The following is a 103,927-nucleotide window of genomic DNA, read 5'->3' as shown; positions in this document are numbered from 1 at the left end:
AAAAAACGTGCCGTAAAACACAGCACGTTAAGATAGACATGAAAAGGGATGTTCCGAAAATAATCTGCCGTATAGTTGCGGTAGGTGAGAACTATAATTCGACGCGGGACATAGTAAACGGAAAAGAACAACTGATAGAGAGTGGATGCAAACCTTTAAAGTGGTTGCAAAGACAGGATTAAAACAATGCCCAGTTTGCCACAGAAGATTATTTATCGGAAGGACTGTTTGCCCTTGGTGTAAATAAACGTAAATAAGAATGGAGAATATCAGTATGAGTGATAAAAATAGCTTTAGAGATAGCCTTCGGGTTGATTCTGAGACCATGGCCAAACTTGATAGTGTGAGCAAAAACTATAGCACCAAAAAGAGTTCGAATTCAAAGGCAGAAAACTCTGGTGGAAGAGAAAGAGGAGATGAAGGTCCAGGACGTCAGGGACGTGAACCGGGTTATAAATCTGGGAATAATCCTAGAGCCAATGCGGTGAAGAATGCTTCGTCAAAAGCAAGCAATGGAAGCGGCAGTAGCAGAACTGCTGCGGTGAAAGGCTCTGTATCTTCAGCAAATAGCAACGGAACAGACTGGTTCGTCATCTGCTGGTAACGGATCTTCTGGACACGGACAAGGAAAGTAAAATAGCAAAAGGCACAAATGTTTGGTCGGCACAAAAGGAACACTATATGCCCTGCTCTTTTTGTGCAGAAAAGAGAAAATTTTTGTTTTATTGTGTTGCATCTTGTGAATTTGTGTCGAATGTGATATGATGTAAAAGAGTACATATAAACAAAATGCACAGGAGGAATTTGAAATGTACGATGAATTTGAAGCAGGTACTACTAAATATCAGTTAAATCTTATATACCTTCTTGATACTTCTGGCTCTATGTATGGTGAGCCTATTAATCAGCTTAATGTAGCAATGGCTGAAGCGATTCAGGTGGCTGAAGAAGCTGCAAAGGAAAAGGAAGTTCAGCTGTTAATGCGTGTTGTTGAATTTAATTCTGTTGCGAAATGGCTTATCGGAGATACTCGTCAGGGTGTTGAACATATTGATTGGATGCCCCTGAACGCAAATGGTGGAACTGATACTGCGGGTGCTATTGATCTCGCTAGAGGTGTTATGCATCGTGAATTTTTGGGAGAGAGAAATTATCGCCCTGTTGTCATCTTGATTACTGACGGTGAAAGTAACGATCCCCAGAAGACAGTAGAGGCTGTTGCCAAACTTAAAGCTTCTTTGAAGAGTTCTACTGATCCGAACAAGGATAAAATCACAAGAATTGCCATTGGTGTTACCGGTGCGAACCAGACGGAGTTGAATAACTTTGCTTCTGTTGGTAACATTGAGCGTGAAGATGGAACAATGGACGAGAATGTTCCGTTTGTATTCAATGTTGATGATGTACAGATGCTTAAAGGACTTCTGAAAGGCGTAACGGTAAGTAGTATTGCTTCTTCTATTGGTGGCGGTGTTGGCGGTGATGGAGATGACACTCCTGTTATTACACCGACATATGAGGACGATGACGAAGGCGATTGGGAAGAATAATTAATTGAATAGTTTTGACCAAAGAACAGCGATATAAACGGTCCTGCCCTGGTCCTGCCTTTGATTTCAACGGCGGGACCATTTTTTATTAGGAGAATATAATATGGATGAGAAAACACAACAGGAAATAGTAACCTGTGTAGTAGAGAGTATTCTAAGTCAACAAAGTGTGATTGATTCTGTGCAGGGAGTTGATGATGTGTCAAATGAAAAAAAAGCAGTTACAAAGCTTGATAAACACCTGCGGATAATTGAAGAGCAACTAGAAAAAGCTAAAAATCCGTCTACTTATGAAACATATGACTTTGCCGAATCAGCAGCTGATAAAAAGTTAAAGCTCTTTACTGCACGGAGAAAGGGAACAAAACATGTATTAGAAAAAACGCCATGCCAAGATTATTGCTTAGCCACTTATGTAAATGGGTGTACAATACTTGCAGATGCTGATGGTGTTAGTTCTTGTGAACATAGTGATGTGGGTTCGAAATTAGCGTGTGAAGCAGTTGTTAAAACGGTTGCAATGGCAAGTAAGTCTTGTCGAAGCGAAGATACTCTAATTGAGCGGCTGATGTCAGTGTCGTTTAGAGAAAAGCTGGTTTCCATATGGATTAAGCTTGTAATGGAAGAAGTCAGCAAGAAGAATATACAATCGTCTGCTGAACAGCTAAAAGAGTTTAGTAAATACGGTTCGACTATTATGTTTGCTGTAATCACAGATAATTGGATTATTGCAGGAAATCTTGGCGATGGACAGATATTAGTGTTCAATGATTCTTATGGGGTTAAACTGAGAGTGCATGCACCAAAAGACAGTAGCAGAGTGAGATGTTTAGCGAATGAACGTTGCGCAAGAGAAGACTTTCAAATAGAAAAATACCCAAGAAATCTTTTCAATGGTGTACTGTTAAGCACAGATGGAATGTATGAGAGTTTGGATAAAGGGACCCATTTTTATGATTATGCTATTCAAATGCGACATCGATTCTTCGATCGTACATCCCCTGAACCATATCAAGCGTTTTGTTACAAAGAAACCGGGGAGCCATACAAGGATTTTTCTGCCATGAGAACCCAGGATGACTGTTCGGTTGCAGTGGCTTTTGACGATTCGCGCCTGGAAGTTGATTACGATAAGATTGAGCAATGTATCCTTTGTCATGCGCAAGCGGCTTTTCTTCGCAGACAAAACGCCGACTGCATGTTGTTTTACGTAAAACACGATAGCGGATATGCGGACGTTGTTGTTTCTCCCCTGTGCGGAGGTGTTGAGAAAGAATTATTAAAAACAGCAGAAGTTGAAGATGCATCGGATGTATGGTGTGATGATAAATATTCCTATGCCTTATATAAGAATCAACAGGCATGGACTCTTGAGTTTATGCAATGTACGGGAATGCTGAGAATTGATAAAACCAGACCATATGAATCTGGACAAACGATAATGAACCTTCTTGTTCATCTGAGCGAACTTAATAAGGAATTATCGGAAAAAGGTTTATGCTTAAACTTGTCAGCGCTCTTTAACATATCATTTGATGGAAAAAAGATTTACGTAAAAAGAGAGGCTTTGTCTAAAGATACAACGCAGGCAAGTAGAGCTTATACAGAAATTATTGACAGATGTTTTAGTCATGTACTTGGAATTCTGGAATGTTCTGATAATAAACAGCCATTATTTGATATTGGCTATATTGATCGTGGTCGCAAATACTATATGTCGGGCAACCTCTCTGGTAAGGAGTTAGGACAGTTGATACGCGATAATCGTACTACACGAATTAAAAATACAAGCGGCTATAATTGGCAACTGAATGGTGGAGCGAGAATTCAGTCTGGAGAATCAGTTGAATTAATTTCTGGTCTTTCATTTAGTGTACTTGACGATAAAGATAATAGAATTCAAGAGTATAGCTATACATCAAAGGAGAACTTATGATATCTGGAGATTATACTGAACGAAAAAGAAAAGCACAATCCGGGAAAATGGTAACCGATAAGATTGTGAAATCTACGACTGGAGTAGAGTATGCCATTGGCAAAAAGCTCGGAGCGGGTGGAGTTGCGAAGGTATATAAAGCACGTAGATTAAGCGATAAGAAGGAATGTGTGTTCAAGGAATATGTTCCCTCTCCTGAATCACGTAGAATGCATAATGCCATAAAAAGAAATATCCAGAATCTCATGAAGAATCCGTTGACAGAGGATGATGGAAAGACGCCTTTGCAATCATTTATTGGACCTCTTGATAAGGATAGTTTAATAGAGCTGCCTCAAAGCAAAGGTTTTGGTTATGTAATGGAATTGGTTGATACCAAATCGTTCCTGCCCGTTCCTAATTTGTGGCACCGCGATGCATATCCTGATGCACTTATTATTTGCAAAGCTTGCATAAACATCGCTCATTTGTTTAGGCGAGTTCATTTTAAAGGATGGTGCTATAAAGACATCAACGAGGGAAATATTTATATCAACAATAAAACTGGAGAGATTAGAATTATTGACTGTGATAATATCAGCGTTCAGTCAACAAAAACTATTAAAGGTACGGACGGCTATATGGCACCAGAAGTCTACGTTACTAGTACACCCGATACTTATACTGACTATTTTTCAATGGCAGTTTTGTTTTATCGGTTACTTGTAGGCGGGTACCCTATGGACGGCAAAAAAACACGTCAATATCTGTTGAATAACAATTTATCCGTACAGGAAGCTGCATCAACGATATATGGCAGTATGGCCGTTTTTGCATTTGATCCCAAAGATCATTCTAACGAAATTCGCAAACTGGTAGATCCATTGAATCCTCTTCTCTACGAGATTCAGACAAAAAGATGGAATCGCTTACCGAGTGAAATTCAGCAGACTTTTTGTCAGACTTTTTCAACCGGTCTTACAAATGCCAATAGGAACAAAAGAGCGACAGACAGAGATTGGATGAAGACCTTTGAGGTGCTTCAAGCTACTGGACTGGTAAAATGTAAGTGTGGAAAACTGAATTTTGGAGATAAGCAAAAAAAGGTTGAGTGCAATTTTTGTAAAGCAAAATTACCGCTGTTAAAATCAGTTGGAACGCAGCCACCGAAGCCTATCATTCCGGTACAGAAGCCCCCGGTGAAGAAACCGCTGGTACAGAAAACGCCAGTGAATAAAACACCAGTACAGAAGCCACCGGTGAATCCTCCGGTTTCTACAGCAGAGCTGACAACAGTAACATTTAAAGCAAGAAGAGATATCGCTCCTACTCATTTGGATATTGTTGCAAAGCGAAAGCAGCAACTGCAAGGAAAAGCAATATATGCGGGATTAAATGAAGGCTGGATGAGGATAGAATACAGCAAGTCAAAGAATATGCTGTCTGCAGTAAATTTAAGCAATTATACCTGGACGATATCTGATGGTGGTAATAAAAAGGCTTGTGCTCCAGGCGGCAGAGTTGTTCTGAAAAAAGGACTCGTTATTACAGTTTTAAAGCGTCAGTTGCAGCTTACTGTAGCAGAGATAAAGTAACACGGAGGTTAAGCAAATGAGCGATACTTATGATCATGATATTGCGGAACAACGTGATGCAACATTAGTGACAACATCGGATGCGGTTTTGCCGGAACAATTTAAAACGGTGTTGGGAAAAATGGTTAAACTTGTTGGAAAACCATTTAATGATATGTTGGCATTGATTACATATAGCACCTCAAAGATGCAGGGAAACGTGCTTATAAATAGTGCAGTTCAAGACGTGGAGGCTCTGTTGGAGCGGTCTGAGAAATTATATGAGGAAGGCTTTTTGGAAAATGAAAATTTTGAAGAGCGTGACTCTATTATTCTCCCTCTTGATGGCATGATTGTATCTGACGAGTTAAAAGGTGTGATTATTGACCGTGATTTAAGAAGTTATACAAATGGGGTTGAATGGTTATTGAATCCTGAGTCTGATGCACTTCGTAATTCGAACAATATTGAAAACGCATTACGTTCCGTGCTGGAGTTTGTGAGAACAATGAAGCATCTCCGCAATAAAGGGGTTGTTTTTGACAAGATAGATGGACACCAATTCTTTTTCAATATTGAATATGGTGAATTTCAATTTGTGTTTGATGGTGTCGATATTGCTCAAGCGGAGAGCGTTGATGATAGCTATGATAATTTGTATCAAGATGCGATTTCTCGTTTGTTGTTATACCTCTTAATAGGAGTGAATCCTGGTAACCCTGACAATACGTTAGTGACACCGAGAGGAGAGAATACAGAAGAAGGTCTTGCATGGGATGAAGAGACGAATTCAATCTGTGGATCGCAATCCGCATTATTGGTTTGGGACTCACTTCCTGAGAACATAAGACGTGCGCTTTTTGATATTGCTTTTGCCGAAACCGGAAGAGTTGTTACTCTTGACGAATGGGAACTTTTGTTTTGCGAAGCTATAGCAGATGTAGAAGTATGTCCTTTTTGCGGACACAACACTTTTAAGACTGCAAAAAAATGTATTTTCTGCAGCAATACAACAGAAAAAGCTGATTTGCTCACTAAATGGTTGGTGGAAAGCATTAGTCAGCCAAACTACTTAAGAATTGCTTTTGGGCGTGGGACAACCTTACCAGGAGAAATCTTGGGAATCAAGTTAAAAACACCTGAGTTTATGCGCTTGATGTATAATTCAAAAACAAATGCGTTGGGACTCAAAAACTTGAGCAATATATCTTGGTTTACCATGGAAAACGGAACTCAGAAAGAAATAGTTCCGGGTAAAGTAGCGTTGATCGAAGATGGATTAGAATTAACGTTTGATGGATATCCGGACATCTCTATGAGATTTCTCGGGTATGAGACAAAGTAAGAAAAGAGGTGTGAATCATTATGAGAACGGAACCCTCTTCATTGGATGTTTATAATAAAATTCCAAGAGAGTTTAGTTTTGGGAGAACAAAGCCAACGGTAAAAGACGTCGAAGGCTTACTAGAGAAAATGAAAGCTGAACTGATAATTGGTAGCTATTCACCATTATTGGATGCTTCTATTAATGAGTGTATTTATTATTGTTCAAATCATAGAATTGCAACAATTAAGTTTGATGCGAGTAACTATTGCCTTACAGAAATGCGCAGGCGTAGTGTACTGCCAACATTTGATGCTTGGCAGTTCCCTATCCTTCTGTCCGATTATATGAACGGCAGTTTATCAGCAAACACTATAGAAAAACTGCTGCCGTATTTTTGGGGGAACTATGTACCGAAGGATCCTGAACCAAGGCGCTTGCTGCAGGCATTCAAGGCAATCGACACTTTGGTTGTTGAACTCAGACAAAAAATGTATACAGGGATGCCAGTGAACAGCGTGGATAGTAAGAGCGTTATTCCAGAAGACTTTGTCATTACTGAACTGGTTAAACAAGAAATCGCTGGTAAAGTAAAAACTCTCATGATGGAGGCAGAGAAAGAAAAGGAGACAATTATTGCACAGGCTCGTGTTCAAGCAGAGACCGAGGCAAGAGAAATTGTTGAGTCAGCGCATAGACAAGGCGAGAGTGAAAAGCAGAGTATACTTGATGCAGCACAGGAACAAGCGGACAAGATTATTCACAATGCTTCTATTATTGCAGATAAAAAAATAGCTGAAGCCAAAAAACGCATCTTAGATCTTTCTGCAAATAAACGGTTGAATGAGTATGCCGATGAACATAGTAGCACCGAGGAATGCTTTTCCGCAGTGAGAGAAGCACTGGTTAAAGCGAATGAAAGTATTAAGCGTTTAGAAGACTCTGTCTTTGAAAGCATTACAAGAAAAGCCTATACTCAGCTGATAGAATTGTATAACTTAATCGCAGACACTAAAGATTCTACATTCTCTCTTGCATTACAGACGAATAGTCAGGATCTCGAGAATGCGGCTTATAATATGGATGTTTTCCTGGATATGCTAGTGGAGTATCTGGCAGATTACGGTGTTCAGACTATTGTCAGTTTCCAAGGGGATGCTTTTTCTGCAAAACATCATACATTGGGGAAAACAGGTATTCAGTTTGATCCTAGGAATGCACGTATTTCACGTAGCCTAAGAAATGGATTTGTTTGGGGTGAACAGGTACTGCAGAAAGAACGAGTAGAAATAGAAGGAGATAAACATGTTTCTTGGTATTGATTTTGGAACTTCGTTTTCTCAGGTTTCGACAATGTATCTTGGGCAACCATTATTATTGTTGAACCCGGGAGAATATGGCATACCGTCAGAGTTCTATTATGATAGAGACTGCGGGATACTAATTGGACAAGATGCATTAGATGCTGGACAAGGAGAAGCGGCTGCTAACTTGGTTACGGAGGTAAAGATGGCCATCTTGTCCGGAAAGTCTTTCGTTCTGGATGGAAAAACTTTTAGTGCGAAAGATATTATTAAGGAAATATACAAAACTTTGATTTTAAAGGCTGTGCAGGTGGCAAAAAAACGCTCCATAAACACTAACATTGAAGGGATTGTTATTTCTGTACCTGCAAAATTCGGTATGCAGGAAAGAGGGTTAATCGCTGAAGCGGCAAGAGAATGTTTGGGAACTACGAAGGTTCCTATTAGAGCGATTATTAAGGAACCAGTGGCCGCTGCAATTTCTTACTATAATACTGAGTTAGAAGATAACAAGTATATCTTGGTATATGATTTGGGTGGCGGAACATGCGATGTGGCATTGGTGCGCTCCGATTCTAGTTCAGCTGAACACTACACAGTAGTTGACTCAGACATGGTACGTCTCGGCGGAAGAAACTGGGATGAAGAATTAGTGAAGTATATCACCCAAATTATCGAAAATAAATCTGGTATTAGGATTAAAGGAAATGTCGGATACGAGGAAAAAATACGTCGTACAGCCATTACAGTTAAGCATGATTTATCGGATCCAACCAAGAGCAGATCAATCGCTAGAGTAGAACTTAATGGACGCATTTACACAACTCCAATTTCAAAGACGGTCTTTGATGAAATTACAGCGCATTTGCTGAGACAGACTTTAGATTGTCTGCAGGATGTGTATGATAAGCATTCAATATCCTGCAAAATTGATGAAATAATCTGTGTTGGTGGAAGTTCCAATATGCTTCAGGTCGAAGAAGGACTGCTCAAGCGCTTCCCGAAGTGTAAGATAAGGTTATATGAACCGGAGCATGCTGTCGTAAATGGCGCAACGATTTATGCAAATATGCCTCAGATCAATGTGCTGAAGGATGTTGCAAGCTTCTCTTATGGAACTGACTCCAACACGCATTATGGATACCCTGATAATAAAGAAATCATATCAAACATTATTTTTAAAGGCTCTAAATTGCCAGTCACTCAGAGCAAGGGGTACTGTCCGACAAGAGACGGGCAAGAAGTGGTCGCATTTCGTATTTTTGAATCTGAATATATGGATGATGAATACGATCGTACAAGACCAGAAAAACGTTTTATTGGCACCGTTGAATTAAGATTACCACCGAATTCGAAAAAAGATCTTAGCTTGCGCTGCCAGCTCAGTTTAAATGCTGAGGGAATGTTGGAAGTGACAGCGAGTGAGCCTTCCGGCAAGCGGGTTATGTCGACTTTTAAATTGCAGGCACTATAAGACTCTACTTACTACTAAATCCTATGTCATTCAGGTTATCTATGATATCGGAATGCCATAGGACTTTTGAAATTCGAGATAGATATTTTGTCCTCGTGATTTGGTTGAAAACCGCAATATATATATAATTGACAATGAAAATAACGAGCGAAAGCTTCTTTTCTATAGATAGAAATAGTGAGAGATTTCATGATTTACATTACTGGAGATACTCACGGAAATCAATATAAGTGGGTAGAACAAATAGAACCTGTTCTCTCCCCTTCTGACATTATTCTTGTGTGCGGAGATTTCGGGGTTGGGTTTTGGAACGGACGTTATTGGTCTGAAGAAACGTTTTATGATTTTCTAAACGAACAAGAGTATACTGTGTTGTTCATAGATGGTAATCATGAAAACTTTGATAAGCTGAACAGCTATTCAGTTGAAACATGGTGCGGCGGAAAGGTGCATAAAATCCGCAATTCTGGATGCCAGCGCAGCCTGTCATATGCCGGATGTCATTGAGATGCCGTATCTTCCTCCGCTGTACGGAGCAGTTTCCGGCACAGAGGGAAAGTATACTTACCGGCTGGGCGGCCCGACCTGCCTGTCAGGAGATGTGATTGGAGATTACGGATTCGACCATGCTTTGACGGAAGGAGAGGTGCTGTTATTTGGCGATATGGCAATCTATACCACCTGTAAAAATAATACGTTTAACGGTATGGCACTGCCATCGATATGGAAAAGAACTGCTGGAGGAAAACTGGAACTATTAAGAGAATTCGGATACGAAGATTTTAAAATTCGCCTTGGAAGAAATATTGTGCGTCAGACTGTGTGATAGTCTGGTGCACAATGCTGTAAGAAGAGAAACTCCATTCCTGTTTCCCTGCCTGAAGGCAATGAGTTAAGGCTTCCTGGCCAAAGGCAATGACCCTAAAAAATAAACACATTTGTATACATAATTCACCTATATAAAATGAGCATCCTTTTGTAGAATAACAGATAAAAATAAGATTGTTTTGTACAACATAGAGCGTGGCTGGTCTATCATTAAGAACAAAAGGGAGGGACAATCATGCTGCGGATGGAAATTGCTTTGTTTTTAGTGGTGACACTTGTCGCCTATATGTATTTCTCGACAGAAAAGGAGAACTCGGCTTTGCACCGGAGCTTCTGTTGGTAAACCGAAAGGCCATCGACCGGAAAAAGAAATCTGCCATCGGTGCGGCACTGGTGATCGAATTTGTGGTCTGTGTTTTGCAGGGGCTGCATCATACCTGGCTCATCAGCGGCATGGGCATTACCCTGATGACGCTTTCTTTCTACCTGACTCTGGAAAATCCGGAGGCTCTCCGCGCAGAACTGGTGGAGCAGAAGATGTCCATGTTATATCTGAAAAGCCAGGTCAACCCTCATTTTCTCTACAACACCCTGGACACTATCCGAATTCAGGCGCAATTAAACGGAGATAAAAAAGTTGCTGACCTGCTCATGCGCCTGGTGGATTTTTTTCGCCTCAGCGTGAAAGTGGACCGGCCTCTGGTCACGTTGGATGACGAGATGGAATTGCTGGAAGCTTATATGGAACTGATGTGTTACCGCTACCCGGAGCTGAAATGCGAGTACGATATTCATCCCGATCTGGGCGGCACTCAGGTACCAAACTTTCTTTTGCAGCCCATCGTGGAAAACAGTCTGCTCCACGGTTTGAAAAACCGCGGTTATCGTGGTGAGGTAGAGATTTCGGCGAAAAGAACGGCGGACAGCTGTATGGAAATTTGCGTTCGTGATACAGGCAGCGGCTTTGCGGAAGGCAAAAAAGCTGTCATTGATGAGATGCTGCAAAGCTATGATAAGCAGATGCCAAAACTCACCGGCAACAGCATCGGTATCTTAAATGTGCAAAAGCGCATCAAGCTGCTTTGCGGTCGGGAATATGGACTTTCGTACACAGAAAACCCGGGTGGCGGAGTAACGGCTCACATCCTGCTGCCGCTGAAGGAGGAGATAAAATGAAGAAGCTGCGAGTACTTTTGGTGGATGACGAGATTATGATTCGGTAGGGATTTAAGCGCCTGTTTGACTGGGAGGCACACGACTGTGAGGTGGTGGGCGAAGCCGCAGACGGAATGGAAGCACTTGCGAAAATCGACACACTCCGTCCGGACATCGCTATTATGGATATCAACATCCCCATTATGAACGGGTTAAAGGTTATCCAGATGCCGGTGATGAACGGATATGATGCCGTGAGAGCAATCCGTGCCATGAATCGGAATTACTGCAAAAAGATACCGATCGTTGCCATGACGGCAAATGCATTTGCAGAGGATGTGCTTGCTGCCAAAACAGTCGGTATGAACGAACATATTGCCAAACCATTGGATCTGAAGAATCTTGCACGGACACTGAACAGGTGGCTGCGCTGAAAAATGTCGGCTCCTGTCCAGTACACTCGGGCTATCAGAAAAAATGATGGAGAAGGATATATGAAAAAACACAGACGATTACAATTGATTTTACGCTTTTTTGAGGGAACAAGAGGGGCTTTTGCGGCAGCCGTCGCAGCCTCTTTTGTTACGACGATATTGAATTCTTTGACACCGCAGATATTCCGGTTCACCATCGATTCGGTGCTGGGAAGTGACGATTATCCATATCTGTCCGGGCATTTATGGGTGATGGGGCTGGTACTGACAGGAGTAGCCCTGCTGTCCGGGCTGGCGATGTTTATCTGCCGGTATCATACCGCGAAGGCCGGGGAGAATTTTGCAAAGAACATGAGAGATACGTTATTTATCCATGTGCAGAAACTACCTATGAGCTGGCACGACAAAAATCAGACGGGAGATATTATCCAGCGCTGCACGTCGGATGTGGAGGTGATCCGGAATTTTGTAGTGACACAGCTTCTGGAGGTATTCCGGACTGTTTTTCTGGTTGCAGTATCTTTCGGGATGATGGTATCCATGAATGTAAAGCTTTCGATGGTGGTCCTTTTGTTTGTGCCTCTGGTGGTGGCTTATTCCGCCATATTTTATCGTCTGATCGCCAGGCGGTTTACAGATGCTGATGAGGCAGAGGGGGAATTATCCACGGTAGTACAGGAAAATGCCACAGGTGTCCGTGTGGTTCGTGCTTTTGGGCAGGAAAAATACGAAATGGATCGATTTCTGGAAAAAAATAATGCGTTTGCAGAACTGTGGATCCGGCTCGGAACTCTTTCCGGTCTTTACTGGGGCGTTGGTGATCTGATCACTGGTCTTCAGGTGATTACCATTATTGTGCTGGGTGCAGTGGAAGCGGTACATGGAAATATCTCTGTCGGAGAATTTGTAGCCTTTGCTTCTTATAACACTACACTGGTCTGGCCTGTTCGGGGGCTTGGAAGAATTTTATCCGATATGAGCAAAGCAGGAGTGTCTTTTGACCGTGTGGATTACATACTGGGAAGTTTGGAAGAAACATATGCAAAATCGGAAGAAACGGAAAAAGCTATGCCGGGTTCTTTTGACATTGATTTCAAACATGTGGATTTCAGGTACGAAGAAGGAAAACAGGTATTGACCAATGTGAACCTTCATATTCCGCAGGGAACCACATTTGGAATCCTTGGAGGTACAGGCAGCGGAAAATCTACGCTTGTGCAGCTTCTTGACCGGCTTTATGAACTTGACGGGCAGAATGGCTCCGTGATGATCGGCGGCAGGGATATCCGGGAAATTCCACTGCAGGAACTTCGCCGGAATATCGGGATGGTGCTGCAGGAGCCGTTTCTTTATTCCAGAACGATTCGGGAGAATATTGCCGCATCCAGGCCTGAGGCTTCCATGGAAGAAATCCGTGAGGCGGCCAGAATTGCCTGTATAGACGATGCCATCATGAGTTTTCCGGATGGATATGAAACTCTGGTAGGGGAAAGAGGAGTGACTCTTTCCGGCGGCCAGCGGCAGCGTGTTGCCATTGCGCGGATGCTTTTACAGAAAGCACCGGTCATGGTGTTTGATGATTCTCTTTCTGCCGTTGACGCGGAAACAGATTACAGAATCCGCCGGGCATTGAAGACGCGTATGAAAGATACGACAGTGATTCTGATTTCCCACCGCATCAATACTCTTATGGGCGCTTCTCAGATTCTGGTGCTGAACCAGGGCAGGATCGCGGAGACAGGAACTCATCAGGAACTGCTGGAAAAAAATGGGATTTATCGGAAGATTTATGATATACAGATGAGTCATGATGACAGAAAAGGGGGGAAGGAACATGGCAGCTTATGAAGAACAGGAATATAATAAACCTTTTCAGTTAAAAGTCTGGGCAAAGATGTTTCCCTTTTTCAAACCGTATAAGAAGTATTTTTTTATTACCTTCAGTCTCAATATTCTGCTGGCAGCAGTGGATGTACTTGTTCCGTTGTTTCAGAGTTACGCCATTGATCACTTCATCATTCCGGATACTCTGAATGGGATTCAGATGTTTGCTTTTGTCTATGTGGCTGTGATCGTGGCGCAGACGGTGAGCGTATATTTGTCTGTTCATGCAGCCACCACTATTGAAATGAATGTGGGGAAGGAACTGAAATGGGCACAGTTTCAGCATTTACAGACTTTATCGTTTTCCTATTACAATACTACACCGGTAGGTTATATTCATGCCCGCGTGATGAGTGACACCCTTCGTATTGCCGGAATGATTGCCTGGGGGCTGGTGGATATGTTCTGGGCACTGATTTATGTGGTGGGTGTGTTTGTCATCATGTTTATGCTGAATGTACGGCTGGCATTTCTGCTTTTGCTGATCGTACCGTGTATTGCAGTGCTGACAGTTGTTTTTCAGAATCGTATTCTGCACTGGAATCGTAAAGTGCGTAAGATCAATTCTCAGATCACCAGTGCATATAATGAGGGAATTACGGGAGTAAAAACATCCAAGAGCATGGTGATTGAGAAAGATAATGAACAGTCATTTTTTAAACTTACGGAGGATATGCGCCATGCCGGCTGCAGTGCGGCGAAACTGAATGCCTTTTTTATCTCATCCATTCTGTTTTTCAGTTCTGTGGCTTCTGCTCTGGTTCTGTACAGAGGCGGATATTTGGTACAGAACGATCTGCTGCAGCTGGGAACGCTGTCGGTATTCATTTCCTATGCAGTGGCTATTTTTGAACCGATCCAGCAGCTTGCAAGACTTCTCGCAGATCTGATCTCATGTCAGGCAAATATTGAGAGGGTTATGGATCTGTTAAGCCAGGAACCGAATGTCGTAGACAGTGAAGCAGTAAAGGAGAAATATGGCGATAATTTTCATCCCAAAAAAGAAAACTGGGAAAAAATCAAAGGAGATATTGTGTTTGAGGATGTTTCCTTTATGTATCCTGATGGAAAGGAATATGTACTGGAACATTTCAATCTGCATGTTCCGGCAGGAATGAATGTTGCCATTGTAGGGGAGACAGGAGCAGGAAAATCTACGCTTGTGAATCTGGCAGGACGTTTTTTTGAGCCTACCAGCGGCAGGATTCTCATAGATGGTGTAGATTACCGGGAACGGTCTCAGCTCTGGCTGCACAGCCAGATCGGATATGTACTGCAGAATCCCCATCTCTTCAGTGGAACGGTGAAAGAAAATATCCGTTACGGCAAACCGGATGCCACGGATGAAGAAATCATTCAGGCAGCCAGAAGTGTGTCTGCAGATGTGGTAGTGAGTAAGCTGGAAAAGGGTTATGACAGTGATGTGGGAGAAAGCGGCGGCAGACTTTCTACAGGTGAGAAGCAGCTAATCTCTTTTGCCCGGGCAATTCTGGCAGAACCTGCAATTTTTGTACTGGACGAAGCGACTTCGTCTATTGATACGGGGACAGAGCAGTTGATTCAGCAGGCTACCGGGAAATTACTGAAAGGACATACCTCTTTTATCATAGCTCATCGTCTTTCGACCATCCGGAATGCTGACTTGATTCTTGTGGTAAAAGACGGAAAAATTATCGAACAGGGAAGGCACGGGGAACTGATGGCAGAAAATGGATATTATCATGATCTGTATTCTATGCAGTTTGAGGAAGAATCTGCCAGGAAAGTGTTTACAGATTCCATGGAAGTACCCTGACTTTTGTGCTGGCGAAAAAGCATTTTCCGTGAACCGGTTTTAAAATAAACTTTAGCTTTTTATTGTTTTTGGATTATCTTTTGCCATATTTTGGTTTGTAATGTCAGAAGAACTACAGAACGGGGGATGAAAGAAATGTGGATATTATTTGCAGTTGGTTCGGCTTTTTTTGCAGGAGTTACTTCCATATTGGCAAAATGCGGAATTGAAAGAACAGATTCCAATGTGGCTACGGCAGTCCGAACAATCGTCGTAATGCTTTTTTCCTGGCTGATGGTATTCGTGTCCGGGTCACAGAATGGAATTATGGAAGTAGAGGGAAGAACTCTGCTGTTTCTGGTTTTGTCGGGACTGGCAACAGGGGCTTCCTGGCTGTGCTATTTTCGGGCACTTCAGATCGGCAATATCAATAAGGTGGTACCGATTGATAAGTCCAGCACGGTACTGACGATTTTGCTGGCACTGATTTTTCTTCGTGAAGGCATCACGTGGAAAAAAGGAATTGCAGTTGCAGTGATTGCATTGGGAATTCTTCTGATGATCCAGAAGAAGGAAAATGCTGAGGAGAATCCGGAACAAGGCAGGGGCTGGCTGTTGTATGCGGTTTTATCAGCTGTTTTTGCCAGTCTTACGGCAATTCTTGGAAAGATTGGAATTTCCGGCGTGGAGTCGAATCTCGGCACCGCGATCAGAACAACCGTTGTGCTTCTGATGGCATGGATGATGGTGTTCATAACCGGAAAACAAAAAGAAGTAAGCGAGATCCGCAAAAAGGAATTGGTCTTTATCTGTTGTTCGGGTCTGGCAACAGGGGCATCATGGCTTTGTTATTACCGGGCTTTGCAGGATGGACCCGCCAGTGTGGTAGTCCCGATCGATAAGCTGAGTATTCTGGTTACTGTAGCATTTTCTTATGTTGTGTTTCATGAAAAACTGGACAGGAAATCAGCGGTCGGCCTGCTGTTCCTTACCGCAGGTACTGTTGCAATGGCTTTTCTGTAATGGGAAACACAATTGTAATGATCACGCATGATTTTTCTGTCACTCAAAATGCACAGCGCATTGTGCGTATTGTAGACGGCGATCTTTCTTATGAATAGATCAAAAAAAGGAAAGCATACTAATATAGCGTCAGGCAACTGTAAAAGTTCTGATCGGATAATGTATATGCCCGATCGGAACGAAAATTCAAGGAGGTCTTATGCGGGAAATTTTATATATTATTATGCTTTCTTTGGGGTCTATTATTGTAATCTTTATCCTGACAAAACTGATGGGGTATCGTCAGATGTCACAGATGAGTATGTTTGATTATGTGAATGGGATCACGATTGGATCAATCGCAGCGGAAATGGCGACTTCGCTGGAAGAAAACTTTGTGCAGCCGCTGACGGCTATGATTGTTTACGCAATCGCAGCGATTCTGTTGTCCTGGTTCAGTTCAAAATCGATAAAAGCACGCAGGGTGATAGAAGGAAAACCGCTGGTACTTATGAATCATGGAGAACTTTACAGAGAGAATCTGAAAAAAGCCAAGATCGATGTGACAGAGTTTCTGACACAATGCAGAATCAGCGGATATTTTGATGTATCGAAGCTGGAGACTGCAATTCTGGAGGAAAACGGAAAGATTAGTTTCCTTCCGAAAGTTTCTGATCGTCCGGTAACCCCTTCTGACATGAATTTGTCCCCGGAACAGGATTTTATGGTGGCAAATGTGATTCTTGACGGGCGGATTATGGAAGAGAATCTCCGGCATACGGGAAATGATGAAAAATGGCTGATGAACCAGATTCGGGGACAGGGCGCTGGTAAAGTCTCGGATGTTCTTCTGGCAACCTGTGATATTTCCAATCAGGTGACCGTATTTCTGAAAAACAGCAGGAAAGAACCGAAGGATATTCTGATGTGAAATATCTCAGACAATTTGCTTTATTCAGGGTATTCAAAAAGGATGATAAGGTGGGGATAAAACCGTACGGATCTGGCTCATTTGTGTAAGTTATGTTGCATCGGAAAAGCAAATTTTTACATTTCCGATGCCCGCTCTATTGATTTTGGGACATATTGGACATCGGAAAAGTGAATTATTAGATTTCCGATGCCAGGTCCATTGATTTTGGGACATATTGGACATCGGGAAAATGTATTTTTATATTCCCGATGCTTTTTTTATTTTACAGGCAAGTGAGTCGCATTTTTATCAAATGAGGACAGTTGTATGTAGAGGAATAATCTGTTATGATAATCTACAGCAAGGAGGCAGAAAATGGAAGAACAGAAAATTTTGACAAGACAGGAACAAAAAGCAGAGAATACATGGAACATGCAGGATCTGTACGCGAACGAAGAATTATTCAGCGAAGACGGAGAAAAGCTCGAAAAAATGATGGAAGAGTTTGCTTCGTATAAAGGAACTCTTGCAGAAGGCGCAGAGCAGATGCGGAAGGTTCTGAAGCTTTATGAAGATATGAACCTGGTTTTTGAACGGATGTATGTATATGCGAACCAGAAATATCATGAAGATACGGCAAATGCCCGTTATCAGCAGATGAGCGGGGAAATGCAGATTATTATGACCAGACTTGGACAGACGCAGGCATGGCTGGAACCGGAAATTCTGAATCTTCCGGAGAAAGTACTGAACGCTTATTTTACTCAAACCGACGGAAAAAATGGACTGGAACCGTATCGACGTTTTGTACAGCAGATTACCAGGAGAAAAGAGCATGTACTGGATGCAGGAACAGAAGCACTTCTTTCCAGAGTAAATGAACTGGGACAGGCACCTTCGAATATTTATTCCATGTTCAATAATGCGGACATACAGTTTCCGGATGTGGAAGACAGTGAGGGCAAAAAATATCCTCTCACCCAGGGAACTTTTATTCCATACCTGCAGAGCAGTGACAGAATACTCCGGAAAAATGCATTCCAGGCACTTTATTCGGTATATGGGCAATTTCGGAATACACTGGCTTCCCTTTACTATGCCAACGCAAAACAGGCGGATTTTTTTGCAAAAGAACGCCATTATAAAAATGCAATGGAAGAGTCTCTGGATGGAAGCTGCATTCCGGTGTCAGTTTACCAGAATCTGATAGAAGCGGTTCATGAGGCACTGCCTCTGATGTATCGTTATGCAGAAATCCGAAAGAAATTTCTCGGGCTGTCGGAACTTCATATGTATGATGTATATGTACCAATGGTAAAATCTCCGGAAAGGAAATATACGTTTGAAGAAGCGAAAGCAATCGTAAAACGCGGGCTTGCTCCTCTGGGAGAAGATTATCTGGGGCTGCTGCAGGAAGGGTTTGACAATCGCTGGATCGATGTTTACGAAAATAAAGGAAAACGGACAGGAGCCTATTCCTGGGGCGCTTATGGAACACATCCCTATGTTTTGCTGAATTTTCATGGATCTCTGAATGATGTGTTTACACTGGCTCACGAAATGGGTCATGCACTCCATTCCTGGTATTCCGATCATACACAGCCTTATCTGTATGCCGGTTACCGGATTTTTGTGGCAGAAGTTGCATCCACCTGTAATGAAGCACTTCTGATTCATGATCTGATGGAAAGAACAGAGGATGAAACAGAAAAACGGTATCTGATCAATTATTTTCTGGATCAGTTTAAAGGAACGATGTTCCGTCAGACCATGTTTGCCGAGTTTGAGATGCTGACGCACAGCGTTGTAGAACAGGGCGGTATGCTTACTGCGGAACAGATCGATGAAATTTATCTGAATCTGAATAAGAAGTATTTTGGGCCGGATATGGTGTGTGATCCGGAAATTGCTCATGAGTGGGCACGTATTCCTCATTTTTATACACCGTTTTATGTGTATCAGTATGCGACCGGATTTGCTGCAGCGATTGCGATCAGCAGTAAAATTCTGAACGGAGAGCCTGGAGTTGTTGAGAATTACAAAAAATTCCTGAGCGGAGGTTCTTCTATGGATCCCATTGATCTTTTGAAGCTCTGTGGCGTGGACATGTCTTCCCCGGAACCAGTAAAAGAGGCATTTGCTGTATTTGAGGAATACCTGGAAAGAATGGAAAGAAGAAGTAAATGACAAGAGAAAATCAATCAGAAAAAAAGATGATGAATAAGGATAACGCTGATAAAAAATCAGAGAAAGAGGGATTGGAGAATCAGAAACAGGAACTTTCGTTTACAGAAGGTTCTGTATTTGGTTCTATGATACGGTTTGCACTTCCGGTTTTGGGGGCGCTGATTCTGCAGGCTGCCTACGGTGCAGTGGATCTGCTTGTGGTCGGACAGTTCGGGGATGCATCCAGTATTTCTGCAGTCGGTACGGGAAGTGCTTTTATGCAGATGGTTACGTTTATCATTACAAGTCTGGCAATGGGATCGACAGTCATTATTGGACAGCATATCGGAGAGAAAAAAACGAAAGAGACCGGTGACACAGTAGGAACAACCATTATCCTGTTTGCCATGATCGGAATTGCGGCAACCATCCTTCTGGAAATATTTGCCGGAAGCGTTCTGCATATTCTTCAGGTTCCGGAAGCTTCATTGGAAAAAGCAATTATTTATATGCGGATCTGCTCTGCCGGAATTCTGATCATTATTGCGTATAATGTGATCAGTGGTGTGCTGCGAGGCGTCGGTAATGCAAATCTGCCATTTATCTTTGTGGGAATTGCATGTGTAGTAAACATTATCGGGGATCTGCTCTTTGTTGCAGTGTTCCGAATGGATGCGAGAAGTCAATATTTCGTGCCTGAATGAATTATCAAACACGCTCTAGATAACGTGTCTATTGTTCTGACTGATAAATTGACACATTTCCCTATAAAATACACCTGTCCAGCAGGTGTATTTTTTGATATGATAAGCACAAAACCGCAGACATGAATAGATAGGAAATATAATAATCCATACTCAAAAATAAAGGAGGAAAATCATGCTGAAAATTGAGCATTTGACAAAAATTTATGGAGAGAAAAAAGCGGTGGATGATCTGTCGCTGCATATATTGCCCGGAGAAATCTATGGCTTTATCGGACACAACGGTGCAGGAAAAACAACAACCATAAAATCCTGCTGCGGACTTTTGAAGTTTGACAGCGGAGAAGTTCTGGTGAATGGAATTTCCATTCGAAAAGATCCGCTTGCGTGTAAATCCCAGATCGCATATATTCCGGATAATCCGGATCTTTATGAGTTTATGACAGGAATTCAGTTTTTGAATTTTATTGCAGATATTTTTTCCGTCAGTGCCGGTGACAGGCAGGAACGGATCCGGAAATATGCAGATGCATTTGAACTTACCTCTGATCTTGCACAGCCGATTTCTGCTTATTCTCATGGCATGAAACAGAAACTGGCCATTATTTCGGCACTGATCCATGATCCGAAACTGATCATTATGGATGAACCTTTTGTGGGACTTGATCCCAAAGCATCACATTTACTGAAACAGCTGATGCGTGAGATCTGTGATCGTCAGGGTGCCATCTTTTTTTCCACCCATGTGCTGGAGGTTGCCGAAAAACTCTGCGATAAAGTAGCGATTATCAAGGGCGGAAAGCTGATTCGCTCAGGTACCATGGAGGAAGTAAAAGGAGATACTTCCCTGGAAGATGTATTTCTGGAACTGGAGGACGATCATGACAAAGGTATTGCTTAAAAAGCAGATAATGGAGTTGTTTTCATTTATCTGGCAGGACAAAAAGAAAAATAAAAACAGGACTGGTATCCGGCTGCTTATGATGATCCTGTTGTATGTTATCTTGTTTGGAATTCTTGGTGCCATGTTTTATTTTGTTGCGGATCCACTGTGCGGACCGCTGCATCAGGCTGGTATGGGATGGCTTTATTTTGCACTGATGGGATTGATGGGAACCGCATTCGGGGCATTTGGAAGTGTTTTTAATACATATGCCAGCCTGTATCTGGCAAAGGATAATGAACTTTTGCTTTCCATGCCGATCCCGGCATCCCGGATCCTGAATGTGCGTCTGGCAGGGGTGTATCTGATGGGACTTCTGTATGAACTGCTGGTGATGGTTCCTGTGCTGATCAAATACTATTTGACGGCTGCACCGGGATTTCTGACGGTTCTCTGTTCTGTAATCGCGACATTGGAAATTTCCATTGTGGTACTGATCATTTCGGCAATACTCGGATGGGCGGTAGCGCTGATCAGCAAAAAAACAAAACATAAAAGCCTCATTACGGTAGTACTTTCTCTGGGATTTATCATCGGATATTATTATGTTTATCTGAAAGCGATGAGATTCCTGGAGGATATCATAAGTAATCCGCAGATTGCAGGAAATTTTCTGAAGAACAGCCTGTCGCCGGTTTATCATATGGGAATGGCAGCAGCGGGGAATCTGAGTTCCCTCGGGATGTTTACTGTGATGACGCTTGCGGTATTTCTGGCAGTATATCTGGTGCTGGCAGCAAGCTATACCAGGATTATTACCACGAACCGGGGTGCTTCCAGACGCATTTATAAAGTACAGAAGGTTACTGTACACTCCCGGGAACGCGCTCTTCTGGGAAAGGAATTTCGCCGTTTTCTTGGATGCCCCAATTACATCCTGAACTGCGGGCTTGGAATTATTTTGATGATTGCAGGAGCGGTGATGATTCTGGTTAAAAGAAATATGATCATGGATATGATGATGCTTTTCTTTGCCGGTGATCAGGATATGATGAGTATGGCTGCGGCAGCTGCTGTCTGCATGATCACCACGATGAATGACATCACGGCACCTTCTGTATCTCTGGAAGGCCGGAACATCTGGCTTGTGCAGTCTCTTCCGGTAAGCGGTTTTCAGGTATTGATGGCGAAACTTAAACTCCATTTGATCCTGACGCTGATTCCGGCAGCGATACTGGTAATGAGTGTGGAAATTGTGCTCAAGCCCTCCGCTGTATTTGCAGTTCTGATCCCGCTGACAGTCCTCGCTTTTATTATCTTTATGGCGCTGACGGGGCTGGTTTTGAATCTGAAAATGCCGAATCTTACCTGGACCAATGAAATTGTTCCGATTAAGCAGAGTCTGAATGTGATGATCGCGTTATTTGGAGGCTGGGTAGTGGTTGTGGGAGCCGGAGCTCTTTATATGCTTCTGATGGATATACTTTCGCCTGCTGTGTATCTTGGGTGTACAGCAGCAGTGATTTTTGCCGGAGCAATTGGTCTGCTTTTCTGGTTACGAAAGAAAGGTGCTGTCATATTTGAAACCCTGTAGATGCAAGCTCTTTTTTTGAATATGATAAAGTTTGCAGTGTTTTTGATAAAAAACAGGAAAATATGAAAAACAGGATGGCAACCGGGCATTGACTAAGGTATAATAAAAGCATGATTTTACAGGAAAGAAGGTAGAATTCATGATAAAAGTAAATGCTCTGGGAGAGGCGTGTCCTATTCCTGTTGTAAAAACTATCCAGGCAATCAAAGAATTAAAATCGCCGGATTCCGTGGAAGTTCTTGTGGACAACGAAATTGCTGTGCAGAATCTGACGAAGCTCGCGAAGCAGAAGAATTACGGCGTCCGTTCACAGAAACTGGAAGAAAAGAAATATCAGGTGATTCTGGAAGTGGGTGAAACAGACACTCCATCAGGAAAAGAAAAGGAACAGGAAGAAATCTCCTGTATTCCGGATACAAGAAGAAAAAATATGGTAGTAGTAATTTCTTCGGAATGTATGGGTACCGGTGATCAGGAACTGGGTGCAGTTCTGATGAAAGGATTTATATATGCACTGACCCAGCAGGAGATTCTTCCTTCCACGATTCTGTTCTATAACGGCGGTGCAAAGCTTACCTGTGAAGATGCACCGACGCTGGAAGATCTGAAATTTCTGGAAGCGCAGGGAGTGGAGATCCTGACCTGCGGTACCTGTCTGAATCATTATGGCCTGTTGGAAAAGCTTCAGGTAGGAAATGTCACAAATATGTATGTGATCACAGAGAAAATGACACAGGCTGACTGTATTGTAAAGCCATAAATCAGGAAAGTGTAAACTAGACTAAAAGTGTATGTTTTCTTTTCAAAAAAGTATGATATAATGAGATGACAGATTTACAAAAATAATGAAATTAAACTAAAGGAGATGATTGTCATGGTAATTACTAATGATATCAAGTATGTAGGTGTAAACGACCATAATGTTGATTTATTTGAGGGTCAGTACGTTGTAGAAAATGGAATGTCCTACAACTCTTATGTGATTCTGGATGATAAAATCGCGGTTATGGATACGGTTGATGCACATTTTACCCATGAATGGCTGGACAATATTCAGGCGGTTCTTGGAGACAGAAAGCCCGATTATCTGATCATTCAGCACATGGAACCGGATCATTCCGCAAATATTGCCAATTTCATGAAAATCTTTGAGGATACCGTTATCGTTTCTTCCGCAAAAGCATTTGTCATGATGGAACAGTTCTTCGGAACCGATTTTGCAGACAGACAGCTGGTTGTAAAAGAAGGGGATACTCTTTCTCTCGGAAAGCATACACTGGCATTTGTGGCAGCTCCGATGGTTCACTGGCCGGAAGTAATCGTAACATATGACACCTGTGACAAAGTGCTGTTTTCCGCAGACGGCTTCGGTAAATTCGGTGCGCTGGATGTGGAAGAGGAATGGGACTGCGAGGCTCGCCGCTATTATATCGGTATTGTCGGCAAATATGGCGCTCAGGTACAGAACCTTCTGAAAAAAGCTGCAGGACTGGATATTCAGACCATCTGCCCGCTCCATGGACCGGTACTGAAAGAAGATCTTGGTCACTATCTCAATCTGTACAATATCTGGTCTTCTTATTCTGTTGAAACAGAGGGTGTTGTGATTGCCTATACTTCTGTTTACGGACATACGAAAAAAGCGGTAGAACTTCTGGAAAGCAAACTTCTGGCAAAGGGCTGTCCGAAAGTGGAAGTATTTGACCTTGCCCGTGACGATATGGCAGAAGCAGTAGAGAGTGCATTCCGTTATGGCAAACTGGTACTTGCCACAACTACTTATAATGCAGATATTTTCCCGTTCATGAAGGAATTCATCCATCATCTGACAGAAAGAAATTTCCAGAACCGTACAGTTGCTTTTGTTGAGAACGGTACATGGGCTCCGCTGGCAGCCAAAGTTATGAAACAGATGCTGGAAGGATCCAAGAAACTGACATTTGCAGATACTACTGTCCACATCAAATCTGCACTCAATGAGGAGAGCACCGCACAGATTGAAGCTCTGTCAGATGAACTCTGCCGTGATTATGTGGCACAGAGCGAAAAGGCTGATAAGAACGATCTTACTGCACTCTTTAACATCGGCTATGGTCTCTATGTAGTTACAAGCAATGATGGAAAGAAAGATAACGGTCTGATTGTGAATACGGTAACACAGCTTACCAATACACCGAATCGTGTGGCAGTAGCAATCAATAAGGCAAATTATTCACATCATGTTATCAAACAGACCGGTATTATGAATGTAAACTGCCTGTCTACCGATGCTCCGTTCAGTGTGTTTGAGCGATTCGGTTTCCAGAGCGGAAGAACTGCCGATAAGTTTGCGGGACTGGCACCGCTTCGTTCTGACAATGGTCTGGCTTTCCTTCCGAGATATATCAATTCCTTTATGTCTCTGAAAGTAGAGCAGTATCTGGATTTTGACACACACGGATTATTTGTCTGCAGCATTACAGAAGCTCGTGTGATCTCCAGTGTGGAAACCATGACCTACACCTACTATCAGAATAATGTGAAACCAAAGCCGCAGACAGAAGGCAAAAAAGGATTTGTCTGCAAGGTATGCGGATATATCTATGAAGGAGAGGAACTTCCGGAGGATTACATCTGCCCGCTTTGCAAGCATGGCGCAGCAGATTTTGAACCTATTTCATAAAACATAACAAAAGAGAAGGAGGGTTTTTGCATGAAAAGAAAAATAAGCTGGACACTGAAGAAAGCTGCGGCAGCAGCATCTGCATCTGTATTGGTTTTTTCAATGCCTGCGACGGCTTCGGCGGAAGGAGTTACCTACTGTGACTGGGAGAAAGAAGCTCTGAAAGCTGCCAGTGCATATCTGGCAGAAGACTGGGACCAGAGCCTGGAAACCAGTCTGACACAGTCCGGTTCCCTTGCTTCCAATGCAGTGATGGATCTGAATCTGACAGTAGATGAAGCAGGTCGTTCCATGTTGGGTATGCTGACAGGAATGGATCTTTCCTGGCTGCAGGATGTGGCGCTTCATATGGATGCATCGGTTGCTGACAGTAAGGAAGCAGTCATGCTGAGCGCTCTTGTGAATGATTCTACGATTTGCAGTATGTATGCGATGATGGATTATCTGGCAGGTATGGAATATATTCAGATTCCGGAAATGTCTCCGGCTTATCTGAAGGCATCTCTTGAGGAGGCAGGAGCAGAGGCAGTTTCCGGATATATGACAGCTATATCGGATATTCTGGAAGACCCCAAAGCTGTTTTGCCGGAGGGGGCTGTTCTTGGAGAAATTCTGGATCGTTACGGAATGATTGTGATCGATCACATGCAGGAAGGCGCGTCAGTGGAAGAAACGATTTCCATTGACGGAATCGGAGAGGACTGTACACTTCTGGAAGGTCAGATTTTCCAGGAGGAGATGACGACGATTGCCAGAGAAATTCTGACAACTGCTCAGACAGACGAACAGATAAAAGAAATTCTGACGAAATGCACGGAAATCAATCCGGAATCCGGAGATCTGAATGCACAGTTCCAGGAGTTCCTTGCAAATACACTTGCGGATCTGGATGGTGCAGCAGCAGAGGAAACAGCAGAAGATGCTGCAAATGAATATCTTGCGTCCAGAATCTGGATCAACAGTGACAACAGAATCGTCGGTAGAGAAATTGCTTTGTGCGAAGGGGTAGATTCTCAGGTATCCCTTACCTGGAAGAATCCGCAGAATGGAGATACGTCCGGCTTCCTGCTTTCCATGTATTCCGAGGGAAGTGAACTTGCCCTTACCGGAAACGGACAGTCTGCAGATGGTGTCCTGAATGGAACCTACAGCCTGGTTGCAGATGGTGCGGTCATGATGGATATTTCCGTAGAGAATTACAACAGCAATGCCAATGGAGAAGGATATCCGGCAGGAACCTTTACCATGACCTTCCCGTCCGGTGAGTCTGAGGAGGAGTATAATCCGCTCAGCGCGTTCAGTCTTGTTGCGGATTTATCGTCCGACAGTGCAGATCAGAGTGTGGATCTGAAGCTGAGTGTACTGAGTTCCGGTGCTTCTCTTTGTTCCCTGACGCTCCATGTTGCCGCCAGCGGAGATGGTGTTGAGGCTGTTGCAGAAGAGGATATGGGAACCGTTTATGATCTGACCAGTGAAGAAGATATGAGTGCTTATGAGGCTGAGATGAACTTTGATACCATTCGTGCCAATGCAGAAAATGCCGGTGTTCCTGCAGAAGTTATTGATATGATCGCAGAATCCATGTCAGAAACAGAAGGGGAAGTCGAAGTACTGGAAGATGTTCCCGCAGATGATGCAGCATAATATCGGATATGTTCAGCTGATAAAATGAGAAGTAAAGTAAAGAAAATTTTCAACTGAAAGAGATGAAATAGGAGATCCCGTTTCTGGAAATGTATGGAAGAACCGTATATTCCGGAAACGGGATTCTATTATTATATCATAGGAAAGTGCTTTACATTTTCCTGTGATATAATAAAGCCCTCCGGGCAGGACGGCATTGTCTAATAAATAAATGAAAAGTTTAAAATTGTACTGGTATCACAGGCATAGTTGTGATAGAATAAAAATCCGGATGGCTCTGAACAGAATAGTCATGCCGAAAAAACTATGATGGAGATGAAAAGATGGAGTTATTACATTACATAAGCGGACCTCTGATTGGTGCGGTGATTGGATACTGTACCAATTATATTGCTGTAAAAATGCTGTTTCGGCCGCATAAGCCGATCCAAATTGGTCGTTTTACCCTTCCGTTTACTCCGGGAATCATCCCGAAACGGAAGAATGATCTGGCATCTGCTGTTGGAAAAGCCGTTGGTAATGCACTTCTGACGGAAGAGGATCTGACAGAAATGCTTCTTTCTGAGGATGTGGAAAACTCGGTAACGGATATCCTGGTTTCACAGATTCAGGATTATCTGGGAAAGGAGCAGGCTCTCAGTGAAGTGCTTCCGGAACTTATGGGACAAGATGCCTATCATACAGGCAAAGAACAGCTGCAGCAGGTTCTGTGTGAAAAAATCATGAATGGTATCAAAGAGATGGAACCGGGCAGACTCATTGCAGAAGAAGGAAAAAAGGCGGTTCGTCTGAAACTGGAAGGAAGTATGTTTTCTATGTTTTTGACGGATAAATTACTGGATTCCCTTGCAGGTGAAATTGGAGAGTATGCAGAAAATTATATCATGGAGAATGGTCCTGCTTATGTGGAAACACAGATTGAAAAAGAAATTGCCGGTATCGAGGGAAAAACACTGGCAGATGTGAGAAACTGGATTCCTGCAGACAAAGAAACCATCTGCGGAAAAATCCGGGATGTTTACCGTGTATGTATCCGCAGATTTGCAGGCTCGATTGTGAAGCAGTTCCATATTTCTGATATTGTAGAAAATAAGATCAGAGAAATGGATGTTGCGGAACTTGAGAATTTGGTAATGTCTGTTATGCAACATGAGCTGGGAATGATCGTAAATCTTGGGGCTCTGATCGGTCTGCTCCTGGGTATTTTCAATCTCTTTTTCTAAAAAACAGAATGATTGTGCTGAACGGGTATGGATGTACAGATAAGGATGTACAAAGTGTCCCGGGATTTTCATATATGAAGGTATGAAGTCCCGGGACATTTTTGTGAACATTCACTGTCACGATACAGTTATGGAATTTATTTTATGGATACACGGCAACTGTTTTTGGTTGCAGACATGTTATTTTTGATTTTGTTATCATAACGATTTCTACTGCCTGTGCGCATCGCCGTACACGAATTTTTCATATTCCTCGATCGGAAGAGGAGGACAGAACCAGATACCCTGCCCCGTTTCACAGCCGATCTTTCTGAGGATTTCAAGCTGTTCTTCTGTTTCCACTCCTTCACAGAGAACATGATAGCCAAGGCCTCTGACCATGGTCACGATTTCTTTGAGAAAATAAATTCCCCGTTTGGTGGAAGTGCATTTTTCAATAAACAGTCGGTCGATTTTAATTGTGTTGACCGGAATATCAATCACTGTATTTAATACGGAATACCCGGCTCCAAAATCGTCCACAGAAGTCTGAATCTGTACAGACTGCAGATGCTGGAAGAGAGAACGTACACTGTCAAATTTTGCTACAGTGGCTGTTTCTGTAAGCTCTATTTCCGTCAGGGAAGGATCCACATGGTATTTATTCAGAATATCGAGATAATTCTGCACAGTCATCGGATTGGAGGCGTGAAGGATGGAGGCATTGATGGAAATCGGTATCTGTTTTCTGCCAAGTGTGTCGTTTTTGGCAAGGAATTCCACGACTTTTTCAAATACATAATAATCCAGTTCTGTGATCCGGCCATTCTGTTCAAAGGTTGGAATGAAAGCGCCGGGAGAGAGAACGGTTCCATCCGGCTTATGCCATCGAACAAGTGCTTCTGCTCCTGTAATGGAAAGATCCTCCATGGAAAATTTGGGCTGCAGATAAATCTGGAACTGTCCCTGAGCCATAGCTTCTGTCATATCATTTTTGATTTCATTTTCCAGATGGCGTTTGCGGGAAAGTGCTTCATCATAAAGGATTACAGATTGTCCCTTCCCCTGTTTGGTCTGCTGACGGGCATAGTTAGCACAGTCCAGTGCAGAGGAAGCACTGGTACAGCCGGGTTTTACTATATAAATACCGGTACGGATCCGCAGCGGAACATTTGGATATATTTTTTTCTGCTGCTCAATAAAAAGATGATTGATCTGTTCTACATGTTCCACTGCATGGCCCTGATCGATATACGGCATAAAGAGCGCAAACTGATCCGCAACGATTCGCGTAAAATATACATTATTGCCAGGCTTCAGTGTACTGATGATATAACTGCTGAAATCTTTCAGGAGCTGATCTCCCATGCGATAGCCGCATTTCTGATTAAAGTACTTAAAATCTTCCAGATCTGTATAAACCATGGCATATGTCTGATGCTCGTTGCCAACGATAATCCGCTCTGTTTCATCACGAAATCTGGCAAAAGAAAGAAGACCTGTGAGATGGTCATATTCCGGAACAGAAATAATCCCTTTGTGAGAGGCATTCAGTGCATGAGTTTTGGCCAGATGAGCAGAAATCAGTTTCGTAAGCTCTCCAAGCTGGCTCAGCTGATCTTTGGACCAGAAGCGCTTTGTTTTACATACTACATAGGAGATTGCACCGACATACATTCCTTCACAATACATGGCGGAATAGACGACTGTTTTGGCATTTCCCTGCATAAGAAGAGAAGCTGCAGATGCAGAGTACATTTCCATATTGTCATATTGAAGAACAGCAGTACCGTTTTCGTCATAGCTGTGGAACAGTTTCAGAAAATCATCTTTGGTAAAACTTCCCGGATTTTCCAGTACTTTTGGGATTCCGGGTGCAGACCACTGCCGGTAGCTGCTGCATACAGAATTTTTGATGTCTGTTTCAATAATAGAAATGCGGTCCAGTCCGAAACGGATTCCAATGATCTCAAGAAGCATTTTTATGGCAGAATCAAAGCTGTTTTTCTTTTCAAATATTTCAAATGCGCAGGAGATGATGTCGTTTCGGAAATATCGTGCATCAATATCTGGATGAATATTTTCAAAATCCGGGGAGGAATATTCAAAACGTTTCAGACTGTCGCAGAACATATAACGGTTGCGGCCGCTTCTTTTTGCATTGTATAAAGCCCAGTCAGCATTTTCAAAAAGCTGTTCATAAGTATAACCTGACATATTTTCCGGCAGAAAGCAGATTCCGACACTGCAGGTGGGTGAATAATCACATTCTGTAAAAGCCATATTGCGGACGGAAGCAAGCAGTTTATCTCCCTTGTTCAGAAGTTCCGTATGGCGGATGTCTTTCAGGAAAATGACAAATTCATCTCCGCCTGCACGGATCAGAATATTATCATTTCCGAAAACAGAGAGAAGAAGCCGGGAAAATTCTGAAAGAACTTTGTCCCCAAAGAGATGACCATAGTTGTCATTTACGTTTTTGAAATAATCGATGTCAACCACCATCAATGCACAGGAGGAATAGGGATTTTTTTTGTTCAGATATTCATTGATCAGCTGTGTTCCTGCTGTGTGATTATATAATGTGGTCAAAGGGTCACGCATGGCCTGTGCCTTGAGAAGCTCCACACGTCTGCGTTCCATAGTAACATCACGGATAATACCAATAATGACTGAGTCCGGGTCATCCAGAGGCCCTGTCGGGGTTGAATCCAGAACATTATGAAAAACGCGCCCATTTTCGTTGATGGAGCGTATTTCAATAGGGGAATTGTGTTTTCCGTGATAAAATTCCAGCAGCTTCCCAAAATCATCGGGATGAATGCGGGATGTTAGATCCAGGTTTTTAAAGTAACCAGGTACCCGGATGACCGGCTGGAAATATTCATTGTACTTCAAAAGAACATCTTCTGCTGGATAATATTCAAAAATAGTAATGTTGGCGCGGCTCAGGACAGAGGCCAGTTTTTGGAGCCGTATCGGGTCGGATACGGAAGTTTCCAGTGATGAAAGGATGCCTGGAGTCTGGTCAGCAATTGTGCTGTCTGGTGTTTGTTCAGATGGATCTTTCATTCCTGCTACCTCGCTTTCTTTTGGATTTTCAGTTGTTGACCGGTTGTGTTCTGATAAATAGGAAATATGAATAGAACAAAAAAAGTATTTACAGAATTTTTGCTGCAGATAAAATCCTGTTAAAAAATTTACATGGTTATGTTAACAATATATCATATTTTCAGAGGTGAATCAATGAAATGGTGGGAAAAGTAAGAATTGTTTCATTTTTATGAATGTGATATAATAAATAAACTCGCGAAGATAAAGATAGAAAGAACCGGGGTGTTGAATTTTATGGAAGCAAGAGAAATTCTCAGGAGATTTAAAGAGGGAGAGATCTCTTTGGAGGAAGCGGAGCATTATTTCCGCAAACAGCCTTTTGAAGAAATGGATTATGCAAAACTTGATACACACAGGGAAATCCGTTCCGGTTTTCCGGAAGTAATCTACTGCAGCGGCAAGGCAGATGTCCATTTCGAAAAGATTTTCCGGAAACTCTATGAGGAAAATGGAGAAGTGCTGGGAACAAGGGCAACCACACACCAGTATGAGCTTGTGAAAGATTTATCTCCGGATGTGGTATATGATGAAATTTCCCATATCATAAAAATTGAAAAGAAGAACAAAAAGAGAATCGGCAGGATCGCCGTCTGCACAGCGGGAACGGCAGATATTCCTGTGGCGGAGGAAGCGGCTCAGGTTGCGGAATACTTCGGGTCAAATGTGGTGCGCATTTATGATGTGGGTGTGAGCGGCATTCACAGACTGTTTTCCAGACTGGAAATGATTCAGGATGCGAACTGCATCATTGCAGTGGCAGGAATGGAAGGGGCGCTTGCCAGTGTACTTGGAGGTCTGGTGGACAAGCCGGTGATCGCAGTGCCGACATCTGTCGGATATGGAGCAAGCATGAATGGATTGTCCGCTTTATTGACGATGATCAATTCCTGTGCCAATGGAATTGCGGTCGTAAATATTGATAATGGATACGGGGCAGGGTATATTGCCACACAGATCAACCGGATGGGATGCCGGGGACAGGAAGAAGAGGAAGAAGGAAAATGAAAAAAATTTTGTATCTGGAATGCACTTCCGGAATCAGCGGTGATATGACAGTTGCAGCGTTGCTGGATCTTGGCGCTGATCAGAAGAAAATGGAGCAGGCACTTGCCAGTCTTCCTGTTGATGGCTTTCATACCGTTATCAGCAGAGTGAAAAAGGCAGGGCTGGATGCCTGTGATTTTGCAGTGATCCTTGATGAAGCTCATGAAAATCATGACCATGACATGAACTATCTGCATGGGCATGAGCATGCGGAAGGAGAATGCAATCACGTACATAGCCACCATGAGTCAACTCATGGTCACGGAGCGGAAGGTTACCATCACGAACACCGGGGAATGCGTGAAATTGAGGAGATCATTAACAGAGCACAAATGACGGAGGGAGCACGAAGTCTTGCTCTGAAAATTTTTCACATTCTTGCATCAGCTGAGGCAAAGGCTCATGGAGTACCGGTTGATGAGGTCCATTTTCATGAGGTCGGGGCGGTGGATTCTATTGCGGATATTGCAGCTGCAGCGGTATGTCTGGATGATCTCGGGATAACGGAGATTGCAGTACCTGAGCTCTGTGAAGGCAGAGGAACGGTTCGCTGCCAGCACGGAATACTGCCCATTCCTGTTCCGACAGTGACCAATATTGTTCAGGAACATGGAATCCGACTTCATATGACGGAAACAAAGGGAGAACTGGTAACACCTACAGGTGCAGCAATCGCAGCGGCAGTCCGGACAACGGATCAGATTCCTGAGCGTTTTACTATCCTAAAGACAGGACTTGGAGCAGGGAAACGCAATTATGACCGTCCGAGCCTCCTTCGCGCGATGATTCTCGGTGTGGAAGAGGAATCTGAAACCGTCAGAAAACAGGATTTTCCACACAGCGACAGAATCTGTTGTCTGGAAACCAATCTGGATGACTGCAGCGCAGAGGTACTGGGATATGTGATGGACCGTCTTCTGGAGGCAGGAGCCAGAGATGTAAGCTATACTCCTGTTTATATGAAAAAGAACAGACCGGCCTATCAGCTGAATGTCATCTGTATGCCGGAAGATGTGAAAAAAATGGAGGATATTGTGTTTCACGAAACAACCACCATCGGTATCCGAAGAACAGAGATGGACCGCACGATACTTCCGCGGGAAATCCGAACTGTTCATACCGAATATGGAGAGGCAGTGATAAAAGAATGTGTACTTCCGGACGGAACCATCCGACGTTATCCGGAATACAGATCTGTTTCAGATCTTGCAGAAAAGAACGGGATTTCCTTTCAGGAAGCATTTCAAAAGATACAGTATGCAGCTGAGTAGGAGGAAAAATTATATATAGTCTGCAGATCATCAGGTGTATACAATTATTTTGCAGGAAGAAGTTGACGGAAAGAAGTTTGCAGAAAGAAGTGAGAATCAATGAGTAAAGAAAAGACAGGACTGGTTCTGGAAGGCGGTGCCATGCGCGGGATTTATACGGCAGGCGTGCTGGACGAATTTATGGAAGCTGGAATTACGTTTGACGGTGTGATCGGAGTATCCGCAGGGGCACTTCATGGCTGTTCATTTGTGTCGGAACAGAAGGGAAGGAGTCTGCGGTATTATATGAAATACCGCAGTGACAGGCATTTTATGAGCTTTTGGAATCTTTTGCGTACAGGAGATGTAGTGGATAAGAAATTTTGTTACCATGATATTCCGGAACGTCTGGATCCCTATGATTATGAAGCGTTTCTCAAGTCCAGAATCAGATTCTATGCAGTCTGCACCAATCTGGAAACAGGAAAAGCAGAATATCTTCCGGTCAAAAATATGAGAAGTCAGGTAGATATTATGCGCGCTTCTGCTTCTATGCCTTATGTATCCAGGATTGTTGAGTACCGCGGAATGAAACTGCTGGATGGCGGATGTGCGGACAGTATTCCGGTAATGGCGTTCCGGCGTATGGGATATAAGAAAAATGTGGTAGTACTGACCAGACATGACGGTTATGTGAAGAAACCGGAGAATCCGAAACTGATCCGGGCATTTTATCATAAATATCCGAATTTTGTCAGAACACTGACCAGACGGCATCTGGTCTATAACCGGACCATTGAGAATATACACAGACTGGAAAAAGAGGGAAGTGTTTTTGTGATCCGTCCCAGTGTGGAGCTTACCATTGGAAGGATGGAAAAAGACCCTGAGAAAATTCGTGAAGTGTATGAAATCGGTCGGAAGGATGCAAAAAGCAGGATGGAAGCATTAAAGAAGTGGATGGAGAAAAATGAATAAACAGAATCTTCCCGGGAGGACAGGACCATGCTCAGAGTATTTGTAGTGGATGATGAATGCCTTGTAATAGAGGGAATCCGGCTATTGATGGAAGAAGCACTGCGCAAAGCGGAGGAAATTTATTTTAAGAGTACTCTGGAAGAAATGCACAGGAAACATGTTTCCGGCAGCGTGGATAAAATGATCGAAAAACTTCTGAAATCAGATTATGACAGTGCTTTGGCTATTTTTGAAGAACTGAAAACGGAATTTGAATCAGAGAACCCGACCATTGAAGAGTATCGGTGGAATATGTTCATGGTCTGCACATCGGTGGTAAGCTGTTATTATGATAATACAAAAGTAAATCTGTCAGAAAAGCACTTTCCTTCTTACAAAAATCTTAAAATTCTGAATACCTGTCAGGAAGTGAACCAATACGTTGATGAAATTATTTTGAATATCATAAATAAGATGAAGAGAGAACAGGACGGAATTACGCATGATTCTATCAGAAATCTGATCGGATATATCGAAGAACATTATAATGAGGATATCAGCCTGAACCAGCTTGCGGAAATGCTGAATATGAGCCCGGTTTACCTGAGCGCACTGTTCAAAGAGGAAACAGGGATCAGTTATGTGAAATATCTGACTGAAATCCGAATGAAGAAAGCGAAGGAACTGCTTTCCCAGGGGCATCTTGTGTATGAAGTGTGTGAGATGGTGGGATATCCGAATTACCGGTACTTCTGCGATCTGTTTAAAAAAAGGACAGGAATGACACCAAATGAATATAAGGGTACGGTGCGTAAAAACAGATGATGGAAGAGGTGCTGCATGAAAAAAATAAAACTGCGGTGGCAGATTATTATCGCCATCATCATTGTCTCCTTTCTTTCTGTTACGGTTTCTGTTTTTTCTGTATACCGGATTTCCATACAGACGATCCGGGAACAATATATCAAACAGTCGGAAGAAAAACTGTCCGCTCTGAATGTTCTTGCGGATAAGGAACTGAGTAATCTGGTCAATATCATCCGAAATTGTATGCTGGATGATGATTTGATCAGCGTGATCAGTGAGGAGCCTCTTGTAGAAGGCTCTTCTTATTATGATTCGAAAAGCAAAACCAGTATATCGGAACAGGTAGCGGATATGGTCAGCCAGCTGAGCAAAGTAGAGGGAGTCTTTCTGTTTGATGATTACAATCGGTATATTATGTATCTGGGAAACGGGGAGAAAACAGCTCCGTATCTGACCTATTATACAACAGGACCGGATAAGGATGCGGACTGGTATCAGGCAGTGGAGCAGAGCAAAGGAAAAGAGATTTTCTGGAATGGAGATGTATTGAATCCTGAAAACCGGCGATGCTTTTCTGTGGTAAAAAAATTAAATGATACGTCAAAATATAAGCCCCATGGTATTCTGGTCGTGACGGTTTCCACAAGCTTATAACAGTGAGGGATTTATCCAGGCAGCACAGATGATCCAGGATATGAATGCAAAAGGTTACTTTGGTGAAGGTGCTACCACCGAAATGAACAAAGTTACCGGTACAGGAAACTGGTTTGAAGCACTTATGAATTCTGAACTGTCAACAATCGCACAGGAAAATGTTCAGTCTCTGCTGAACGGAGATATGAGTGCTCAGGAATACTGTGATATGATGGCAGAAACTTATGAGGCTACCAAATAAATACTTGCTTGAACGATGAGACATAAAGAGTCAGGATAAAATAATATGCACAAAAGGCAGGCAGGTTCTCTGTCTGCCTTTTCTTAAAGAGGAGTGACTGGATTGAACAAAGTATTAAGTAATAAAAAAGCAATTGCTCTGTATATGGTGCCGGGACTTCTGTTATATACCTGTAAAAAGCGTTAACTGTAAATATCAAATATATCATCATTGTAATGGCTGGACAGATTATTCTGGGTCTTCTGCTTGCCCTGATGTTCCGTTTCTGGCTGAAACATTTCAAATCTCTGGTAAGAACGATCGTATTTTTCCCGGTTGTGCTTCCGGTTGTAGCAGTGGCACAGCTTTTTACAAAGATTTATGAAATACAGCCGCATTACGGTCTGCTGAACAGTATCCTGGCAGCTGTGGGGCTTGATAATCTGGTACAGCCCTGGCTCGGACAGGCCAGCACAGCACTGGGGTCTCTGTGTGCAATGGATATCTGGACTTCCATCGGATTTTATGCAATCATCCTTTTTAGCTTGCCATGACTTTTGTGAGCAGTAAAAATCTCAAGACCGTACAGACGGGACTTCTGTATTTTACAGATGAATTTGGAACGAAAAACTGGGGAGCAATTTTTGCGTCGGTATCCATCTGTGTCATTCCGATGCTGATTATGTACCTGTTTCTGAATAAACGTGTCATTGAAGGTATGACGGCAGGATCAACGAAAGGATAAGAGACTATGGAATATGAAAAGAAAGAACAGATGAAACATTATGAAGAACTTCTGAGAACATTTTTTACGGATCATACGAAAGATGTTATGAAACAGCCGCGGAGCTTTATCCGTTATCCGTTTATCGATCCGGGCTCGATCTATGATGGAAATGTATGGAACTTTTTTGACCATCAGCTGGAAGACGGATATATTCCCATGATGATCGAAGTGGCTGACTGGCCGAAACCGTATCTGAATATGAGACATAAAGAAGGTGTGCTGATGAATATGCACAAGCCGTTTCTCTGCACACAGATCTGTCTGATCAGTGATTACGTGAAGGATTATACCTGGATGGAGGAGAATCTGGAGGGGATTCGGAAATATTTTGCCTGCTACGACAGGAATTATTATTATGAAAACTGTGGTCTGTATGTGTGGCGGGATGATATTATGATCGGAATGGACAATGATCCGGCTACTTTTGGAAGACCTCCGTTTTCTACAGCCAATATTTTCCTGAACAGTTTTATGTGTGTGGAACTGGCAGCTGGCGCGAAAATCTTCCGGACTTTTGGACAGAACGGAGAGGCAGATGTACTGCTGAAAAAACGGGAAGCACTGATTCAGTCCATTCAGTCAGAACGCTGGGACAAAAGAGATCAGTTTTTCTATTCTGTGGATGTGGATATCAAAACCAGAAAGTACGACTGGTTTCACCAGGGACTTGGTGTTTTCTGGAAAACCCTTCCCATCAAGGTGCGTGTATGGTCCGGTTTTATTCCCATGTATGCGGGAATTGCGACAGAAGAACAGGCAGCAGCAATGGTAAAGCATATCTTTGATGATACAACATTTGGTTCCGATTATGGTCTGACGACTCTGGCAAAAGACGAAAAAATGTTTGATCTTTCGGTGACCAATAATCCGTCTAACTGGCTTGGACCAATCTGGCTGGTTGCAAATTATGTGACATTCCGCGGTCTTCTGAATTATGGTTATCGGGATGAAGCAGAAATCATCTGCGAGAGAACTCTGACTCTTCTGGGAAGAGATCTGGAAAAAAGCGGATGTCTGCATGAATACTATGATCCGTTTACCGGAGAACCGATTATGAATGGAGGATTTATCAACTGGAATGTTCTTGCAGTGAACATGGCAGATGAACTGAGGGGAAAGAAGCCAATGAGCTTTTCTGACTGATGAAGTCAGGTTTCAGACATAAGTTTACAGTTTTTTTCCCCTTTTTGCCAGTTAGACCTTGACTATTTGAGCAGAACTCTATAAAATAATTGTGTGCGTATAAAACATATTTCTATGTTTAAAGAACAAATTAATAGGAGGAAAATGTAAAATGGCAAAATGGGTTTACATGTTTACAGAAGGTAATGCTAATATGAGAAACCTTCTGGGTGGTAAAGGTGCCAACCTTGCTGAAATGACAAGCCTTGGTCTTCCGGTACCGCAGGGCTTCACAATCACAACAGAAGCTTGTACGCAGTACTATGAAGACGGAAGACAGATCAATGAGGAAATCATGGGTCAGATCATGGAAGCAATCACCAAGATGGAAGGAGTTACCGGCAAAAAATTCGGTGACAAAGAAAATCCTCTGCTTGTTTCCGTACGTTCTGGTGCAAGAGCTTCTATGCCTGGTATGATGGACACCATCCTGAACCTTGGCTTAAATGAAGAAGTAGTTCATACATTGGCTGAAAAATCCGGAAACCCACGCTGGGCCTGGGACTGCTACAGAAGATTCATCCAGATGTATTCTGACGTAGTAATGGAAGTTGGTAAAAAATACTTTGAAGAGCTGATCGACAAGATGAAAGCTGAAAAAGGTGTAAAACAGGACGTTGAGCTTACTGCTGAAGACCTTGAGACACTTGCAAATCAGTTCAAAGCTGAATACAAAGAAAAGATCGGTTCTGATTTCCCGTCTGATCCGAAGGAACAGTTAATGGGTGCAATCAAAGCCGTATTCCGTTCCTGGGATAACCCGCGTGCAAATGTATATCGTCGTGACAACGATATCCCGTACTCCTGGGGTACTGCTGTAAACGTACAGATGATGGCATTTGGTAACATGGGTGATGACTGTGGTACAGGTGTTGCTTTCACTCGTGACCCTGCTACAGGTGAGAATGGTCTGTTTGGTGAATTCCTGACAAATGCACAGGGTGAAGACGTTGTTGCCGGTGTTCGTACACCTATGCACATTTCCGAAATGGAAGAGAAATTCCCGGAAGCATTCGTTCAGTTCAAAGAAGTATGCAGCATTCTTGAAAAACACTACAGAGATATGCAGGATATGGAGTTTACTGTTGAACATGGTAAACTGTATATGCTTCAGACACGTAATGGTAAGAGAACCGCTCAGGCTGCTCTGAAGATCGCTTGTGACCTTGTTGATGAAGGCATGAGAACAGAAGAAGAAGCAGTTGCAATGATCGATCCTCGTAACCTGGATACACTTCTTCATCCTCAGTTCGACGCTAAGGCTCTGAAAGAAGCTGCTCCGATCGCAAAAGCACTTGGCGCTTCTCCGGGAGCTGCGTGCGGTAAGATTGTATTTACAGCAGACGATGCTGTTGAATGGGCTGCAAGAGGCGAAAAAGTTGTTCTTGTTCGTCTTGAAACTTCTCCGGAAGACATTACCGGTATGAAATCTGCTCAGGGTATCCTGACTGTTCGTGGTGGTATGACTTCTCACGCAGCCGTTGTTGCACGTGGTATGGGTACCTGCTGTGTATCCGGTTGCGGCGACATCGCTATGGATGAAGAAAATAAGAAATTCACTCTTGCTGGAAAAGAATATCATGAAGGAGACTGCATCTCCCTTGATGGTTCCACAGGTAACATTTATGACGGAATCATCCCGACTGTAGACGCTACAATCGCTGGTGAGTTCGGCAGAATTATGGCATGGGCTGACAAATACAGAACTCTGAAGGTTCGTACAAATGCAGATACTCCGGCTGACGCTAAAAAAGCTCGTGAGCTTGGTGCAGAAGGTATCGGTCTCTGCCGTACAGAGCATATGTTCTTCGAAGGCAACAGAATCGATGCATTCCGTGAAATGATCTGTGCTGAAACTGTTGAAGAAAGAGAAGCAGCTCTTGAGAAGATCCTTCCGGAACAGCAGGGAGACTTCGAGAAACTGTATGAAGCTCTTGAAGGAAATCCTGTAACAATCCGTTTCCTGGATCCGCCTCTTCATGAGTTCGTTCCTACTACAGAAGAAGATATCAAGAAACTTGCTGACGCTCAGGGCAAGACTGTTGAGCAGATCAAGACAATCATTGATTCTCTCCATGAGTTCAACCCGATGATGGGTCATCGTGGATGCCGTCTGGCAGTTACTTATCCGGAAATCGCTAAGATGCAGACAAAAGCAGTTATCCGTGCAGCTATCAATGTGAAGAAGGCACACGCTGACTGGAACGTTTGCCCGGAAATCATGATTCCGTTGGTAGGCGATGTGAAAGAGCTTAAATATGTTAAGAAAGTTGTTGTTGAGACAGCTGACGCTGAAATCGCAGCAGCAGGCGCTGACCTGAAATATGAAGTTGGTACCATGATCGAGATCCCGAGAGCTGCTCTTACAGCTGATGATATCGCTAAAGAAGCTGACTTCTTCTGCTTCGGTACAAACGACTTAACCCAGATGACATACGGCTTCTCCCGTGATGACGCTGGTAAATTCCTTAATGCATACTATGACGCTAAGATCTTCGAGAACGATCCATTCGCTAAACTCGACCAGACAGGCGTTGGTAAATTAATGGAAATGGCTATTAAGTTAGGAAAACCGGTTAACCCGAACCTGCACATCGGTATCTGCGGTGAGCACGGCGGCGACCCGACATCCGTAGAATTCTGCCATAAGATTGGTCTGGACTACGTTTCCTGCTCACCATTCCGTGTTCCGATCGCTCGTCTTGCAGCAGCACAGGCAGCTATCGCTGAAAAATAATTAAAATAATTTCAATTAAGAAATTGTAAGAATTGACCTTGTTGGTCTGATCTTTTTTCAGACCTTCAAGGTCTTTTTTGTTACAGCAAGGGTAAGTATATCCTCTTGTTTTTTTGATTATGCTTCAACATCTACATGACAACTACATGGAGAGATGTTATAATATGGCTAAAGCAGAAATGAGGTGAAGCTATATGATGTATCCATATATGACGTTGGCAGATGAGACTGAAATAGTGCATTCTCAAATTATCGAAAAAGATGGGATGAGAAAGGTTATAGTAAATTTTGAACGTCCGACAGAAGATGGATTTGATTCGGCAAGATGTGAATTACCAGACTATAAGTGGACAGACAGACAGGGATATTCGGATGAAGAAATAGCAATGTTTGAAGAACTCCTACACAGCAATGCACATTTGCTGTATAGATATGCGGAGAATGGAGGGATTCAGATTGCCTAAACTATTTACAGTAAGTGGATATACGGTATATTTCTGGTCTAATGAGAATGGTGAACCAATTCATGTTCATGTGTCAAAGGGAAAGCCTACTCCTAATGCAACTAAAATCTGGCTTACAAAGTCGGGAGGATGTATTTTGGCAAGTAATGGAAGTAAGATTTCAACTAAAGAATTGAATGAATTAATGGAGTTTATATCAGCTCAGTTCTTTCTTATTTGTTTAAAATGGAAACAAGCGTTTGTGATAGAAGAGATAAAATTCTATTGTTAAGAACCTTTGCCCCAAAAGAGGATAATTCTATTTGCTCTGTGATATAAATTGTGGCCCCATCCATAATGGATGGGGCTATTTATATGGAACGTATTGTGTTTTATCGTCTGTGCAATGCCGGAAACAGAATATCAGCACGGATGTTATTGACTTAATTTTTTCTGTAGTTTATAATATTATATACAATAGACCATAAAACGAATCATGGTCTACTTTTCTCGGGGAGGAATCAGATGAGACAGGGGAAGCGCTATCAGCGCATGGAAGAGACACGGGCGCAGGTGCTGCGGTGTGCGGTTGAACTTTTTATGGAACAGGGTTATCGGGAGACGACCCTCGACCAGATCGCAAGTCGGATCGACCGCACAAAGAGCTCCGTACTACGGGCATATCATGATAAAGAAGCTATTTTGTACACACTGGTGACTTACATGTTCGGTGTACAGTTTTCCTGTATACGGTCAATATTAGGGGAAAAAGCGGATCCACTTTTGATCTACGGCGCTGAAACGGCACTGCAGCTGCATATCTGCGAGATCAGCGAACCGCTGCGGGATCTGTATACCGCGGCTTACACCCTGCCCACCACAATGGATTACATTAACAGAAACACTGCGAAGGAACTGCAGAAGATCTTCGGCAAATATCTCCCGGATGCGGCAGAAAGTGATTTTTATGAACTCGAGCTGATCTCCAGCAGCGTGATGCGGGGACTGATGACCCGCAGATGTGACATGTATTTTACAATAGATAAGAAGATTGCGCTGTTTCTGCGGTGTGCGCTGAAAATCTTTGATGTACCGGCAGTGGAGCGTGAAGCGCTGATCCCCAGGGTACTGAAAATGGAAATTGCTGCTCTGGCACGCAGTACGGTGGAGAACACGATACGGCTTGCCAGAGCGGGCTTTGATAAGGACACGCTCCGGGCTTCGGCTGAAGAGGACAGGGAGGTGGATGAATCGTGAATTATGAATCATCTCAGCGTGCGGCAGACCGTCTTGGAGTAAGCGTACGCTCTATTCAGAAGTGGGCGAAGGAGGACCGGATTCCCGGGGCCGTGCGTCACGGACGTTCATGGATGATCCCGACGGATTTTGTCCCTGTGGAACAGCCGGAAGAACAAGCGAAGACTGCAGGTCAGCCGGAAGAACAAGCGAAGACTGCAGGTCAGCCGGAAGAACAGGCGAGGCCTGCAGAACAGCAATGCAGCAGCGACAGCCGGGCGGCCCGCATTGCCATGCCTCTCCTGAACAGCGCCTATCCTGTGGGAAAGTGCCGCGAATTCATTGATTCGATACGGGATGAGGACGACAGGGCGATTGCGTGGGGAGAGTATTATTATTTCAGCGGTCAGCAGGAGCTTGCTGTAAAGATGATGGAACCCTACAAGGACAGCGACGACCCCGTACTTCGCTATTCTGCCAACCTTGTGGAATTCTTTTCCGGTTTTACTCTGGGGCAAATCGATCAGGCCATGCGCGCTTTCAGACAGCTGCATGAGGATATGGAGGCGGCTTTTCAGGCGGAGCCTGCACCTTTGCTTCAGGCGATGGGTGCATTTACATTCACGGCAGCCTCGGTACTTCTGCACCTGCCCATGTCCTATGGTGTTGATCTTCAGCAGCAGATTTCTTATCTGCCGGAAGGACTGAAGCTGTGGGCATGCTATTTACTTGCCCATAAGGCTTATCTGGAGGAAAACTACAGCGGTTCCCTGGCAATCGCGGAACTGGCGATGTCCATGAGCCGGAAGCTGTATCCGATTGCTTCGATTTACGTACATCTTGTGGCGGCCATGGATCTGATGAGCCTTAAGAGAGTGGAAGAAGCAAAGCAGCACATCGCACAGGCGTGGACGCTTGCCCGCAGCGACGGCTTAATCGAGCCTTTTGGGGAACATCACGGACTTTTGCAGGGCCTGATCGAACTTTTCTTCCAGAAGGATTATCCCGAAGAGTTCGAAAAGATTATTGCAATAACTTATTCTTTCAGCGCAGGATGGCGAAAAATTCACCTCATGATTTCCGATCATGAGGTGGCTGACAATCTGACTACTACCGAATTCACCATCTCCATGCTGTACAACCGCGGCTGGACAGCCAAGGAAATCGCCGCGTATATGAACGTGGCTCCCCGCACCATTACCAATACTATTCAGATAATTTATCAGAAGCTGGGCATCTCCAGCAAGCGGGAGCTGGGACAGTTCATGCTTACATAAAACATCATTTTTTCTAAAAGCCGTTCGCTTTCGCGAACGGTTTTTTTACTATTGATGAATGTACAATACTTAAATGGCTGTTAGATAAGTGTCAGATGTGTGATCGATACTTTTATGTGGATCTTTCTTTAGTAAAAAAAGCATCGAAATTACTCTGTGCAGATGGCAGATCATCCTGTATAATACTGCCATAAATTGGCGGAGGAGGCGATTTTATGGAAAAAGAGAGACTGAGAACCTTTTTTATTGATGGTGATCAGCTCACAGTGAAATACCATTATGATGAGAAGGCAGAGATTTTCATCGGCCAGTTCCCTGAGTTCGATGAGGAACCCAGGTACACTCCCAACGGCAGACCGTGGAAGAGCGCCGTCAGCATCGGTTGTCCCTTTGCCAAAGGCCAATATGATGATTGCGGCTCCTGTCCTTGTCTGATCAAGGCAGAACCCCATGACATTATAGGTGTCTGTTTTCACGAAGGATTGCGCAGCAGGGCTTCACCGGAAAAGAAACCGGTAAGCGATATATCAGCATCAACCGGCAATTGACAACAGGAGGAGAAAGATGAAAGATTATATGAAACGATTGATTTCGGTGCTCCTTGTGATCGCCATGACCACAACCAGCACCTTTACGGTCTTTGCAGAGGCCGGCGGCAGCTTGCAGAAGTCTGCCGGCGATGTGTTTTCCTTAGAGAAAGAAGACACAAAAAAGGAAATCACATGGGCACAGGCCGGCAGACAGATCGCCGGCATGCTGAGCTATATTGTCGAAGACGCGGCCAACATCGATCTGACCGTGCATTCGGAGCGGATCAAGGATCTGAGCCTTGAGGATGACAGCATTTATCTTGCGATCCTCGCAGAGGAAGGATATCTGCCCGAAGAACCCGAGAAGATCGATCCTGAAGCCGTCATCACGGAAGAGGAGTATCTGAGCCTGCTGGAAACAGCGTTCCCGACAGTGCTTGATTCGCAGACAGCGATCGATACTCTGCAGGGGGAGATGGATCCGGGCAACCTTGTCCTTATGGGAGATGATCTTTCCATCAGCACACTGCTTCCGGAACGGGTTGCAGTCGCGGAAGCGCAGCAGCTGTCCATGACCGCAGTCAAATCAGATGCACTTTCCCTGAATGCTGTAAGCAGTGTCGAACTGAGCGAATGCGAGATCGAACGCGTACATATCAGTGATACTGCGGTAGACGAAGAAGAAAGTGATTCGGAAGAAGAAGCAGATTCAGATAAAGAAGCAGATTCAGAAGAAGCAGATTCAGAAGAAGCAGATTCAAATGAAGAAGCAGATTCAAATGAAGAAGCAGATTCAGATAAAGAAGCGAATTCAGAAGAAGCAGATTCAGATAAAGAAGCGAATTCAGAAGAAGCAGATTCAGATAAAGAAGCGAATTCAGAAGAAGCAGATTCAGAAGAAGCAGATTCAGAAGAAGCAGATTCAGAAGAAGCAGATTCAGATAAAGAAGCAGATTCAGAAGAAGCAGATTCAGAAGAAGCAGATTCAGAAGAAGCAGATTCAAATGAAAAAGCAGATTCAGAAGAAACAGACTCAAATAATGAAGAAACTGATTCAGATAAAGAAACCGATCCGGACGAAGAAGAGCCGGACCTGATCTATCTTCATATGAATTCCGGCACGCAGCTTCCCGAGATCATCGTCAAGAGTGCGGACGAAGTGATTATCGAGGGCAGCGGCGCTCTGGGCGTGGTCCGTGTGCAGGAGGCTGTAAATGCCCTGACTGTCCGGGCTACCGGTTCCGTGGTCAACGAAACAGAGGAAGCCTTTGAAGTGACCGGCCCCGATGACGAGGTCGTGGAACTGCAGCCGGGCGAGCAGGTGGATTTCGTACTGAACAAATGGCTGGTGTCCTTCGTCACCGAGGGTACACCCGTCAAAACCCAGGAAGTCGCTCCCGGAGGCATGGTGAATTACGCTGAGGCGAACACCGAGCTGGAGGGAAAAATCTTCACCGCATGGTATGAAGACGCTGACTTTACCACTCCGGCTTCCCGTCTGGAAACCGTGGACAGAGATATGACCCTGTACGCCCGCTTCGTCGATGAAGCCGACGCGGCGGTGGTCACCTTTGAGACCTTCGGCGGAAGTGAGCTGGAACCACTGGTATTTGCCAAAGGCGAGTATCTGCTGACCAAGCCGGTACAGAGCCTGTACACCGCCAAAGAGGGCTATACCTTCGGAGGATGGTGCGTGGACGAGGAATGCACCACGGGCTTTGGCTACATGGATCCCATTGAAGAGAGCATGACCCTCTATGCCCTGTATTCCTCCGAGGAGCAGATCGCTAGCGAAAAGCCGGGCACCGTTGCCGAGGTCGAGCTTCCCGACGGCGAGGCGGCCATCGGCCTTGTACTGCCCGAGGGCATGACCGCAGACGAGGTTCTGGATAACATCACCCTCGAAGCCGGCACCGGCCCGGAAGCTCCGGAGATCTCCGTTCGCGAGACCGAAGGAGGCGCGGAGATCTACTGCGAAGAGGGCTTCGTCCCCGGCTCCACCTTTACCCTGACCGCACAGAACGGTGTGATGTTTGAAGGACAGCCGGAATACATCGATACACTGACGGTGAGCATCTACCGTGAGCAGATCGAAGTCGTTGAGTTTGCCGAAGGGCTGACCTACGTCCTGTGGGACGATGTGACCGATTACACTCCCGTGAGCAGGACGAACGATACGGACGATATGGAAGATTTTGATAATGAGGATATGAGCGACTATACCGGGGAAAGCACTGTGTTCAATATGCTGGAAGAAAACGAAGCGAAAGGAGAGGTCATTCCCGGCAGGCTGATCCTGACCGGCGATGCGGATCTCCGGCCGGAACAGGTCGTTGTATTCTACGACGGCGAGATCAACCGGGACGAAGTCTCCGTCACCGAATGGGAGAGCGGCGATCTGGCAGGCTATGTGCTGTATGCGGAGATCATGACCGTGGAGCCCCTGGAAGACGGGACCAGCGAGGTCACCTTCCGCTATGCCGATCCGGAGGACTACATCTCCGAGCTGGAGATCCATACCACCGAGGGAGTGGACCTGGAGGAGCAGCTGACCGAGGAACAGATCGCCCAGGCCGAAAAGACCATCGTCAGCCAGATATCTTCCAATGAAGAACTGAAGGCGCAGATGATGATGGCCGTCATGACCAGCGATGAAACGCAGAAGATCCTGGACGACAAGTACGGTCCCGGCACCTACTCACTGGCCGGAACGATTGTCGATCCCACCAGCATCGATGTGGATCCCCATATCACGCCCGAAGGCAACACCTTGACCGTCAGCGTTGATGTGACCTATACCATGGTGCTGTACACCACTACGTATGACGTTTTAGATGTGGAGGGTACGCTTGCCACGATCTCCCCGAAGATGCACTTTGAGCAGCAGCTGACGCTGGATGTCAATGCGGACGGCGGGTTCCTGTGGATGGATATGTCCGTTGTATTCAAGACCAAGACCGACATGAACCTGGAACTCGAGGTGGTCACCGGCGAAGGTACGAATGTCATCGATAAGGCCAAGACCACGCTGGAGGAGATCATCCAGGCAGACGGAACGGCAGTGGACGGCTACGATTACGAAAAGGCGGCCCATGATCTGGTGACTTGCATGATCTGCCTGACTTCAACCGAACACGAATATTTTGATCTGTTCGTTGTGCCTTTGCTGGATATCAAGAAGAACGCTGCCTATGGTCTCGTGACACTTGGAGGTAAGATCGAACTCATCGGCCAGGCGTCTGTGACAGCCAATTTCGGCGTTAAGATCACGGCGGAGTACGGCCAGAAGGTCGGCTTTAACTACAACTTCAAGACGTCCAAGGGCGGTACCTACAAGCAGAAACTGGCCAGCGACGTCACCAGCGAGGTCTTCCTGATCGGCGCGATGGGTGTGCGGCTGGGTGTCCAGCTCACCTTTTACGGCAAGCTCGCCCAGGTCATTCAGCCACACTTCTTCGGCGCGGTCTTTGTCTATGTCGAACTGGCAGGCATGTTCATGCATAAAGCTGCAGTGTCGGCGGGCGGAGGCAATTATGCGGACGCGCTGCATCTGGATGTGGGCATAGACCTGGAGCTCGGTTGTAAAACGAGGGTCGACCTGTTCCTCTTTGCCTTTGAGTTCGGCGGCACGCTCTGGTCGGAGCGATGGTCGTTGTACACCCTGGATCACTACATGACCATGAGCGTGGTGGAGAAGGCGCCGCTGGAGGAAATGTGGGCGAAGACCATGAAGAACGCCAACTACAAAACCAGCTACAACCTGCTCTATCTTACCCTGGATTCCTACGACCTGCGCACGGGCAAATGCACCAAAAGCCAGCTGCTGTTTGAAAATCTGCAGGAGGGCAATGTCACCGCAAAGCTGTCGCTGGAGAACGTGGTCATCAACGGCGAACCTGTCGCGGCTGATGATCCGCGCGTCAACGTCATCGTTGTTGGCGATGGCACAGACGGCCACAGGTGCGGCTCGATCTACGCAGACGAGTATGCGGCGGCCAACTACAAGGTAGAGGATTATCAGTGCGATGTGGTGCTGACTTATAAGAATAAAAACAAGTCCGAATTGATCAAGAACCATCGGCAGGTATTCCCCTTCCATCGCGAATTCAAGATGGCCGTCACCACGGTCGACGTGAACATCGCGCTGTACGACTGGTGCGCCCACAGCTGGGGGATCGAGGCAGCACAGTGGGACAATACCACCGTGTTTGAGACCACCTTCGAGGACACCCACATTCTGGGCTGTCCCACAGATATCAGCGCAACCGGTGAGATCGATCTCGACGAAGTGATCGCCACTGTAAAGAAGCAATATCCCGAAATCGATGAATCGATGCTCTCCTGGTTCAACCCGACCCTCAACCAGGTAAACCGCACCGTTCAGTACAGCATTCCGCAATTCAGCAACCTGTGCTATTTGACGCCCAACAGCGGAACTGTGCGCTATAACGTGTATGAGACGACCAATGAATACAGCGTGACCTTCTGTCTGTTCGTCAACCGCTATCAGGGATATACCGGTGATATTACCTACATCATCGAAGCGGAAGATGCGCCTGAGGATACCCTGTTCACGGTTCGCGGCAGAGACACAGGGGAAAACAGGACCTTCGCGCGCATGAAGGATACGTCGAACCGCTGGAGCCTGACCGTTCCGCGTGTTGCTTTTAACGGCAGCAAGAGACCGATCCAGATGCGTGTGAACGGAGGAGAGACCATCGATTCCGGACTGACGGTCACCGGACGCGAGAAGGAATCCGTCGTCGTACTGAAGCTGGAAAGCCTGAAAAAGAAACTCTCCGTCACCGGCGGGAAAGGCATCGTGTCCTGGGAGATCCGTTCCCACGATCCTTCGCAGATGAACAGCATCCTCGCCGGCGAAAAGGTCGTCCTCTCTGCCGGGCTGATGAACGGCTATCAGAATCTGCGCCTCACCTCTGAGCCCGCAGGACTGCAGTATCGCTCTGACGGCAGCACGGTCACCTTCACCATGCCGGCCCACGATGTCAGTGTGACCTTATACGGATCGCGCAACTATCAGGTGAACTTCATGTACAACTATGACGGGCTCGGTGTATACCGGAGCGCGGATGTGGAGGAAGGCTCCGCCGTCGGACGGCCATCCGATCCATCCGTCAGCGGACTGACCTTCGCGGGCTGGTACGACAACGCCGAATGCAGGGGCGAACCTTTTGACTTTGCGAAGCCGATCACCGGCAACATTACTCTGTATGCCGACTGGCGGGTGAATGTCACCGTGGATCTGGGCGGACCGAAAGGGAAGGCGGAAGCCAACGGCTACGGTTTGATCTTCCCCGGCGATCAGAGCGAATACGCCCGCTACACCTATTCCACGCATAAGGTGGGCGATACCGCGCTGGATTACAAGCTGCCAAGCTATATGGGCTACGAGTTCTTCGGCTGGTACACAAATCCGGAATTCTCGGGGGAACCCGTGAATCCGGCGACTTACGTGCTCACCGGAGGTGTGACCTTTTACGCCTGCTGGAAGGCCTACGCCTTCCTGACCTACGAGCTGAATTATGGCGAACAGGAAAAGCCCTACTACATGTCCATGGAATATGTGGGTATGTCGGTACAGCACATGCCCGAAAAGCCGCAGCGCGAGAACTACAGGTTCCTCGGATGGTTCCGCTCGTCCAAAACCACCGCGGATAACTATGTCAGACTCGATGACTATATTGTGGAAAAATCCATTACGCTGTATGCGGGATGGAAGCCGCAGGAATACATCATCACCTACAATCTGGACGGCGGCGAGAACAATCCCGCCAACCCGGGCTACTACACCATTGAGAGCAAAGATATCGTCATTGGCGAACCCACCCGCAAGGGCTATCAGTTCCTCGGATGGACAGCGAAAGGCATCGGCACGGATGACGGAACAGTGCGCATCCCGGCCGGCTCCACCGGCAACATCACCCTGACTGCCAACTGGGAGATCAGCGTCTATACGCTCAGCTGCGATGCCGCAGGGGGCACCATGACGCAGACCGTACCCGACACATACACTGTCAAAAGTGAAGCTATTGCGCTGGAAAATCCGACGCGTACCGGTTACACCTTCCTGGGATGGACCGGCACGAACCTCACCGAGCCAACCACCGATGTGGTGATCCCCAAAGGCTCCACCGGTAACCGCAGCTACAGAGCCAACTGGCGTGCCAATACGTCAATCGATGACATCGTTGCGAAGGCACTGGCAGCAATTCCGGATTCGCACACGATGAGTGTGAACGATTTCTCCGGCATTGAGGTTATCCAAACACTCGCCATGGATGCGCTGACCGGCGATGATACTTTTGCCCCGTACCTCGATCAGATTTCCGTAACGGTCGAACAGGTTGGCGAGGCGGTTGAGGGAAGCGCGAGCATTTCCTATACCGTGAAAGCAACTGTTACCTTCACCGACGACGACGGCAATATCAGTGCAAAAAGCAAGAAGGTTGCGCTGAAGGTCGAGAAGAATCCCGTTACCATTAGCGCGGATGTCCGCTATCCGTCCGGAAGAAAATCCGTTCCTTACGGCACGCGCCTTGCGGATGTGGAACTGACCGGAAAGGCGACCTCTGACGGCAAAACCGTAAAGGGAAGCTTCACATGGGAGGATGACACCATCGTTCCCCTTAGCGCGGATAACGGCAGCGAGATCTACAAGGTCGTGTTCACACCCGAGGATCCCGGCAGATACAGCACTGCGGAAATGATGATCGCCGTCAATGCACGGACCGGCGTGAAGGTCGTCCTCGATGCGCCGGATACCATCGAGTACACGGGACGCGCACTGGATCTGTCCGAGTGCAGCTTCCATGCAGTTGACATGGATACCGGTGAGAAGATCACCGGAGCGGCCTTCAGCATCACGGGAGCTGTGCTGGAACAGTCCGTGACCACGCCCGGCAGGGCCACTGTCACGCTGAAGGGATACGAAACACTTGAGATCACCGGTGTCAGCGATCCGGATCTGTACGACATCGCCGACACGGATATCAGCGATACCATCACCATCACCCGCGCAGTTCCGGTCATCAGCGGCGTGACGGAGTACACCGCCGATTACGACAGTGTACTGCGCAGCATCGTTCCGGATCTTAAGGCTGCAACAGCAGCGGGAGATACGGTTACCGGTACCTTCGCATGGGAGAATCCCAATATCCCTCTGAAGAAAGCGGGAGAATACACTTACAAAGTGATCTTTACACCGGATGACCTGAGCTGCTACAGCAGCGCAGCCATCGACGCAAAGGTGACCGTCAGCGGCTATCCGGGTGAAGTTACCTACATCATTGAAGCACCTGACGCGCCTTCCGATGCGCTGTTCACAGTCACCGCCGATTATGGTGAGGAAAAGGCGCTGTCCTTTGCCCCTGTGGAAGGAGAGCAGAACCGCTGGAGACTGGACGTAGCCCGAGCTGCCTTCGACGGCACAGAGCACGCGATCATGCTCCAGATGGGAGAGAACGACCCCGTCAGATGCGGACTGACCATTACCGGACGCGAAGCAGAGTCCGAGGTCATCCTGAAGCTGGACTATGTTCCAAGAAAGCTCTCCGTCTCCGCAATGGACGGCATTGGCACCTGGGAGATGCTGACTCCTGCCGGCGGCCAGGCGGATGCCATCGCCCCCGGTGAAAAGGTGGTCCTTTCCGTCAGTCTTAAGGACGGTTATAACGAACTGCGTTCCACCTCTGACCCTGCGGGACTGAATGCTTCTTATGAGAATGGCCGGTTCAGCTTCACCATGCCGGCGCAGGATGTGGAACTTGTGCTGCGCGGTGTGAAGGATTACCAGGCGGAGTTCCTGTACAACTATGACGATATGGGTGTCTACCGCACAATCGACACGCAGGAGGACGGCGGCATTTCCATGCCGAAAGATCCTTCCGTGGAAGGCCTTACCTTTGCAGGCTGGTATGACAATGCCGGATGCACGGGAGAAGCCTTCGACTTCACCAAAAAGCTCAGCGGAAACATCACGCTCTACGCCGACTGGCGGGTGAACGTCACCGTGGACTTCGGCGTTATGAAGGGCAAGGCGGCCTATGATACCTCTTCCGGAGAGGAAGGTTCCGGCGGCTCGTCCTCCTTCGAACTGATCTTCCCGGGCGACGAGACCGAGTATGAGCGTTTTACCTACTCCACGCAGAAGGTGGGTGACCATGCGCTTGAGATCGTCCTTCCGGAATCCACAGAATACCGCTTCTTCGGCTGGTATCTCACGCCCGATTTCTCGGGAGAGGGCATGATGAACCTCTCGTCCTTTGAGCTTACCGGAGGCGTGACCTTCTACGCCTGCTGGAAGAAGGCCGCCACCCTGACCTACAGGAAGAATGACGGCGTGGACGAGGCTCCATTCCATGAGGCCCTGGAATATGTGGGCATGAAGATGCAGAATGCCCCCGGTGAAGTACCGCAGCGTGACGGCTACAAATTTACCGGCTGGTACCGCACACCGGCCTTGGGGGAAGCAGACCGGATCGACCCGGATACCTACCTGGTGGAAGGCACCATGACGCTGTACGCCGGATGGGAACCGGAAGTATATTCCATCAGCTACGAGTTGAACGGCGGTGAGAACAATGCGTCCAATCCGGACAGCTATACCGTTGAGAGCAAAGAGACCGCCATCGGCAGACCCGAACGGAAGGGTTACCAGTTCCTTGGCTGGACGGGAACGGGTCTGGCAGAGCCGACAACCGATGTGGTGATCCCTGCCGGTTCCACCGGTGACATCACCCTGAGTGCCGGATGGGAACCCATTACGTATACCATCAGTTACAAACTCATCCGCGGCGAAACGGCTGCGCCAAATCCGGAAAGCTACAATGTTGAGAGCGCGGAGATCGTGCTGAGCAACCCCGCAGCAAAAGGCTATACCTTCCTCGGCTGGACGGGCACGGATCTCACGGAACCGACGATGGAAGTGAAGATCCCGGCGGGCTCCACCGGAAACCGCAGCTATACTGCCAAATGGAGAGCCGACGACCCCAATGCCAAAATCGTGGAAGCGGCACTGGCGGCCATCCCGGATTCCCACGAGATGAGCATCAATGATTTCACGGGCACCGATGTGATCCGGGAAATCGCATGGAACGCAGTGAAGAAGGATGAGAACTGCGCCGACTACCTTGAATATCTTTCCGTAAAGGCTGAGCCGTACGGCGAAGCGGAAGAGGACGGCGAGGGCTATTCCTACACCGCGACCGTGACCGTGACCTATCAGGATGAAGAAAATACCTTCTCTGACAGCAAGGATTTCCTGCTGCGGGTACTGAAGAACCCTGTCACCATCAAAGCGGAAGCCGGCTATCCGGCGGACAGCAGTTATATCCCTTACGGCACGAGCCTCGCTAGTGTGGCACTGACCGGAACGGCAAGCTATGGCAGCACAGAGGTAAAGGGAAGCTTCGCGTGGGCGGATGACACCATCGTTCCCCTTAGCGCGGACAACGGAAGTGAAATCTACAAGGTCGTGTTCACACCTGAGGATTCCGGCACATACAGCACTGCGGAAACGCAGATCGCCGTCAATACCCAGATCGGCGTGAAAATCGTCCTCGATGCGCCCGATACCATCGAATATATGGGACGGGCAGTGGATGTAACCGAGTGCAAGTTCTACGCAAGTGATATCGCGACCCGCAAGATGATCACGGGCGCGAGCTTCAACATCACGGGCGCTGTGCTCGAACAGTCCATGATCACGCCCGGCAGGGCCACTGTCAAACTGAAGTCTTATGAGACCTGTGAGATCTCCGGCGTCAGCGACAAGTCCCTGTACGCCATCGCAGGCACGGATGCCAGCGATGTCATCACCATCACCCGTGCAAAAACCATCCTGAGCGGCAGCACGAAATACAACGCCGATTACGGCAGGCTTTTGAGCAGCATTACCCCTGCGGACCTTGCTCTGAACGCGTCAACGTCTGCTGAAGATACAGTTGCAGGTACCTTTGCATGGGAGGCTCCATCCACTCTGCCGGGAGTAGGTACATCCACCTACAGGATAACCTTTACCCCGGACGACCTGAACTGTTACAGCAGTGCCTTCATGGATGTGGAGGTGACCGTGGGAGGCGTTCCCGGAAAGATCACCTACATCATCGAAGCGCCTGACGCGCCCGATGGCACCGAGTTCACCGTCGAAAACAGCTCGGCAGCGACTCTGACCTTTGCTCCTGTGGAGGGAGAAACGAACCGCTGGACCCTGACCGCGGACCGCGCCGCATTTGACGGAACAGAGCGCGCGATCCTGCTGCACAGATCCGGCATGGATGCCTTTGAAAGCGGACTGACCCTCACCGGAGATGAGGAAGAATCCGTGGTCACCCTGAGACTGGAACACATTCCAAGAAAACTCACCGTTAACAGTGATGCCGGCAGCATTAAGTCCTGGGAGATCCAGTACCCTGATGCTTCCATGATGAACGCCATCGTTCCCGGTGCTGAGGTGACCCTTTCCGCAATTCTGCTGGAAGACTATAACAACCTGCGGCTCACCTCTGATGCTGCGGACCTCAACTACGACATCACTAAGAATACGGACGATATCACTGAGAATACGGTCACCTTTATCATGCCGGCACAGGATGTGAGCATCGACCTGCGCGGTGTGAAGATCAATCAGGTGAACTTCCGGTATAACTACGGCGATATGGGCATCTACCGCATTGCCGATATCGCGGAGGATGAAAGCATTACCATGCCGGAGAATCCTGTTGTGGAAGGCCTGATCTTCAAGGGCTGGTACGATAATTCCGAATTTAAAGGCAACCCATATACCGGCAGCGAAACGTTCACCAAAAACACCGACCTCTACGCCGACTGGTGGGTGACTGTCACCGTGGACTTTGGCGGCCAGAAGGGTAAGGCACAATACTACGGAATCGTCGGAGGCGGTTCCGGGGATGGACTTGAAAGCGCTCCCGTCCTGATTTTCCCTGATAATGATTCGGAAATGGAACGGTTCACCTTCGAGATGCGGGTCGACCAGCCCATGGTGGAACTGGTTCGGCCGTACATTGAGGGCTATGATTTCGGCGGCTGGTATCGCACACCTGATTACACCGGCGAAGTGCATGAGGAATCCAGCGAGTACTGTCTCTACGAAAGCATGACCTTCTATGCACGCTGGTTAAAGAAGGCCAAGTTTGATTATTGGCAGAACTATTACGAGGAGGAAAGCAGGGATTACTACTACCCGGCAACCGAATATGTTGGTGAGCTGATACATGAGGATGTTCCCCCGGATCCCGAACGCAAAGACTACGAATTCACCGGCTGGTACCGTACGACGGACTGCCAGGAGGAAGATAAGATCGATTTTGCCACCTATCTGGTGGAAGGCGATATGAAGCTGTACGCGGGATGGAAGCCTATAGATTATAAGATCACCTACAATCTGGCCGGCGGCACGAACGACCCCGGCAACCCGGCATCCTACACCATCGAGGACGACAGGATCGATATCGCCCATCCTACACGCGAAGGATATGAATTCTGCGGCTGGATAGTAGAGGGTCCTGCCAAATTCGACGATAGTTTCGATTGCTGGATCCCGGCAGGTTCTTCCGGAAATATAACCTTGACTGCGACCTGGGAGATTGTGGAATATTCCCTCTTCTCAAAAGAATTCAAACTCCGTCGCGGCGAGGCGGACAACCCACGCACGTATACGATTGAAAGAGATGATATTACGCTGGTCAATCCTTCCGCGGTGGGCTACAACTTCCTCGGCTGGGTCGATGGAGACAGTGACGAGCCGGCACTTGAAGTGGTGATCCCCAAGGGATCCACCGGTAATCATGAGTTCCGGGATGTCTGGGAGACCAGAGTTCCTGTCCAGGAGATCATCCAGAAACTGCTTGGTGCCATTCCGTCATCAACTACCATGAGCGTGAACGAGCTGGAAAATATCAACAGCTTTGTCGAGACAGCTCTGGCTTCTCCGACTTTTATAATAGTAGATGAAGATGAAAATAATAATAAATATGAAAATGAATATAAATATGTCGACATCTATGGAGAAGCTCTTATGAGCAAAGTTGAAAAGATCGGAGATGCGGTTCAGAATGAAGATGGTGATATCTATACTTATAGAGTAACCATAACCTTCATCGACGATGACGGTAATAAAACAGCCGCAAGCAAGAACATCATCGTGAAGTCCGTGCGGAACCCGGTAACCATCGATGTGAGCGCTGTTTATCCGGAAGGAAAGAAATACATTCCTTACGGCACCACCCTTGCCGATGTGGAACTGACCGGTACGGCAAAAGACGAAAAAGGAATCGAGGTACCTGGTACCTTCCAGTGGGCGGATCCCGGCATCAGACCGCTGGGTAAGGATAACGGGGAACTGATATACGAGGTGGTGTTCACACCTGAAGATACCAAGAAATACAGCAGCGCGCAGACGGCAATCGCCGTGTCCGCGCAGATCGGCGTGAAACCGGTGTTCGATCTCGGCGATGAAGTCCCGTATTACGGTGAGGAATTTTTGGGCGGGTTTTACCTGTATATTGTAATATATAGGCATTTAGATGGTTTCTATATGGTCGATGTCGATACCGGCGACAGGATGCCGAGCAACATGGGAATTAACGCAATGTTTAAAGTGGACTCGTACATGCCCGGTACGGCTACAATCACGCTGGAGAAAGATAAACCCCTTGAACTGACAACACGTTACGTCTACGATGATGAACCAGGCAAACAATATGAAGCGTATCCTTTTGATCTGGATGAATATTATCTTGTCGACCCGAACGCTAGCGCGAATACCAGCGCGACTTTCAAAATCGTTCCCTCGGATACGAGTTTCAATCGCCCCAACGCCTTAATGCCGCTCACCGTTGAAGGAGGCACAAAGCTGGGCGATATCGACTACATGACTCTGTTAAAGGGAAGCTACTCTCATTGGAGCTTGTTTGATATCGAAGCATGTAGTGAAACCTACAAATGGGCCATTGAGAACTATGGCGATCTGACAGGAACCCTGGTATGGGAGAACCCGGACACCGTACTGGATAAAGTCGGCACATTCGAGTACAATATCGTCTTCCAGCCGGATCGTACGGATCTGTTTAACCCCTGCAAGGCACCGGTAAAAATCACGGTGACCTCCGGCAAGGTGGCGATCCCTGTGATCGAGCCGGCAGAGTACAATGGAACCCTGCAGAAGGCGAACATTTCCGACACCGCCTACTACACCGTGGAGAGCAACAGCGGCGGCATTGACGCGGGTGATTACACAGTCGTCCTGAAGCTAAAGGATAGCGTAAATACTGCGTGGAGTGACGGAACTACAGCCGATAAGGTTAGGACTTTTACCATTCAGCCCGCGAAGCTGAAGCTGGATAAGACCAAACATTCTGTCTCCCCGCTGAGCTACGGTCAGCAGCTGTGCACAGATCCAAACGGCACGTCAAATGATATAATCAAGACTGCCAACGACATGCTCTCGGGGCTGGTGGTTACCGGTATCAACGGTGAGCAGATCAACGGCAAGTGGGTTTGGGATGCTTCCATGAAAGGCATAACGCTGTGCGCAAGTATTAAAGGAGACAATGCAGACTTCGGTGACGGACACTCCGTGGAGGCATACTACCTGCCATATGTGGATAAGCCGGAGAACTACGCCCAGCTTAGGGAAACCTTCACCGTGCAGGTTAGCCGATCAACGCCCGATACCAATAATTGCGGCGGCTATATCGCCGAAGAAAATGTCTACCAGCCTGAACCGCCTGCGGAGCCGGTTAACACGTTTGGAAATTTCGAGCCTCGCATCAAGAGATTGCCCGTCAATGATAAGACCGGTGAGAGTGTGCCCGGATGGATGGAATGGCCGGATCCAGATAAGTTTGTTGAAAATACCGGTGTCTACAATGCGGTGTTCCAACCGTATACAGAGACAATCAATGGCGTTGTGGGCAGCAACTATCATGAGGCTGATGTTGAGATCGAATTGCCGGTTACTAACTACAGATATGCCAATATCATTATGAGAAGCGGCAATTATCTCTACGGGGTGGGCAACTTGACATCCAGAGCTACAAAGGTCATAACGGATAACAAGTATGGCACTGCCGAAACCGAGGTATGGATGAGCCTTGATGGCGGAGATCTGGGCATGCTGCATGTCAGCAGAATCCAAGTCTATCGTCATGGAACAGATATACTCCTGAGCGACAACGAATACAAAGCCGACGGATCCCATATTGTCTCCGGTGCCAACCGTTTTGAGGTTTATTTAGAAGTAGAGAATAATGAGTCAGGGAATGCTGTGTGTACGATGAAATATGGAAGCGGCCAAACCAAGTGGACCCTGTCAGACCTTGATGTCTACATGGAACTTGCGGATCAGAACAATACGACAGTGACGAGCGCATCCTCCTTCAGCCTGCGCAGCAGGGCGGCAGCCGCCGTGCCGACAGTGGAACCTACGCCTGTACCGGAACCCGGCGTCATCGGAAATGTGGTCAGGATCGAGCCGAAACAGGATGCGAAGAAGACCGATGACCTGTGGACGATCCAGCTTGCAAAAGACCAGAAGAAGGTTGAATTCAAGTGGGATGTGAGCAAGACCGCTTCCGAATATCTGGTATATACCCAGCAGCAGGACGGCCAGTCCGAACCGGAGCTGATCGACATGACCCAAGAAAAGAAGATCGAACTGGATGCAGCGGATTACGTTTCCGGACGTTATAAGCTGTATGTAGGTGCAGTTCTGGAAGACGGCAGCGTGTCCTGGGGAGAAGCACTGTTCGAACTGATGGCTTACGTCGAACCTACAGCCGAGCCGACTCTGGCACCAACGGCCGAGCCGACTCCGGTATTTACGGCTGAGCCGACCCCGGAACCAACGGCCGAGCCGACTCCGGAACCAACCGCTGAGCCGACCCCGGAACCAACGGCCGAGCCGACCCCGGCACCAACGGCTGAACCGACCGCCGTTCCTGCGGCCGAGCCGACTCCGGAACCAATTGCCGAGCCGACCGTGGAACCCACGGCCGAACCGGAGCCGATGTCCGAACCGGCCCCGGAACCAGTTCAGGAAGCACCGGCTGCTGAAGCAGCAGCCGGAGAACTTCCGGAATAGAAGGTAATATGAAACGAACGATTTTTAACTTTGCAGGAAGAGTTTCGGCTCTTCCTGCAATTCTGATTTTATTCATGATCCTTCCGTGGACGACCTGTTATGCAGCGGAAGAGATCACTGTCTGTATCCTTGATTCCGGCTGCAGCGAGAATCACACGGAAGGAGAGAACTTCCTGGATGATCCCGACGATCTGACGGATACTGTCGGCCATGGCACCCGTATCTGTTCGCTGGTGAGAAACGGTGCGCCGGAGGCGAAGGTGGTTATGCTCAAGTGTTTTGATTCTCAGGATACCGTGAATGAGGAGGCTATTATTTCCGCGCTGTATGCCGCCGTGGATACATATCATGCGGATGTTATCAACATGAGCTGGACACTGGCTGACGAAAGTGACGCTCTTCATGAAGCCATTCTCTACGCTCATGACCAGGGCGCCATCCTCGTTGCCAGCACCGGTAATCTGAGTTTGAGCACCGGTCCCGGTACCGTCGCTTATCCCGCCGCATGGGACGAGGTCATCGGCATCGCAGGTGTCAACCTGAATGAGGAAGGAGAGCCGCAGACCAGCCTGTGGTATCTTTACGGAGAAGCCGTCGATTTCTGTGTCCGCGGTGACTGCGGCGATGAAAAAGGCTCATCCTATGCCGCTGCCCGTGTCTCCGGCATGATCGCCGATTATCTTCAGGACGGCAATGATCCTTTGCTGATCACAGAACATTTCGCGGATATGACGCAGGATATGGGAGAGCCCGGGTACGACGACTGGTACGGCTGGGGCTACCTGGAAACTCCCTGATATAAAAACAAGGCAATGGCGGAGAGCAAACATTAAAGCTCCCCGCCGTTGTCTTTTTTTTGAGTTTGTCAAAAAGTTTTTTGACCGGGTCATTATTGTATGATAAAATGTTTCATGTCCGATATGTTTGCAGCTTTAACATAAATTTCGGAAGACAAATGAGGAACTGGAAATGAACAGACAGACAATAAAATATTCATTTTTATCGACGATTCCCGTGATGGCAGGATATCTTGTACTCGGGATCGGATTTGGTATCCTGCTTCATGACAAGGGATATTCCTTCTGGTGGGCAGTCCTGATGAGCGTAGCTATTTATGCCGGATCCATGCAGTATGTGGGAGTCGGCCTCCTTGCAGGGCATGGATCCCTGCTTACAGCAGCATTTATGACATTGATGGTAAATGCAAGACATGTTTTTTATGGGGTATCGATGGTTGAGAAATACCGTGATACAGGAGCCGCAAGGCCCTATCTGATTTACGGGCTGACAGATGAGACGTATTCTCTTGTGTGTGATCCCTGTCTGCCGGAAGGAATCCGTAAAAAAGATTATTATTTCTGGGTTACCCTGATGGATCAGAGCTACTGGGTGCTGGGCAGCTTTCTTGGAGGCCTTCTGGGAAGTGTCATCCCGTTTAATACAAACGGAATTGACTTTTCCATGTCTGCACTTTTTGTAGTGATCATGGTGGAACAGTGGGAGAAAAATAAACAGCATATCCCTGCAGTGCTTGGAATTGCGGTTACGGTAATCTGTCTTGCGGTGTTCGGTGTATCCAATTTTCTGATACCATCCATGATCGGCATTACGGCAGGTCTTTTTGTTTTGAAAGGGGTTATTACAAAGGAGGAAGCGGATCATGATTGATGTGAAATATTCGCTGATGTTGATTCTTGTTATAGGGGCAGTGACACAGCTTCTTCGTTTTTTGCCGTTTGCGGTATTTTCCAGGGGAACACCCCGTCCGATACTTTATCTGGGAAATGTTCTGCCGTCGGCAATTATGGCAATGCTGGTTGTATATTGCCTGAAAAACACCAGTTTCACCGGTCCGGCACACGGGATTCCGGAAATCGTGTCCGCCTTGCTGGTGGTCGTATTACATAAGTGGAAGCATAATACCCTGCTCTCAATCGTAAGTGGAACAGTCTGTTATATGCTCTTTGTACAAGTTCTGTTTTAACATAAAAGAACAATATTAAACTGTAAAAGCAATGACTGTAAAAGCAATGCCTGTAAAAGCAGACATTTCTGTCTGTAAAAATTAAATTGGAGAATCGATATGGAGAAAAATCAGATTTATATAAAATGCGGTACAGAATATAAAGAAATGACAAAAGAATTGCTGACGGTATGTGATCTGGCTGGTCTGATCGGTAATCGGAACTCCAGAATCGGGATCAAACCCAATCTGGTTTCTCCGACAGTGGCTTCCTACGGAGGAACCACGCATCCGGAGGTGGTTGCCGGGATTCTGGAATATTTGCAGGAGAATGAGTTTACAAATCTGACCATGATGGAAGGATCCTGGGTTGGCGACAGAACGTCCGAGGCTTATGAAGTCTGCGGATATAAAGAGCTTTCGGAAAAGTACGGAGTTCCATTTATAGATACCCAGAAAGAAAAAGCGGTTGTAAAGGATTGCGCAGGAATGGAACTGCATCTGTGCGCCTGTGTGGAGAATGTTGATTTTATGATTAATGTTCCGGTTCTGAAGGGACATTGTCAGACAAAAATCACATGTGCGCTGAAAAATATGAAAGGCCTGATTCCTAATTTCGAAAAAAGACGCTTTCATTCTTTGGGGCTCCATAAACCGATTGCACATCTTGCAGCAGGGATTTATCAGGATTTTATTGTGGTAGATAATATCTGCGGCGATCTGGATTTTGAGGATGGCGGTCATCCGGTGGTGATGAACCGGATTCTTGCCGGAAGAGATCCTGTATTGATGGATGCCTATGTCTGCCATATGATGCATTATGAGGTGTCAGAGGTTCCTTATGTGGTTATGGCAGAACAGCTGGGGGCTGGATGTGCGGATATTCATAAGGCAGAAATCTGCCTGTGCAGCAAAGGGGATGCGGAACCAATGCCAAAATCCCGGAAAGTTGTGGAGCTTCAGGATGCCGTGGAAGAAGTGGAGTCATGCAGTGCCTGTTACGGATATCTGATTCCTGCTCTGGATATGCTGCGGGAGGAAGGTCTGTTTGAAAGACTGGAAGAAAAAATCTGCATCGGACAGGGCTGGCGTGGGAAAACCGGAGAACTGGGGATCGGGCACTGTACCAGAAATTTCAGATGCCATCTGGACGGCTGTCCTCCAACGGAACAGCAGATTTACGAGTTCCTGAAGAATTATCTGTTATCATGATATGGGAATGGAGCAGATTATATAAAAAGATCCTGCCTTTGCAGAATCCTCCCACAGTGGTGTTTTTTTGCAATAGATCTCATAAAAAGGAAGCCCGTTAAAGGCTTCCTTTTAAAACATTCAGAATCTGTTCTGTGGTAAAACGGCTGCTGTCGATACAGAGATCATATTCTTTCATATCGGTCCAGCTGGAATCCGTAAAGTATTCGTAATATGCTTTTCGTTCTTTGTCCATACGTCTGACAAGTTTGCGTACGCTTTTTTCCTCGCGTCCGGTTCTCTCCATAACTGTTTTTACCCGGTACTCAAAAGGCGCATAAATGAAAACGCTCATAGTTTTATCTTTCAGGATATGATTGGCACATCTTCCAACGATGACGCAGTCTTCTTTATCTGCAAGATTGATGATGATATCACGCTGCACTTCGTAGAGGACATCATTCATTGGAATAAAATGATACTCCGGATTCATCTGCACTTCGTAGTCTACCGGGAAAAGCCACTGGTTGGCTTTTTTCTCGTCTACTTTGGCGAGTTCATCAAAAGGAATCTTTTTTTCTTTGCTTGCCAGTTCAATTAATTCCTTGTCATAAAAATGAATATCAAGTTCTTCTGCAAGTGCCTTTCCAATCGCGCGTCCACCGCTTCCAAACATGCGGTTAATGGTAATGATCCGTTTACTCATAAGGATTCCTCCCTTCCTGGAATACAGAGTATGGTTCTGTCATTGTGAATAATTACCATATTTTCCTTCTTTTGTATCTATATTATATCACAAATAGACAGAAAAAGCACCTGATTATTGATATATTTTTTGATGTACCAGATGCAAATATCCATGTTCAGGATTTTTTATATGTTTTTGAAATCACAGACTGGAAATTTGAGATGATTCCTGTTAAAATTGAAAAGAAAATGTCTATTTTTATGCCCTTTGTAAAAGGACAGAAAAAATTTGTAAAATACATTTAGAAAGGATAACGGAATGCTGAAAATCAGGAATTATATAAAAGTAAAAAGCGTTGCCGAGGCCTATGAACTGAATCAGAAAAAAACAGCCTGTGTTTTGGGCGGAATGGTATGGCTGAAGATGGGAAATCGGAATGTTTCCACAGCCATTGATCTGTCCGGTCTGGGACTGGATACGATTTCGGAAACGGAAGAAGAATTTGTGATTGGCTGTATGACGTCGCTCAGAGATCTGGAAGTGAATCCTGCGCTGGATGCCTTTTCTCATGGAGCGGTCAGGGAAAGCCTTCGTCATATTGTAGGTGTACAGTTTCGCAATTGTGCGACAGTAGGAGGCAGTATTTATGGAAGATATGGATTTTCCGATGTACTGACCATGTTTCTGGCTATGGATACCTGGGTAGAGCTTTACCAGGGCGGAATCATTCCTCTGGCAGAATTTGCCTCCATGAAAAAAGACAGAGATATTCTGGTAAATATTATTGTGAAAAAAACACCGGTATTTTGCAGCTATATCAGTCAGCGTAATTCGGAAACCGATTTTCCGGTGCTGACATGTGCGGCATCTCTTATTGGAGAAGATGCTGTTACGGTGATCGGTGCCCGGCCGGGACGGGCGATGATTGTAGAAGATACTCGCGGGATTATGAAGGGATTTAAGGAAATGACCAAAAAGCAGCGTGAAGCTGCAATCCGGTCCTTTGCAGAGTATGCAGCGCAGAAGGTACCTGTCGGAGGAAATATGCGTGCGTCTGCAGAGTACAGGAAACTTCTGGTAAAGGTATTGACCAGAAGAGCATGGGAAGCAGTAGGAGGAATGAAAAATGAATATTAGTTTTTGGCTGAACGGTGTCTGTGTCAGCGGAGAAGCAGAACCGGATACCCTGCTTCTTGATTTTCTTCGCCAGAAAGGCTGTTACAGTGTAAAAAGAGGCTGTGAAACTGCCAACTGCGGACTCTGTACAGTTCTTATGGATGGAAAACCGGTTTTGTCCTGCAGTGTTCTTGCGGTTCGGGCAGAAGGACACAAAATCATTACTCTGGAAGGAATGCAGAAAGAAGCGGAAGAATTTGGAAGCTTTCTTGCAGATGAAGGAGCAGAACAGTGCGGCTTCTGCAATCCCGGGTTTATTATGAATGTTTTTGCCATGCTGAAAGAAATTCCGGATCCTACGGAAGAGGAAATCCGGGAATATCTGTCCGGAAATCTTTGCCGCTGTTCCGGATTTGTGGGACAGACAAGAAGTATTCTGAAGTTCCTTCAGTACAAAAAAGCACAGAAGGAGGGAGAAGAATGAAATACGTCAATCAGCCGGTGCGGAAAAGTGACGCCATGTCCCTTGTAACAGGAAAACCGGTATATACAGATGATCTTGCCCCAAAAGACTGCCTGATCGTAAAAATTTTAAGAAGCCCTTATGCAAATGCATGGATTGAAGATATTCGTACAGGAACTGCTGCTCAGGTAAGTGGTATTGCCTGTGTTTTTACATACAAGGATGTGCCTCAGAAACGCTTTACGCTTGCCGGACAGACTTATCCGGAAATGAGTCCTTATGACCGTCTGATCCTGGACCGGCATGTGCGTTTTGTCGGAGATGCGGTGGCAATCGTTGCGGGAGAAACAGAGGCTGCAGTAGATAAGGCATTGAAGCGTATTAAAGTCAAGTATCGTGTAGAGGAACCGGTGCTTGATATTCATACAGCCATGGATCATAAGACTCTGGTTCATCCGGAGGGTAACTGGGAATCCAAAGTGCCTGTGGGAGCAGATAATAAACGGAATCTCTGTGCTTCCTATACAGAAGAATCCGGAAATGTGGAAGAACTTCTGGCACAGTGCAAATATACCGTGGATCAGGTTTATCATACAAAAGCAAATCAGCAGGCAATGATGGAAACATTCCGCAGTTATTGTTATATGGACCATTTCGGACGATTGAATGTGGTTTCATCGACACAGATCCCATTCCATGTAAGGAGAATTCTGGGAACAGCCCTGGATATTCCTTCATCGAAGATCCGTGTGATCAAGCCGCGTATCGGCGGAGGATTCGGTGCGAAACAGACTGCTGTATCCGATGTATATCCTGCATTTGTGACCTGGAAAACAGGACGTCCATGTAAGCTTGTCTATTCCAGATATGAATCGCAGATCTGTTCTTCTCCGCGGCATGAAATGGAAATTCGTGTTCGTGCAGGAGCGGATGAAAATGGAATCGTCCGTGTTCTGGATGTGTATTCTCTGTCCAACACCGGTGCTTACGGTGAGCATGGACCGACAACAGTTTCTCTGAGCGGGCATAAATCCATTGCTCTTTACCGTCACCTGGAAGCTTACCGGTTTGCCTACGATGTGGTCTATACGAATATGCAGGCTGCCGGAGCATACCGCGGTTATGGTGCCACACAGGGTATTTTTGCGGTAGAATCTGCAGTGAATGAACTGGCAGCACAGATGCATATGGATCCTGTAAAAATCAGAGAACTGAATATGCCTCTGGAAGGCGGTCCGCTTCCGGGATATCCGGACAGCCCTTATGCAACAAGCTGTGCCATGGATCAGTGTATGGTCCGGGCAAAAGAAATGATGGACTGGGATGCCAAATATCCATGCCGCGATATGGGAAACGGCAAGGTGCGCGGTGTCGGTGTTGCGATGGCAATGCAGGGATCATCCATTGCAGGCGTTGATGTAGGCGGTGCGGATCTGAAGCTGAATGAAGACGGTTCCTATACACTGGGGCTTGGATGTACCGATATGGGTACGGGCTGTGATACCATTATGGCTCAGATTGCTGCCGAATGTCTGGAAACTTCCATGGAAAATATTGTTGTGTTCGGTGTGGATACCGATATTTCTCCATATGATTCCGGCTCTTACGCATCCGCGACAACGTATACTACCGGTGTTGCTGTGATGCATGCGTGTGAAGCCCTGCGGGAAAAAATCTGTGCGCTTGGCGCCGCTATGCTGGATGCAGAAAAAGATCAGGTGGATTTTGACGGAGAATATGTATATTCCAGTGATAAAAAAGTTTCGCTCAGGGAGATTGCTGTAAAAGGTACCTGCGGAAATACCCAGGAACTTCAGGTGACAAGATCGCATTCATCTCAGATTTCTCCGCCTCCTTATATGGTGGGAATGGCTGAAGTGGAGATCGATAAAGAAACAGGAAGCGTAAAGGTGCTGGATTATGTAGCAGTTGCAGACTGCGGAACACCGATCAACCCGAACCTGGCGCGTGTGCAGACCGAGGGCGGAATTGCCCAGGGAATCGGCATGGCACTGTATGAAGATGTACAGTACAGCGAAAAGGGCGCTGTCCGTAATAATTCCTTTATGCAGTATAAGATTCCAAGCAGAATGGATATTGGTTCCATACGTGTGGATTTCCGCAGCAGTTATGAAGAGACAGGGCCTTTCGGGGCAAAATCGATCGGAGAACTGGTTATCGATACGCCATCTCCGGCAATTGCCAATGCGATTTATAATGCAGTAGGAGTAAGAGCAAGAGAGCTTCCTATTACACCGGAAAAAATTGCGATGGGAATTCTGGAGCAGGAAGAAAGGGAATAAGCAGATTATGATAGAGTTAATGAGAGCAGGATGCGGATTCTGTCTTCAGTTTTTGGTGTTTTTTGTTTTTGGAAGTGTATTGATGAAAACGCTGAAAATGAAACAGGATTCTTCAATGGCAGTGATCCTTGGCTATCTCCTTTATTTTTCCATATTTGAACTTATCGTTGTGCCAATGACTCTTCTTTGGGTACCTTTACATGCTTTTTCTGTTTGCTGGGGAATACTGCTTATCGTTGTTTGGGGTATCGGTACAGTATTGATGAGGAAACAGTGGGCAGCTCAATGTCTTAAGATTTCAGAAGTCTGGAAGGAGCATTCCTGGATGCTTCTTCTGGCGGCAGCCGTAATTGTATTTCAATGCGTGGTTGTGGCTTTGTATCAGGATACGACTGCGGATGCAGCATATTATGTCGGAACAGTCTCTACTTCTGTCTATACAGGAACGATGTGCCGCTATAATCCATATACCGGCAGCCTTTTGAAAGAATTTGAAGAACGATATGTTTTTTCAGGTTATCCGATGCATAACGCTGTCTGGTGTGAACTTTTAGGAATTCATCCGATTGTACAGTCAAAAACAGTGATGTCCGTTATGAATGTACTGGTCGCCAATCTGATCATCTATCAGATCGGAAAGAGACTGTTTGATAACAATAAAAAGAAAGCAGACATGATGGTATGTTTTGTATGCCTGCTGCAGTTGTTTACAAATACCATTTATACTTCAGGCACGTTTTTCTTTACAAGAGCATACGAAGGAAAATCACTCCTTGCAAATATTGCGATACCGGCAGTTTTGTACTGCAGCATCTGGTTCTGGAAGGAAGAGGAAAGAAATATGTGGATTATGCTCTTTCTGTCATCTTTGAGCGCGGTATGTTTTTCGGGGTCTTCGATTATTCTGCTGGCTGCCATAGCGGCAGGTATTTTTCCGATGCTATGGCAGCGTAAAAATGTTAAAAAGGTGATTCCGCTGTGTATTTGTATGATTCCGGAAGTGCTGTATTTTCTTCTGTATTATGGTACAAAAACCGGATGGTTTGTATTTCATGCATCATAAGGAGGGATAAGTATGGCTGGAGTCAGCATTGAGGAATTAGGTCTGCGGTTTGTGCGGGTCTGTGCAGAAGAATACTGGGGCAGCTGTCTGTTTCCGATTTTATTTCTGTGTGGAATATTATGGAGTTTATTTTATCATAAAAAACAGACAGCGCGTATTTTTCTCTGCTATGCACTTTCTCTGGCGTTAACGGTATATAATCCGTTATTTGTGAAGTATGTCATCCCGAAAATGAATTTCGAAGACGAATATTACCGCTTTTTCTGGATTCTTCCTGTGATTCCGGGAATTGCCTATTATGCAGTCCGAATTATTTGCTCTCGAAAAAAAACAGCCGGGAAAATAGTGGCCGCATTACTGATGGTCGCAATTATTGTATGTTCCGGAACACCTATGCAGGGAATTGCCCAAAATTTTACTGCTGCGGAAAATCTTTATAAAGTGCCTGATGAGCTCAGGTCCGTCTGTTCGGTGATTCACGGAGATGGTAAGAAAGAAAATCCGAGAGTAGTATTCGATATTGGATTGAATTTTACTGCAAGGCAGTACGATGCTTCACTTTTTCTGGTACTGAACCGGGATGCGGTGCTTTATCGGGCAGGTTCCGGTGTGATCAAAGTAAATTCGGAAAAAGCCAGTTATCAAAGACAGAAAGCAATTATGGATGTTGTATATTATAATGAAGATGTAGACAAAGATATATTTTGTGATGCTTTGATTACTGCCAAAACGGATTATCTGGTTGTATCTGTCTTGAATCTGAAACATGACTATTTAAAAGAAGTCGGCTGTATACCGATTGCGCAGACAGAAGAATATGTGGTATATCGGTTTGACTGGGAAGAGAAAAAATAATTTTTTATAACACACTTTTGGGATGTTAATTAGAAAAGTCATTATTTTCAGTGATTTCCCCGGATTTTAATAATCAAACATAAAACTTTACAAATCCCAAAAAGTGTGTTATAGTATAAAAGTCTTGGGATTACCAATTAATATGCACCTGTAGCTCAGTGGATAGAGCAGTGGTTTCCGGTACCATGTGCGGGGGTTCGATTCCCTTCAGGTGTATTGTCCGGAACGGGTCTTCCGTTCCGGCGTGTTGTATTATAAGGAGGACAAGAACTTGGATAATTTCAGAGAATGGTTATCAGATAACCTTCGCTATTTTATGCTTGGCGGAGCAATTCTGTTAATCGTTGCTGTGGCTATTCTGGGTTTTCGTGCATGCGTCGGAAGCAATAAGGGGAATTCCGAATCAAAGCAGCAGGAAGCCGGACAGCTGTCAGCGGAGAACAACGACCAGGGAAATGTTCCTTCTTCTCCGGAAGATGATGGGGAGACAAACGACGGGAAGAAAGAAGATACCAATCCCATGGAAAAAAATAATGCAGAAATGACTGCATTGATTAAGAGCTATTACAAGGCTCTTGGGGAGAAAGATATTGCCACACTCAGAACTCTGGAGTATGATCTGTCACCGTCAGATGAAGCCAGAATTACCAATTCCAAAGATTACATTGAAGGGTATGAAGTTAAGGATGTCTACAGTAAAAAGGGATTGACAGAAGATTCTTATGTAGTATATGCTGTTTTTCAATACATGTGTAAGGGAATTGATACACCGGTGCCTGCATTGAGTCAGTTTTATGTGGAAACGGACAGTGAAGGCAAACTGAAAATTGATGGGGGCGCTCTGCAGGATGCAGAGATTACTGCTTATACGGATGAAATGCAGAAAGATGCGGATGTGGCAGAGCTTATTGCAGAAGTACAGGCAGAAAATGAAAAAGCACAGCAGGAGGATCCTGCACTTGCGGAATTTCTTGAAGGACTTGGAGAAGATGGTCAGTCATCTTCTGTATCGGAAAATGGTACAAAGCTTACGGTAATAGAAGAATGTAATGTAAGAGAGTCTGCGGACAGTGAAGCAGAAATTATTGATGTTCTTTCTGCCGGAACAGAGGTCGAAAAAACAGGCCAGGAAGGTGAATGGATCCAGATCAGTTATGATGGTATTTCAGGGTATGTTCACAACAGTCTTCTTGAGTAAGTCTGATAAAAAGTAAATATGGTATGTAAAAGGGGATGCCGCATTGGAAAACCTATGTGCGGGAGCCCCTTTTTTGTGACAAAGGAAAAGGGAAAACCATAAAGGGAAACACAGGTTGCGGATATACGAAAAAAAATATATAATAAAAAACGGGTATGGAGAAACAGAGCAAATCTATATGAATACAGGGAAGCAAACAGAACCTATGAACCATCAAAAAACAGACAATCTTGTGAACTGTCAAAAAACAGACAGCTCTGGTGATATCAGAATCAATAAATTTTTGAGCGAAACGGGAGTCTGTTCCCGAAGGGAAGCGGATCGCCTGATTGCATCCGGGAGAGTAAGCGTAAATGGACATGCAGCAGAACCGGGAGAAAGAATCTCATCAGAAGATGATGTATTGGTAGATGGGAAAAAAGTAACAAAAGAGGAACGGCGGGTACTTCTTTTGTTTTATAAACCGCGCGGAATTGTGTGCAGTACCAGGAAGCAGAGACAGGAGACTACTGTAACGGAATACCTGAAATATCCTCTTCGCATCTATCCGATTGGAAGACTTGATAAAGAGTCGGAGGGACTTCTCCTCATGACAAATCAGGGAGATCTGGTCAATAGAATCATGCGTGCCGGGAATCGCCATGAAAAAGAATATCTGGTTGCAGTAGACAGGCCTGTAACGGATGAATTTTTAAAGAATATGGCATCCGGTGTTCCGATTCTGGATACCGTGACGCGTCCCTGTACAGTCGAACGGACAGGAAAAAAGAGTTTCCGTATCATACTGACCCAGGGACTGAACCGTCAGATCCGACGAATGTGTGAATATTTTGGATATCATGTCACCACTCTGAAAAGAATACGTATTATGAATCTGACACTGGATGGGATACCAGAAGGAGGTTATCGGGAAATTTCCTCTGAAGAATGGAGGACGCTGACTTCCATGCTGGCATTTTCATCGAATGAAACTGTAATTGAAACAGGAGGACAACATGGAAACAGGAGCATCCATACAGGAAATGAAAGAACTGTCCAGAAAACTGAACGAAGCAGCAAAGGCATATTATCAGGAAGACCGGGAAATCATGAGCAATCTGGAGTACGACGCTCTTTACGACAGACTTCAGGAACTGGAAAAAGAAACCGGAACCGTTCTGGCAGGAAGTCCGACCGTCAGCGTGGGGTATGAAGCCGTTGACTCACTGCCGAAAGAGACCCATGAGAGTCCCATGCTTTCTCTGGATAAAACAAAAGACCGCGAGGTGCTGAGATCATTTATCGGAAATCACAGAACACTGCTCTCCTGGAAGCTGGATGGACTGACTATTGTTCTGACGTATGAACATGGAGAACTGCAAAAAGCTGTTACCCGCGGAAATGGAACAACCGGTGAGGTCATTACCAATAATGCAAAGGTATTCTGTAATATACCGCTTAAGATTCCGTATCAGGGTCGGCTGGTACTGAGAGGGGAAGCCATTATTACGTATTCTGATTTTGAAAAAATCAATGCATCCATTGAAGATGTGGACGCACGTTATAAAAACCCGAGAAATCTTTGCAGCGGCTCTGTCCGGCAGCTGAACAATCAGATCACTGCACGGAGAAATGTACATTTTTATGCGTTCAGTCTGGTAAGCGCAGAAAATGTGGATATGCATAATTCCAGGGAGTATCAGTTTCAGTGGCTGGTTTCACAGGGATTTGAAGTCGTGGAATATCGTATGGTAACCTCGGAAACACTTGATGAGGCGATGGATTATTTTGCAGAAGCAATATCCGGGAATGATTTTCCTTCAGATGGATTGGTTGCACTATATGATGATATTGCGTTTGGAGAGTCGCTTGGACGTACGGCCAAGTTCCCGAGGAATGCATTTGCCTTTAAATGGGCGGATGAAATCCGGGAAACACATCTTCTTGAAATAGAATGGAGTCCGTCGAGAACCGGTCTGATCAATCCGGTAGCTGTTTTTGAACCGGTGGAACTGGAAGGAACTACTGTAAGCCGGGCAAGCGTACACAATGTCAGTATCGTTAAAGAACTGGAACTTGGTATCGGCGATGTGATTCAGGTATACAAAGCCAATATGATCATACCGCAGATTGCAGAAAATCTTACAAGAAGCAGGAAGCTGATCATTCCTGATCAATGCCCTGCATGCGGACAGGAAGCAAAGGTGATCAGAGAAAATGAGGTGGAAGCACTCTACTGTATGAATCCTGACTGTGCCGCAAAAAAGATAAAGGCCTTTACCCTGTTTGTCAGTCGTGATGCCATGAATATTGACGGCTTATCGGAAGCTACGCTGGAGAAATTTATTGCCAGAGGCTATATCCATGATTTTGGTGATATCTTTGAGATTGAGAAATATCGGAATGAGATCACGTCGATGGAAGGCTTTGGAGAAAAATCTTTTGACAATCTTCTGGCAAGCCTTGAAAAGGCCAGAGAAACAACTCTTCCCAGAGTCATCTACAGTCTGGGAATTGCCAATATCGGTCTGGCCAATGCCAAAGTAATCTGCCGTTATTTTGATGATGATCTGGAAAAAATACGGCATGCCCAAACGGATGAGATCAGTGCAATCGATGGAATCGGTCCTGTGATCGCGCAGAATATGACCGGCTATTTTGCAAAGGAAGAGAATAACCGGAAACTGGATCACCTTCTGAGTCATCTGATCATCCAAAAAGAAGAAATTTCCGGTGAACAGATTTTGGCAGGAATGAATTTTGTGATTACAGGAAGCGTGGAACATTTTGCCAACAGAGGAGAAGTGAAAACACTGATTGAATCCATGGGAGGCAAGGTTACCGGTTCTGTAACCGGCAAAACGAATTATCTGATCAATAATGATACAACTTCCAATTCATCCAAAAACAAAAAAGCGAAAGAACTGGGGGTTCCGATTATATCTGAAATGGAATTCCTGAAAATGACAGGAAAAGCATAGTGGAAATAAAATGAGAAAAAATCAGAACTAACCAGTAGAGGAATCGTGTTCTGATTTATGATAAAATATGCAGGCTTGTGAAAGCCATACTTCGAGGAGGAAGAAATATGCCAATTAAAATACAGAGTGATCTGCCGGTGAAAGAAATACTGGAACGGGAAAATATTTTTGTGATGGATGAGAACCGGGCACTTCATCAGGATATCCGTCCGATCAATATTCTGGTACTGAATCTGATGCCGCTCAAGGAGGAAACGGAACTTCAGCTTCTGCGTTCCCTTTCCAATACACCGCTTCAGGTAGATGTAACGTTTATGACAGTGGAAAGCCACGAATCCAAAAACACGTCTTTGAGCCACTTGAATAAGTTTTATCAGACGTTTCCTGAACTGAAAGACCTGAAGTTTGACGGAATGATCATTACAGGAGCGCCTGTAGAGCAGATGACATTTGAGGAGGTGGATTACTGGAAGGAACTGGAAGAGATTATGGACTGGACAGAATCTCATGTTACTTCCACTATTTTCCTGTGCTGGGCGGCACAGGCTGCACTATATCACTTCTACGGACTTCAGAAGAAACCGCTGGATTCCAAGATGTTCGGACTTTTCTGGCACAAAGTATTAAACCGTAAGATTCCGCTGGTCCGTGGATTTGATGATATGTTCCTTGCACCGCATTCCAGACATACGGAGGTGCCGATTGCAGATATCCACGCATGCGAAAAACTGATGGTACTTGCGGAATCGGACGAGGCAGGACTGTTTCTTGCGATGGCTGATGAAGGACGTAAGATCTTTGTGATGGGGCATCCGGAATATGACAGAATTACGCTTGACGGAGAATACAAACGTGACATGAGCAAAGGATTGCCGATCGATATTCCGAAGAATTATTACCGCGATGATGATCCGGAATACCGTCCGCTGCTTATGTGGCGTGCGCATGCCAACAATCTTTATACAAACTGGCTGAATTATTACGTATATCAGAGCACTCCTTATGACCTGTACGGCACACCGGATTTCCGTGCAGAATAAACGGATTTTAACAGACTTTCAGATAAGGAGGTAATAAGATGCCGGGGGATAAAAAACGGACGAATCCAGTACTGTTTATGATTTTGATTTTGCTGTGCGTATTTTTCGGAATTATATTGACAGGATCCTCTGCGAAACGTTCTTCGGGTGTGACTGGAACAGAGCCGGATATGTTTGTTGCCGCAGATAAAGAAGATGCCATTTCTCATGCGGACGACAGCCTGGTGGACGGGGATTCACAGGATACAGAAAATGTTTCAGAGCCAACTGTGACGCCCGAACCTATAGAAAAACCTGTGGAGGAGGAAGAACCGCAGAAAGAAGAACCGCAGAAAGAAGAAGCTTCTCCCGAAGCATCAAAAGGGGTATGGACTTCTAGCGGAAGCAACTGGATGTTCCTTGTTGATGGTGCTCCATATACTGGATGGCTGATTGATACGGACGGACATCATTATTATTTTGATAAAGATGGCATTATGCAGACCGGCTGGCTGGAAGACGACGGAAACACATATTATCTGGATATGGATGGCATCATGCAGACCGGAGAAGTCATAATAGACAAAGAAACCTATGTTTTTCTGAATGATGGCAGACTGAAAGATGGTAAGACGGAGACTTCCGGAAAAGATGCAGAAGCAAAGCAGACAGAAGAATCTGTGTCAGAGAAGAAGCTGGAAGAATCGAAGAAATCAGAAACAAAAGATAAAGGAACAGCGGAGACAGAAGAAAAAGACGATAAAGCGGCGGAAGAAAGCGAAGAAAAAACAGCTGCAGCTCAGGAAGAAGCGCAATCCGATGATAAAAAAACAAATCAGAGTCAGAATAAGAAAACAGTTGCCCTGACATTTGATGATGGTCCAAGCTCTTTCACGGACAGACTTCTCGACTGTCTGGAAGCGAATCAGGCGAAAGCCACTTTTTTCCTTGTGGGTGAGGAAGCCAGTTATTTTCCGGATCAGGTAAAGCGTATCGATTCTCTGGGATGCGAGATTGGCAATCATTCTTACTCTCATACGGATTTTACCACTCTGGATTCTGATGGAATCGCTTCAGAGATTGCCAGAACCGACCAGCTGATCCAGGAACTGACAGGGCATGTTTCCACAGTATTAAGACCGCCCTACGGTTCAATCAATGATGCGGTGGTATCTCAGGTGACTGTGCCGATGATTCTCTGGTCCATTGATACAGAGGACTGGGAAACACTTGATGCCCAGAAAACAGCGGATGCTGTGCTTTCTCAGGTTGAGGATGGTTCTATCGTTCTTATGCATGATATTTATTCACAGACTGTGGATGCTGCTGAAATAATTATTCCGAAACTGATAGAACAGGGTTACGAACTGGTGACCGTTCATGAGCTTGCAGAGACTCATGGCATAGAGCTTCAGGCTGGAAGTACGTACAGTGTTTTCAATGGAAAATAAAAAGTACATAAAAAAATACAATTTTTCACATTTTTTTACGAATAGATGAATTGCAATCAGAAATGATTTCTGTTATAGTTGATTTGGTTGCAGATAACGAAAAGGTGAAGAAATCCGCTTTTTCTGTACAATGTTTTCGGTAACATCCGCAGAACAGGAAAGAAGAGGACAACATTGAGAAAAAAATCCCACATCCTTCTGGCAGGCTATCTGGCAGATCAAATGAAAACGGCTCACAGCCTTCAGTTACATAGAAAAGCGTTTTGTCTGGGAAGCATTCTTCCGGACTGCAAGCCTTCCTTTTTGACGACAAGGCATGAATATTTCGGGACATTTGGGAATATTCAGGACAGAATTCGTTTTCTGGTGGAGAATGGTTCTCAGGTCTGCAATGAGAGAGTGTTCTGGCGCCGTTTCGGTGAAGTGATTCATTATATTGCTGATTATTTCACTTTTCCGCATAATAAGACGTTTCATGGAACATTTATGGAACACAACCATTATGAAAAAGAACTGAAAAATGGCCTTAAAAAATGTATTCAGAACGGAGAAGCAGCAGTCCTTCTCAAAGATGAACAGACCATTCATTTTGGCAATTTGCAGGAGCTGATTTCTTATGTTGAAAGAAAGCATGCAGATTACCTTAGGAAAGTTCGCACAATTGAAGAAGATATCCGTTATATCCTTTCTGTTTGTCTTCAGGTGGTTCGTGGAATGTTTGAACTGTGTATGTCACACGGCAATTTTGAATTTACTGTTGCGTAAGAATGAAGTGTGAAGAAAATGTGAATTTTTTATATATCCGCCGGAGTGAAGACTCCGGCGGTTGATTTTGTGGAAAAATTATGCTAAAATACACAGGTACTATGTAAGTTGGAGAATAATTAGTTGAAATTCTGCTATATAGCATACCTTTATAGTGGGGAGTAAAGGGATGCCCAAGGAAAGAAGGGAGCATCTTATTTATTATGAAAAATAAGTATTTAACAAGATGTTTATGTATAACATTGATATCCACAATGGTTATGGCAGGTTCTTTCTCTGCGATGGCTTCTGATGAAGCGGATCTGACAGCTTCGGAAGTTGCTTCTGCTGAGGTGAAGGCCGTGGATACAACGACAGCGGCTGCTCAGTCTGAAGTTGTTCCGGTTGCCGAAACATCAGCAGAGTCTCCGGTAATCAATCAGGAACCGGGATCGACAGGCGGCAGCGATGAATCTGGCAGCAGCGGACAGGAAGCAAATCAGGAGCCTTCCGATAATAAGTCGGATGAAAACGGCAGTGCATCATCAGAAGAGGATAATTCTTTTGATTCTGAGGAATCGGTTACACCAGGACCATCAGAGACACCGTCTCCATCAGAGAGTCCTGCCCCATCAGAAACACCAACACCGTCAGAGACGCCGGAACCAACAGAGACACCCGATGGAGAACTGACGCCAACACCAACACCGGACGGGGAACTTACCCCAACGCCGGAACCATCTGAAACACCGACGCCGACTCCGGAAGAAGGACTTCTTCCAGAGAATGTGAAGGAAATTGTCGATGGGATTCAGGCTTTGAGTGAAGTGGAGATTACGCTGGATTATGAACTTCAGGTGAAGAGCCTTCGCCTGAAATATGATAAACTTTCAGCGGAAGAACAGGCATTGGTAAGTAATTACGATTTGCTGTTAGGTTATGAGAACATTATATCCGAATTAAAGGCCGCAGCTGATGAGGACAAGACTGACGAATTTGGGGACGGTTCGGAGATTACGGATGGAACCGGCATTCAGACGATCGATGTAAAAGTCGGTGAACCTGTATATTACACCAATATGGTATCCAATATCCATGCAGGAAAAGAATTCTACCTGGATACGTTGAAAAGTGAGTATCAGCTGACTTTTTCCGAAGATTTTGCAAGCGTGATGGATTCCATAGAAAAAGATTACAAGAAAAAATACAAACTGGAAGATGCAAGTGATTCCCGTACAGACGGTGTGACAACTTCAGAGGATACGTTTCTGGTAAGAAACTGGCAGGATATCATTGCCGTGTATATCTATGAAAAAAGTAAAGAAGGTGCAGCTTCTTTTACACTGGATTCTTCCTGCAAGGAGGAACTTGCTGCGATTTTTGAAGAAATGAATCCGGTTGTCAGAGATAAGGAGCATATCACAAACGTTTCTTACGGTAATCGCCATATCAATTACTATATTAAGAAAAATGAGATTTCCCGTGAGGACAGGCAGATTCTGAAAAAGTATGTCGAGACAGACTGCAAGCTGCTTTGTGCAACAGTTACTGCCGCAAAAGGCTTTGTTCGCCAGAGCGTTGGAGATGATGTGTCGGAAGAACGCGTGAATGTAATTGCTGCAGCTTATTCGCTGGTTGGTAAGGTTGGATATTTCTGGGGCGGTAAATCTACCGTGTTTGGAGATGACCCTTCCTGGGGAACAGCTGAGAGAGTAACATCGGCAGGAAGCAACAGTACAGGGACTGTGCGTGCCTACGGACTGGACTGCAGCGGCTTTGTCACCTGGGCAGTTGTGAACGGATATCATGACCAGTCTATGCAGAGTGCGGTCGGAGACGGAACATCGGAACAATGGGTGAATGCACAAGTTGTCAGTGAACAGGATGCTCAGCCTGGGGATCTTGTATTCCAGAGAGGTCCGGAAGCAGGTTCCGATAATCATGTTGGAATTCTGTGCGGAAAGACAGATTCCGGCGACTGGATTGCGGTACATTGCTCTTCGAGTAAGAATGGAGTCACAGTCGGAGAGGCTTACAGCGCAAGCTTCCGTTATATCAGACAGCCTTCCTTCTATTCAGGAGACAGCAGCTATGATACCAATTACTGGGACAGCATTGCTGCAGGACAGAACAGTGTAAAAGTCGGAAATGCCCTTCAGAATATTATAAAAGAAAACAGTTTTACATCGCCTGAAGAAACAGAAGAGAAAAATATCCTTACGGATATGGCAGATGTAGAGTTGTTTATCGGAGAATAAGAAAAGGAAAACCATGCTGGTGCGTTGAGAATCAGCATGGTTTTTTGCACAAATAGAACGATGATTCCAGAGCGTGTTTGCAAATTGCTCTGGTAAAAGAAAAAGAAGTGTCAGCGATGAATTCCGGAAAGTACTTCTTCAATCCATTTGTCCGTATTGTAATTATCATCAAAAAGTCTGACAATGACACCGTAAGGTTCTGCATCACTGGAAAATGCGTTTGCTTCGTCTGTATCAACGTGCATAGCCAAATGGAAATTCTGGTTGACACGTACCACAACATCTGCATAGATCAGAGCACGTCCATAACTTTTTGTAAGGACAAAAACTTCATCATTGTCACGGACGCGTAAGGACCACGCATCCTCCGGAGTCATGTGGATGTGGCGTTTGGCAACGATCACACCTTTGGGGATTTCAAGAGAACCTCCCGGACCGATCAGCGTACAGCCGGGAGTACCTTCTGTATCTCCGGACTGACGGATAATACCGGGAAGACCGAGCTTCCGGGTATCAGTAAGAGACACTTCTACCTGTGTTTCTTTACGAAAAGGTCCCAGAATCGCCATGTTTTCAAACTTGCCGGATGGCCCCTGGACCGTCAGGCGTTCTTTACAAAGGTATTGGCCGGGCTGGCTGAGCTCTTTTGTATAATGAAGCTCTGCTCCTTCCCCGAACAGTTTTTCAAAATCTTCTCTGGAGACATGAATATGTCTTGCAGATGTTTCAATTGGAATTTTTACACTCATAATAAACCTCCCGAAAGGATAAGATGCGATCAGGGTACATGGTACCGGAATAATCTGGTCAAACAGACTGACCATACAGTCTTTAACAGTTTAACGCGTTTGAAGAAAAATAGCAATCATTTCCTTTGATTATTGAGGATTCGATTTACAAACAGAGGGTGAATCATATATAATGTCTCATATCGATTGGATACAGGAACAGGAGTACAGATGAAGAAAAAGAATAGATGGATAAAATGGATACTTCTTTTCTGCATGGTTTTATCCGGAATTATGCTGTGGAAAGAAATTCCGTGCGTTTCTGAAGTGAGTAATCCTTCTGCAGGGTTCGGTGAATGGCTAAGCTCTGCCATGGAATTTTGGGGGAGTGAACCTGCGGAAGTAAAGAATCTGCGGGAGCAGGAAGTGATACAGGCAGAAGAGGGACATCAGGAGTATTATTTTAAACTGCTGACGGAGGAGGAACAGCGTGGATACAGAGAAATGCTTGATGGTATCCGGGCAAGGCAGGAGGAGTTTTATGTCACTATTTGTGACAATGAAGAAGTTGACAGAGCTTATCATGCGCTTCTGAAGGATCACCCGGAGTTATATTGGGTTCATAACCGCCTGCAGGTGTATAAAACAACTTATGAAGGCAGTGATTATTGTTTGTTTTCTCCGGGATATTCCTATACGGAAGAGGAAATAATACAAATCGACCAGTCGATTGAACTTGCGTGGCAGGAAGTGAATGAACTTCTTCCGGAAAATGCGGATATCTATGAGATCGTAAAGACGGTTTACACATATCTGATTGATTCGACAGAATACATGCTGTCGGAAGATGATCAGAGTATTGCAGGCATATTCTGGAAGAAAAGCGCGGTCTGCGCGGGTTATGCCGGTGCGCTGCAGTATCTGCTGGAACGTTTTGGAATTCCCTGTATTTATGTAGATGGGGATGCAGATGGCAGTGATGAGGGTCATGCGTGGAATATCGTTCAGATTGACGGCGAGTATTACTATGTGGATGCGACGAATGGAGATCAGCCTCAGTTCCTGGAAGGAGACGCAGTGCAGATGGCGGAACATAAGACGACGATTTATGATTATCTTTGTCCTTTTCCTGATGAGTATGAAATAACATATTGGCCTTCTGAAGAATTTGCTGTTCCGGACTGTACAGCCACGGAGAAGAATTTTTACATCCTGAATCAGGGATGCTTTGACACCTATGACTATCAGACGATTTATGAATACTGCAAGATGCGCTTGAATTATGGTGCAGCTGTTGTACGTTTTAAATTCAGCAGTCAGGAAGCTTTTGATCTGGCTTATGCTGACTTGATACAGGGAAATGGTGTTCAGGAAGTTGCCAGATATTATATGGACCTTTATGGGATGAATGAGGTGGAATATCATTATGGGATTCTGGATCATATGAAAACATTTTATTTTATGTTCTGACACAGGAATATGCTTTCAGAAAACGAAAAGGATGCTGCTGTCTGACGAAATGATAATGAAACAGTGATGAGGAGGAAGAGAGTATGGCAGATGTATTGACAGGAATTATGGAAATATTGGAACGATTTCGTAATATGGAGACGATTCCTTCTGTGATGATTGGAATATTTGGTATCCTGATGATATTTGGGATTATGAATTGTGTACTTGGATACCGGCTGCTGAGATTCTGGGTGATGCTTTTCGGATTTGTGGGAGGTGCGCTTGCAGGACTGTTTGTGGCAAGGAGTATGGGCATCGAAGACAACATGATTTATCTTGCGGCAATGCTCGGAGGCGGTATTGCTCTTGGCGTTATCGCATTTCTTGTCTACCGGTTCGGCATTTTTGTTCTTGGTGCCGGAATTGGTATGACTCTGAGCGTTTATATTCTGCATCCGACTACTTCGGCAATCTTTTTCCTGTGTATCCTGATCGGAGTGGCGATCGGGGTGCTTGGTGTTCGATTTGCCAGAGAAGTGATCATTGTGGGAACCAGCCTTCTGGGAGGAATTTTGGCTGGGTATTCTCTTACCAAAATCGGAGGTCTGGCTGAATTTCCGTATGCACTGGCGCTTAGTGCCGGTTTTGCAGTGCTTGGCCTGATCATTCAGTTTGCGACGAATCACAGAGATGAGGACGAAGACGAAGAAGATTCTGCCTATGAGGATCATGGCAGATACGCAGAAGAAAGGAAATCCAAATACGAGTATAAAAGAGCGGATGATTTTGATGAGGAATCGTATGAGGATGAGGAGATAAGCAATAACAATAAAAAGAAACGAGGGAAATTCTGATACAGAATGAATGATCCATCACAGATGACAGAATTTTCGGTACAGGAGGAAAGAAACAATGGCGAAAGAAGCAAAAACAAATGCAATGCGCATGCTGGACAGACAAAAAATTACATATGAGACTCTTACCTATGAATGTGATGAGTTTATTGACGGAATCCACAGTGCGGATCTTACAGGCGCCCCTTATGAGCAATCATTTAAAACACTGGTAATGGAAGGGAAGAGCGGAGGATATTATGTGTTTGTTGTCCCTATCGAAAAAGAAGTGGATCGAAAAGAGGCGGCAAAAGCAGTGGGAGAAAAGTCTGTTGATATGATCCATGTAAAAGATATTCTGAAAATTACCGGTTATGTACGGGGAGGCTGCAGTCCGATCGGAATGAAGAAAGCCTATCCAACGGTGTTTGACAGTTCTGCAGGAAATTTTGATGAGATTTATGTAAGCGGAGGACGCATTGGTCTTACTTTGAAGGTTCCTCTGGATGCATTGCTCAAAGTGACGGGAGGAAAGCTGGCGGATATCACAGTATAAGAAAGAATCCTGCTTTGCAGGATTCTCCGCCTGCGGCGGATTGCTTTAGCAATATATTTCCGCTCCGCCGCAGTGCGATCCTGCCCGAAGGGCTTTCTTATATCATAGGAAAATGCAAAGCACTTTCCTATGATATGAGAAAAGGAATACAGGGAATGAATGATATCTTCATCCCTGTATTCCTTTTTTGTTTTCGTAATATCTGAGTCAACAGAAATTTCCGCTCAGAGATAGAATCCTCTGTTTCTGTAAGATCAGTTATCGTTCTCGTCCTCTTCGTTCATGGTATAAACATGACGTTTCTTGGCCATTTCATCACTTGCAAGATATTCATCATAAGTAGTGATTTTGTCTACCAGGGTACCATTCGGAAGGATTTCCATAATACGGTTGGCAGTTGTCTGTACAAACTGGTGGTCATGAGAAGTGAAAAGGATGACTCCCGGAAATTTAATCAGACCATTGTTCAGTGCAGTGATGGATTCCATATCCAGATGGTTGGTAGGCTCATCAAGAAGCAGGATATTTGCACCGGAGATCATCATTTTGGAAAGAAGGCAGCGTACCTTTTCACCACCGGAAAGCACCTTCACACGTTTTACTCCGTCTTCACCAGGGAAGAGCATACGTCCGAGGAAGCCACGCACATAGGTTGCATCCTTGATCTCGGAATACTGTGTCAGCCAGTCGGTGATTGTCAGGTCGTTATCAAATTCCTTTGTACTGTCCTTCGGGAAATAAGCCTGAGAAGTTGTAACACCCCATTTGTAATTTCCTTCGTCCGGTTCCATTTCTCCCATAAGAATCTTGAAAAATGTGGTAGTAGCCTGCTCGTTGGCGCCGACAAAAGCAACTTTGTCGTTATGTCCGAGAGTAAAAGTGATATTGTCAAGAACTTTTACGCCATCGATGGTTTTGGAAAGATTCTCTACCATCAGAACTTCGTTTCCGATTTCACGGTTGGGACGGAAATCAATATATGGATATTTGCGGCTGGAAGGACGCATTTCATCCAGCTGGATTTTTTCCAGGGCACGCTTACGGGAAGTAGCCTGTTTGGATTTGGAAGCATTTGCGCTGAATCGGGAAATGAATTCCTGCAATTCCTTGATTTTTTCTTCTTTTTTCTTATTGGCTTCTTTCATCTGTTTGATGAGGAGCTGACTGGATTCAAACCAGAAATCATAGTTTCCGGCATAAAGCTGGATTTTGCCGTAGTCAATATCCGCAGTATGGGTACATACTTTATTTAAGAAATAACGGTCATGAGAAACAACGATGACGGTGTTGTCAAAGTTGATCAGAAATTCCTCCAGCCATTCAATAGCCGGCAGATCCAGGTGGTTGGTAGGCTCGTCGAGAAGAAGGATATCCGGATTACCGAAAAGCGCCTGTGCAAGGAGAACTTTTACCTTCTGGCTACCGGTAAGGTCTGCCATCGGAGTATAATGGAATTCTGTTTCGATGCCAAGACCGTTCAGAAGAGTCGCTGCATCGGATTCTGCCTCCCATCCGTTCATTTCGGCGAATTCGCCTTCCAGTTCGCTGGCACGGATGCCATCTTCGTCTGTGAAATCTTCTTTGGCATAGATGGCTTCTTTTTCTTTCATAATCTCATAGAGTCTTGCGTTGCCCATAATTACGGTATCCAAAACCGGGTAAGCATCATATTTAAAATGATCCTGCTGCAGGAAGGAAAGCCGCTGTCCGGGAGTGATGACTACATCACCTTTCGTCGGCTCAAGCTGTCCGGAAAGGATCTTCAGAAAGGTGGATTTTCCTGCTCCGTTGGCGCCGATCAGACCATAGCAGTTGCCTTCGGTAAATTTGATATTAACGTCTTCGAATAAGGCTTTTTTGCCTACACGCAACGTGATATTATTTGCTGAAATCATAAGGTACCTCTTTTCCTGTTTGTAAGTGACTGTTCTCTGACAGGGAACAGCTACGGTTATGGTTTCTTTATTTCCTATTATAATGCTACGATTGCTTTTGTAGCCGATTTCCATTGTACCGTAAAATAGGGATTTTGCAAGAGGTATTTTTGAATTCCAACGGATTTTTCCGAAAAAAGTGCGCTTTACACGGGAGAGGGATATTGTTATAATTTCGATAAGCAAAAAAATGGCTGCTGCGAACGAAATGGACAGTAACCACATGCTTGAAAAATACAGAAGAGGTACAGAACGATGAATGAGAAAAAACAGATAATAAATGGAAATATATTTCTGATCGGATTTATGGGCTGCGGAAAGAGCACCGTTGCAGACTGCTTTTGCAGGGAATACGGAATGGAAAAAATGGAGATGGACGAACAGATTGAAAAAAATGAGGGAAAATCGATTTCCGAAATCTTTGCTCAGGATGGAGAGGAATATTTCAGACATCTGGAAACGTCGCTCCTGAAGCAGTTCGGAACCAAGAAAAATACTGTCGTTTCCTGCGGCGGAGGAACTGCGATGAGAGACTGCAATGTACAGGAAATGAAGAAGCATGGAAAAATTGTACTTCTGAGTGCAAAACCGGAAACAGTTTATGAGAGAGTACACTGTTTTCATGACCGGCCATTGCTGGAAGGCAATATGAATGTGGAATATATTTCCTCTTTAATGCAGAAAAGAGCTCCGAAATATGAAGAGGCTGCAGATATGGTGATTTCCACAGATAATAAGACTGCTTTGGAAATTTGCAGTGAAATTATTGAAAAAATCTGAAATCAGAAAAAATATAAATTAAATAACTGTAAAAAATGTCCTTTCGCCTAAATTGTTCAATTAGAAAAATTACTATAATTGGAGAAAAATAATCGAGAATTAGTCTGCAAACATATACAATTTTTGAAAATATTTAGAATTTTCTTAAAATATTCGCGAAGAATCCTTGTATTTTTGGGCAAGTATTGGTATAATTTCCTTAATCCTGAAAAAGAGAAAGTAGCTGTTTGTTTGGAATGTATATAGAGAGAGGGCATCAACATGTTTATCACCAGGGAATGCGATTACGCAATGAGAGTTATCCGCGCTTTGGCTGGAAATGAGAATGGAAGGCTTAGCGTCAATGAGATCTGCGAAAAGGAAAGTATAACAGCTCCATTTGCCTACAAAATTTTAAAAAAACTTCAGAAAGCGAAAATTGTACGCGGCTACCGCGGAGTGCATGGAGGATATTCCCTGAATCGTGACCTGGATAAACTGACGCTGTTTGACATCTATTCTGCGATTGATTCGGATATGTTTATCATAGACTGTCTTGATCCGGAGTTCCATTGCATGCGCGACGGACAGGACGGAATTTCCTGCCGTGTCCATTATGAACTTTTGGATATACAGCATGAGTTATGCGAAATGCTGAAACGCAGACCGCTGGGTGAACTGGTGAAGAATGAGTAAAAGGATAAAAAGAAACAGACAGGGGAAAGGAAATCTGTTGAAATGATATGGCAGATTTCCTTTTTTTGCATTTTAAAACGGAAATGTCTGACAGTGCAGGCCTCAGCTATGAATAAAAGGCAACTGCTGACTGGGAAAACACACCCTTTTTGATTAAGATTTATTAAAAATATCACGCTTGTATGCAATTAGGTACAAAAAATAGATAATCCGGTTGGACATAACTGTAAAATTATGTTATAATCGTAAATGGAATTTTAGACACATCCGTTGTCTAGAAATAATTATTTTCATACCTTTAAGGAGGAAAAGAAACTATGGCAAGAAAGATGAAAACCATGGATGGTAACCATGCAGCCGCTCATGCATCTTACGCTTATTCTGATGTAGCTGCAATTTACCCGATCACCCCTTCATCTGTTATGGCTGAAGCTACAGACGAGTGGGCCACCCAGGGAAGAAAAAACATCTTCGGACAGGAAGTACAGGTAACTGAAATGCAGTCTGAGGCAGGTGCTGCCGGTGCAGTTCACGGATCTCTGGCAGCTGGTGCTCTGACAACTACTTACACTGCATCTCAGGGTCTTCTTCTGATGATCCCGAACCTTTACAAAATCGCTGGTGAACAGTTACCGGGCGTTATCAACGTATCCGCTCGTGCACTTGCTTCTCACGCACTTTCCATTTTCGGTGACCATTCCGACGTAATGGCATGTCGTCAGACAGGATGCGCTATGCTGTGCGAGTCTTCTGTACAGGAAGTTATGGACCTGACTCCGGTTGCACATCTGGCAGCTATCAAAGGCAAAGTTCCTTTCATCAACTTCTTCGATGGATTCCGTACATCTCACGAAATCCAGAAAATTGAAACATGGGATTACGAAGATCTGAAAGATATGGCTGATATGGACGCTATTCAGGAATTCCGTAACCATGCTCTGAACCCGAATCATCCATGCCAGAGAGGTTCCGCTCAGAACCCGGATATCTTCTTCCAGGCAAGAGAAGCATGTAACCCGTACTACGATGCTCTTCCGGCAGTTGTACAGGAATACATGGACAAAGTAAACGCTAAAATCGGAACAGACTACAAACTGTTCAACTACTATGGTGCAGAAGATGCTGAGCATGTAGTTGTAGCTATGGGTTCTGTAAACGATACAATTGAAGAGACCATCGATTACCTTGCAGCAGCAGGTAAAAAAGTTGGTGTCGTAAAAGTTCGTCTTTACAGACCATTCAGCGCGGAAGCACTTATTGCAGCTTTCCCTGCAACTACCAAACAGATTACTGTTCTTGACAGAACCAAAGAGCCTGGTGCACTTGGCGAGCCGCTGTGGTTAGACGTTGTTGCAGCTCTTAAGAACAGCCAGTTCAAAGATGTACCGGTATTCTCCGGACGTTACGGCTTAGGCTCCAAAGATACAACTCCGGCACAGATCGTAGCTGTATTCGAGAACACAACCAAAGAAAAATTCACACTTGGTATCGTTGATGATGTAACAAATCTCTCTCTTGAAACAGGTGCTCCGATCGTTACTACTCCGGAAGGAACCACCAACTGCAAGTTCTGGGGACTTGGTGCTGACGGTACTGTAGGTGCTAACAAGAACTCCATCAAGATCATCGGTGACAACACTGACATGTACGCTCAGGCTTACTTTGACTATGACTCCAAGAAGTCCGGCGGTGTTACCATGTCTCACTTACGTTTTGGTAAGAAACCAATCAAATCCACATACCTGATTCACAAGGCTAACTTCGTTGCATGCCACAACCCGTCCTATGTAAACAAATACAATATGGTACAGGAACTGGTAGACGGCGGTACATTCCTTCTGAACTGTGCATGGGATATGGAAGGTCTTGAGAAACATTTACCAGGACAGGTAAAAGCATTCATCGCTAACCACAATATCCAGTTCTACACCATCGACGGTGTGAAGATCGGTATCGAGACTGGTATGGGACCAACCCGTATTAATACAATCCTTCAGTCTGCATTCTTCAAACTGACCGGTATTATTCCGGAAGAGCAGGCAATCGACCTTATGAAGGCAGCTGCAAAAGCTACTTACGGACGTAAGGGTGATGACGTTGTTCAGAAGAACTGGGCAGCTATCGATGAAGGTGCAAAACAGGTCGTTAAGATCGAAGTTCCGGAAAGCTGGAAAGATGCAGAAGACGAAGGTCTCTTCATGGCTCACGCTGAAAACGGAAGAAAAGATGTTGTTGATTTCGTAAACAACATTCAGTGTAAAGTGAATGCTCAGGAAGGTAACACCCTGCCTGTATCCGCATTCAAAGATTATGTTGACGGTACTACACCATCCGGTGCAGCTGCATACGAAAAACGTGGTATTGCTGTAAACGTTCCTGTATGGAATCCGGAAAACTGTATCCAGTGTAACAGATGTGCATATGTATGTCCGCACGCTGTAATCCGCCCGGTTGCTATGACTGAAGAAGAAGTAGCAGCAGCTCCGGAAGGACTTCAGACTCTTGATCTTACAGGAATGAAAGGCTACAAGTTCACCATGACTGTATCCGCTCTTGACTGTACAGGATGCGGCTCCTGTGCAAATGTCTGCCCAGGAAAGAAAGGTGCAAAAGCCCTTGCTATGGAAAACCTGGAAGCAAACGCAGGAATGCAGAAATATTTCGACTATGGCGTAACTCTTCCGGAAAAACCAGAAGTTATTGCTAAATACAAAGAAGCTACCGTAAAAGGCAGCCAGTTCAAACAGCCTCTGCTTGAGTTCTCCGGAGCTTGTGCAGGTTGTGGTGAAACACCATACGCAAAATTGATCACTCAGCTGTTTGGTGACAGAATGTACATTGCAAACGCAACAGGATGCTCCTCTATCTGGGGTAACTCCTCACCTTCCACACCATACACTGTAAATGCAAAAGGACAGGGTCCTGCATGGGGCAACTCTCTGTTTGAAGATAATGCAGAATTTGGTTATGGTATGCTTCTTGCACAGAAAGCAATCCGTGACGGTCTGAAAGCAAAAGTAGAAGACGTTGTTGCTAACGGAACAAATGAAGACGTTAAAGCAGCTGGTCAGGAATGGCTGGATACTTTCTCTGTAGGTGCTACCAACGGTGCAGCTACTGAAAAATTAGTAGCAGCTCTGGAAGCATGCGGATGCGACAAAGCAAAAGAAATCCTTGCTCAGAAAGATTTCCTGGCTAAGAAATCCCAGTGGATCTTCGGTGGTGACGGATGGGCATACGATATCGGATTCGGTGGTGTTGACCATGTTCTCGCAAGCGGACGCGACATCAACGTTATGGTATTCGATACCGAAGTTTACTCCAATACAGGTGGACAGTCCTCCAAATCTACACCTACCGGTGCAATCGCTCAGTTCGCTGCCGGCGGTAAAGAAGTGAAGAAGAAAGATATGGCTTCTATCGCTATGAGCTATGGTTATGTATACGTTGCTCAGATTTCCATGGGTGCAGACTTCAACCAGACTGTAAAAGCAATTGCAGAAGCTGAAGCATATCCGGGACCATCCCTGATCATCGCTTACGCTCCATGTATCAACCATGGTATCAAGAAAGGTATGTCCAAAGCTCAGACTGAGGAAGAACTGGCAGTTAAGTGCGGATACTGGCACAACTTCAGATTCAACCCGGCTGCAGAAGGAAGCAAGTTCACTCTTGATTCCAAGGCTCCGAATATGGAAGACTACCAGGCATTCCTTGACGGTGAGGTTCGTTACAACTCCCTGAAACGTCAGAATCCTGAAAAAGCAGCAAGACTGTTCGCTAAGAACGAGGCTGAAGCAAAAGCTAGATACGAATATCTGAACAAACTTATCACTCTTTACGGAGAAGAATAAGATCGAAAGTACACTTGTGTATATTCGATGATTCTGATAATAAATTCAGGTGATACTGACCGCAGTACGTATGTACTGCGGTCTTTTTTTTCGGGAATACAGGTTGTAAAACGGGAAAAGCACAAATGTAGTAAAAGATTATTTGACAATTCTTTATCATGTGACTATAATCGCATATAAATGATACAAGGGTCAAAAGAATGCTGTCCTTTTGGATGATTTTTAAAGATAGAAAACAGGATAAGGTGAGAGAGGACTAAAAGGATATGAAACGATGGTCTTGTAAAAACAGCAAAAAAGATTTTTATCTGTTGTATACGCTTGCATTTGCTGCAATTTCTCTTTTTTTGTATTCATTTTTTTATATGAATGGCAAATCATTGATCTGGAGTCATGATGGAGTGCCCCAGCACGTGAATTCTCTTGCATATTATGGCAAATACCTTCGGGATATTTTTCATACACTGGTGACGGAACATAAACTTTCCATTCCCATGTGGGATATGCACATTGGTTATGGGTCTGATATCCTTACAACGCTGCATTATTATGTGATTGGAGATCCTCTGACTTTGCTGTCTGTATTTGTACCGGAAAATAATGCAGAAACGCTGTATGAAATTTTGTTTTTTTTGAGAATTTACCTTGCGGGAATTACATTCAGTCTGTTCTGTTTTTCGCATGGTAATGGAAAACAGGCAGTATTTCTTGGAACTCTGATCTATATATTTGCAGGATGGACCATTTACGCTGCAGTTAAGCATCCGTATTTTGCCAATCCAATGATTTATCTTCCGCTGATTTTGATGGGAATCGATAAAATATATAAAAAAGAAAAGCCAACTTTATTCATCTCTTCAGTGACAATAGCTGCTATGTCGAATTTTTATTTTTTTTACATGATTTGTATTTTTATGTTTCTATATGCAGCATTTCGTTATTTTGACATGTTTGAAAATCATTCGGTAATCAATATAGGAAAATGGTTTCTGAAGTTTTTGGGATATTTTACAGTGGCAATGATGATTTCTTCCATTATTTTGCTTCCGGTGATTATGGCTTTGTTTGGAACGGAACGGTTTCAGGCCGCAAATTATGTTCCGATGTTTTACGATAGAATTTATTATGAAAAATATCTTGGATGTCTTATCGGAGAAAATATGATTCAGTGGGGAGTGGCCGGATATTCTGCTGTGGCGATGGCAGGCGTGTTTGTGCTGTTCTCGAAACGAAAGAAATACGTTTCTTTGAAAAATGGATTTCTGTTATTGAATCTGTTTCTTCTGGTTCCTTTTGCCGGTCATGTTCTCAACGGATTTTCCTATGTATCAAACCGTTGGATCTGGGCTTATGGTATGCTGATTTCGTATATTTTTGTTAAGGCCTATCCGGAACTTTTTACATTGACGGTAAAAGAAAAAAGAAAAGTTTTTTTGCTGATACTGATATATTGCTGCCTTGCACTGTTTGCGGAGGCAGCAAGGACACAAAGAAATATGGCGGCGATAATTTTTCTCATTCTATCAGGGTTTATTCTGATATCCTATGGAACTATTTTTACTAATGGAAAGTATCTGTGTATATTGCTTTCCGGAGTTCTGATTATGAGTATTTCTGTAAATATCTATTATCAATACTCTTATGAAAAAGATTATCTTTCAGAATTTTCAGACAGAGGAGAAGCTCTTGAAAAACTGGAATCCGGGGCGGATCTTGCCGTCCTGAATACAGAGGATTCATCTGTGTATCGTTATGATCAGTATGCTTCTCTCCCTTATGATAATTCGTCCATGAAAATGGGAACCAATAGTACTGCTTATTATTTCAGTGTGGCAAATGGTGCTGTCAGCAGATTTTTTGATGAAATGTATCTGAACACCCCATGGGAACAGCACTATGAAAATCTGGACAGCCGAACAATCCTTGACAGATTGTGCGCAGTGCGCTATTTTGTAATTCCGGGAAACGGATACGGATATCTGCCTTATGGCTATACTTCGGAAGCTGCATCTGCTTCAAAAAACAACAGGCAGTATCATGCCTACATCAATGAGGGTGCGCTTCCGATCGGTTATACTTACAGCTCTTATATTCCGCGGGAACAATATGAAAAGATGAGTGTGAATGAAAAACAGGAAGCACTTCTTCAGGGGATTGTGTTGGATCATAGCGTACTTCCGGAAATAACTCCTGAATTCATGTCTGAACTCCTGGAGTATGATATCCTGGAAGGAGACGGATGCCATTTTGAAGACGGGAAAATTGTAGTTACAAATGAAAATGCGCAGATGAAAATCAGTTTTGACGGTCTGGATAACAGTGAAACTTATCTGGTGCTGGAGGGGTTAAATTATGATGCACTTTCTCCCCGTGAACGGGTCAGTAAAAAGACATGGGAAAATATGAGCATTTATAAACAGAATGCGCTCCTTTTTGAAGACAGCCAGTGGAGGTACTGGAAAGAAAGTAAAGAAGCTTCTATTCGGGTAAATGGACTTCAATGTGAAAAGACTATGAAAGTATTTACCGATAAATATAATGCGTACAGCGGTAAGCATGATTTTTTATGTAATCTGGGTTATTGGGATGACTGCCGCAGGAGTGTTACTCTGACTTTTGAAAACACAGGAATCTATAGCTTTGATAAGCTTCAGATTATTTGTCAGCCAATGGATCATATTGAAGAATGGACGGATGCCCTGGGAGAAGAAGTTCTGGAAGATGTTCAAATAGATGTGAATGAAATTTCAGGGAAAATTACACTTTCCGATGCCAGAGCATTGCTTCTTGCCATTCCATACAGTTCAGGTTTTCGTGCCTATGTTGATGGGGAAGAAACGGAGCTGCATCAGGCCAATACTATGTTTATGGCTTTGGAACTCCCTGACGGTAATCATGAAATCCGCCTGACCTATTGCACACCATATGCCAAAGCAGGAGTTGTGCTATCTGCGCTGGGACTGATCGGTTTTGCCGGAATTGTATGTACACAGAGAAAGAAGAGGAAAAAGAAATGAGTGTATTGTCGGTTGTTCTGCCTGCTTATAATGAGGAACTGATGGCAGGAAAGGCCTGTGTGACGTTAGGGAATCTGTTGCAAAATGCGGGTATTCCCTATGAGCTTGTCGTGGTAGATGATGGTTCGAAAGATCATACATGGTCGGAAATTCAAAAAGCGGCGAAAAAAGATAGAAATATCGTGGGAGTGCATTTTTCCAGAAATTTTGGAAAAGAATCTGCTGTATTTGCCGGACTGGCGCAGGCTTCCGGCGACGTGGTGGCAGTCATGGACTGTGATCTTCAGCACCCGCCGCAGAAGCTTCTGGAAATGTATCATTTATGGGAAGATGGCTATGAGGTGATTGAAGGAGTAAAATCCAGCAGGGGAAAAGAGAGTTTCTTCCATAAAGAAAGTGCGGGCTTTTTTTATGATATTATGACAAAAGCTACCGGTGTAAATATGAAGAATACATCGGATTTTAAAATGATGGACCGAAAGGCTGTAGACAGTATTCTTTCTATGCCGGAAAGGAATATGTTTTTCCGTGCAACTTCGTCCTGGGTCGGTTTTAAAACGGCTTTTGTGGAATTTGACGTACAGAAGCGGGAAGCGGGAGAATCGAAGTGGTCTGCCTGGTCTCTGATTAAATATGCATTTACGAATATTGTTGCATTTACTACACTTCCGCTTCAGTTTGTAACTGTTGGAGGCGCAGTGTGTTTTGTGCTGTCTGCTATTCTGGGAATTTATTCTCTTGTTCAATATTTTACCGGGCATGCAGTGGAGGGTTATACAACGATTCTTATCGTACTTCTTCTGGTCGGCAGTGCCGTGATGATGAGCCTGGGTATTATCGGGTATTATATTTCAAAAATATATGAAGAAGTGAAACATCGTCCGCGCTATATTATATCTGAGATCGTACACGGTGAAGAAAATGGTTCAGTAAAAATAAAGCAGGATAATACAGGGAGATAAAAATGAAAAAAACAATAAACAGACTCTATGAAAATTCTGTTGTCCGGTATGTGTTTTTCGGCGGATGTACGACATTGGTGAATATGATCAGTTTTTTTGTTCTTCGTATACTGCATATAGAATTGAATCTGGCGAATGTGATTTCCATCATCCTGGCGATTTTGTTCGCATATGTTGTAAACTCCAGGTTTGTATTTCAGGATCATTGTGAAACGCTGACGGACCATGTCAGACCGTTCTGTAAATTTGTCAGTTCAAGATTAATTACGATGATCATTGAAGTTGGCGGCGTTTTTCTGCTGGTGCAAATGATGGATATGAATGATATGGCGGGGAAATTTGTGACACAGTTTCTCGTTCTGATTCTGAATTATATATTCAGCAAATATTTGGTGTTTACAACAAAGAAAAAACGATAATAGATGGAATCCATTGCGGTTTGGAATCCGATGTGATAAAATCTTAACAAATAGGTTTTGTGGTACGGAGGAAATGATCATGACATTAGAAGAGACGATCTCAGCGATTCGTCCACTGGATGAAGAAGCAATGAAGGAAGCAAGAAGAAGATGGGACAGTATAGCCAAACCACTTCATTCACTTGGTAAAATGGAAGATCTGATCACACAGATTGCAGGTATTACCGGGGAAACGCAGATTGACATTTCGAAAAAAGGATTAGTTGCCATGTGCGGAGATAATGGTGTGGTAGAAGAAGGTGTGACACAGAGCGGTCAGGAAATTACAGCTCTGGTTGCAAACAATTTTCAGGCTGGAATCAGTACCGTATGCGTTATGTGCCAGCAGTTTGGCGTGGATGTTCATCCGGTTGATGTGGGAATGGTGACGGATACCAATGTACGGACAGATTTGAAAGTCGCATATGGCACAAAAAATATGACCAGAGAGCCTGCGATGACAAGAGAACAGGCAATCAGGGGCATCGAAGCAGGAATTGCCATGGTGAAGGAACTGAAAGAAAAAGGCTATCGCATACTGGCGACCGGTGAAATGGGGATCGGTAATACGACGACCAGCAGTGCAGTAGCCTCCGTATTGCTTCACCAGCCTGTGGAAGTCATGACAGGAAGAGGGGCAGGACTTTCCAGTGAAGGTCTGGTCCGGAAAATACAGGCTATCAAAAAAGCAATTGATCTCAATCAGCCTGATCCGGAAGATGCGATTGATGTTCTGGCCAAGGTTGGTGGATATGACATTGCGGGAATGACTGGCGTATTTCTTGGAGGAGCCGCTTTTCGCATTCCTGTATTGATGGATGGATTTATTTCCTGTGTTTCTGCGCTGATTGCTGCAAGAATCTGTCGGGATGCAACTCCTTATATGCTGGCGTCTCATGTTTCCAAAGAACCGGCAGCGCATCTGGTTCTGGATAGTCTCGGAAAAGATCCGGTACTTCACGCAGATATGTGTCTTGGAGAGGGAACCGGCGCAATCGCTCTGATTCCGTTCCTGGAAGTAGGAGCGAAACTTTACAATAGTCTGAGTACATTTACTGACATTCATATGGATCAGTATGAGGAGCTGAAATAAATGCTTACATTAGTGACCGGAGGAAGCGGAAGCGGAAAATCTGCATTTGCGGAAGACCGTATCCTTTCCTTTGGAGAGGCAAAACGAATCTACATAGCAACCATGTATCCGTTTGATGAGGAAAGTCATAAGCGGATTGCTCGTCACAGAGCTATGCGTGCCGGAAAAGGTTTTGAGACGAAAGAATGTTATACAGGTCTGGCAAATATCATGCTTCCCGAAGACTGTACTGTTCTTCTGGAATGTATGTCCAATCTGACTGCAAATGAAATGTTTCAGCAGGATGGGGCGCATGAAAATACTTTAGAAGAAATCATCCGCGGAGTGCGTCATCTCTGTGCGCAGGCACGTCATACCGTGATCGTGACAAATGAGATTTTTTCGGAAGCAGCATCCTATGAAGGGGATACGGTGCTTTATCAGAATTATCTTGGAGAGATCAACTGCAGAATTGCAGAGATGGCAGAGGAAGTTGTGGAAGTGGTTTACGGGATTCCTGTTTATCATAAAAAGAAAATGACAGATCACAAAGGAGGCGCAGAAAAATGAAAAGTCTCTGGAATAGTTTTAAAATCGCCTTTGCCATGTTTTCCAAAATTCCGGTACCGCAGGCAGAGTGGACGAAAGAGAATATGAAATACATGTTCTGCTTTTTTCCGTTTATCGGTGCGGTCATCGGCGGAATAACACTTCTGGCAGCATGGGCAGGAATCCGGTTTGGATTTGATCAGACGTTTGTGACGGTAGTACTGATATTGATTCCAGTTCTGATCACCGGTGGGATTCATGTGGACGGATTGCTGGATACCGCAGATGCCATGAGTTCCTGGCAGGAACGGAAACGGCGTCTGGAGATCTTGAAGGATTCCAATGCGGGAGCATTTGCTGTGATTACCGCCTGTGTTTATTTTCTGTTATGGTATGGTGCATACAGCCAGATCGGCAGTAATTTCCGTGCACTTTGTGTGATGAGTACAGGATTTATCTTATCCAGAAGTCTTTCAGCCATGGGTGTGATGATGATTCCGAAGGCGCGGGAAGACGGAACCGTTGCAGAATTTTCCAGAAAGGCAGAGGACAGAACGGTACGAAACGTACTGATTGCCTATATGGTGATTCTGCTGACTGTGATGATGGTACTGCATCCTTTTTACGGAGCTGCTGCATATGGTACGGCATTTGTGGTTTTTGGATATTACCGTCATATGGCAATGAAATATTTTGGAGGAACTACCGGGGATTTGGCCGGATTTTTCCTGTGTACCTGCGAGGTGGGAATGGCACTGGTAATTGCAATTGTATCAAATTTTGTTATATGAAAGTTCCGGCGGAACAGGAAGAGGAATAGAAATGGAAATGATCATTGGAGGTGCTTTTCAGGGGAAAAGTACGTATGCAGAAAAGTATTATCCGGAAATCAGATGGAGTCTGGGTTCGTCTGTATCCGAAGACGAACTATACAGAGCAGAGGGAATCCTGGGATTCCATGAGTTTATCCGGAGAGAAATGAGGGCCGGGAAAGATGTAAAAGGTCTTGCCGGGAAGCTAATAGAAAAGAATCCGGATGTGATCCTTGTTTCAGATGAAGTCGGATATGGTGTGGTACCGGTGGATTCCTTTGACAGGGCATATCGGGAAGCAGTAGGGCGTATCTGTACGGAACTGGCATCCTTCAGCACCCGTGTGACAAGAGTGGTATGCGGAATCGGGACGGTGATCAAACATGCTTAAGCTGTGGCTGATACGGCATGGAATGACAGAGGGAAATCGTCATGGCCGATACATTGGCGTCACGGATGAACCTCTTTGTGAAGAAGGACGGGAATCACTGCTGCAGATGGCTTATCCGGTACCGCAGGCGGTATATGCAAGCCCGATGCTGCGTTGTACCCAGACAGCAGGAATTCTGTATCCGGGAAAAAGCATCCAGATAATTGATGAACTGGCAGAGTGTGATTTTGGAGAGTTTGAGAACAAAAATTATCAGGAGCTTTCCGGCAATTCCAATTATCAGAAATGGATCGACAGTAACGGGACGGCGCCTTTTCCGGGAGGAGAAAGCAGAGAGGAATTTAAAGACCGGAATCTGAAAGGATTTCAAAGAGCAGTCAGCGACAGCATCCGCAGGAAACTGCAGGATGCAGCACTGGTAGTCCACGGTGGGACGATCATGAATCTGATGGAAGAATATGCGAATATAGAACGGCCGTTTTATGAATGGCATGTAAAAAATGGCGGAGGCTATCTTGTCGAACTGGATGAAAAAGACTGGGTAAGCGGATACCGGGAACTGAAACTGTGTTATGCGTTTATGGAGGGATAGATATGAATTGGAACTGGAACAGAGCAGATCTGAAAAGAAATGCAAAAGAATCATTCAGAAAGAATTATTGGGCGTGTGTGATCGTTTCTCTTGTAATTCTGCTGATTACGGCAGGAGGCGGAGCCGGAAGCGGGCGCGGAGCAACCACTACGGTGCAGAATACTTATGATATGCAGTCTGACATGCAGTATTACAATAATTCCGCAAATCAGGCAATGGACGAAGCGTTGTCCGTGTTTGACTCATTTGACAGACTGACTCAGTGGGGAATCTGGATGATTGTCCTTGCGGTTGTACTTGTGATCGGACTGATCGCTGTAATATTCAGTGTTTTTGTCGGAAATATTCTGGAAGTCGGAGGAAGAAGGTTTTATATTGAAAACCTGTATTCACATCCGGGTGCCGGAAGACTGGGATATGGCTTTACCTGCGGATATTACTGGAATATAGTAAAAGTGATGTTTCTTCGTCAGCTGTTTATTTTCCTCTGGTCGCTCTTGTTTGTGATCCCTGGAATTATCAAGGCATATGAATATTATATGGTACCGTATCTGCTTGCGGAATACCCGGATATGACCTGGTCTGAAGCTTCCGCAAGAAGCCGGGAGATGATGAGAGGAAATAAATGGAATACCTTTATTCTGGAAATCTCATTCTGGCCCTGGGTTCTTTTGTCTGCCATGACATTGGGCATAGCGGGTGTTTTGTATGTAAATCCGTATGTAGATGCCACAAAGGCAGAGCTTTATGATGTTCTGGCAGGAGGCGGAAATCAGAATTACGGCAATCAGAGTTATGGAAGCCGGAACTATGGAAACCGGAATTACGATAATCAGAATTACGATAATCAGAATTACGATAATCAGAATTACGGAAATCCGTATGAAAACAGATATTAATAGAATGACGGAAAGACAAGGATACTCAAAGAAGAGTGGTGGGAAAGACTGCTCTTCTTTTTTTATCAGAAAAAACTTTTCATCAATCAAAAAAGAAATCCAAAAAAAATAAGAATACCAAAATGATTTTGCAGTTTCTTATTGAAATAATGTAAAAAATATGCTAAATTGATGGTATAAAATTCCCAAAAGAAATGAAAAAAAGCCGCCGTAAATTGGATGTTTTTTACAGAAATTTAATAAAAGGAGGAAGGCATATGCTTATTATTGGAAATGGAAGACTGATTACAAGGACTGCGGAACAGCCATTTATGGAAAATGGTGCAGTTGCACTGGATGGAAATACCATTGTAAAAGTCGGAGAGACAGAGGCAGTCAGAAAAGCTTATGAACACGCAGAGTATATTGATGCAAAAGGCGGGTTGATTATGCCGGCATTTATCAATGCACATGAGCATATCTACAGCTCCTTTGCGAGAGGTCTGAGCATCAAAGGTTATAATCCGAAGGGCTTTCTTGATATTCTTGACGGTATGTGGTGGACGATCGACAGACATCTGACTCTGGAGCAGACGAAGCTTTCTGCATATGCGACTTACATTGACTCGATCAAAAACGGCGTTACAACGGTATTTGATCATCATGCAAGCTTCGGTCACATTACAGGTTCTCTCTCTGCGATTGAAGAAGCAGCCAAAGATCTTGGTGTGAGAACCTGCCTCTGCTATGAAATTTCTGACCGTGACGGGATGGACAAATCCAGAGAGTCTGTGATGGAAAATGTGAATTTTATCAAACATGCGCAGGCAGATGACAGTGATATGATCGCCGGAATGATGGGAATGCATGCATCGTTTACCATTTCTGACGAGACTATGGCGCTCTGTAATGAACTGAAACCGGAAGGTGTCGGTTATCATATTCATGTTGCAGAGGGAATTGATGATCTTCACCTGTGCCTGAAAGAGCATGGCAAACGGATTGTAGACCGGCTTTACGACTGGAATATCCTGGGACCGAAAACACTTCTCGGTCACTGTATTTATATTAATGAACATGAGATGGATCTGATCAGAGAAACAGATACCATGGTAGTGCATAATCCGGAATCCAATATGGGAAATGCCTGCGGATGTCCTCCGACCATGACACTGGTTCATAAGGGAATTCTTACCGGACTCGGAACAGATGGATATACGCATGATATGATGGAATCCTGGAAGGTGGCAAATGTCCTGCACAAACATCATCTCTGTGATCCGAATGCAGCATGGGGAGAAGTGCCTCAGATGCTGTTTGAAGGAAATGCTCAAATTGCCAATCGTTATTTCAAAAAAGAGCTGGGCGTTCTGAAAGAAGGAGCGGCAGGCGATGTGATCGTTGTGAAATATGATCCTCTTACACCGATGAATGAGGGAAATATTAACGGACATCTTCTTTTCGGTGTGAACGGAAGTATGGTACAGACAACGGTATGTAACGGAAAAGTTCTGATGAAAGACAGAGAAATTCTTGTATGCGATGAAGAAAAGATGATGGCTGACTGCCGTCAGGCAGCCAGAGAACTGGCAGATGATATCAACAGCGGCAGATAGCCCGGACAGGAGGAAATTATGAGCGAAAAAATGACCTGTATGCCTTTTGGGCAGCTGATGGAATGGGTGCTTACCGAGCACAGGACGAAAGGCACTGTATTTGGAGTACACAGACCTTATACAGCAGACCCTTCATCAAAAATGGAGATTTTCGGACGAAAACTGGAGACTCCCATTGGACCTGCAGCAGGGCCGAATACACAGCTTGCACAGAATATTATTGCATCCTATTATGCCGGAGCACGTTTTTTTGAGCTGAAAACGGTACAGAAGATGGACGGCGAGGAACTTGCCGCCTGTATTAACCGGCCGTGTATTCTGGCAGAGGATGAGTGTTATAACTGTGAGTGGTCTACGGAATTATATGTACCGCAGGCAATGGGCGAATACATAAAAGCCTGGTTTATTCTCCATGTGATGGCAAAAGAGTTCGGACTTGGAGATCCAGATGGATTCCAGTTCAATATTTCTGTCGGATATGATCTGGCAGGAATCAAAGAACCAAAGATGGATGCCTTTATTGAAAACATGAAAGAGGCAAAGGATACGGATGTATTTCAGGAATGCAGGCAATGGCTTCTTGCTCATACAGATCTTTTTGAAAAGGTGACAGAGGCAGATATTGAGGCAATTCCTTCCAATATTTGTAATTCCGCGACGATATCCACTCTTCACGGGTGCCCGCCGAATGAAATCGAGAGCATTGCGAACCATTTGTACAGAGAGAAACATCTGAATACATTTATCAAATGTAATCCGACACTTCTTGGATACGAATTTGCAAGAAAGACTCTGGATGATATGGGATATGATTATATTGCATTCGGTGATTTCCATTTCCTGGATGATCTTCAGTATGAAGACGCGGTTCCGATGTTACGTCGTCTGCAGGCGCTGGCGGATGAACTGGGACTGTCGTTCGGTGTGAAAATTACCAATACGTTCCCGGTAGATGTCAGAAGAAATGAGCTGCCAAGTGAAGAAATGTACATGTCAGGCAAATCTCTGTTCCCGTTATCGATTGCACTGGCAGCAAAACTTTCCAGAGATTTTGACGGCAAACTTCGTATCGCATATTCAGGCGGAGCTGATTACTATAACATTGACCGTATTACCGGATGCGGGGTATGGCCTGTTACAGTAGCCACTACGATTTTGAAGCCCGGCGGATATCAGAGATTTTCCCAGATGGCGGACAAGATCATGAAACAGGGGATGAAAGAGTGGAAAGGTATTGATGTAGAGGCACTGGAACAGCTTGCAGCAGATGCCAGAACAGATAAGCATCATCTGAAAAATATCAAACCTCTTCCGAACAGGAAGAGTGATCAGGAAGTTCCGCTTCTGAACTGTTTCACGGCACCCTGTCAGGAAGGCTGCCCTATTCATCAGGATATTCCAAATTATGTGGAACTTGCAGGAGAGGGCCGCTATGCGGATGCGCTGCGCATTATACTGGAAAAAAATGCGCTCCCGTTTATTACCGGAACCTTGTGTGCACACAATTGTATGTATAAATGTACCCGTAATTTCTATGAAGAGTCTGTAAACATCCGCGGCACGAAGCTTCTGGCTGCACAGAACGGTTATGATACGGTAATCGGTGAAATCAGAGCCGGAGAAAAGAACGGGAAAAAAGCAGCTGTAGTCGGAGGCGGTCCTGCCGGAATTGCTAGCGCCTATTTTCTGGCAAGAGCCGGTGCGTCTGTGACTGTTTTTGAAAAAGAGGCGAAACTGGGAGGCGTGATCCGTTATGTAATTCCAGGATTCCGTATTTCCGATGAAGCCATTGACAAGGATATTTCCTTTATTGAACAAATGGGCGTGGAAATAAAAACGAACACGGAAATCACATCTGTGGGAGAACTGAAATCCAAAGGCTATGATGCTGTCATTCTTGCAGCCGGTGCCAACGTTCCGGGTGCGGTACGCCTTACCAAGGGAGAAACAGTGAATGCACTGAAATTCCTCGCAGAGTATAAGGCAAATAATGGAAACGTAGATCTTGGAAAAAATGTAGTCGTGGTAGGCGGCGGAAATACGGCTATGGATACGGCTAGAGCAGCAAAACGTACAAAAGGCGTGGAACATGTCAGTCTGGTATACAGAAGGACGAAGCGCTATATGCCGGCAGCAGAAGAGGAACTTCTGGAAGTCCTTGAGGAAGGAATTGAGCTGAGAGAGCTTCTGACCCCTTTCAGCCATGAAGACGGCAAATTATTCTGCAGGAAAATGCAGCTTGGAGAGATGGATGCATCCGGCCGTGCCAGTGTGACGGAAACGGATGAAATCGTAGCGATTCCGGCAGATACCGTAATCGCGGCAGTTGGTGAAAAAGTTCCGGTACAGTTCTATGAGAGGAATGGAATTCATGTGAACGAGCGCGGCAGAGCGAAGCTGAATCCGGCAACACTGGAAACAAATCTTCCCGGTATTTATCTGGCAGGTGATGGTGCGGGAGGTGCTGCTACGATTGTGGAAGCGATTCGTGATGCACAGATCGTTGCCAAAGCAATTCTTGGTATGGATGTAGTGAGAAATCAGGATGTGTCTGGCAGCAATGAAGAATGCTTTGCCAAAAAGGGGATCCTGGCTGAGAGCAGAGAGGCGGATAAAGAAAGCGATCGTTGTCTGAACTGCAGCAGAGTCTGTGAGAACTGCGTAGATGTCTGTCCGAACAGAGCCAATATTTCCATCAGAGTGCCTGGTATGGAAATGAATCAGATTATTCATGTAGATTATATGTGTAATGAATGCGGAAACTGCAGGAGTTTTTGTCCGTATGTAAGTGCTCCGTACAAAGATAAATTTACTCTGTTTGCAAATGAAGCAGATATGGCAGAAAGTCAGAATGACGGATTTGCAGTTATCGATGCAGCATCAAAAACATGCAAAGTCCGTTTCCTTGGAACCATTACAGACTGCAAAGCAGACGATCCTTCTGACAAATTATATGAAGGTCTTCGCAGGCTGATCTGTGCGGTGATTGATGATTACGGATATTTGCTGAAAATCACACAGTGAAAGACATAACAGGAATTTGAATGATTGAAGAGCCGAGGCTGGTAACATAGGACCGGCCTCGGTTTCTAATACATCGGTTCGTAAGTGATCCGGTGTAGTTATTTTGGATCGATTTACTTGTACAGCGTTTTGTAATTTGACCGGAACAGACGGGTAGGTGATCGTATGTATTCATTTTATGTAAATGGGAAAAAACAGACAACGGAAAAAAAACAGACACTTTTGCGGTTCTTGCGGGATGAGCTTCATCTGACATCTGTGAAAGATGGATGCAGTCAGGGAGCGTGCGGTGCATGCACCGTGATCATTGACGGGGAAATCTGCAAGTCCTGTGTGCCTGCAACAGACATGCTGGAGGGCAGACATATTATCACAGTGGAGGGGCTGACCAGTTGGGAGACAGAAGTCTTTACCTTTGCTTATGGTGAGGCGGGAGCGGTACAGTGCGGCTTTTGCATTCCGGGAATGGTACTCTGCACGAAGGCGCTTCTGGACAAAAACCCGGATCCGACAGAAGAAGAAATCAAATATGCACTGAGAAATAATTACTGCCGCTGTACCGGTTATGTCAAAATCATTGCCGCTGTAAAGCTTGCCGCAAAAATAATGAGGGAAGGCAAAATTCCCTCTCCCGGTGCGGATGACTGGAAAATCGGGTCCCGTGTTCACAGACTGGATGTGAAAGAAAAAGTCTGCGGTACCGGCAAATATCCGGATGATTATTACCTGGAGGGAATGTGTTACGGCTCCGCGTTAAGAAGCAGATATCCGAGAGCAAGAGTGCTGTCTGTGGACACATCCGCTGCAAAAGCACTTCCCGGAGTTGTGGCAGTTCTGACTGCACAGGATATTCCGGGACAAAATAAAATCGGTCATATCAAACACGATCAGTATACCATGATCCCGGTGGGCGGCCTGACACATTATCTTGGAGATGCCATTGCTCTGGTAGCTGCGGAAGATATGGAAACTGTGGAAAAAGCGAAAAAGCTGATCAAAGTGGAATATGAAGTATTGCCGGCAGTCCATAATATTGCAGAGGCATCTGCAGATGATGCCCCACGTGTGTTTGATGAGGAAGCAACCAATATGCAGGCACACAAATATGTAAAACGGGGAAATGCAGA

At 45.0% G+C, this 103,927-nt stretch carries 75 protein-coding genes, 1 tRNA gene and 2 pseudogenes (1 of these 78 running past the window's edge); 74 read left to right on the top strand and 4 right to left on the bottom strand.

Annotated features, from left to right (window positions below):
* Positions 1 to 274: 274 nt before the first annotated feature.
* From ACTNEW_RS06825 to ACTNEW_RS06715, 23 genes and pseudogenes are all read left to right on the top strand, one after another.
* Positions 275 to 604 carry a hypothetical protein gene (locus ACTNEW_RS06825; protein WP_441059346.1) on the top strand — a complete coding sequence of 110 codons (330 nt, stop codon included), beginning with the start codon at positions 275 to 277 and terminating at the stop codon, positions 602 to 604.
* Positions 605 to 809: 205 nt separating this feature from the next.
* Complete coding sequence (locus ACTNEW_RS06820) at positions 810 to 1,550, top strand: vWA domain-containing protein (protein WP_441059344.1); 741 nt, start codon at positions 810 to 812, stop codon at positions 1,548 to 1,550.
* Between the two features lie 103 nt (positions 1,551 to 1,653).
* Positions 1,654 to 3,486: a protein phosphatase 2C domain-containing protein gene (locus tag ACTNEW_RS06815; protein ID WP_441059342.1), complete on the top strand. Its 1,833-nt coding sequence runs from the start codon at positions 1,654 to 1,656 to the stop codon at positions 3,484 to 3,486.
* Complete coding sequence (locus ACTNEW_RS06810) at positions 3,483 to 5,060, top strand: protein kinase domain-containing protein (RefSeq protein WP_441059340.1); 1,578 nt, start codon at positions 3,483 to 3,485, stop codon at positions 5,058 to 5,060. Before ACTNEW_RS06815 ends, ACTNEW_RS06810 begins: the two co-directional genes overlap by 4 nt.
* A gap of 16 nt (positions 5,061 to 5,076) precedes the next feature.
* Positions 5,077 to 6,384: a hypothetical protein gene (locus ACTNEW_RS06805; RefSeq protein ID WP_441059338.1), complete on the top strand. Its 1,308-nt coding sequence runs from the start codon at positions 5,077 to 5,079 to the stop codon at positions 6,382 to 6,384.
* A 20-nt stretch (positions 6,385 to 6,404) separates the two neighbouring features.
* Entirely contained in the window at positions 6,405 to 7,685 is a 1,281-nt protein-coding gene (locus ACTNEW_RS06800; RefSeq protein WP_441059336.1) for a hypothetical protein, read from the top strand.
* Positions 7,669 to 9,141 carry an Hsp70 family protein gene (locus ACTNEW_RS06795; RefSeq protein WP_441059334.1) on the top strand — a complete coding sequence of 491 codons (1,473 nt, stop codon included), beginning with the start codon at positions 7,669 to 7,671 and terminating at the stop codon, positions 9,139 to 9,141. Before ACTNEW_RS06800 ends, ACTNEW_RS06795 begins: the two co-directional genes overlap by 17 nt.
* A 189-nt stretch (positions 9,142 to 9,330) precedes the next feature.
* Positions 9,331 to 9,648 (top strand): metallophosphoesterase, encoded by a 318-nt coding sequence (locus ACTNEW_RS06790; RefSeq protein WP_441059332.1) that lies wholly within the window; start codon positions 9,331 to 9,333, stop codon positions 9,646 to 9,648.
* Positions 9,602 to 9,967, top strand: a pseudogene (locus ACTNEW_RS06785) (carboxynorspermidine decarboxylase); the annotation flags it as partial. The gene ACTNEW_RS06790 and the pseudogene ACTNEW_RS06785, both read left to right, overlap by 47 nt.
* A 338-nt stretch (positions 9,968 to 10,305) precedes the next feature.
* Positions 10,306 to 11,145 (top strand): sensor histidine kinase, encoded by an 840-nt coding sequence (locus ACTNEW_RS06780; protein ID WP_441059330.1) that lies wholly within the window; start codon positions 10,306 to 10,308, stop codon positions 11,143 to 11,145.
* A 59-nt stretch (positions 11,146 to 11,204) separates the two neighbouring features.
* A complete protein-coding gene (locus ACTNEW_RS06775; RefSeq protein ID WP_441059356.1) occupies positions 11,205 to 11,558 on the top strand; it encodes a response regulator in 354 nt (117 codons plus the stop codon).
* Between the two features lie 60 nt (positions 11,559 to 11,618).
* On the top strand, positions 11,619 to 13,406 hold the full coding sequence (locus ACTNEW_RS06770; RefSeq protein WP_441059328.1) for an ABC transporter ATP-binding protein: 1,788 nt from the start codon (positions 11,619 to 11,621) through the stop codon (positions 13,404 to 13,406).
* Positions 13,393 to 15,237: an ABC transporter ATP-binding protein gene (locus ACTNEW_RS06765; RefSeq protein ID WP_441059326.1), complete on the top strand. Its 1,845-nt coding sequence runs from the start codon at positions 13,393 to 13,395 to the stop codon at positions 15,235 to 15,237. Before ACTNEW_RS06770 ends, ACTNEW_RS06765 begins: the two co-directional genes overlap by 14 nt.
* Before the next feature lie 135 nt (positions 15,238 to 15,372).
* Positions 15,373 to 16,239 carry an EamA family transporter gene (locus tag ACTNEW_RS06760; protein WP_441059324.1) on the top strand — a complete coding sequence of 289 codons (867 nt, stop codon included), beginning with the start codon at positions 15,373 to 15,375 and terminating at the stop codon, positions 16,237 to 16,239.
* A 199-nt stretch (positions 16,240 to 16,438) separates the two neighbouring features.
* Positions 16,439 to 17,149, top strand: a complete 711-nt coding sequence (locus ACTNEW_RS06755) for a YetF domain-containing protein (protein WP_441059322.1) — start codon at positions 16,439 to 16,441, stop codon at positions 17,147 to 17,149.
* Positions 17,150 to 17,506: 357 nt separating this feature from the next.
* Positions 17,507 to 19,318, top strand: a complete 1,812-nt coding sequence (pepF, locus tag ACTNEW_RS06750) for an oligoendopeptidase F (RefSeq protein WP_441059320.1) — start codon at positions 17,507 to 17,509, stop codon at positions 19,316 to 19,318.
* Positions 19,315 to 20,001 carry an MATE family efflux transporter gene (locus ACTNEW_RS06745; protein WP_441059318.1) on the top strand — a complete coding sequence of 229 codons (687 nt, stop codon included), beginning with the start codon at positions 19,315 to 19,317 and terminating at the stop codon, positions 19,999 to 20,001. Before pepF ends, ACTNEW_RS06745 begins: the two co-directional genes overlap by 4 nt.
* Before the next feature lie 175 nt (positions 20,002 to 20,176).
* On the top strand, positions 20,177 to 20,902 hold the full coding sequence (locus ACTNEW_RS06740) for an ABC transporter ATP-binding protein (RefSeq protein WP_441059316.1): 726 nt from the start codon (positions 20,177 to 20,179) through the stop codon (positions 20,900 to 20,902).
* The gene (locus ACTNEW_RS06735) at positions 20,883 to 22,478 is read left to right on the top strand and encodes a putative ABC transporter permease subunit (protein ID WP_441059314.1); all 1,596 of its coding nucleotides are present in this window, start codon (positions 20,883 to 20,885) and stop codon (positions 22,476 to 22,478) included. Before ACTNEW_RS06740 ends, ACTNEW_RS06735 begins: the two co-directional genes overlap by 20 nt.
* A 139-nt stretch (positions 22,479 to 22,617) precedes the next feature.
* Complete coding sequence (yedF, locus tag ACTNEW_RS06730; RefSeq protein ID WP_441059312.1) at positions 22,618 to 23,238, top strand: sulfurtransferase-like selenium metabolism protein YedF; 621 nt, start codon at positions 22,618 to 22,620, stop codon at positions 23,236 to 23,238.
* A 114-nt stretch (positions 23,239 to 23,352) separates the two neighbouring features.
* Positions 23,353 to 25,140 carry a flavin reductase gene (locus ACTNEW_RS06725; protein ID WP_441059310.1) on the top strand — a complete coding sequence of 596 codons (1,788 nt, stop codon included), beginning with the start codon at positions 23,353 to 23,355 and terminating at the stop codon, positions 25,138 to 25,140.
* A 30-nt stretch (positions 25,141 to 25,170) separates the two neighbouring features.
* The gene (locus ACTNEW_RS06720; protein WP_441059308.1) at positions 25,171 to 26,784 is read left to right on the top strand and encodes a hypothetical protein; all 1,614 of its coding nucleotides are present in this window, start codon (positions 25,171 to 25,173) and stop codon (positions 26,782 to 26,784) included.
* 323 nt (positions 26,785 to 27,107) lie between these two features.
* Positions 27,108 to 28,007, top strand: a complete 900-nt coding sequence (locus tag ACTNEW_RS06715; protein WP_441059306.1) for a DUF445 domain-containing protein — start codon at positions 27,108 to 27,110, stop codon at positions 28,005 to 28,007.
* A 210-nt stretch (positions 28,008 to 28,217) separates the two neighbouring features.
* On the opposite strand, the gene ACTNEW_RS06710 is transcribed toward ACTNEW_RS06715, so the two are convergent.
* The gene (locus tag ACTNEW_RS06710) at positions 28,218 to 31,058 is read right to left on the bottom strand and encodes an EAL domain-containing protein (RefSeq protein ID WP_441059304.1); all 2,841 of its coding nucleotides are present in this window, start codon (positions 31,056 to 31,058) and stop codon (positions 28,218 to 28,220) included.
* A 276-nt stretch (positions 31,059 to 31,334) separates the two neighbouring features.
* Here ACTNEW_RS06710 and larB point away from each other — a divergent pair, with 276 nt between their 5' ends.
* The 20 genes from larB (at position 31,335) to ACTNEW_RS06610 (ending at position 62,520) form a co-directional block, all read left to right on the top strand.
* Positions 31,335 to 32,105, top strand: coding sequence for a nickel pincer cofactor biosynthesis protein LarB (gene larB, locus ACTNEW_RS06705; RefSeq protein ID WP_441059302.1), 771 nt, complete (start codon positions 31,335 to 31,337; stop codon positions 32,103 to 32,105).
* A complete protein-coding gene (larC, locus tag ACTNEW_RS06700; protein ID WP_441059300.1) occupies positions 32,102 to 33,415 on the top strand; it encodes a nickel pincer cofactor biosynthesis protein LarC in 1,314 nt (437 codons plus the stop codon). The genes larB and larC overlap by 4 nt, the downstream gene beginning before the upstream one ends.
* A gap of 99 nt (positions 33,416 to 33,514) precedes the next feature.
* Entirely contained in the window at positions 33,515 to 34,372 is an 858-nt protein-coding gene (locus ACTNEW_RS06695; protein WP_441059298.1) for a patatin-like phospholipase family protein, read from the top strand.
* A gap of 27 nt (positions 34,373 to 34,399) precedes the next feature.
* A complete protein-coding gene (locus ACTNEW_RS06690; protein WP_441059296.1) occupies positions 34,400 to 35,176 on the top strand; it encodes a helix-turn-helix domain-containing protein in 777 nt (258 codons plus the stop codon).
* Positions 35,177 to 35,191: 15 nt separating this feature from the next.
* Complete coding sequence (locus ACTNEW_RS06685) at positions 35,192 to 35,812, top strand: hypothetical protein (protein ID WP_441059294.1); 621 nt, start codon at positions 35,192 to 35,194, stop codon at positions 35,810 to 35,812.
* Positions 35,813 to 35,840: 28 nt separating this feature from the next.
* Entirely contained in the window at positions 35,841 to 36,053 is a 213-nt protein-coding gene (locus ACTNEW_RS06680; protein ID WP_441059292.1) for a hypothetical protein, read from the top strand.
* A gap of 215 nt (positions 36,054 to 36,268) precedes the next feature.
* Positions 36,269 to 36,586: a hypothetical protein gene (locus ACTNEW_RS06675; RefSeq protein ID WP_441059290.1), complete on the top strand. Its 318-nt coding sequence runs from the start codon at positions 36,269 to 36,271 to the stop codon at positions 36,584 to 36,586.
* Between the two features lie 5 nt (positions 36,587 to 36,591).
* The gene (locus ACTNEW_RS06670; protein ID WP_441059288.1) at positions 36,592 to 36,777 is read left to right on the top strand and encodes a hypothetical protein; all 186 of its coding nucleotides are present in this window, start codon (positions 36,592 to 36,594) and stop codon (positions 36,775 to 36,777) included.
* A 6-nt stretch (positions 36,778 to 36,783) separates the two neighbouring features.
* The gene (locus ACTNEW_RS06665; protein WP_441059286.1) at positions 36,784 to 37,962 is read left to right on the top strand and encodes an MGH1-like glycoside hydrolase domain-containing protein; all 1,179 of its coding nucleotides are present in this window, start codon (positions 36,784 to 36,786) and stop codon (positions 37,960 to 37,962) included.
* Positions 37,963 to 38,113: 151 nt separating this feature from the next.
* Complete coding sequence (gene ppdK / locus ACTNEW_RS06660; RefSeq protein ID WP_441059284.1) at positions 38,114 to 40,738, top strand: pyruvate, phosphate dikinase; 2,625 nt, start codon at positions 38,114 to 38,116, stop codon at positions 40,736 to 40,738.
* Between the two features lie 194 nt (positions 40,739 to 40,932).
* Positions 40,933 to 41,202, top strand: coding sequence for a hypothetical protein (locus ACTNEW_RS06655; protein WP_441059282.1), 270 nt, complete (start codon positions 40,933 to 40,935; stop codon positions 41,200 to 41,202).
* Positions 41,195 to 41,473 carry a DUF4160 domain-containing protein gene (locus tag ACTNEW_RS06650; RefSeq protein ID WP_441059280.1) on the top strand — a complete coding sequence of 93 codons (279 nt, stop codon included), beginning with the start codon at positions 41,195 to 41,197 and terminating at the stop codon, positions 41,471 to 41,473. The genes ACTNEW_RS06655 and ACTNEW_RS06650 overlap by 8 nt, the downstream gene beginning before the upstream one ends.
* Positions 41,474 to 41,706: 233 nt before the next feature.
* Positions 41,707 to 42,438, top strand: a complete 732-nt coding sequence (locus tag ACTNEW_RS06645; RefSeq protein WP_441059278.1) for a TetR/AcrR family transcriptional regulator — start codon at positions 41,707 to 41,709, stop codon at positions 42,436 to 42,438.
* A complete protein-coding gene (locus ACTNEW_RS06640) occupies positions 42,435 to 43,694 on the top strand; it encodes a helix-turn-helix domain-containing protein (protein ID WP_441059276.1) in 1,260 nt (419 codons plus the stop codon). Before ACTNEW_RS06645 ends, ACTNEW_RS06640 begins: the two co-directional genes overlap by 4 nt.
* A gap of 215 nt (positions 43,695 to 43,909) precedes the next feature.
* Positions 43,910 to 44,242 carry a hypothetical protein gene (locus ACTNEW_RS06635; protein ID WP_441059274.1) on the top strand — a complete coding sequence of 111 codons (333 nt, stop codon included), beginning with the start codon at positions 43,910 to 43,912 and terminating at the stop codon, positions 44,240 to 44,242.
* 16 nt (positions 44,243 to 44,258) lie between these two features.
* Positions 44,259 to 59,345 carry an InlB B-repeat-containing protein gene (locus ACTNEW_RS06630; protein ID WP_441059272.1) on the top strand — a complete coding sequence of 5,029 codons (15,087 nt, stop codon included), beginning with the start codon at positions 44,259 to 44,261 and terminating at the stop codon, positions 59,343 to 59,345.
* A gap of 8 nt (positions 59,346 to 59,353) precedes the next feature.
* Positions 59,354 to 60,142, top strand: coding sequence for a S8 family peptidase (locus ACTNEW_RS06625; RefSeq protein ID WP_441059270.1), 789 nt, complete (start codon positions 59,354 to 59,356; stop codon positions 60,140 to 60,142).
* A gap of 172 nt (positions 60,143 to 60,314) precedes the next feature.
* The gene (locus ACTNEW_RS06620) at positions 60,315 to 61,013 is read left to right on the top strand and encodes an AzlC family ABC transporter permease (protein ID WP_441059268.1); all 699 of its coding nucleotides are present in this window, start codon (positions 60,315 to 60,317) and stop codon (positions 61,011 to 61,013) included.
* Positions 61,006 to 61,329 (top strand): branched-chain amino acid transporter permease, encoded by a 324-nt coding sequence (locus ACTNEW_RS06615; protein ID WP_441059266.1) that lies wholly within the window; start codon positions 61,006 to 61,008, stop codon positions 61,327 to 61,329. The genes ACTNEW_RS06620 and ACTNEW_RS06615 overlap by 8 nt, the downstream gene beginning before the upstream one ends.
* A 99-nt stretch (positions 61,330 to 61,428) precedes the next feature.
* On the top strand, positions 61,429 to 62,520 hold the full coding sequence (locus ACTNEW_RS06610; protein ID WP_441059264.1) for a DUF362 domain-containing protein: 1,092 nt from the start codon (positions 61,429 to 61,431) through the stop codon (positions 62,518 to 62,520).
* Positions 62,521 to 62,617: 97 nt separating this feature from the next.
* On the opposite strand, the gene ACTNEW_RS06605 is transcribed toward ACTNEW_RS06610, so the two are convergent.
* Entirely contained in the window at positions 62,618 to 63,205 is a 588-nt protein-coding gene (locus ACTNEW_RS06605; RefSeq protein ID WP_441059262.1) for an AAA family ATPase, read from the bottom strand.
* Between the two features lie 300 nt (positions 63,206 to 63,505).
* Between ACTNEW_RS06605 and ACTNEW_RS06600 the strand changes: the two genes are divergently transcribed.
* The 13 genes and pseudogenes from ACTNEW_RS06600 (at position 63,506) to ACTNEW_RS06540 (ending at position 78,617) form a co-directional block, all read left to right on the top strand.
* Positions 63,506 to 64,324 carry an FAD binding domain-containing protein gene (locus tag ACTNEW_RS06600; protein WP_441059260.1) on the top strand — a complete coding sequence of 273 codons (819 nt, stop codon included), beginning with the start codon at positions 63,506 to 63,508 and terminating at the stop codon, positions 64,322 to 64,324.
* Complete coding sequence (locus tag ACTNEW_RS06595) at positions 64,314 to 64,787, top strand: (2Fe-2S)-binding protein (protein ID WP_441059258.1); 474 nt, start codon at positions 64,314 to 64,316, stop codon at positions 64,785 to 64,787. The genes ACTNEW_RS06600 and ACTNEW_RS06595 overlap by 11 nt, the downstream gene beginning before the upstream one ends.
* The gene (locus ACTNEW_RS06590; protein ID WP_441059256.1) at positions 64,784 to 67,069 is read left to right on the top strand and encodes a xanthine dehydrogenase family protein molybdopterin-binding subunit; all 2,286 of its coding nucleotides are present in this window, start codon (positions 64,784 to 64,786) and stop codon (positions 67,067 to 67,069) included. Before ACTNEW_RS06595 ends, ACTNEW_RS06590 begins: the two co-directional genes overlap by 4 nt.
* A 7-nt stretch (positions 67,070 to 67,076) precedes the next feature.
* Entirely contained in the window at positions 67,077 to 68,132 is a 1,056-nt protein-coding gene (locus ACTNEW_RS06585; RefSeq protein ID WP_441059254.1) for a DUF6077 domain-containing protein, read from the top strand.
* Positions 68,133 to 68,144: 12 nt separating this feature from the next.
* On the top strand, positions 68,145 to 68,987 hold the full coding sequence (locus ACTNEW_RS06580) for a hypothetical protein (RefSeq protein ID WP_441059252.1): 843 nt from the start codon (positions 68,145 to 68,147) through the stop codon (positions 68,985 to 68,987).
* 144 nt (positions 68,988 to 69,131) lie between these two features.
* Positions 69,132 to 69,203: transfer RNA gene (locus ACTNEW_RS06575), tRNA-Arg, on the top strand.
* Between the two features lie 55 nt (positions 69,204 to 69,258).
* Positions 69,259 to 70,185 (top strand): SH3 domain-containing protein, encoded by a 927-nt coding sequence (locus ACTNEW_RS06570; protein WP_441059250.1) that lies wholly within the window; start codon positions 69,259 to 69,261, stop codon positions 70,183 to 70,185.
* Positions 70,186 to 70,363: 178 nt separating this feature from the next.
* Positions 70,364 to 71,092 (top strand): annotated as a pseudogene (locus ACTNEW_RS06565) (pseudouridine synthase); the annotation flags it as partial.
* A gap of 88 nt (positions 71,093 to 71,180) precedes the next feature.
* On the top strand, positions 71,181 to 73,145 hold the full coding sequence (ligA, locus tag ACTNEW_RS06560) for an NAD-dependent DNA ligase LigA (RefSeq protein ID WP_441059248.1): 1,965 nt from the start codon (positions 71,181 to 71,183) through the stop codon (positions 73,143 to 73,145).
* A 107-nt stretch (positions 73,146 to 73,252) separates the two neighbouring features.
* Positions 73,253 to 74,185 (top strand): homoserine O-acetyltransferase MetA, encoded by a 933-nt coding sequence (gene metA / locus ACTNEW_RS06555; RefSeq protein WP_441059246.1) that lies wholly within the window; start codon positions 73,253 to 73,255, stop codon positions 74,183 to 74,185.
* Between the two features lie 38 nt (positions 74,186 to 74,223).
* Positions 74,224 to 75,615, top strand: coding sequence for a polysaccharide deacetylase family protein (locus ACTNEW_RS06550; protein ID WP_441059244.1), 1,392 nt, complete (start codon positions 74,224 to 74,226; stop codon positions 75,613 to 75,615).
* A gap of 174 nt (positions 75,616 to 75,789) precedes the next feature.
* Positions 75,790 to 76,380: a zinc dependent phospholipase C family protein gene (locus tag ACTNEW_RS06545; RefSeq protein WP_441059242.1), complete on the top strand. Its 591-nt coding sequence runs from the start codon at positions 75,790 to 75,792 to the stop codon at positions 76,378 to 76,380.
* Between the two features lie 203 nt (positions 76,381 to 76,583).
* Positions 76,584 to 78,617, top strand: coding sequence for an NlpC/P60 family protein (locus ACTNEW_RS06540; protein ID WP_441059240.1), 2,034 nt, complete (start codon positions 76,584 to 76,586; stop codon positions 78,615 to 78,617).
* 110 nt (positions 78,618 to 78,727) lie between these two features.
* Here ACTNEW_RS06540 and ACTNEW_RS06535 read toward each other — a convergent pair whose 3' ends face one another.
* Positions 78,728 to 79,366 carry a PduL/EutD family phosphate acyltransferase gene (locus tag ACTNEW_RS06535; protein WP_441059238.1) on the bottom strand — a complete coding sequence of 213 codons (639 nt, stop codon included), beginning with the start codon at positions 79,364 to 79,366 and terminating at the stop codon, positions 78,728 to 78,730.
* Between the two features lie 210 nt (positions 79,367 to 79,576).
* Here ACTNEW_RS06535 and ACTNEW_RS06530 point away from each other — a divergent pair, with 210 nt between their 5' ends.
* From ACTNEW_RS06530 to ybaK, 3 genes are all read left to right on the top strand, one after another.
* Positions 79,577 to 80,815 (top strand): transglutaminase domain-containing protein, encoded by a 1,239-nt coding sequence (locus ACTNEW_RS06530; protein ID WP_441059236.1) that lies wholly within the window; start codon positions 79,577 to 79,579, stop codon positions 80,813 to 80,815.
* An 83-nt stretch (positions 80,816 to 80,898) separates the two neighbouring features.
* Positions 80,899 to 81,651, top strand: a complete 753-nt coding sequence (locus ACTNEW_RS06525) for a TM7S3/TM198-like domain-containing protein (RefSeq protein WP_441059234.1) — start codon at positions 80,899 to 80,901, stop codon at positions 81,649 to 81,651.
* A 58-nt stretch (positions 81,652 to 81,709) separates the two neighbouring features.
* Positions 81,710 to 82,186, top strand: coding sequence for a Cys-tRNA(Pro) deacylase (gene ybaK, locus ACTNEW_RS06520; protein WP_441059232.1), 477 nt, complete (start codon positions 81,710 to 81,712; stop codon positions 82,184 to 82,186).
* A gap of 254 nt (positions 82,187 to 82,440) precedes the next feature.
* Here the strand turns inward: ybaK and ACTNEW_RS06515 are convergent, their stop codons facing one another.
* Positions 82,441 to 84,081 carry an ABC-F family ATP-binding cassette domain-containing protein gene (locus ACTNEW_RS06515; RefSeq protein ID WP_441059230.1) on the bottom strand — a complete coding sequence of 547 codons (1,641 nt, stop codon included), beginning with the start codon at positions 84,079 to 84,081 and terminating at the stop codon, positions 82,441 to 82,443.
* 294 nt (positions 84,082 to 84,375) lie between these two features.
* Between ACTNEW_RS06515 and ACTNEW_RS06510 the strand changes: the two genes are divergently transcribed.
* The 15 genes from ACTNEW_RS06510 to xdh all read left to right on the top strand — a co-directional run.
* Positions 84,376 to 84,900: a shikimate kinase gene (locus ACTNEW_RS06510; protein WP_441059228.1), complete on the top strand. Its 525-nt coding sequence runs from the start codon at positions 84,376 to 84,378 to the stop codon at positions 84,898 to 84,900.
* 261 nt (positions 84,901 to 85,161) lie between these two features.
* On the top strand, positions 85,162 to 85,575 hold the full coding sequence (locus ACTNEW_RS06505) for an RrF2 family transcriptional regulator (protein WP_441059226.1): 414 nt from the start codon (positions 85,162 to 85,164) through the stop codon (positions 85,573 to 85,575).
* A 317-nt stretch (positions 85,576 to 85,892) separates the two neighbouring features.
* On the top strand, positions 85,893 to 89,429 hold the full coding sequence (gene nifJ, locus ACTNEW_RS06500; RefSeq protein WP_441059224.1) for a pyruvate:ferredoxin (flavodoxin) oxidoreductase: 3,537 nt from the start codon (positions 85,893 to 85,895) through the stop codon (positions 89,427 to 89,429).
* A 266-nt stretch (positions 89,430 to 89,695) separates the two neighbouring features.
* Positions 89,696 to 92,446, top strand: a complete 2,751-nt coding sequence (locus tag ACTNEW_RS06495) for a YfhO family protein (protein ID WP_441059222.1) — start codon at positions 89,696 to 89,698, stop codon at positions 92,444 to 92,446.
* Positions 92,443 to 93,408: a glycosyltransferase family 2 protein gene (locus ACTNEW_RS06490; protein WP_441059220.1), complete on the top strand. Its 966-nt coding sequence runs from the start codon at positions 92,443 to 92,445 to the stop codon at positions 93,406 to 93,408. The genes ACTNEW_RS06495 and ACTNEW_RS06490 overlap by 4 nt, the downstream gene beginning before the upstream one ends.
* A 2-nt stretch (positions 93,409 to 93,410) precedes the next feature.
* A complete protein-coding gene (locus tag ACTNEW_RS06485; RefSeq protein WP_441059218.1) occupies positions 93,411 to 93,827 on the top strand; it encodes a GtrA family protein in 417 nt (138 codons plus the stop codon).
* A 79-nt stretch (positions 93,828 to 93,906) separates the two neighbouring features.
* A complete protein-coding gene (gene cobT, locus ACTNEW_RS06480; RefSeq protein ID WP_441059216.1) occupies positions 93,907 to 94,959 on the top strand; it encodes a nicotinate-nucleotide--dimethylbenzimidazole phosphoribosyltransferase in 1,053 nt (350 codons plus the stop codon).
* Positions 94,960 to 95,508 (top strand): bifunctional adenosylcobinamide kinase/adenosylcobinamide-phosphate guanylyltransferase, encoded by a 549-nt coding sequence (locus ACTNEW_RS06475; protein ID WP_441059214.1) that lies wholly within the window; start codon positions 94,960 to 94,962, stop codon positions 95,506 to 95,508. It abuts the gene before it with no gap.
* Complete coding sequence (gene cobS / locus ACTNEW_RS06470; protein ID WP_441059212.1) at positions 95,505 to 96,278, top strand: adenosylcobinamide-GDP ribazoletransferase; 774 nt, start codon at positions 95,505 to 95,507, stop codon at positions 96,276 to 96,278. Before ACTNEW_RS06475 ends, cobS begins: the two co-directional genes overlap by 4 nt.
* Before the next feature lie 31 nt (positions 96,279 to 96,309).
* Positions 96,310 to 96,690 (top strand): bifunctional adenosylcobinamide kinase/adenosylcobinamide-phosphate guanylyltransferase, encoded by a 381-nt coding sequence (locus tag ACTNEW_RS06465; protein ID WP_441059210.1) that lies wholly within the window; start codon positions 96,310 to 96,312, stop codon positions 96,688 to 96,690.
* Entirely contained in the window at positions 96,683 to 97,282 is a 600-nt protein-coding gene (locus ACTNEW_RS06460) for a histidine phosphatase family protein (protein WP_441059208.1), read from the top strand. Before ACTNEW_RS06465 ends, ACTNEW_RS06460 begins: the two co-directional genes overlap by 8 nt.
* Positions 97,283 to 97,284: 2 nt before the next feature.
* Entirely contained in the window at positions 97,285 to 98,181 is an 897-nt protein-coding gene (locus ACTNEW_RS06455) for a DUF975 family protein (protein ID WP_441059206.1), read from the top strand.
* Positions 98,182 to 98,438: 257 nt separating this feature from the next.
* Positions 98,439 to 99,776 (top strand): putative aminohydrolase SsnA, encoded by a 1,338-nt coding sequence (gene ssnA / locus ACTNEW_RS06450; RefSeq protein ID WP_441059204.1) that lies wholly within the window; start codon positions 98,439 to 98,441, stop codon positions 99,774 to 99,776.
* A gap of 18 nt (positions 99,777 to 99,794) precedes the next feature.
* The gene (gene ygfK, locus ACTNEW_RS06445) at positions 99,795 to 102,800 is read left to right on the top strand and encodes a putative selenate reductase subunit YgfK (protein WP_441059202.1); all 3,006 of its coding nucleotides are present in this window, start codon (positions 99,795 to 99,797) and stop codon (positions 102,798 to 102,800) included.
* Positions 102,801 to 102,965: 165 nt separating this feature from the next.
* Positions 102,966 to 103,927, top strand: partial view of a selenium-dependent xanthine dehydrogenase gene (gene xdh, locus ACTNEW_RS06440; protein WP_441059200.1) — the 5' end (the start) only. 1,624 nt of this gene lie beyond the right edge of the window; the window shows 962 of its 2,586 coding nt (coding positions 1–962); it begins with the start codon at positions 102,966 to 102,968; the stop codon falls past the right edge of the window.

Source organism: Blautia sp. HCP3S3_G3 (assembly GCF_052063365.1).
Taxonomy (GTDB): Bacteria; Bacillota; Clostridia; order Lachnospirales; family Lachnospiraceae; genus Blautia_A.
Note: the sequence above shows the minus strand (reverse complement) of the source record. Positions and strands in the feature narration are given on the sequence as shown.

What these genes read in the sequence shown, in the direction of transcription:
- ACTNEW_RS06825 (WP_441059346.1), top strand. Translation starts at nt 275, where the DNA reads ATGAGTGATAAAAATAGCTTTAGAGATAGCCTTCGGGTTGATTCTGAG.
- ACTNEW_RS06820 (WP_441059344.1), top strand. Translation starts at nt 810, where the DNA reads ATGTACGATGAATTTGAAGCAGGTACTACTAAATATCAGTTAAATCTT.
- ACTNEW_RS06815 (WP_441059342.1), top strand. Translation starts at nt 1,654, where the DNA reads ATGGATGAGAAAACACAACAGGAAATAGTAACCTGTGTAGTAGAGAGT.
- ACTNEW_RS06810 (WP_441059340.1), top strand. Translation starts at nt 3,483, where the DNA reads ATGATATCTGGAGATTATACTGAACGAAAAAGAAAAGCACAATCCGGG.
- ACTNEW_RS06805 (WP_441059338.1), top strand. Translation starts at nt 5,077, where the DNA reads ATGAGCGATACTTATGATCATGATATTGCGGAACAACGTGATGCAACA.
- ACTNEW_RS06800 (WP_441059336.1), top strand. Translation starts at nt 6,405, where the DNA reads ATGAGAACGGAACCCTCTTCATTGGATGTTTATAATAAAATTCCAAGA.
- ACTNEW_RS06795 (WP_441059334.1), top strand. Translation starts at nt 7,669, where the DNA reads ATGTTTCTTGGTATTGATTTTGGAACTTCGTTTTCTCAGGTTTCGACA.
- ACTNEW_RS06790 (WP_441059332.1), top strand. Translation starts at nt 9,331, where the DNA reads ATGATTTACATTACTGGAGATACTCACGGAAATCAATATAAGTGGGTA.
- ACTNEW_RS06770 (WP_441059328.1), top strand. Translation starts at nt 11,619, where the DNA reads ATGAAAAAACACAGACGATTACAATTGATTTTACGCTTTTTTGAGGGA.
- ACTNEW_RS06765 (WP_441059326.1), top strand. Translation starts at nt 13,393, where the DNA reads ATGGCAGCTTATGAAGAACAGGAATATAATAAACCTTTTCAGTTAAAA.
- ACTNEW_RS06760 (WP_441059324.1), top strand. Translation starts at nt 15,373, where the DNA reads ATGTGGATATTATTTGCAGTTGGTTCGGCTTTTTTTGCAGGAGTTACT.
- ACTNEW_RS06755 (WP_441059322.1), top strand. Translation starts at nt 16,439, where the DNA reads ATGCGGGAAATTTTATATATTATTATGCTTTCTTTGGGGTCTATTATT.
- pepF (WP_441059320.1), top strand. Translation starts at nt 17,507, where the DNA reads ATGGAAGAACAGAAAATTTTGACAAGACAGGAACAAAAAGCAGAGAAT.
- ACTNEW_RS06745 (WP_441059318.1), top strand. Translation starts at nt 19,315, where the DNA reads ATGACAAGAGAAAATCAATCAGAAAAAAAGATGATGAATAAGGATAAC.
- ACTNEW_RS06740 (WP_441059316.1), top strand. Translation starts at nt 20,177, where the DNA reads ATGCTGAAAATTGAGCATTTGACAAAAATTTATGGAGAGAAAAAAGCG.
- ACTNEW_RS06735 (WP_441059314.1), top strand. Translation starts at nt 20,883, where the DNA reads ATGACAAAGGTATTGCTTAAAAAGCAGATAATGGAGTTGTTTTCATTT.
- yedF (WP_441059312.1), top strand. Translation starts at nt 22,618, where the DNA reads ATGATAAAAGTAAATGCTCTGGGAGAGGCGTGTCCTATTCCTGTTGTA.
- ACTNEW_RS06725 (WP_441059310.1), top strand. Translation starts at nt 23,353, where the DNA reads ATGGTAATTACTAATGATATCAAGTATGTAGGTGTAAACGACCATAAT.
- ACTNEW_RS06720 (WP_441059308.1), top strand. Translation starts at nt 25,171, where the DNA reads ATGAAAAGAAAAATAAGCTGGACACTGAAGAAAGCTGCGGCAGCAGCA.
- ACTNEW_RS06715 (WP_441059306.1), top strand. Translation starts at nt 27,108, where the DNA reads ATGGAGTTATTACATTACATAAGCGGACCTCTGATTGGTGCGGTGATT.
- ACTNEW_RS06710 (WP_441059304.1), bottom strand. Translation starts at nt 31,058, where the DNA reads ATGAAAGATCCATCTGAACAAACACCAGACAGCACAATTGCTGACCAG.
- larB (WP_441059302.1), top strand. Translation starts at nt 31,335, where the DNA reads ATGGAAGCAAGAGAAATTCTCAGGAGATTTAAAGAGGGAGAGATCTCT.
- larC (WP_441059300.1), top strand. Translation starts at nt 32,102, where the DNA reads ATGAAAAAAATTTTGTATCTGGAATGCACTTCCGGAATCAGCGGTGAT.
- ACTNEW_RS06695 (WP_441059298.1), top strand. Translation starts at nt 33,515, where the DNA reads ATGAGTAAAGAAAAGACAGGACTGGTTCTGGAAGGCGGTGCCATGCGC.
- ACTNEW_RS06690 (WP_441059296.1), top strand. Translation starts at nt 34,400, where the DNA reads ATGCTCAGAGTATTTGTAGTGGATGATGAATGCCTTGTAATAGAGGGA.
- ACTNEW_RS06685 (WP_441059294.1), top strand. Translation starts at nt 35,192, where the DNA reads ATGAAAAAAATAAAACTGCGGTGGCAGATTATTATCGCCATCATCATT.
- ACTNEW_RS06680 (WP_441059292.1), top strand. Translation starts at nt 35,841, where the DNA reads ATGATCCAGGATATGAATGCAAAAGGTTACTTTGGTGAAGGTGCTACC.
- ACTNEW_RS06675 (WP_441059290.1), top strand. Translation starts at nt 36,269, where the DNA reads ATGGCTGGACAGATTATTCTGGGTCTTCTGCTTGCCCTGATGTTCCGT.
- ACTNEW_RS06665 (WP_441059286.1), top strand. Translation starts at nt 36,784, where the DNA reads ATGGAATATGAAAAGAAAGAACAGATGAAACATTATGAAGAACTTCTG.
- ppdK (WP_441059284.1), top strand. Translation starts at nt 38,114, where the DNA reads ATGGCAAAATGGGTTTACATGTTTACAGAAGGTAATGCTAATATGAGA.
- ACTNEW_RS06655 (WP_441059282.1), top strand. Translation starts at nt 40,933, where the DNA reads ATGATGTATCCATATATGACGTTGGCAGATGAGACTGAAATAGTGCAT.
- ACTNEW_RS06645 (WP_441059278.1), top strand. Translation starts at nt 41,707, where the DNA reads ATGAGACAGGGGAAGCGCTATCAGCGCATGGAAGAGACACGGGCGCAG.
- ACTNEW_RS06635 (WP_441059274.1), top strand. Translation starts at nt 43,910, where the DNA reads ATGGAAAAAGAGAGACTGAGAACCTTTTTTATTGATGGTGATCAGCTC.
- ACTNEW_RS06630 (WP_441059272.1), top strand. Translation starts at nt 44,259, where the DNA reads ATGAAAGATTATATGAAACGATTGATTTCGGTGCTCCTTGTGATCGCC.
- ACTNEW_RS06625 (WP_441059270.1), top strand. Translation starts at nt 59,354, where the DNA reads ATGAAACGAACGATTTTTAACTTTGCAGGAAGAGTTTCGGCTCTTCCT.
- ACTNEW_RS06620 (WP_441059268.1), top strand. Translation starts at nt 60,315, where the DNA reads ATGAACAGACAGACAATAAAATATTCATTTTTATCGACGATTCCCGTG.
- ACTNEW_RS06615 (WP_441059266.1), top strand. Translation starts at nt 61,006, where the DNA reads ATGATTGATGTGAAATATTCGCTGATGTTGATTCTTGTTATAGGGGCA.
- ACTNEW_RS06610 (WP_441059264.1), top strand. Translation starts at nt 61,429, where the DNA reads ATGGAGAAAAATCAGATTTATATAAAATGCGGTACAGAATATAAAGAA.
- ACTNEW_RS06605 (WP_441059262.1), bottom strand. Translation starts at nt 63,205, where the DNA reads ATGAGTAAACGGATCATTACCATTAACCGCATGTTTGGAAGCGGTGGA.
- ACTNEW_RS06600 (WP_441059260.1), top strand. Translation starts at nt 63,506, where the DNA reads ATGCTGAAAATCAGGAATTATATAAAAGTAAAAAGCGTTGCCGAGGCC.
- ACTNEW_RS06595 (WP_441059258.1), top strand. Translation starts at nt 64,314, where the DNA reads ATGAATATTAGTTTTTGGCTGAACGGTGTCTGTGTCAGCGGAGAAGCA.
- ACTNEW_RS06590 (WP_441059256.1), top strand. Translation starts at nt 64,784, where the DNA reads ATGAAATACGTCAATCAGCCGGTGCGGAAAAGTGACGCCATGTCCCTT.
- ACTNEW_RS06585 (WP_441059254.1), top strand. Translation starts at nt 67,077, where the DNA reads ATGATAGAGTTAATGAGAGCAGGATGCGGATTCTGTCTTCAGTTTTTG.
- ACTNEW_RS06580 (WP_441059252.1), top strand. Translation starts at nt 68,145, where the DNA reads ATGGCTGGAGTCAGCATTGAGGAATTAGGTCTGCGGTTTGTGCGGGTC.
- ligA (WP_441059248.1), top strand. Translation starts at nt 71,181, where the DNA reads ATGGAAACAGGAGCATCCATACAGGAAATGAAAGAACTGTCCAGAAAA.
- metA (WP_441059246.1), top strand. Translation starts at nt 73,253, where the DNA reads ATGCCAATTAAAATACAGAGTGATCTGCCGGTGAAAGAAATACTGGAA.
- ACTNEW_RS06550 (WP_441059244.1), top strand. Translation starts at nt 74,224, where the DNA reads ATGCCGGGGGATAAAAAACGGACGAATCCAGTACTGTTTATGATTTTG.
- ACTNEW_RS06540 (WP_441059240.1), top strand. Translation starts at nt 76,584, where the DNA reads ATGAAAAATAAGTATTTAACAAGATGTTTATGTATAACATTGATATCC.
- ACTNEW_RS06535 (WP_441059238.1), bottom strand. Translation starts at nt 79,366, where the DNA reads ATGAGTGTAAAAATTCCAATTGAAACATCTGCAAGACATATTCATGTC.
- ACTNEW_RS06530 (WP_441059236.1), top strand. Translation starts at nt 79,577, where the DNA reads ATGAAGAAAAAGAATAGATGGATAAAATGGATACTTCTTTTCTGCATG.
- ACTNEW_RS06525 (WP_441059234.1), top strand. Translation starts at nt 80,899, where the DNA reads ATGGCAGATGTATTGACAGGAATTATGGAAATATTGGAACGATTTCGT.
- ybaK (WP_441059232.1), top strand. Translation starts at nt 81,710, where the DNA reads ATGGCGAAAGAAGCAAAAACAAATGCAATGCGCATGCTGGACAGACAA.
- ACTNEW_RS06515 (WP_441059230.1), bottom strand. Translation starts at nt 84,081, where the DNA reads ATGATTTCAGCAAATAATATCACGTTGCGTGTAGGCAAAAAAGCCTTA.
- ACTNEW_RS06510 (WP_441059228.1), top strand. Translation starts at nt 84,376, where the DNA reads ATGAATGAGAAAAAACAGATAATAAATGGAAATATATTTCTGATCGGA.
- ACTNEW_RS06505 (WP_441059226.1), top strand. Translation starts at nt 85,162, where the DNA reads ATGTTTATCACCAGGGAATGCGATTACGCAATGAGAGTTATCCGCGCT.
- nifJ (WP_441059224.1), top strand. Translation starts at nt 85,893, where the DNA reads ATGGCAAGAAAGATGAAAACCATGGATGGTAACCATGCAGCCGCTCAT.
- ACTNEW_RS06495 (WP_441059222.1), top strand. Translation starts at nt 89,696, where the DNA reads ATGAAACGATGGTCTTGTAAAAACAGCAAAAAAGATTTTTATCTGTTG.
- ACTNEW_RS06490 (WP_441059220.1), top strand. Translation starts at nt 92,443, where the DNA reads ATGAGTGTATTGTCGGTTGTTCTGCCTGCTTATAATGAGGAACTGATG.
- ACTNEW_RS06485 (WP_441059218.1), top strand. Translation starts at nt 93,411, where the DNA reads ATGAAAAAAACAATAAACAGACTCTATGAAAATTCTGTTGTCCGGTAT.
- cobT (WP_441059216.1), top strand. Translation starts at nt 93,907, where the DNA reads ATGACATTAGAAGAGACGATCTCAGCGATTCGTCCACTGGATGAAGAA.
- ACTNEW_RS06475 (WP_441059214.1), top strand. Translation starts at nt 94,960, where the DNA reads ATGCTTACATTAGTGACCGGAGGAAGCGGAAGCGGAAAATCTGCATTT.
- cobS (WP_441059212.1), top strand. Translation starts at nt 95,505, where the DNA reads ATGAAAAGTCTCTGGAATAGTTTTAAAATCGCCTTTGCCATGTTTTCC.
- ACTNEW_RS06465 (WP_441059210.1), top strand. Translation starts at nt 96,310, where the DNA reads ATGGAAATGATCATTGGAGGTGCTTTTCAGGGGAAAAGTACGTATGCA.
- ACTNEW_RS06460 (WP_441059208.1), top strand. Translation starts at nt 96,683, where the DNA reads ATGCTTAAGCTGTGGCTGATACGGCATGGAATGACAGAGGGAAATCGT.
- ACTNEW_RS06455 (WP_441059206.1), top strand. Translation starts at nt 97,285, where the DNA reads ATGAATTGGAACTGGAACAGAGCAGATCTGAAAAGAAATGCAAAAGAA.
- ssnA (WP_441059204.1), top strand. Translation starts at nt 98,439, where the DNA reads ATGCTTATTATTGGAAATGGAAGACTGATTACAAGGACTGCGGAACAG.
- ygfK (WP_441059202.1), top strand. Translation starts at nt 99,795, where the DNA reads ATGAGCGAAAAAATGACCTGTATGCCTTTTGGGCAGCTGATGGAATGG.